This window comes from Pseudomonas sp. Irchel s3h14 (assembly GCF_900187425.1).
Taxonomy (GTDB): Bacteria; Pseudomonadota; Gammaproteobacteria; order Pseudomonadales; family Pseudomonadaceae; genus Aquipseudomonas.
In genome coordinates this window covers 1-114,721 of record NZ_FYDJ01000003.1, presented here as the reverse complement: position 1 = coordinate 114,721, position 114,721 = coordinate 1, and the positions used below count along the sequence as shown (strand labels likewise).

107 protein-coding genes (1 of these 107 cut by a window edge) are annotated in these 114,721 nt (G+C 59.4%); 84 read left to right on the top strand and 23 right to left on the bottom strand.

Features of this window, described 5'->3' with window-relative positions; all coding sequences use genetic code 11:
* The 6 genes from CKW16_RS07165 to phhA form a co-directional block, all read right to left on the bottom strand.
* Positions 1–990: the 5' portion of an MFS transporter gene (locus CKW16_RS07165; protein ID WP_095127802.1), read on the bottom strand. The gene continues 225 nt to the left of window position 1, outside the view; 990 of the gene's 1,215 nt are visible here — the first part of the coding sequence; it begins with the start codon at positions 988–990; its stop codon lies off the left edge, out of view.
* A gap of 105 nt (positions 991–1,095) precedes the next feature.
* Positions 1,096–1,293, bottom strand: a complete 198-nt coding sequence (locus tag CKW16_RS07160; protein ID WP_056742154.1) for a hypothetical protein — start codon at positions 1,291–1,293, stop codon at positions 1,096–1,098.
* A 75-nt stretch (positions 1,294–1,368) separates the two neighbouring features.
* Positions 1,369–1,500, bottom strand: a complete 132-nt coding sequence (locus CKW16_RS32455; protein WP_008156098.1) for a hypothetical protein — start codon at positions 1,498–1,500, stop codon at positions 1,369–1,371.
* Positions 1,501–1,782: 282 nt separating this feature from the next.
* Positions 1,783–2,976, bottom strand: coding sequence for an amino acid aminotransferase (locus tag CKW16_RS07155; RefSeq protein ID WP_095127801.1), 1,194 nt, complete (start codon positions 2,974–2,976; stop codon positions 1,783–1,785).
* Positions 2,976–3,332 carry a 4a-hydroxytetrahydrobiopterin dehydratase gene (locus CKW16_RS07150; protein ID WP_008030478.1) on the bottom strand — a complete coding sequence of 119 codons (357 nt, stop codon included), beginning with the start codon at positions 3,330–3,332 and terminating at the stop codon, positions 2,976–2,978. Before CKW16_RS07150 ends, CKW16_RS07155 begins: the two co-directional genes overlap by 1 nt.
* A 103-nt stretch (positions 3,333–3,435) precedes the next feature.
* Complete coding sequence (gene phhA, locus CKW16_RS07145; RefSeq protein WP_095127799.1) at positions 3,436–4,221, bottom strand: phenylalanine 4-monooxygenase; 786 nt, start codon at positions 4,219–4,221, stop codon at positions 3,436–3,438.
* A gap of 280 nt (positions 4,222–4,501) precedes the next feature.
* Here phhA and CKW16_RS07140 point away from each other — a divergent pair, with 280 nt between their 5' ends.
* The 63 genes from CKW16_RS07140 to CKW16_RS06830 all read left to right on the top strand — a co-directional run bounded on the left by CKW16_RS07140 (position 4,502) and on the right by CKW16_RS06830 (position 78,086).
* Positions 4,502–6,067 (top strand): sigma-54-dependent transcriptional regulator, encoded by a 1,566-nt coding sequence (locus tag CKW16_RS07140; protein WP_095127798.1) that lies wholly within the window; start codon positions 4,502–4,504, stop codon positions 6,065–6,067.
* 359 nt (positions 6,068–6,426) lie between these two features.
* Positions 6,427–7,167, top strand: coding sequence for a flagellar basal body rod protein FlgF (locus CKW16_RS07135; protein ID WP_056742140.1), 741 nt, complete (start codon positions 6,427–6,429; stop codon positions 7,165–7,167).
* Positions 7,168–7,212: 45 nt separating this feature from the next.
* The gene (gene flgG / locus CKW16_RS07130) at positions 7,213–7,998 is read left to right on the top strand and encodes a flagellar basal-body rod protein FlgG (protein ID WP_095127797.1); all 786 of its coding nucleotides are present in this window, start codon (positions 7,213–7,215) and stop codon (positions 7,996–7,998) included.
* 52 nt (positions 7,999–8,050) lie between these two features.
* Entirely contained in the window at positions 8,051–8,746 is a 696-nt protein-coding gene (gene flgH, locus CKW16_RS07125; protein WP_095127796.1) for a flagellar basal body L-ring protein FlgH, read from the top strand.
* A 27-nt stretch (positions 8,747–8,773) separates the two neighbouring features.
* Positions 8,774–9,862 (top strand): flagellar basal body P-ring protein FlgI, encoded by a 1,089-nt coding sequence (locus CKW16_RS07120; protein ID WP_095127795.1) that lies wholly within the window; start codon positions 8,774–8,776, stop codon positions 9,860–9,862.
* Positions 9,863–9,873: 11 nt separating this feature from the next.
* The gene (gene flgJ / locus CKW16_RS07115; RefSeq protein WP_095127794.1) at positions 9,874–11,175 is read left to right on the top strand and encodes a flagellar assembly peptidoglycan hydrolase FlgJ; all 1,302 of its coding nucleotides are present in this window, start codon (positions 9,874–9,876) and stop codon (positions 11,173–11,175) included.
* A gap of 23 nt (positions 11,176–11,198) precedes the next feature.
* Positions 11,199–13,268, top strand: a complete 2,070-nt coding sequence (flgK, locus tag CKW16_RS07110; protein WP_095127793.1) for a flagellar hook-associated protein FlgK — start codon at positions 11,199–11,201, stop codon at positions 13,266–13,268.
* 13 nt (positions 13,269–13,281) lie between these two features.
* Entirely contained in the window at positions 13,282–14,829 is a 1,548-nt protein-coding gene (locus CKW16_RS07105) for a flagellar hook-associated protein 3 (protein WP_095127792.1), read from the top strand.
* A gap of 110 nt (positions 14,830–14,939) precedes the next feature.
* Entirely contained in the window at positions 14,940–18,521 is a 3,582-nt protein-coding gene (locus CKW16_RS07100) for a glycosyltransferase (protein WP_095127791.1), read from the top strand.
* A gap of 73 nt (positions 18,522–18,594) precedes the next feature.
* Positions 18,595–21,351 (top strand): TIGR00180 family glycosyltransferase, encoded by a 2,757-nt coding sequence (locus CKW16_RS07095; RefSeq protein WP_095127790.1) that lies wholly within the window; start codon positions 18,595–18,597, stop codon positions 21,349–21,351.
* 245 nt (positions 21,352–21,596) lie between these two features.
* Positions 21,597–22,367: a glucose-1-phosphate cytidylyltransferase gene (gene rfbF / locus CKW16_RS07090; RefSeq protein WP_095127789.1), complete on the top strand. Its 771-nt coding sequence runs from the start codon at positions 21,597–21,599 to the stop codon at positions 22,365–22,367.
* Positions 22,358–23,422, top strand: coding sequence for a CDP-glucose 4,6-dehydratase (gene rfbG, locus CKW16_RS07085; protein WP_095128131.1), 1,065 nt, complete (start codon positions 22,358–22,360; stop codon positions 23,420–23,422). Before rfbF ends, rfbG begins: the two co-directional genes overlap by 10 nt.
* Positions 23,415–24,737, top strand: a complete 1,323-nt coding sequence (gene rfbH, locus CKW16_RS07080) for a lipopolysaccharide biosynthesis protein RfbH (protein ID WP_095127788.1) — start codon at positions 23,415–23,417, stop codon at positions 24,735–24,737. The genes rfbG and rfbH overlap by 8 nt, the downstream gene beginning before the upstream one ends.
* Complete coding sequence (locus CKW16_RS07075) at positions 24,737–25,432, top strand: sugar phosphate nucleotidyltransferase (protein ID WP_095127787.1); 696 nt, start codon at positions 24,737–24,739, stop codon at positions 25,430–25,432. Before rfbH ends, CKW16_RS07075 begins: the two co-directional genes overlap by 1 nt.
* Positions 25,429–26,796, top strand: coding sequence for a CBS domain-containing protein (locus tag CKW16_RS07070; RefSeq protein ID WP_095127786.1), 1,368 nt, complete (start codon positions 25,429–25,431; stop codon positions 26,794–26,796). The genes CKW16_RS07075 and CKW16_RS07070 overlap by 4 nt, the downstream gene beginning before the upstream one ends.
* Entirely contained in the window at positions 26,793–28,694 is a 1,902-nt protein-coding gene (locus CKW16_RS07065) for an N-acetylneuraminate synthase family protein (protein WP_095127785.1), read from the top strand. The genes CKW16_RS07070 and CKW16_RS07065 overlap by 4 nt, the downstream gene beginning before the upstream one ends.
* Before the next feature lie 43 nt (positions 28,695–28,737).
* Entirely contained in the window at positions 28,738–30,525 is a 1,788-nt protein-coding gene (locus tag CKW16_RS07060; protein ID WP_095128130.1) for a thiamine pyrophosphate-binding protein, read from the top strand.
* 1 nt (position 30,526) lies between these two features.
* Positions 30,527–31,288, top strand: a complete 762-nt coding sequence (locus CKW16_RS07055; RefSeq protein WP_095127784.1) for a TylF/MycF/NovP-related O-methyltransferase — start codon at positions 30,527–30,529, stop codon at positions 31,286–31,288.
* The gene (locus CKW16_RS07050; RefSeq protein ID WP_095127783.1) at positions 31,281–32,345 is read left to right on the top strand and encodes an FkbM family methyltransferase; all 1,065 of its coding nucleotides are present in this window, start codon (positions 31,281–31,283) and stop codon (positions 32,343–32,345) included. Before CKW16_RS07055 ends, CKW16_RS07050 begins: the two co-directional genes overlap by 8 nt.
* A 25-nt stretch (positions 32,346–32,370) precedes the next feature.
* Positions 32,371–33,723 (top strand): hypothetical protein, encoded by a 1,353-nt coding sequence (locus CKW16_RS07045; protein ID WP_141232714.1) that lies wholly within the window; start codon positions 32,371–32,373, stop codon positions 33,721–33,723.
* Between the two features lie 112 nt (positions 33,724–33,835).
* Complete coding sequence (locus CKW16_RS07040; RefSeq protein ID WP_256580454.1) at positions 33,836–37,339, top strand: glycosyltransferase; 3,504 nt, start codon at positions 33,836–33,838, stop codon at positions 37,337–37,339.
* Between the two features lie 3 nt (positions 37,340–37,342).
* Entirely contained in the window at positions 37,343–38,401 is a 1,059-nt protein-coding gene (locus CKW16_RS07035) for an NAD(P)-dependent oxidoreductase (protein WP_256580453.1), read from the top strand.
* 207 nt (positions 38,402–38,608) lie between these two features.
* Positions 38,609–39,535 (top strand): ketoacyl-ACP synthase III, encoded by a 927-nt coding sequence (locus CKW16_RS07030; RefSeq protein ID WP_095128128.1) that lies wholly within the window; start codon positions 38,609–38,611, stop codon positions 39,533–39,535.
* A gap of 276 nt (positions 39,536–39,811) precedes the next feature.
* Positions 39,812–40,660 carry a flagellin domain-containing protein gene (locus CKW16_RS07025; protein ID WP_095127780.1) on the top strand — a complete coding sequence of 283 codons (849 nt, stop codon included), beginning with the start codon at positions 39,812–39,814 and terminating at the stop codon, positions 40,658–40,660.
* Positions 40,661–40,734: 74 nt separating this feature from the next.
* Positions 40,735–41,100 (top strand): flagellar protein FlaG, encoded by a 366-nt coding sequence (locus tag CKW16_RS07020; RefSeq protein ID WP_095127779.1) that lies wholly within the window; start codon positions 40,735–40,737, stop codon positions 41,098–41,100.
* Between the two features lie 82 nt (positions 41,101–41,182).
* Entirely contained in the window at positions 41,183–42,610 is a 1,428-nt protein-coding gene (gene fliD, locus CKW16_RS07015; protein WP_095127778.1) for a flagellar filament capping protein FliD, read from the top strand.
* Between the two features lie 130 nt (positions 42,611–42,740).
* The gene (gene fliS, locus CKW16_RS07010; RefSeq protein ID WP_095127777.1) at positions 42,741–43,136 is read left to right on the top strand and encodes a flagellar export chaperone FliS; all 396 of its coding nucleotides are present in this window, start codon (positions 42,741–42,743) and stop codon (positions 43,134–43,136) included.
* Between the two features lie 10 nt (positions 43,137–43,146).
* On the top strand, positions 43,147–43,443 hold the full coding sequence (locus tag CKW16_RS07005) for a hypothetical protein (protein ID WP_008151048.1): 297 nt from the start codon (positions 43,147–43,149) through the stop codon (positions 43,441–43,443).
* Positions 43,444–43,616: 173 nt separating this feature from the next.
* Positions 43,617–45,092, top strand: coding sequence for a sigma-54 dependent transcriptional regulator (locus CKW16_RS07000; protein WP_046046389.1), 1,476 nt, complete (start codon positions 43,617–43,619; stop codon positions 45,090–45,092).
* A 129-nt stretch (positions 45,093–45,221) separates the two neighbouring features.
* The gene (locus tag CKW16_RS06995) at positions 45,222–46,427 is read left to right on the top strand and encodes a PAS domain-containing sensor histidine kinase (protein WP_256580460.1); all 1,206 of its coding nucleotides are present in this window, start codon (positions 45,222–45,224) and stop codon (positions 46,425–46,427) included.
* A 5-nt stretch (positions 46,428–46,432) separates the two neighbouring features.
* Positions 46,433–47,818 carry a sigma-54-dependent response regulator transcription factor FleR gene (gene fleR, locus CKW16_RS06990; RefSeq protein WP_095127775.1) on the top strand — a complete coding sequence of 462 codons (1,386 nt, stop codon included), beginning with the start codon at positions 46,433–46,435 and terminating at the stop codon, positions 47,816–47,818.
* A gap of 262 nt (positions 47,819–48,080) precedes the next feature.
* Complete coding sequence (gene fliE, locus CKW16_RS06985; RefSeq protein ID WP_095127774.1) at positions 48,081–48,410, top strand: flagellar hook-basal body complex protein FliE; 330 nt, start codon at positions 48,081–48,083, stop codon at positions 48,408–48,410.
* A 14-nt stretch (positions 48,411–48,424) separates the two neighbouring features.
* Positions 48,425–50,209, top strand: a complete 1,785-nt coding sequence (fliF, locus tag CKW16_RS06980) for a flagellar basal-body MS-ring/collar protein FliF (RefSeq protein WP_095127773.1) — start codon at positions 48,425–48,427, stop codon at positions 50,207–50,209.
* A complete protein-coding gene (fliG, locus tag CKW16_RS06975) occupies positions 50,202–51,221 on the top strand; it encodes a flagellar motor switch protein FliG (RefSeq protein ID WP_007948903.1) in 1,020 nt (339 codons plus the stop codon). The genes fliF and fliG overlap by 8 nt, the downstream gene beginning before the upstream one ends.
* Positions 51,222–51,228: 7 nt before the next feature.
* Positions 51,229–52,038 carry a flagellar assembly protein FliH gene (gene fliH / locus CKW16_RS06970; RefSeq protein WP_095127772.1) on the top strand — a complete coding sequence of 270 codons (810 nt, stop codon included), beginning with the start codon at positions 51,229–51,231 and terminating at the stop codon, positions 52,036–52,038.
* Positions 52,028–53,386, top strand: coding sequence for a flagellar protein export ATPase FliI (gene fliI / locus CKW16_RS06965; protein WP_046046383.1), 1,359 nt, complete (start codon positions 52,028–52,030; stop codon positions 53,384–53,386). Before fliH ends, fliI begins: the two co-directional genes overlap by 11 nt.
* Before the next feature lie 6 nt (positions 53,387–53,392).
* The gene (gene fliJ / locus CKW16_RS06960) at positions 53,393–53,842 is read left to right on the top strand and encodes a flagellar export protein FliJ (RefSeq protein ID WP_033055981.1); all 450 of its coding nucleotides are present in this window, start codon (positions 53,393–53,395) and stop codon (positions 53,840–53,842) included.
* Between the two features lie 178 nt (positions 53,843–54,020).
* Positions 54,021–54,320, top strand: a complete 300-nt coding sequence (locus tag CKW16_RS06955) for an STAS domain-containing protein (RefSeq protein ID WP_046046382.1) — start codon at positions 54,021–54,023, stop codon at positions 54,318–54,320.
* A gap of 5 nt (positions 54,321–54,325) precedes the next feature.
* Positions 54,326–56,032 (top strand): fused response regulator/phosphatase, encoded by a 1,707-nt coding sequence (locus CKW16_RS06950; protein ID WP_095127771.1) that lies wholly within the window; start codon positions 54,326–54,328, stop codon positions 56,030–56,032.
* Positions 56,033–56,062: 30 nt separating this feature from the next.
* Positions 56,063–56,431: an Hpt domain-containing protein gene (locus CKW16_RS06945; protein ID WP_095127770.1), complete on the top strand. Its 369-nt coding sequence runs from the start codon at positions 56,063–56,065 to the stop codon at positions 56,429–56,431.
* 83 nt (positions 56,432–56,514) lie between these two features.
* Complete coding sequence (locus CKW16_RS06940) at positions 56,515–57,891, top strand: flagellar hook-length control protein FliK (protein WP_095127769.1); 1,377 nt, start codon at positions 56,515–56,517, stop codon at positions 57,889–57,891.
* A 238-nt stretch (positions 57,892–58,129) separates the two neighbouring features.
* Entirely contained in the window at positions 58,130–58,630 is a 501-nt protein-coding gene (gene fliL, locus CKW16_RS06935; protein ID WP_033055987.1) for a flagellar basal body-associated protein FliL, read from the top strand.
* 9 nt (positions 58,631–58,639) lie between these two features.
* Complete coding sequence (gene fliM / locus CKW16_RS06930) at positions 58,640–59,608, top strand: flagellar motor switch protein FliM (RefSeq protein WP_008151077.1); 969 nt, start codon at positions 58,640–58,642, stop codon at positions 59,606–59,608.
* Positions 59,609–59,681: 73 nt separating this feature from the next.
* Complete coding sequence (gene fliN / locus CKW16_RS06925) at positions 59,682–60,140, top strand: flagellar motor switch protein FliN (protein WP_008151080.1); 459 nt, start codon at positions 59,682–59,684, stop codon at positions 60,138–60,140.
* On the top strand, positions 60,141–60,587 hold the full coding sequence (fliO, locus tag CKW16_RS06920; protein WP_095127768.1) for a flagellar biosynthetic protein FliO: 447 nt from the start codon (positions 60,141–60,143) through the stop codon (positions 60,585–60,587).
* A complete protein-coding gene (gene fliP, locus CKW16_RS06915) occupies positions 60,587–61,345 on the top strand; it encodes a flagellar type III secretion system pore protein FliP (RefSeq protein ID WP_007948917.1) in 759 nt (252 codons plus the stop codon). Before fliO ends, fliP begins: the two co-directional genes overlap by 1 nt.
* Positions 61,342–61,611 (top strand): flagellar biosynthesis protein FliQ, encoded by a 270-nt coding sequence (gene fliQ / locus CKW16_RS06910; RefSeq protein ID WP_007948918.1) that lies wholly within the window; start codon positions 61,342–61,344, stop codon positions 61,609–61,611. The genes fliP and fliQ overlap by 4 nt, the downstream gene beginning before the upstream one ends.
* A gap of 3 nt (positions 61,612–61,614) precedes the next feature.
* Positions 61,615–62,397: a flagellar biosynthetic protein FliR gene (gene fliR, locus CKW16_RS06905; RefSeq protein WP_095127767.1), complete on the top strand. Its 783-nt coding sequence runs from the start codon at positions 61,615–61,617 to the stop codon at positions 62,395–62,397.
* A gap of 3 nt (positions 62,398–62,400) precedes the next feature.
* A complete protein-coding gene (flhB, locus tag CKW16_RS06900; protein ID WP_095127766.1) occupies positions 62,401–63,540 on the top strand; it encodes a flagellar biosynthesis protein FlhB in 1,140 nt (379 codons plus the stop codon).
* Positions 63,541–63,785: 245 nt separating this feature from the next.
* Entirely contained in the window at positions 63,786–65,915 is a 2,130-nt protein-coding gene (gene flhA, locus CKW16_RS06895) for a flagellar biosynthesis protein FlhA (RefSeq protein ID WP_095127765.1), read from the top strand.
* 11 nt (positions 65,916–65,926) lie between these two features.
* Positions 65,927–67,255 carry a flagellar biosynthesis protein FlhF gene (gene flhF, locus CKW16_RS06890; RefSeq protein ID WP_033055998.1) on the top strand — a complete coding sequence of 443 codons (1,329 nt, stop codon included), beginning with the start codon at positions 65,927–65,929 and terminating at the stop codon, positions 67,253–67,255.
* Between the two features lie 116 nt (positions 67,256–67,371).
* Positions 67,372–68,202 carry a flagellar synthesis regulator FleN gene (gene fleN, locus CKW16_RS06885; protein ID WP_008001746.1) on the top strand — a complete coding sequence of 277 codons (831 nt, stop codon included), beginning with the start codon at positions 67,372–67,374 and terminating at the stop codon, positions 68,200–68,202.
* Positions 68,199–68,939 (top strand): RNA polymerase sigma factor FliA, encoded by a 741-nt coding sequence (gene fliA, locus CKW16_RS06880; RefSeq protein WP_007894214.1) that lies wholly within the window; start codon positions 68,199–68,201, stop codon positions 68,937–68,939. The genes fleN and fliA overlap by 4 nt, the downstream gene beginning before the upstream one ends.
* A 167-nt stretch (positions 68,940–69,106) precedes the next feature.
* Complete coding sequence (locus tag CKW16_RS06875) at positions 69,107–69,478, top strand: chemotaxis response regulator CheY (protein WP_024012118.1); 372 nt, start codon at positions 69,107–69,109, stop codon at positions 69,476–69,478.
* 30 nt (positions 69,479–69,508) lie between these two features.
* On the top strand, positions 69,509–70,297 hold the full coding sequence (locus tag CKW16_RS06870; RefSeq protein WP_046046370.1) for a protein phosphatase CheZ: 789 nt from the start codon (positions 69,509–69,511) through the stop codon (positions 70,295–70,297).
* Between the two features lie 37 nt (positions 70,298–70,334).
* Positions 70,335–72,575 (top strand): chemotaxis protein CheA, encoded by a 2,241-nt coding sequence (locus tag CKW16_RS06865; RefSeq protein ID WP_095127764.1) that lies wholly within the window; start codon positions 70,335–70,337, stop codon positions 72,573–72,575.
* Positions 72,576–72,624: 49 nt separating this feature from the next.
* Positions 72,625–73,755, top strand: a complete 1,131-nt coding sequence (locus CKW16_RS06860) for a chemotaxis response regulator protein-glutamate methylesterase (RefSeq protein WP_095127763.1) — start codon at positions 72,625–72,627, stop codon at positions 73,753–73,755.
* A complete protein-coding gene (locus tag CKW16_RS06855; RefSeq protein WP_095127762.1) occupies positions 73,755–74,495 on the top strand; it encodes a flagellar motor protein in 741 nt (246 codons plus the stop codon). The genes CKW16_RS06860 and CKW16_RS06855 overlap by 1 nt, the downstream gene beginning before the upstream one ends.
* Positions 74,496–74,510: 15 nt before the next feature.
* Entirely contained in the window at positions 74,511–75,401 is an 891-nt protein-coding gene (gene motD / locus CKW16_RS06850; RefSeq protein ID WP_008155811.1) for a flagellar motor protein MotD, read from the top strand.
* A gap of 43 nt (positions 75,402–75,444) precedes the next feature.
* Positions 75,445–76,233 carry a ParA family protein gene (locus CKW16_RS06845; protein ID WP_095127761.1) on the top strand — a complete coding sequence of 263 codons (789 nt, stop codon included), beginning with the start codon at positions 75,445–75,447 and terminating at the stop codon, positions 76,231–76,233.
* Between the two features lies 1 nt (position 76,234).
* Entirely contained in the window at positions 76,235–77,119 is an 885-nt protein-coding gene (locus tag CKW16_RS06840; RefSeq protein WP_095127760.1) for a CheW domain-containing protein, read from the top strand.
* A gap of 88 nt (positions 77,120–77,207) precedes the next feature.
* Positions 77,208–77,693, top strand: a complete 486-nt coding sequence (locus CKW16_RS06835; RefSeq protein WP_008155806.1) for a chemotaxis protein CheW — start codon at positions 77,208–77,210, stop codon at positions 77,691–77,693.
* Positions 77,694–78,086, top strand: coding sequence for a DUF2802 domain-containing protein (locus CKW16_RS06830; protein ID WP_095127759.1), 393 nt, complete (start codon positions 77,694–77,696; stop codon positions 78,084–78,086).
* A 121-nt stretch (positions 78,087–78,207) separates the two neighbouring features.
* Here CKW16_RS06830 and CKW16_RS06825 read toward each other — a convergent pair whose 3' ends face one another.
* Both CKW16_RS06825 and CKW16_RS06820 read right to left on the bottom strand, forming a co-directional pair.
* Positions 78,208–78,537, bottom strand: a complete 330-nt coding sequence (locus CKW16_RS06825; protein ID WP_095127758.1) for an EscU/YscU/HrcU family type III secretion system export apparatus switch protein — start codon at positions 78,535–78,537, stop codon at positions 78,208–78,210.
* Positions 78,534–80,108 (bottom strand): flagellar hook-length control protein FliK, encoded by a 1,575-nt coding sequence (locus CKW16_RS06820; RefSeq protein ID WP_095127757.1) that lies wholly within the window; start codon positions 80,106–80,108, stop codon positions 78,534–78,536. Before CKW16_RS06820 ends, CKW16_RS06825 begins: the two co-directional genes overlap by 4 nt.
* Positions 80,109–80,305: 197 nt before the next feature.
* Here CKW16_RS06820 and ccmA point away from each other — a divergent pair, with 197 nt between their 5' ends.
* From ccmA to CKW16_RS06770, 10 genes are all read left to right on the top strand, one after another.
* Positions 80,306–80,941 (top strand): cytochrome c biogenesis heme-transporting ATPase CcmA, encoded by a 636-nt coding sequence (ccmA, locus tag CKW16_RS06815; protein WP_007894233.1) that lies wholly within the window; start codon positions 80,306–80,308, stop codon positions 80,939–80,941.
* Positions 80,938–81,606 carry a heme exporter protein CcmB gene (gene ccmB, locus CKW16_RS06810; protein WP_008155797.1) on the top strand — a complete coding sequence of 223 codons (669 nt, stop codon included), beginning with the start codon at positions 80,938–80,940 and terminating at the stop codon, positions 81,604–81,606. The genes ccmA and ccmB overlap by 4 nt, the downstream gene beginning before the upstream one ends.
* A gap of 78 nt (positions 81,607–81,684) precedes the next feature.
* Complete coding sequence (locus tag CKW16_RS06805) at positions 81,685–82,440, top strand: heme ABC transporter permease (RefSeq protein WP_095127756.1); 756 nt, start codon at positions 81,685–81,687, stop codon at positions 82,438–82,440.
* Positions 82,437–82,613 carry a heme exporter protein CcmD gene (gene ccmD / locus CKW16_RS06800; RefSeq protein WP_007894243.1) on the top strand — a complete coding sequence of 59 codons (177 nt, stop codon included), beginning with the start codon at positions 82,437–82,439 and terminating at the stop codon, positions 82,611–82,613. The genes CKW16_RS06805 and ccmD overlap by 4 nt, the downstream gene beginning before the upstream one ends.
* Positions 82,610–83,065 (top strand): cytochrome c maturation protein CcmE, encoded by a 456-nt coding sequence (gene ccmE, locus CKW16_RS06795; RefSeq protein ID WP_095127755.1) that lies wholly within the window; start codon positions 82,610–82,612, stop codon positions 83,063–83,065. Before ccmD ends, ccmE begins: the two co-directional genes overlap by 4 nt.
* Positions 83,066–83,068: 3 nt before the next feature.
* On the top strand, positions 83,069–85,057 hold the full coding sequence (locus CKW16_RS06790; protein ID WP_095127754.1) for a heme lyase CcmF/NrfE family subunit: 1,989 nt from the start codon (positions 83,069–83,071) through the stop codon (positions 85,055–85,057).
* Positions 85,054–85,590: a DsbE family thiol:disulfide interchange protein gene (locus tag CKW16_RS06785; RefSeq protein WP_008145551.1), complete on the top strand. Its 537-nt coding sequence runs from the start codon at positions 85,054–85,056 to the stop codon at positions 85,588–85,590. The genes CKW16_RS06790 and CKW16_RS06785 overlap by 4 nt, the downstream gene beginning before the upstream one ends.
* Positions 85,587–86,060, top strand: a complete 474-nt coding sequence (locus tag CKW16_RS06780; RefSeq protein WP_008145552.1) for a cytochrome c-type biogenesis protein — start codon at positions 85,587–85,589, stop codon at positions 86,058–86,060. The genes CKW16_RS06785 and CKW16_RS06780 overlap by 4 nt, the downstream gene beginning before the upstream one ends.
* Positions 86,053–87,255, top strand: coding sequence for a c-type cytochrome biogenesis protein CcmI (ccmI, locus tag CKW16_RS06775; protein ID WP_095127753.1), 1,203 nt, complete (start codon positions 86,053–86,055; stop codon positions 87,253–87,255). Before CKW16_RS06780 ends, ccmI begins: the two co-directional genes overlap by 8 nt.
* 14 nt (positions 87,256–87,269) lie before the next feature.
* Complete coding sequence (locus CKW16_RS06770) at positions 87,270–87,674, top strand: hypothetical protein (protein ID WP_095127752.1); 405 nt, start codon at positions 87,270–87,272, stop codon at positions 87,672–87,674.
* 47 nt (positions 87,675–87,721) lie between these two features.
* Here the strand turns inward: CKW16_RS06770 and CKW16_RS06765 are convergent, their stop codons facing one another.
* Positions 87,722–88,609 (bottom strand): LysR family transcriptional regulator, encoded by an 888-nt coding sequence (locus CKW16_RS06765; RefSeq protein ID WP_095127751.1) that lies wholly within the window; start codon positions 88,607–88,609, stop codon positions 87,722–87,724.
* Between the two features lie 147 nt (positions 88,610–88,756).
* Positions 88,757–89,476 carry an SDR family oxidoreductase gene (locus tag CKW16_RS06760; protein ID WP_095127750.1) on the bottom strand — a complete coding sequence of 240 codons (720 nt, stop codon included), beginning with the start codon at positions 89,474–89,476 and terminating at the stop codon, positions 88,757–88,759.
* Positions 89,477–89,756: 280 nt separating this feature from the next.
* Between CKW16_RS06760 and CKW16_RS06755 the strand changes: the two genes are divergently transcribed.
* Together CKW16_RS06755 and CKW16_RS06750 are read left to right on the top strand one after the other, a co-directional pair.
* Positions 89,757–89,969: a type II toxin-antitoxin system HicA family toxin gene (locus CKW16_RS06755; RefSeq protein WP_046046350.1), complete on the top strand. Its 213-nt coding sequence runs from the start codon at positions 89,757–89,759 to the stop codon at positions 89,967–89,969.
* A complete protein-coding gene (locus CKW16_RS06750; RefSeq protein WP_056742059.1) occupies positions 89,969–90,373 on the top strand; it encodes a type II toxin-antitoxin system HicB family antitoxin in 405 nt (134 codons plus the stop codon). The genes CKW16_RS06755 and CKW16_RS06750 overlap by 1 nt, the downstream gene beginning before the upstream one ends.
* A 61-nt stretch (positions 90,374–90,434) precedes the next feature.
* Here CKW16_RS06750 and CKW16_RS06745 read toward each other — a convergent pair whose 3' ends face one another.
* Positions 90,435–91,640 carry an MFS transporter gene (locus CKW16_RS06745; RefSeq protein WP_095127749.1) on the bottom strand — a complete coding sequence of 402 codons (1,206 nt, stop codon included), beginning with the start codon at positions 91,638–91,640 and terminating at the stop codon, positions 90,435–90,437.
* A 235-nt stretch (positions 91,641–91,875) separates the two neighbouring features.
* Between CKW16_RS06745 and CKW16_RS06740 the strand changes: the two genes are divergently transcribed.
* A complete protein-coding gene (locus tag CKW16_RS06740) occupies positions 91,876–92,505 on the top strand; it encodes a hypothetical protein (RefSeq protein WP_176471528.1) in 630 nt (209 codons plus the stop codon).
* 160 nt (positions 92,506–92,665) lie between these two features.
* Positions 92,666–93,592 (top strand): class I SAM-dependent methyltransferase, encoded by a 927-nt coding sequence (locus CKW16_RS06735; RefSeq protein ID WP_256580452.1) that lies wholly within the window; start codon positions 92,666–92,668, stop codon positions 93,590–93,592.
* A gap of 76 nt (positions 93,593–93,668) precedes the next feature.
* Here the strand turns inward: CKW16_RS06735 and CKW16_RS06730 are convergent, their stop codons facing one another.
* The 8 genes from CKW16_RS06730 to gcl form a co-directional block, all read right to left on the bottom strand.
* On the bottom strand, positions 93,669–94,667 hold the full coding sequence (locus CKW16_RS06730) for a sulfate ABC transporter substrate-binding protein (RefSeq protein WP_095127748.1): 999 nt from the start codon (positions 94,665–94,667) through the stop codon (positions 93,669–93,671).
* A gap of 105 nt (positions 94,668–94,772) precedes the next feature.
* Positions 94,773–95,597, bottom strand: a complete 825-nt coding sequence (locus CKW16_RS06725; RefSeq protein ID WP_095127747.1) for an ion transporter — start codon at positions 95,595–95,597, stop codon at positions 94,773–94,775.
* Between the two features lie 21 nt (positions 95,598–95,618).
* On the bottom strand, positions 95,619–96,533 hold the full coding sequence (locus CKW16_RS06720) for an urea transporter (RefSeq protein WP_095127746.1): 915 nt from the start codon (positions 96,531–96,533) through the stop codon (positions 95,619–95,621).
* Positions 96,534–96,649: 116 nt separating this feature from the next.
* The gene (pyk, locus tag CKW16_RS06715; RefSeq protein ID WP_095127745.1) at positions 96,650–98,065 is read right to left on the bottom strand and encodes a pyruvate kinase; all 1,416 of its coding nucleotides are present in this window, start codon (positions 98,063–98,065) and stop codon (positions 96,650–96,652) included.
* The gene (locus tag CKW16_RS06710; protein WP_095127744.1) at positions 98,055–99,335 is read right to left on the bottom strand and encodes a glycerate kinase; all 1,281 of its coding nucleotides are present in this window, start codon (positions 99,333–99,335) and stop codon (positions 98,055–98,057) included. The genes pyk and CKW16_RS06710 overlap by 11 nt, the downstream gene beginning before the upstream one ends.
* A gap of 154 nt (positions 99,336–99,489) precedes the next feature.
* Entirely contained in the window at positions 99,490–100,380 is an 891-nt protein-coding gene (locus tag CKW16_RS06705; RefSeq protein ID WP_095127743.1) for a 2-hydroxy-3-oxopropionate reductase, read from the bottom strand.
* A 152-nt stretch (positions 100,381–100,532) separates the two neighbouring features.
* Complete coding sequence (hyi, locus tag CKW16_RS06700; protein WP_046046339.1) at positions 100,533–101,315, bottom strand: hydroxypyruvate isomerase; 783 nt, start codon at positions 101,313–101,315, stop codon at positions 100,533–100,535.
* Positions 101,316–101,459: 144 nt separating this feature from the next.
* Positions 101,460–103,235: a glyoxylate carboligase gene (gene gcl / locus CKW16_RS06695; protein WP_008145572.1), complete on the bottom strand. Its 1,776-nt coding sequence runs from the start codon at positions 103,233–103,235 to the stop codon at positions 101,460–101,462.
* Positions 103,236–103,501: 266 nt separating this feature from the next.
* Between gcl and CKW16_RS06690 the strand changes: the two genes are divergently transcribed.
* The gene (locus CKW16_RS06690; RefSeq protein ID WP_095127742.1) at positions 103,502–103,942 is read left to right on the top strand and encodes a heme-binding protein; all 441 of its coding nucleotides are present in this window, start codon (positions 103,502–103,504) and stop codon (positions 103,940–103,942) included.
* Positions 103,943–104,157: 215 nt separating this feature from the next.
* Positions 104,158–104,616 (top strand): transposase, encoded by a 459-nt coding sequence (locus tag CKW16_RS06685; protein ID WP_095127741.1) that lies wholly within the window; start codon positions 104,158–104,160, stop codon positions 104,614–104,616.
* A 113-nt stretch (positions 104,617–104,729) separates the two neighbouring features.
* Here CKW16_RS06685 and CKW16_RS06680 read toward each other — a convergent pair whose 3' ends face one another.
* Positions 104,730–105,335 carry a TetR/AcrR family transcriptional regulator gene (locus tag CKW16_RS06680; RefSeq protein ID WP_095127740.1) on the bottom strand — a complete coding sequence of 202 codons (606 nt, stop codon included), beginning with the start codon at positions 105,333–105,335 and terminating at the stop codon, positions 104,730–104,732.
* Positions 105,336–105,469: 134 nt separating this feature from the next.
* Here CKW16_RS06680 and CKW16_RS06675 point away from each other — a divergent pair, with 134 nt between their 5' ends.
* Positions 105,470–106,384, top strand: coding sequence for a DUF808 domain-containing protein (locus tag CKW16_RS06675; RefSeq protein WP_095127739.1), 915 nt, complete (start codon positions 105,470–105,472; stop codon positions 106,382–106,384).
* Positions 106,385–106,560: 176 nt separating this feature from the next.
* Here the strand turns inward: CKW16_RS06675 and CKW16_RS06670 are convergent, their stop codons facing one another.
* Both CKW16_RS06670 and CKW16_RS06665 read right to left on the bottom strand, forming a co-directional pair.
* Positions 106,561–107,349, bottom strand: a complete 789-nt coding sequence (locus CKW16_RS06670; RefSeq protein ID WP_095127738.1) for a VacJ family lipoprotein — start codon at positions 107,347–107,349, stop codon at positions 106,561–106,563.
* Positions 107,342–108,640, bottom strand: a complete 1,299-nt coding sequence (locus tag CKW16_RS06665; protein ID WP_095127737.1) for a serine/threonine protein kinase — start codon at positions 108,638–108,640, stop codon at positions 107,342–107,344. The genes CKW16_RS06670 and CKW16_RS06665 overlap by 8 nt, the downstream gene beginning before the upstream one ends.
* Positions 108,641–108,864: 224 nt before the next feature.
* On the opposite strand from CKW16_RS06665, the gene CKW16_RS06660 reads away from it, so the two are divergent.
* Positions 108,865–109,233, top strand: a complete 369-nt coding sequence (locus tag CKW16_RS06660) for a hypothetical protein (protein ID WP_095127736.1) — start codon at positions 108,865–108,867, stop codon at positions 109,231–109,233.
* Positions 109,234–109,362: 129 nt separating this feature from the next.
* Here the strand turns inward: CKW16_RS06660 and CKW16_RS06655 are convergent, their stop codons facing one another.
* The gene (locus CKW16_RS06655; RefSeq protein WP_095127735.1) at positions 109,363–110,958 is read right to left on the bottom strand and encodes a beta (1-6) glucans synthase; all 1,596 of its coding nucleotides are present in this window, start codon (positions 110,956–110,958) and stop codon (positions 109,363–109,365) included.
* 300 nt (positions 110,959–111,258) lie between these two features.
* Here CKW16_RS06655 and CKW16_RS06645 point away from each other — a divergent pair, with 300 nt between their 5' ends.
* The 3 genes from CKW16_RS06645 to CKW16_RS06635 all read left to right on the top strand — a co-directional run bounded on the left by CKW16_RS06645 (position 111,259) and on the right by CKW16_RS06635 (position 114,327).
* A complete protein-coding gene (locus tag CKW16_RS06645) occupies positions 111,259–112,110 on the top strand; it encodes a glycine betaine ABC transporter substrate-binding protein (protein ID WP_095127734.1) in 852 nt (283 codons plus the stop codon).
* Positions 112,111–112,360: 250 nt separating this feature from the next.
* The gene (locus CKW16_RS06640) at positions 112,361–112,672 is read left to right on the top strand and encodes a DUF485 domain-containing protein (RefSeq protein ID WP_095127733.1); all 312 of its coding nucleotides are present in this window, start codon (positions 112,361–112,363) and stop codon (positions 112,670–112,672) included.
* Positions 112,669–114,327: a cation acetate symporter gene (locus tag CKW16_RS06635; RefSeq protein WP_095127732.1), complete on the top strand. Its 1,659-nt coding sequence runs from the start codon at positions 112,669–112,671 to the stop codon at positions 114,325–114,327. The genes CKW16_RS06640 and CKW16_RS06635 overlap by 4 nt, the downstream gene beginning before the upstream one ends.
* Positions 114,328–114,721 lie beyond the last annotated feature (394 nt).

The window sequence follows — 114,721 nt, the reverse complement described above, 5'->3', positions numbered from 1 at the left end:
GGCCGGCACCAGGTTGACCGCTTCCACGCCCAGTGCCGGAAACACCAGCGAGAAACCGAACCCGCTCAGCGCCGCACCGGCCAATGCCCAATGAGCGTCCGGCGCCAGCCACAGCAGCAACAGCCCCAGTGTTTCCACCGACAGGCAGGCAATCGCCACGCGAAAGCCGCCGAGGCGGTTGATCAGGTTGCCGAACAGCAGCCGCGCACCGATGAAGCTGGCACCGAACAGGCTCAAGCACAGCACCGCGTTGTCCCAATGCTGCGTGGCGTAATACAACGTGATGAAAGTCGCGATAGTGCCGAAACCGATGGAGCCCAGCGCCAGACCGCAACCGTGCGGCAGCACCCGACCGAGCACATGCATGAACGGCAAACGCTCGCCGACCACAATCGGTGCGGCGGTTTTCGGCCAGGCCAGCACCAGACCGAGGACGCCCAGCAACACGATGCTCACGCCCATGCTCCACAAGCCCAGCTGATTCACCAGCAGCACGCCCAGCGGTGCGCCGACCGCCAGTGCGCCATAACTGGCGATGCCGTTCCAGGAAATGACCTTGGCGGTATTCGCCGCGCCGACCCGGCCGATGCCCCAGCCGATCGAACCGGAACCCACCAGGCTTTCCGCGCTGCCGAGCACCAGACGGCCGATCAACAGGCTGATCAGGCTCAAGGTCGGCAGGCTCTGGGTCCAGGCCGAAATCAGCATGAACACGCCGCTCAAACCGCAGCCGGCGAGGCCGTACATCACGGCGAGTTTGCTGCCCTTGTTGTCGATGATTTTCCCGGCATACGGACGGCTGAGCAGGGTGGCCAGGTATTGCACGCTGATCACCAAGCCGGCAATGATCGCGCCGAAACCCAGATCGCTGTGGACGTAGCCCGGCAACACGGCCAGGGGAATGCCGATATTCAGGTAGCCGATGAAGGTGAACAGGACGATGGAAACGACTTGCAGCGTGACCGCCAGGGGGCGCTGGTTTTCAGACATGGGTAAAGATCCACGGGAAAGCAGGATAGATAGGCTGCTTATGATAGCGGCGCGAGCGGCTACGGGTCGTGGAAAAAGTAAAACTATTTGCCGGGCGGGGATGAATCAGGGTTTGGCGGGAGCGACCAGGTGCGTGGTGACCAGGGCGGCCAAGGCGTTTTCTTCGCTGCCGAAACGGGCGAGCAGCGCGGCGCGTTTCTCGGGGGAAAGGCGATTCCAGATCTCGATCATCTTCTCGGTGGTGCCGATCAGAACGCTGGCCTGCAGCTCTTCATCAAAAGGAGGGGTGAAGTCGTCGGTCATGGTGGGGCTCAAGGGTTCAGGCGGTGTGGAAAGCGCATGTTAGCGCTTTCCACACGGTCTGGCATTGCAGGTGAATCAGTCTTCGCTGTCGGCCTTGCGGCGTTCAGTGGCTTCTTTTGGCTCGGGCTGTTGGGCACCGGCTTGTTGCGTGGGCGTCTGCTCAGTTTCGTGCAGGCTTGGGAAGGGGAGATTAGGTATCTCGTGCATATCGCGCTCCTCGCAAAGTCTGTTGATAGATCTGGTAGATCCGCGCTTTTAAAAAGCTTGGGGAGGATACAGCAGAAGAAATGACAAACAGACTTTTATATCCAATTGTTGCGACGGATGGGATTGTCTAGACAGGTCTGCAGCAGTGACGCAGATGATCGTTCCCACGCTCTGCGTGGGAATGCCTCAACGGACGCTCCGCGTTCGGCTCTGGAAGGGACGCGGAGCGTCCCGGGCTGCATTCCCACGCAGAGCGTGGGAACGTTCAGCGTAAGGCGGGGGTTATTTGCAAACCTTGGCAATGGCCTCAGCCAGCAGATCCAGACGCGTCGCATCAATCCCGGCCACGTTGGCCCGGCCTGAGTTGACCATGTAAACGCTGTGATGATCACGCAGTTGTTTGACCTGATCCGGCGTCAAACCGGTGTAGGAAAACATCCCGCGCTGCACGCCGATGTGCGCAAAGCGCTCGCGCAAACCATGAGGTTCAAGCGCTTCGACCAAACCGCTGCGCAGTTGGGCGATACGCAAACGCATGGCTTCCACTTCGTCGGCCCAGAGGCTTTTCAGCTCTGGATCACCGAGGATCGTCGCCACCACAGCCGCGCCGTGATCCGGCGGTGTCGACCACAGGTTGCGGGCGATGTTGGCCAGTTGGCTGCGGATGTCCACCAGCTTGTCAGCGGTTTTCGCGCAGACAATCAGCGCGCCGGTGCGGTCGCGGTACAGACCGAAGTTCTTCGAGCAGGAACTGGTGATCAGCACTTCCGGCAACGCGGCAGCGAACAACCGGGTCGACCAGGCGTCCTGTTCCAGGCCATCGCCGAAGCCTTGGTAGGCGAAGTCGATCAGTGGCACCAAATCGCGACTGCGCACCACGTCCAGCACCCGGTACCAATCGTCATGGGACAGATCGAACCCGGTCGGGTTGTGGCAGCAGGCGTGCAGCAGCACCACATCACCCTTCGGCGCTTCATTGAGTACCGCGAGCATCGCTTCGACGTCGAGGCGGTTATCGCTGCCGACGTACGGGTAATGACTGACCTTGACCCCGGCCGCCGCGAAAATGGTTTCGTGGATTGGCCAGGTCGGATTGCTCAGCCACACGCCACGGCCCGGAAGGCATTGGGCGATGAAGTCGGCACTCAAGCGCAGCGCGCCAGTGCCGCCCGGCGTTTGCGTTGCGCCGGCCCGTTGTTCGGCGATCAGCGGCGAATCGGCACCCAGCACCAATTCAACGATGGCCTTGCCGAACGCCGGTTCACCGTGACCACCGATGTAGGTCTTGGTGGTCTGACGATCCACCAGACGCTGCTCGGCGAGCTTCACGGACTGGGGAATCGGTGTCAGGCCCTGGGCATCTTTATAGACACCCACGCCGAGGTCGAATTTGCGCGGGTTGGGGTCCTGCGCATAGGCCTCCATCAGGCCGAGAATCGGGTCGCCGGGTACTCGACCGATGGCGTCGAAATGCATTATTTGCGGCCCTCGGCGTCCTTGGCCACTTCGTCAGTGCGCGCGGCCATGATGAAGTCGTTACGATGCAGGCCCTTGATGGAGTGGCTCCACCAGGTCACGGTGACTTTGCCCCACTCGGTCAGCAGGCCTGGGTGGTGACCTTCAGCCTCGGAGATTTCACCGACGGCGTTGGTGAACGCCAGCGCGTGCTTGAAGTTCTTGAACAGGAAAACTTTTTCCAGCTGCATCACGCTGTCGCGCACTTCAATGTTCCAGTCAGGAATCTGCTTGATCAGTACCGGCAGTTCTTCGTCGCTGACCTGAGGGGCATCGGCGCGGCAGGCTTCGCAATGGGCTTGGTTCAATGTGGACATGATGGGTTCCTGAAATCGAATTATTGGAATTCGGCCGTCAATTCACCACGCTAAACCAAAGCGTCGGTTCCTGACAGGCTCACTTGATTCTAAAAGCTGCGGATCACGCAGCCTTTGGCGGAAATTTTGGTGTGCGCAAGCCCAGCTGCATGCCTTGCTTGACCATGCCCATGATGTCTTCGTGGGCGAGGTCGAACAGGCGCTTGAGGTTCGGCAGGACAAAGTACAGCGGTTGCAGGATGTCGATGCGGTACGGCGTGCGCATGCATTCCAGCGGATCGAAGGCCTGATGCTCAGGTTCGTCCGACAGGCAATAAACGGTTTCTTTCGGCGAGGAGAGAATGCCGCCGCCGTAGATGCGCAGGCCTTTTGGTGTATCGACCATGCCGAACTCGATGGTCATCCAGTACAAGCGCGCGAGGTACACGCGTTCTTCCTTGGAAGCCTGTAGGCCGAGTTTGCCGTAGGTGTGGGTGAATTCGGCGAACCAAGGGTTGGTCAGCAGCGGGCAGTGGCCAAAGATCTCGTGGAAAATGTCCGGCTCTTGCAGGTAATCCAGCTCTTCGCGGGTACGAATAAACGTCGCCACCGGGAACTGCTTGTTGGCGAGCAATTCGAAAAAGGTCTGGAAGGGGATCAGTGCGGGTACCCGGGCGACCTGCCAGCCGGTGGTTTCACCGAGGACCTTGTTGATCTCACCGAGTTGCGGAATGCGGTCGTGGGGCAGGCCGAGTTTTTCGATACCGTCCAGGTATTCCTGGCACGCACGACCCTCGATCACTTTCAGTTGGCGAGTAATCAGCGTGTTCCACACCGCGTGTTCTTCGGCGGGGTAGTCGATAAAACCTTGCGCATCGGGCTCGCGAGCCACGTATTGCGTCTGCTTCATGCTGCTCTCCTGCTAGGGGATTTCGTTCTTGTTATGTCCTGCTATGGACCTAGAAATACCTCAAGAAATGCAGTGTTGCAGCACGCGAGTCGCGTCGTGCGTAGGAAAATTCGTCGATTTTCGTAAAGTTTTCGTTACGGATCAGCCGCTATGGCGCAGGGATTGAGATTTCCGGGTTTGAAATGGTGTGCAGGTGTCACATAATCTTGACGACTAAGTTGGCGCCTGTGCAGAAAATTCCTGGCTCAGGCCCTCGATCTCTCCTGTTTCGGGCCTTTATATGCGTATCAAAGTCCACTGCCAGAACCGCATCGGTATCCTGCGCGACATTCTCAACCTGCTGGTGGAGTACGGGATCAACGTCGCTCGCGGCGAGGTCGGCGGTGAGCAAGGCAATGCCATCTACCTGCATTGCCCGAACCTGATCAACATTCAGTTTCAGGCATTGCGTCCGAAATTCGAATCGATTGCCGGGGTCTTCGGCGTCAAGCGCGTAGGGCTGATGCCCAGCGAGCGTCGGCACATGGAACTCAATGCGTTGCTCGGCGCCCTGGAGTTTCCGGTGCTGTCGATCGACATGGGCGGCTCGATCGTCGCGGCCAACCGCGCGGCGGCGCAGTTGCTCGGCGTGCGGGTGGATGAGGTGCCGGGGATTCCGCTGTCGCGTTACGCCGAGGATTTCGACTTGCCAGAATTGGTGCGCGCCAACAAGTCGCGGATCAACGGGTTGCGGGTGAAGGTGAAGGGCGACGTGTTTCTCGCCGACATCGCGCCACTGCAATCGGAGCATGACGACAGCGAAGCCATGGCCGGCGCGGTTCTCACGCTGCACCGCGCCGACCGGGTCGGCGAACGCATCTATAACGTGCGCAAGCAGGAGCTGCGCGGTTTTGACAGCATTTTCCAAAGCTCGAAGGTGATGGCCGCGGTGGTACGCGAAGCTCGACGCATGGCGCCGCTGGATGCGCCGCTATTAATAGAAGGTGAAACCGGCACCGGTAAAGAGTTGTTGGCGCGCGCCTGCCACCTGGCGAGTCCGCGGGGGCAGTCGCCGTTGATGGCGCTCAACTGCGCCGGTCTGCCGGAATCCATGGCTGAGACGGAGCTGTTCGGTTACGGTCCCGGCGCTTTCGAAGGGGCGCGGGCCGAAGGCAAACTCGGGCTGCTGGAACTGACGGCGGGCGGTACGCTGTTTCTCGATGGTGTCGGGGAAATGAGCCCGCGTTTGCAGGTGAAATTGCTGCGTTTCCTGCAGGACGGTTGCTTCCGTCGTGTGGGCAGTGATGAAGAGGTTTATCTGGATGTGCGGGTGATCTGCGCGACGCAGGTCGACCTGTCCGAGTTGTGCGCGCGGGGTGAATTTCGCCAGGATTTGTATCACCGCTTGAACGTGCTTTCGCTGCACATCCCGCCACTGCGCGAATGCCTCGATGGTCTGACGCCGCTGGTGGAACACTTCCTCGATCAGGCCAGTCGGCAGATCGGTTGCCCGCTGCCAAAACTGGCGCCGGCGGCGATGGAGCGGCTCAGTCATTACCACTGGCCGGGCAATGTTCGGCAATTGGAGAACGTGTTGTTCCAGGCGGTTTCCTTGTGCGAGGGCGGGACCGTCAAGGCCGAACATATTCGCCTGCCGGACTACGGCGTGCGTCAGCCGCTTGGCGATTTCTCGCTCGAGGGCGGGCTGGACGAGATTGTCGGGCGTTTCGAGAAAGCGGTGCTTGAACGCTTGTATTCCGAGCATCCGAGCAGTCGCCAACTGGGCAAGCGGCTGGGGGTTTCGCATACGACCATTGCCAATAAATTGCGTGAGTACGAAGTTGGTAAAGAACACGGCAGCGCATAGGTCCCTGTAGCAGCTGTCGAGCCTGCGTTCGGCTGCGAAGCAGTCGTTAATTCAGACACTGTGGTGTTTCAGGATGACCGCGAGCACCGGATTCACGACTGCTTCGCAGCCGAACGCAGCCTCGCAAGCTCGACAGCTGCTACGAGGTCGGTGTTGAGCCGAAGAGGTCGGCACTTGCCGTGAAGCGGCATAACACCGCCGGTTTTTCGTCTTCGACACAATCCTCCAATCCCCTCTGAATCCCTCAAGTCCTTTGTTTGCCGGGCCCTGCGCCGCCAGAAAAAAGTTGGTCTGCAAATTGCTTATGGCTCAGCAGTACAGCAGTGGGCGGCAAACGTCCGGCATGCAGAGGAAAGAGTGTGGACAAGTACCTTTATGTGGCAATGACCGGCGCCAGCCAGAATGCACTGGCGCAGAAGGCTCATGCGAACAACCTGGCGAACATCTCCACCAACGGTTTCCAGAAAGACCTGGAGCAGGCGCGTTCGATGCCGGTGTTCGGTGACAGCTTTCCGGCGCGTGCGTTTGCCCTGTCCGAACGACCGGCCACCGACTTCTCCCCTGGCGCATTGGTGGAAACCGGTCGCGACCTCGATGTCGCGGTGCAAGGCAATGGCTGGATCGCCGTGCAGAACCCGGACGGCGGCGAAAGCTACGTGCGCACCGGCAGCCTGAACGTCGACGCCTTGGGCGTGCTGCGGGCCGGCAACGGTATGCCGGTGATGGGTAATGGCGGGCCGATTGCCGTGCCACCCGAGCAGCAAATCGAAGTGGGCGAGGACGGCACCATCAGCATTCGTGCGATGGGCGAAGGTCCTCGCGTGATGGCGGAAGTCGACCGCATCAAACTGGTCAACCCAGACTTCAAGAACATGACCAAAGGCCTGGACGGTTCGATCCACACCAAGGACGGCAAGCCGGCGCAAGCCGATGCCGACGTCAAACTGGTGTCCGGTTTCCTTGAGTCGAGCAACGTCAACGCCGTGGAAGAGATGACCTCGGTGCTGGCCCTGGCCAAGCAGTTCGAGCTGCACATCAAGATGATGAACACCGCCAAAGAAGACGACCAGGCCATGGCTCGGGTCTTGCAGATCAGCTAATTATCAGAACGTCGCGCCGTAAAACAGGCGCACGAGGAGAATCGAATGCTTCCGGCTCTATGGGTTGCCAAAACAGGCCTGTCCGCCCAGGACACCAACCTGACGACCATTTCCAACAACCTGGCCAACGTGTCGACCACGGGTTTCAAACGTGACCGCGCCGAGTTCCAGGACTTGCTCTACCAGATCAAACGCCAGCCAGGCGCCCAGTCGACCCAGGACAGTGAACTGCCGTCGGGTCTGCAATTGGGTACCGGTGTGCGCATTGTCGGCACCCAGAAAAACTTCACCGCCGGCAGCCTGCAAACCACCGAGCAGCCGTTGGACATGGCCATCGACGGTCGCGGTTTCTTCCAGATTCTGCAGCCGGACGGCACGACTTCCTACACCCGTGACGGTACGTTCCACCTGGACTCCAACGGTCAGATCGTGAACGCCAACGGCTTCGCCCTGGAACCGGCCATTGTCATCCCGAACGATGCCCAGACCTTCACGGTCGGTCGCGACGGCACCGTGTCCATCACCGTTGCCGGCAACCCGGCATCCCAGGTGATCGGCAACCTGCAAACCGCCGACTTCATTAACCCGGCCGGTCTGCAGGCTGTGGGCAACAACCTGTTCCTGGAAACCGCTGCCAGCGGCGCGCCGCAAGTCGGCACCCCGGGTCTGGCCGGTTTCGGCACCACGCTGCAGAACACCCTGGAAACCTCGAACGTCAGCACCGTTGAAGAGATGGTCAACATGATCACCACTCAGCGCGCTTACGAGATGAACTCCAAGGTGATCTCCACCGCCGACCAGATGCTCTCGTTCGTAACGCAGAATCTGTAATCAAGTCTATGAGGCGGCTATGAGGTCGCCTGCAACACCGTGAGGTAGGGTCATGAATCGCTTTGTATCTGTTCTGGCACTGAGTGGCGTCGCCGCGCTGGCGGGTTGCGTCGGTCCGACGCCCAAGCCCAATGACCCTTACTACGCCCCGGTGTTGCCGCGTACGCCGTTGCCCGCCGCCGCGAATAACGGCTCGATCTACCAGGCCGGTTTCGAACAGAACCTGTACAGCGACCGCAAGGCGTTCCGGGTCGGTGACATCATCACCATCACCCTGAACGAAAGAACCCAGGCCAGTAAAAATGCCAACTCGCAAGTGGCCAAGAACAGTAAGGCCGGCATTGGCCTGACGTCGCTGTTCGGCACAATTCCTCACGTCACCAATCCATTGGGTGACGGTGACCTGACGCTGAATGCGAGTTACAGCGGCGACCGCGCGACCAAGGGTGACAGCAAGGCCGGGCAGGGCAACAGCCTGACCGGTTCGATCACCGTGACCGTCGCCGACGTGTTGCCCAACGGCATCATCGCCGTACGCGGCGAGAAGTGGATGACCCTCAATACCGGTGATGAACTGGTGCGGATTGCAGGGCTTGTTCGCGCCGATGACATCGCGACTGACAACACCGTTTCGTCGACCCGTATCGCCGATGCACGCATTACCTATTCGGGCACCGGTTCGTTTGCCGATGCGAGTCAGCCAGGCTGGTTCGACCGTTTCTTCCTCAGCCCGCTGTTCCCTTTCTAGGTGGCTACGTTGAATCTTAAACACCTGATGGTGGCCGCCCTGATGCTGTCTGCAGCGTTCAACGCGCAAGCCGAGCGGCTGAAGGATATCGCCAGTATTTCCGGCGTACGTTCCAACCAATTGATCGGCTACGGCCTGGTGGTCGGGCTTAACGGTACCGGTGACCAGACGACGCAAACCCCGTTCACCCTGCAGACCTTCAACAACATGCTCTCGCAGTTCGGCATCAAGGTGCCGGCGGGTTCGGGTAACGTGCAGTTGAAGAACGTTGCGGCGGTGTCGATCAGTGCTGATTTGCCGGCGTTCGCCAAGCCGGGTCAACAGGTCGACATCACTGTATCGTCCATCGGTAACTCCAAGAGCCTGCGCGGCGGCACCTTGCTGCTGACGCCGCTCAAGGGTATCGACGGCAACGTCTATGCGGTCGCTCAGGGCAACCTGGTGGTCGGCGGTTTTGATGCCGAAGGTCGTGACGGTTCGAAGATCACTGTCAACGTTCCGTCGGCCGGTCGTATCCCGGGCGGTGCATCGGTTGAGCGTTCGGTGCCGAGCGGGTTCAACCAGGGCAACAGCTTGACGCTGAACCTCAATCGTTCGGACTTCACCACGGCCAAGCGCATCGTCGACAAGATCAATAATATGCTCGGTCCTGGCGTTGCCCAGGCCATCGACGGCGGTTCGATTCGCGTCAGTGCGCCACTCGATCCGAGTCAGCGCGTCGACTATTTGTCGATCATCGAGAACCTTGAAGTCGACCCGGGTCAGGCGGTGGCGAAAGTCATCATCAACTCGCGGACAGGCACCATCGTGATCGGCCAGAACGTCAAGGTTTCCCCGGCCGCCGTGACCCACGGCAGTCTGACCGTGACCATCACCGAAGACCCGATCGTCAGCCAGCCCGGCCCTCTGTCCAATGGGCAGACGGCGGTCGTGCCGCGCTCGCGGGTCAACGCCCAGCAGGAAGCCAAGCCGATGTTCAAGTTCGGTCCGGGCACCACCCTCGACGAAATCGTGCGTGCGGTGAACCAGGTCGGCGCGGCGCCGGGTGACTTGATGGCCATCCTCGAAGCACTGAAACAGGCCGGCGCGTTGCAAGCCGACCTGATCGTGATCTGAGGACGGCGACCATGGATATGCGCAAGGGCGGATTGGGAGTCAGCAGCAACGATTCGGGTTCCTACTCGGACCTGAATCGCTTGAACCAGCTCAAGGTCGGCGACAAGGACAGTGACGCGAACATGCGCAAGGTTGCGCAGGAATTCGAGTCGCTGTTCCTCGGTGAAATGCTCAAGTCCATGCGCTCGGCCACCGACGCGCTGGGCCAGGACAATCCGCTCAACACGCCGGCAGCCAAGCAATACCAGGAAATGTACGACCAGCAGTTGGCCGTTTCCATGTCCCGTGAGGGCGGTGGCATTGGTCTGGCTGACGTGCTGATGCGTCAGATGTCGAAGAACAAACCGCTGGCCCCGGGCGAGGCTGCTGCTGCGTCAGCCGCCAAGCAAGCTGCCGCGAAAGCCGCCGTGGAAACCCCGATTGCCGCCGGTACGGTCGCCACCAACGGGCCGCTGTCGCGCCTCAATGGCGAGCGTCCGTTGTGGGCTTCGCGCTCGGTGATGTCGTCGGCCAGTGCGGGCGAGGGCACTCATCGCAATGACATGGCGCTGATCAATCAGCGACGCCTGGCGCTGCCGCCGAAACTGGCCGATCGCTTGCTCGCAGGGCTGGTGCCGTCGGCATCGACCACTGCCGCGACCGCCGCGACGGCGCAGAACAACATCCAAATGCCGCAGAGCACCAAGACCGGTGCCGGTCCCCTGTACAACGGCGATTGGCTGGCTTCGCAAACGGATACGACATCCAGCGGGCGCCTGCAGGTTTATGGTCGTGCCATGGCGCAAATACCGCTGGCACCGGCGAAGAAAGCGTTCAGTTCCGCCGACGAATTCGTCAACACCATGCTACCGATGGCCAAAGAGGCCGCCGAACGCATTGGTGTCGATCCGCGTTACCTGGTGGCGCAGGCCGCCCTGGAAACCGGTTGGGGCAAATCGGTCATGCGCGCCCAGGATGGCAGCAGCAGTCACAACCTGTTCGGCATCAAGGCCGGCAGCAGTTGGGAGGGCGAATCGGCGCGGGCAATCACCAGCGAATTCAGGAATGGCGAGATGGTCAAGGAGACGGCTCAGTTCCGTTCCTATGACTCTTACAAGGACAGCTTCCATGACCTTGTGACGCTGCTGCAAACCAACAATCGCTATCAAGATGTTGTGAAGTCGGCCGATAACCCAGAACAGTTTGTACGCGAGTTGCAAAAGGCCGGTTATGCAACCGACCCGGACTACGCAAGCAAGATTTCGCAGATAGCCAAGCAGATGACGAGTTACCAGAACTACGCTGCGGCGGGCGCTACCACCACGCCTCTATAGGCATAAGCTATAAGGTCTGAACCATGAGTTTGCTCAACATCGGGATGTCGGGGCTGTCAGCCAGCCAATCGTCGTTGATGACTACGGGTAACAACATCGCCAACGTCGATACCGCGGGTTACTCGCGTCAGCAGACCGTGCAGGGCACCAAAGCCTCGCAGCAGTTCGGCAATGTCTACATCGGTACCGGCACGACCCTGGCCGATGTACGTCGGGTGTACAACAGCTACCTTGACGCCCAACTGCAGACCACCACGTCGCTCAACAGTGATTCGGCCGCGTACCTGGGTCAGGTCACGCCGCTGGACAAACTGCTGTCGGACAGCGGCACCGGCCTCAATGGCGCACTGACCAAGTTCTTCGCCTCGGTACAGAACGTCAACGCCAAACCGGGTGACGACGCTTCACGCCAGTTGCTGCTCAGCGATGCCCAGGCCTTGAGCAACCGTTTTAATTCGGTGTCCAGCCAGTTGAACGCGCAGAACGCGAACATCAATGGCAACCTGACGAGCATGGCCGATCAGGTCAATAAACTGGCCGCCACCGTGGCGCAGTTGAACCAGAAGATTTCCGAGATTTCCAGCTCCGGCGGCATGCCGAACGAGCTGCTCGACGCCCGTAACGAGACGGTACGCCAGCTCTCGACCTTTACCGGCGCGCAGATCGTTGAACGTGAAGGTAACGTCGATATCTACTTGGGCAGCGGCCAGCCGTTGGTCATGGGCAACACCGTCAACAAACTCGAAGTCGTGCCGGGCAAAGACGACCCGAACCGCTTGTCGCTGCAACTCAATCGTGGTTCGAGCACCATCGATATCACGTCGATCATGACCGGTGGCGAAATCGGCGGTTTGCTGCGCTATCGCAGCACCGTGCTCGACCCTGCCATGAACGAACTGGGTCGCGTCGCTCTGGTCGTCGCCGATCAGATGAACAGTATTCAGGCCCAGGGCATCGACAAGAACGGTGACTTCGGTTCGAACCTGTTCAACAGCGTCAACAGTGCCGCGCAGATGGCTCAGCGCAGCATCGCCTCCGGCAATAACAGCGTGGGTTCGGGCAACTTCGATGTCAGCATCGAAGACACCGGCAAGCTGACCATCAACGATTACAAAGTGACGTTCACCAGCGCCACCGACTACACCGTGCAGCGCCTGCCAGACAATACGTCTGTGGGCGGCAGCTACAGCACGACGACCACACCCGCGCCGGTGATCGAAGGTTTCTCCTTGAAGCTAACCGGTGGCACCGCCGCTGCAGGCGATACCTTCAAGATCACCCCGACCCGTAACGCGGCCGCCAACATCAAGACCGAGATGACCGACTCCAAACGTCTGGCCATCGCGGCACCGTTGGGTGCGGCCATCGCGGCCAGCGGCAGCGGCAATGGCACCCTGACCATTCCGGCCAGCGGCCAACCGACCCTGACCACCCAATTCGATATCTACGACGCGGCCACCAAAACCGCGATGCAAAACGGCCTGAAAAACTCCACGCCGACCAAGGTTGTATTTGGTGCGGTGTCCGCCGACGGCACCAGCCAGGCCTACCAGTTTCTGGATGCCAAGGGTGGGGTGATCAGCAGCGGCACCATCAAGCCAGGTGAGAGCAACACCCTGAACCTGAGTATTCCGCTCAAGGATGCCACGGGTGCGCCGATCCCGCCTGCGCCTGCGACTCAGTACACCGCGGCCTTCAGCATGACCATCGCCGGCTCCCCCAGCAACGGCGCCGGGATCAACGTCTCGCTCAGTCAGCCGGGCAGCCTGGACAACCGTAACGGCACCGCACTGGCCGGCTTGCAGACCGCGCAAACCGTGGACACCGGCTCCGCCAGCAAAGGTATTTCGCTGAACGACGCTTACGGCAAACTGGTCGAAGGCGTTGGCTCCAAGGCCGCCCAGGGCAAGCTCGACAGCGCCGCGACCGAAGCCATCCTGGCGAACGCCAAAGGTGCGCGCGACTCGCTTTCGGGTGTCGACCTCGATGAGGAAACCGGCAACCTGGTCAAGTATCAGCAGTACTACACCGCCTCTTCGCAGATCATCAAGGCTGCGCAGCAAATTTTCAGCACATTGATCAACAGCATTTAAGGAGTCGTAGCCCATGCGCATTTCTACCGCCCAGTTTTACGAGTCCTCGGCTGCGAACTATCAGAAGAACTTCGCCAACGTGGTCAAGAGCAGCGAAGAGGCCAGCAGCCTGGTTCGCGTCAACACGGCCGCCGATGATCCGGTCGGCGCCTCGCGTCTGTTGCAGTTGGGTCAGCAGGCTTCGATGCTTGATCAGTACAAGGCCAACACCAACACGATCAAGGCGACCCTGGGTCAGGCCGAGTCAGTGATGACCAGCATCAACAACGTGTTGCAACGTGCCAAGGAACTGGCCATCGGTGCCAACAACGCCGGTTACACCGATGCCGACCGTCAGGCCAACGCCTCGGAACTGGGCCAGATCGAAGAGCAGCTGCTGAGCCTGATGAACAGCCAGGATGAAAACGGCAAATACATCTTCGCCGGCTCCAAGGGCGATACGGCTCCGTTCTCACGCAACTCCGATGGCACCTACAGCTACAACGGCGACCAGGTGACCCTGAACCTGCCGATCGGCGACAGCATGTCGATGGCCACCAACAGCACCGGTTGGGAAGTGTTCCAGCAAGCGATCAACACCAGCCGCACCCAGGTTACCGGGTCGATGAATGACGGTCTTGTGACTCTGTCCGACGGGCAAGTGTCGTCGAGCGTGTCATACAACAATAAATTCCGCGGCGGCGAGCCGTACCTGGTGGAATTTACCAGTGGCACTCAGTTGAAGATTACTGATGCGGGCGGCAACGACGTGACGAATGAAGCCACTCAGGGCGGCCTCATCACCAACGGCAAGAACCAGAGTGTGAGCTTTCGCGGTGTCGACCTGACCCTGAACTTCAATGACCCCAACGCTGCGTTGGCCGGGCGTACGTTCAAGCTGGAAGCGAAGCCGGACACGTTCAACGTTTCCCGTGGACCGGGCAACCCGAGCACCGTCCAGGCGACCAGCACCAGAATCACCAACCCGGCCGCGTACCACGCCAGCTTCCCGAGTGGCTCGGCGGTGCTGAAATTCACCAGCGCCAGCGCGTTCGACTTGTACGCCGCACCCATCACCGCCGACAGCAAGCCGGTCTCCAGTGGAACGATGGTGGGTAATACCGCCACGGCATCGGGTGTGGAATTCACGCTGAATGACACCCCGGCCAATCCACTGTTGGCAGGCGATCAGTTCAACGTGGCGGTCAACACCCACGAGACCCAGAACATTCTGGACACCGTGAGCCAGTTGAAAACCGCACTGAACACGCCGACCACAGGTAACGCCGTCGCGACCCAGAAGCAACTGGCGGCGATGGTATCGGGGATGGGTAACCTCGCCAGCGGCATCGATCAATTGTCCGCCGGCTTGAGCTCGGTCGGCGGTCGCGGCTCGGCGCTGGATACTCAGAGTGATACCAACCAGGCGATGGTGCTGGCGAACGCGCAAACACAGTCGACGATCCGTGATTCCGATCCTGCCGAAGTAATGACTCGCCTGACCTTGCAGCAAACCATGTTGCAGGCCTCGCAGTTGGCGTTCAGCAAGATTGCGCAATTGGGCCTGTTCAACAAGGTCTGATTCAGTGCAGGGATCGCATGACTTGATGCGATCCCTGACCTTCTTCTTTTTACGGTTCAGGACGTTCTGCTCTCGCGCGAGTTGACGCCGGCCGGTCGAGAGTCACGCGTGTGAAACCTACTCCTCTTGTCAGCATTGCCATCCCTGCGTTCAACCCGCGCTTCTTCCGTACAGCGCTGCAAAGCGCACTCGACCAGACCTGCGAAAACCTTGAAATCGTCATTTGCGATGATTGCCGCACGGACGAGATCGAGCAGATCGTCGAGTCCCTGAGCGTAGAGTCGAATGTGGTGGTGCGGTATCTGCGCAACCCTGTCCGCCTGGGCTTCCAACAAAACATTCTGCGTTGCTTCGACGAGTGCCGTGGCGAGTTCATCAAGTTCCTGTGTGACGACGATCAGTTACTGGTCCATACCGTCAGCCAGCAGGCTGAAATTCTGGCCGAGCATGCGGACGTGCTGCTGGTGGTCAACAGGTTTCAATTCGTCGATGCCGACAGTTATGTGTTGCCCATTCGCATGGAGAACGTTGGCCTCACCCAGTTCGATGCCGTGTTCAAGGGTGAAGACCTGCTGGCCAGCTTTGAAAAGACACCACGTAACATTCTCGGCGGGTTCAGCTGCGCGTTGATGCGCCGCGCCGACATCGTCACCTTGCTGCCAGCGCTGGCGCAGGCCGGTGCGGGGTTTGTGGCGTTGCTCGATTTCGCTTTGTTCATTTGCTTGCTGCGCCGCGGCAATCTGGTTGCGCTGAACAATGTCGGCAGCGTTGAGCGGTTGTATCCAGAGCGCCTTACCCGTCAGCCCGACACTGTTTCGACCTCCATTGTGGAATGGACGTGGCTGGCACAAATGCTCGAGCAACGCAGTGGCGAACCGGCACCGGCCAGCGGATGGATACGCTATCTGGCACTGGAAGAAGACACCACGAAAGTGCCACGTGAATGGGAAGAGCTGAACCTCTATTACGCCATGGCGGCACGACAGGCCATCATCCTGTTTCAGGTGGGCACGGACACTGAAAGTTACGCTGACCTCTATGCGCAATGGCTCGCTTCCCGGCGTTTCAGTCCGACGCGGCAGCAGGTGCTTTCGCAGCAAATTGCGCGCTGGGCGCATCGGCCGAAGATCGTTCCCGTCATCATCGATGCAGACGAGGACGTCCACGCACTGGACATCACGTTACAAAGCCTCGCAGGTCAGTTGTATGGCTGCGAATCGGTGGTGTTGTTGTCCTGCGGACAACAGGCTGTCGATCACCATGTGCTGCGGGTTGCGCTGCAAACTGACTGGCCACGGCAACTCAACGCTCTGCTGCCACAAATGGAAGGCGTGGACTGGTTTTACCTGTTGCGTGCCGGTGACCGGCTGACGGAATCCGCTCTATTGGTGCTGGCCGACCGGATTGTCGGCGTGCCGGGCACGACATGTGTTTACAGCGACGAAGGCGCGCTGGTAAACGACAAGCCTGCCGAGCCGATCTTCAAACCTGACTTCAACTTCGACTTGATGCGCGGTTATCCCTACGTCGGTCGCACCCTGGCCTTCGAGTGCCAGCGCTTTGTCGAGATGGGCGGCTTCGATTCAACGCTGGGTGAGCTGGCACCTCATGACCTGATTTGGCGGCTGGTGGAAACGGACGGACCGCAGACCATCGCGCACATCGCCGAAGTGCAGGTCGAGTCGACTTTCACCTTCGCTCAATGGCTGTCCCTGCCTGAAGTGGTCGAGCAAAACCCTCGGCTGATCTCGGCCCATTTACAGCGGATCGGCGTCGAGCATCGGCTTCATCCTGGCCCGCTGATGCAGCTGGTGCCGCGCATCGAGTACCTGTACCCGGAGCGGCCTCTGGTTTCGATCATTGTCAGTATCAAAGACGAGTTGAGCGCGCTGGAGCGTTGCATCAACAGTCTGATCAGCAATACAGGATACGCCCACTACGAAATCATCATTGTCGACAACGCCAGCGAAAGTCCCGATGTCCGGCATTGGCTGAACGCCATGGCCGAGCTGGGCAGCGACACATTGAGGATTTTTTCGTACGCCGAGGGTGGTAGCGAGGCGGTCATCAGGAATTTCGCGGTGCAACAGGCGCGTGGCGAGTATCTGCTGTTCCTTACTCCTCACTGCGTCGTGCACGACGCTGCCTGGCTGGATGAAATGCTCAATCACGGGCGGCGTCCCGAAGTCGGCATCGTCGGACCGCGTACCCTCAGCCTGCAAGGCGACGTGATCGACGCCGGGCTCGTGCTTGGTCTGGGCGGGCTGGCGGGACGGGCGTATGTTAACGAACCGGTGGTCTCCGGCGGTTACATGCAGCGGCTGCAAATGGTGCAGAACTGGAGTGCCGTCAGCGGCCATTGCCTGCTGGTGCGCAGGCAAGTGCTGGAGAGTGTCGGTGGTTTCGAGGAGGCCATCAGTACGCAGGGCATCAACTCCCTGGAGTTGTGCCTGCGAGTTGGCAACAGTGGTTATCTGATTGTGACCACGCCTTACTCGAGCATTGTGCTGGTGCCTGCGGCGGATACACCCCGCGAAGGGGCGTGGAAAGAGCGACTGGAGCACGAGCAGGAAGCGTTCTATCAGCGCTGGCTGCCCAAAATTGCCAACGATCCCGCTTACAATCGCAACCTGAAACTGAACGGACCCAGCTTCGGTCTGGAGCCGGGCCCGCGTACCGGCTGGAACCCTTTGAGCACCCGCAGCATGCCGTCGATCCTGGGGTTGGCGCTCAACAGCTCGGCAATCGGACACTACCGTGTCAGCCAGCCATTGTTCGAATTGCAGGGGGCTGGGCGGATCGTCGGTCGCCTGTCGTACGACATGCCGTCGATAATCGAAATCGAGCGTCAATCGCCGGATGTGATCGTGCTGCAGGGACGCTACAACATGAACAAGATTGAAGACATTGTTCAGGTGAAAACCTATTCGAATGCGCTGCGTATCTTTGAGCTGGATGACTACATTGCCGACATTCCCAGCAAGAATGATCACATCCGCAACATGCCCGGCAACCTTCCCGCACTGTTGCGCCGTGGCGTAGGGATGTGTGACCGGGTCGTGGTATCGACCCACGCGCTGGGGGATGCCATGTCGGACATGCACCACGATATTCGTGTCGTGCCGAATATGCTGGCACCGTACTTGTTCGGCAACCTCACCAGCCGACGTGGTGCTTCAAGCAAGCCGCGAATCGGCTGGGGCGGTGGCACCAGTCATCGTGGCGACCTTGATCTCATCGCCGACGTTGTGCGCGAGCTCGCGGATGAAGTGGAATGGGTGTTTTTCGGTATGTGCCCTGACTCGCTCAGGCCGTATGTGCATGAGTACCATTCGGGTGTCGTCCTTTCCGCGTACCCGCAGAAGCTCGCGAGCCTCAACCTTGACCTGGCTCTGGCGCCGCTGGAGTTCCATATTTTCAACGACTGTAAAAGCAACTTGCGCTTGCTTGAGTACGGCGCCTGCGGCTATCCGGTGATTTGTTCCGACACCGAGGCCTATCGCGGACATCTGCCGTGCACTCGGATATTCACCAACAGCACGGACGAATGGCTGCAGGCGATTCGCATGCACCTGTCCGATCCCGCTGCCAGCTATCGGATGGGCGACGAATTGCGTGAAGTGGTGTTGCGCGACTTCATGTTGCGCGGCGATAACCTGCAGTACTGGGCCGATGGCTGGCTGCCCGATTGATGAGTTTCAACGTCGAACCGTCAGAACAACGTAATGCCGCTGATCCGGCTACCCGCTCGTTATAGGAATTCATATGCAAAGCAATTTCCCGAATGGATCGTCTGCTCCGTTGAATGAGCGGTTTACCCTGGTGCTGCTGACTCACAACCAGCCTCGTGCGGTTCGCCGTGCCTTGCACTACTACAGCGCCTGGCCCTGCAAAGTACTGGTCGTCGATTCATCGCTTGAGGCAGATGCCGACATCGTCGCAACGTTCGCCGGTGTGCAGTATCTGCATGTGCCCGCGCCACGTGCCGAACACTTCAGCTTCAGAGTTCGTCAGGTGATCGGGCAGATCACCACGCCATACATGGCTGTGGCCGAAGTCGAAAGTTTCCTGCTGTCTGCCGCGATTGATCAATCGCTCGCCTTCCTGGAGTCCAACGCCGAATACGGCACCTGCCAGGGTTACAGCCTTGCGTACGAAGCGCATGCCGATCGCGTCGATTATTACCTGCGTGACCGTAAGGGCTGCGAAGACTACAGCGACGACTCGGCTGACGCTCGTGTGGCGGTTTTGAACCGGGATTGCCCGTCCCTGGCCAGTGCCGTTACTCGCACCCAAATCATTCAGCGCTGGTATGCATCGCTGGCCTCGGATTTCAATCCGAACTTGCACGCAAATGGCTATTCCGACGGGCTGACGGCTGGTGGCAAGGTGCGCCTGCTGCCAGTTCCGTATGCGTTGCACGAGCGCCGAAGCATTACGTTTGTCGAAATTACCGAGAAGCTGTTCGAGTCGACCTGGGATTCCCTGGCAGGCGAGCCGGTTCGTCGTTTCGAACCGACGCAATACATTGAACTGCCGTTCTACAACCAGGTCTTTTTCGAGGTGCTGACGGCGCTCGAGTTTTTGTTGCACGCAGTGCCGACCGGTCGGCTGCAACTGGAAGAACTCGAGGCGGCGATGCTCAAACAAAAAGAGCTGTCGCGCATTCATCGCAATACCAGTGCAGAACCGCTCCATGATCGACTGCTCAAATCCTTTGAGCTCTACGCCTTCAACCAGGAAGTGGTGGAGCGACTGGCTCGGTCGCTGAAGGGCGAGGGGGAGCTGGCGCAGGCACAAAAAGTCCTGGCATGGGGCGAGCGACTTGGTGCTGCGACGCTGGACAGCAAGGCCGAATTGTTCGATGCCACGCGTTCCGGCCAGCTGCTGAACTGGCTTGAGGCGCGCAACCCGAGCGAGAGCCAGGTAAAGGACATCTCCCGGCATCTGGCCCGCCATGCTGGCGGTCCGACGTTTGGCATCCTGTTGCTGGACCTGGACGCCGACATCTTCAAGCTGCAGGCGACGTTCGACAGCGTGATGAACAGCTACTGCCGAGCGTTCAAGATTATCGTGTTCACCACCGGCGACCTGCCGGCCGAAACCACGCTGCAAAACACCCTGCATTTCGTCAAGGTCAACGAGAGCAACTACGTCGACAAAATCAATCAGATGGTCAGCCAGACTGATTGCGACTGGATGGTGCTGGTCGAAGCCGGTGACGAGCTGACGCCGAGCGGTCTGTACCAGGCGAGCCTGGAGTTGCTCGCCGCGCCGCACTGCCGTGCGGTGGCCATGGATGAGTTTCAGCGTCAGAAGAACGGAACGCTGGCCGATGTCTTCCGCCCGGGCTTCAACCTTGACCTGCTGCAAAACAACCCGGCCTTGATGGCACGCCATTGGCTGGTACGCCGGGATGTCATGGTTCAGGCCGGTGGTTACTCGCGTGAATTCAAGAAGGCGCTTGAGTTCGATTTGCTGTTGCGTCTGATCGAGCAGGACGGGCTGCACGGTCTTGCGCATCTGGACGAACCGCTGCTGATCTGCCAGGCACCGGAAGAGGAAACCAATGCCGATGAGCGCAAGACCTTGCTGCGCCATCTCGCCACCCGTGGATATCAGGCCGACGTCAGTTCGCTGGTGCCGGGTACGCACAAGATCGATTACCGCTTCATCGAACGGCCTATGGTGTCGGTCATCCTGCATGGCGTCCGTGATCTGGCGGTGTTGCAGCGCTGCATTCTCAGTGTGCTGCAACGGACCCGCTACCAGCGCTACGAAGTACTGGTAGCTGACGATTCGGCCTACGCGGCGCAATTGGGTCATTGGCTGGATGGCCAGGGCCAGCAAGCCAACCGGGTTCGTCTGTTCAGTGCCGAAGCGGGTCTGGCGACCGGGACGCTGATCAATGTCGCCAGTCAGCAGGCCAAGGGTGAATACCTGGTGACGCTGGCCGCTGACGGCGAGGTGGTCAACGTCAACTGGATCGAAACCCTGCTCAATCAGGTTCAGCGTCCAGAGGTCGGTGTGGTCGGCGCCAAGCTGATCGACCGTGACGGATCTGTCACTCAGGCGGGCCTGATCCTCGGTTTTAACGAGGGTGTCGGTTCGCCGTTCGTGGGGCAGCCTAAGACTGCCACGGGCTACATGAACCGGCTGGTGGTGGAGCAGAACTGCTCGGCGGTGTCCTTTGCCTGCCTGATGATCTCCAAGCAGTTGTTCGAAGCGGCTGACGGCGTTGATCTCGAACACTTCGCCGAGGCGTTCGGTGATGTCGACCTGTGCCTGCGCGTCGGTCAGGCCGGTTATCTGACGGTGTGGACCCCGCATGTGCAGGTCATTCAGTCAGGCGTATTGGCGCAGTCGTCAGCGGCTCGTCAGGCGCTGGGCGAGAAGTGGTCCGAGGCGCTGGCGCATGATCGGTTCTACAACAAGAACCTCGCCTCCAACGGCTCTGGCTTCGAGCTCGGACCGGTGACCGGCATTGAATGGTCGGCCCTGATCAAGCAGGCCAAAGCCTAAGGATCAAGGCTCGACAGCCATCCGCGCCAATAAAAAAGGCTCACCTCACGGTGGGCCTTTTTTATGTGTTCCAGGTGCCGGAGGCCCGTCATAACGGGGCTCTTCCGGGGTTTTTTCCTATGGCACCAATATTGCTTTCTGGTGTCTGCGCCCGAGTTAAACGCGCAGACGCCGAATTATTGGCGTTCCTTGCCAACGGCCAGCGCTTCAATGAAGTCGATGTAGCCCACAGTTGAGAGAAGCACATGAAGGCAGTAATTCTGGCAGGGGGATTGGGAACTCGCATCAGTGAGGAATCGCATCTCAAGCCCAAGCCGATGATCGAAATTGGTGGCAAGCCAATCATCTGGCACATCATGAAGATCTACTCTCACTACGGCATCAACGACTTTGTGGTCTGCCTGGGCTACAAGGGCTACATCATCAAGGAATACTTCGCCAACTACTTCCTGCACATGTCGGACGTGACGTTCGACATGGCCGAAAACCGCATGCAAATCCATCAGGGCAAGGCCGAGCCATGGCGCGTCACGCTGGTTGATACCGGCGAGACCACCGGCACGGGCGGGCGCCTGAAGCGCGTGCGCGACTACCTGGGCGACGAAACCTTCTGTTTCACCTACGGCGATGGCGTGTCGAACGTCAACATTCCCGAACTGATCGAATTCCACCGTCAACACGGCAAGCAGGCCACGGTCACGGCCGTGCAGCCACCGGGACGCTTCGGCGCGATGGAGCTGGAAGGTGCTTGCGTCAGAGGCTTTCAGGAAAAACCCCAGGGTGATGGCGGCTGGATCAACGGCGGATTCTTCGTGCTGGAGCCGAGCGTGCTCGATGGCATTGAAGATGATTCGACGACCTGGGAATACGAACCGATGCGCAACCTGGCACGCCAGGGGCAACTCATGAGCCATCTGCACCGTGGCTTCTGGCAACCGATGGATACGTTGCGTGACCGCGTCTTCCTTGAAGAGCGCTGGAGCAGCGGCAACGCCGAATGGAAGCTCTGGCAGTGAACGGATTCTGGGCAGGTAAAAAAGTTTTCCTGACCGGCCATACCGGCTTCAAGGGCGGCTGGCTGGCGTTGTGGTTGCAGCAACTGGGCGCAGATGTGCGCGGCTTTGCCTTGCCCGCCGCGACCATGCCGGCGCTGTGGACGGTGGCCGGTCTGGACCGTCTGGTTGCCGGTGACATGGCGGATGTTCGCGATGAGGCGGCGGTCGCTCAGGCGCTGCAGGCCTTTCAGCCAGACGTGGTCTTCCACCTGGCGGCGCAACCGCTGGTGCGCGAGGCGTATCGCACACCTGTCGAAACCTATGCCATCAACGTCATGGGCACCGTCAATGTGCTGGAAGCCGTGCGCCATTGCCCGAGCGTTCGCGCGGTGGTGGTGGTCACGACCGACAAATGCTACGAAAACCGCGAATGGGTTTTGCCCTATCGCGAGTACGACGCCCTCGGCGGCTTCGATCCGTACAGCAACAGCAAGGCTTGCGTTGAATTGCTGTGTGCGTCTTACCGCAACTCTTTTTTGCAAGCGTGCGGTGCTGCACTGGCCACTGCGCGGGCGGGCAACGTGATCGGCGGCGGCGACTGGTCGCCAGAGCGATTGATCCCGGACGTTTTCCGTTCCTGGCAAAACAATCAAGAAGTGGTCCTGCGTTATCCCCACGCAACGCGCCCGTGGCAGCACGCTCTCGAGCCGCTGATGGGCTACCTGATGCTGGCCCGCGCGTTGTATGAGGACGGCGAGAAATATGCCAGCGCCTGGAACTTCGGCCCCGACAACAGCAGCGTCGCCACCGTCGAAACCATTGTCGGCCAACTGGCCGAGCGGTGGCCGACTGCGGTGCGCTGGTCGGTCGATACCCAGGTGCAACCCCATGAAGCCGGGTTGTTGGCGCTCGATTCAAGCAAGGCACGCCTGGAACTGGGCTGGACGCCACGCTGGTCGTTAGCCGACACCCTCGAACGCACGCTGGCCTGGAACCTCGCCTGGCAACGCGGCGAAGACATGCACACCTTTACCCGCAAGCAGATAGCGGACTACCAAGGCGATACCCATGAGTGAAAGTACTGCGGATCAGTTGCGCCAACAAATTGTCGAGTTGGTTGGGCGTTATGCGCAGCTGGAACTGGCCCCCAAAGTCTTCGTCGCCGGCCAGAGCCCTGTGCCGCCCGCGGGCAAGGTGATCGGTGCAGGCGAACTGCAGACGATGACCGAAGCGGTGCTGGATGGCTGGTTGACCACCGGACGCTTCAACGATGCTTTCGAAAAACGCCTGGCCAAATACCTGGGCCGACGCTGCGTGCTGACCACCAACTCGGGTTCGTCGGCCAATCTGATCGCGTTTTCCGCGCTGACTTCGCCCCGACTGGGCGATCGCGCGATCAAGCCCGGCGACGAAGTGATCGGCGTCGCGGCGGGTTTCCCGACCACCGTTAACCCGATTCTTCAGTTCGGTGCGGTGCCGGTGTTCGTCGATATCGAACTGCCGCACTACAACATCGACCCGAGCAAGATCGAAGCCGCCATCGGCCCGAAAACCAAGGCGATCATGCTCGCGCACACCTTGGGCAATCCTTATGACCTGAAGGTCATCCGGGCGCTGTGCGACAAGTACAAACTGTGGCTGATCGAGGACTGCTGCGATGCCCTCGGTTCGACCTACGACGGTCAACTGGTCGGCACTTTCGGCGACATCGGCACCCTGAGTTTTTACCCGGCGCACCACATCACCATGGGCGAGGGCGGCGCGGTCTTCACCAACAGCCCGTTGCTCAGCCGCATCATGGAATCGTTCCGTGACTGGGGTCGCGACTGCTATTGCGCGCCCGGCCAGGACAACACCTGCAAGCAGCGATTCTGCAAGCAGATGGGGCAGTTGCCGGAAGGTTACGACCACAAGTACACCTATTCGCACCTCGGCTATAACCTGAAAATCACCGACATGCAGGCCGCCTGTGCCCTGGCGCAGATGGATCGGCTGGAGGACTTCACCGAGGCGCGCAAACGCAATTTCCGCTGGCTCAGCGAGCGTCTGGCGAATTGCGCCGACTACTTGATCCTGCCGCAGGCCACCGCCAACAGCGACCCTTCGTGGTTCGGTTTTCCGGTGACCCTGCGCGACGGCTGCGGTATCAAGCGCGTTGAATTGCTGCAGTTTCTCGACAGCCAGGGCATCGGCACACGTCTACTGTTCGCCGGCAATCTGGTGCGTCAGCCGTACATGCTCGGTCGCAATTTCCGCGTCAGCGGCGAGCTGACCGTCACCGACAAAATCATGCACGATACGTTCTGGATCGGTGTGTGGCCGGGCCTCGGTGAAGAACACCTTGGCCATGTCGCACGCTGCCTGGAGCAGTTTTTCGGATTGGCACGCTGATGCGCGCCTACATCCTTTGCGGTGGTTTTGGCACTCGTTTGAGCGCCGTGCTCCAGGGCTCGCAAAAAGCCGTGGTCGACATCCATGGCCGGCCATTCCTCGCACTGGTGCTGGCGCAACTCAAGCAGGCCGGTATCAGCGACGCGGTGCTGTGCGCGCATTACCGTGCCGATCAGTTGGCCGAGCTGTTGCCGACGCTGTCGGCCGACTCCGGTCTGGCCCTGGCGCTGGTGGTCGAAGAGCAACCGATGGGCACGGGTGGCGCTGTATTGCAGGCGTTGCGCGAAGTGCCGCCGGGTGGCCGTTATCTGGTGCTCAACGCCGATACCTGGCTTGATCACTCGGCCTATCACCTGGCGATGAATGCGACAGAGGATGTACTGGTTGGCGTCAAAGTCGAAGACCGCTCGCGTTACGGCAGCCTGAGCTGCTCGGACAGCTTGCAGTTGCTGGCGCTGAACGAGAAGGGCGTTTGCGGGCCTGGCCTGGTGAATGCGGGCGTCTACGGCTTTGCCGTCGATTCGCTGGACGGGTGTGCGCTGCAGGCCTGTTCGATGGAACAGGAAATTTTGCCGCAACTGATTGCCCGTCAATCGCTGAAGGTCGGCGAATACTCGGGACCCTTCATTGATATTGGAACGCCGGACTCGCTGAGTGCATTCAAGTCGGGCTTTCAAGAGGTCGCGAGCGCATGAATCAGTTGGTAAGAAGCCAGACGATTTATACCCATCAGACCATTCTCGATGCCGTTGAATGCATTGAGTCGGGCGCCCTGCAAATCGTTTTTGTGGTGGATGATGAACGGCGTCTGGCCGGCGTATTGACCAACGGTGATTTGCGCCGCTACCTGCTGCAAGGCGGCGCGACGACCGTGCCGGTCACTGAGTGCATGAACACCAACTACCGCTCGGTGAAGCTCGGCGCGGCGCGCGAGGAAATGCTCAAGATCTTCGATCTGAGCTACAACGCGATCCCGGTGGTCGATGTCGATGGCTTTCTGGTCGACGTGGTCACGCCTGCGCGGCTGGCGGCCAATCAGGAAGTGCCGGTATTGGCACGAGCTCGGGCACCGGTGCGCATGAGTTTCAGCGGCGGCGGCTCCGACCTCACGTATTACTTCGTGGAAAACCCGGCCGCGGTGCTCAGTTGCACGGTCGGCCTGTATTCCCATGCCACGCTGATTCCGCGTACCGACAGCGTCATCCAGATTTTTTCCGAAGACCTCGGCACCGAAGAGCATTACGCTTCCCTCTCGGACTTGCTGGCCCATGGCGACAAAGGTTTGCTGGCGACCATCGTCTCGGTGATCCAGCCCAATTACGGACTGGATCTTTATATCCGTTCCGACTTTCCCGTGGGTTCCGGCCTGGGTGGCTCGTCGGCCGTTACAACGGCGGTCATCGCTGCATTCAACGAGTTGCGCCGCGATCGCTGGAGCACCTACGAAGTGGCCGAACTGGCATTTCAGTCCGAGCGGTTGTGCTTCGGCATCGCGGGTGGCTGGCAGGATCAGTACGCATCGGCCTTCGGTGGTTTCAACCTGATCGAGTTCAAGGAAGGTCGAAATCTGGTGCACCCGATTCGACTGGAAGATTCGATCTGCAACGAGCTTGAAGAGTGTCTGGTGCTCTGTGACACACGTATCTCCCATGACTCCGGCAAGCTGCATGAGCAGCAGCGCGAAGAAATGGAAAGCAAAAATGCCCAGGGCCTGCTCATCACCGAAAGCGTGGCGCTGTGCCGCCACATGCACCACCACCTGATTCGCGGCGAGCTGCATGATTTCGGCCGTTGCCTGCATCAGGGCTGGATGCTCAAACGACAGTTTTCCCGCGCCGTCAGCGATGGCGTGCTCGACCAGATTTACGACAGCGCGCTGGCCGCAGGCGCGCTTGGCGGCAAATTACTTGGCGCCGGAGGCGGGGGCTTCTTCCTGTTTTTCGTGCAGCCCCAGCATCGCCAGGCCGTGACCGCAAAGGTCCGCGAGCTTGGCTGCCGAACCACTGATTTCCGTTTCGAATCCAACGGTGTCACTTCCTGGCGGACCAAAATTCAATGAATGAGCAATTTTTCAGCATCGATGGCGTTGTCATCGGTGGCGACCACACCTTCGTCATCGCCGAAGTGGGTAACAACCACAACGGTTCGGTAGAACTGGCAAAAAAACTGGTCGATGCGTCGATCATGGCCGGGGCCGATTGCGTGAAGTTCCAGCTGCGCAACCGTGAAGCCCTCTATCGCCGCAAGGCCGATGGTTCGCGGGCCGAGGATTTGGGTGTCGAGTACATCCAGGACCTGCTTGACAAGGTCGAATTGACGGTCGATGAGCACCTGCAAATCCGTCAGTACTGCGCGCAAAAAGGCATCAGCTACATCTGCACGCCGTGGGATGAACCGAGCGTCGAAGTCCTCGCCGATTTTGACGTGCCGGCGCTGAAAATCGCCTCGGCCGACCTGTGCAACCCGTACCTGATTGCCAAGGCTGCGAAGCTGGGCAAGCCGTTGATTCTGTCGACGGGCATGTCGCTGGAGCATGAAATCGTCCGCGCCATCGAGCAGTTGAATGGTTTGGGCGTGCCATTCGCCTTGCTGCATTGCAACAGCACTTACCCGGCGCCGGAAACCGATATTCAGCTCGGTTACCTGGCGCGTTTGCGCGAGCTGCACGGCCTGATCGGTTACTCCGGTCATGAGCGTGGCACTGCGATCAGCATTGCCGCTGTGGCATTGGGCGCCAAGTTGATCGAGCGTCACATTACCCTCGACCGCGGCATGGAAGGGCCGGACCACCTGGCCAGCCTGGAGCCGGAGGAGTTCCGTCAACTGGTCGAAGGCATTCGACAGGTCGAGAAGGCCTTGCCATGGACCGGCCCGGGCCGCCACGCCAGCCAGGGAGAATTGCTCAACCGCGAGAACCTCGGCAAGAGCGTGATCGCCGCCCGAGCCATCGAGCCCGGTGAAGTGTTCGAACAGAACATGCTGCGCGTGGCCAGTCCGGGCCAGGGGCTGCCGCCGTATCGCCTGATCGATCTGCTCGGCAAGAAAGCCGGGCGCGCAATCCCGCAAGGCGACTTCCTGTTCGACAGCGATCTGTCCGAGCAAGCCGAAGTGCGCCGCGAATTCGCCATGCCGATTCTTTGGGGCGTGCCGGTGCGGTATCACGATTTCCTGCAATACGAGCAGTGGATCAAACCGGACCTGTTCGAATTCCATTTGTCCTATCGTGACTTGAGCGTGGCGCCGCAGGCTTATCTGCGTCAGGTCGAGTGTTCGCGTCTGGTGGTGCATGCCCCGGAGCTTTTCGAGAACAGCGAGCTGCTGGACCTGGTGGCCGATGATATGGAATACCGCCAGCGCTCGATTGCCAACCTGCAACGGGTGGTCGATGCCACCCTGCAAATCGCCGAGTTCTTCCCGAACGCCGACTCGCTGCTGATCGTCGCGAACATCGGTGGCTTCTCGGCCGATGAACCTTTCCCGGTCAGTCAGCGTGCGGAGCTGTACCGACGCTTCCAGGAGTCCTGTGCGCAGGTCGACTTCGGTCGCACCGAGCTGATTCCACAAAACATGGCGCCGTTCCCGTGGCACTTCGGCGGGCAGCGTCACCAGAACATTTTCATGATGCCGCAGGAGTTGGCCGAACAAGCCAAAGCCCTGAACCTGCGTCTGTGCCTGGACCTCTCGCACCTGCAAATGGCCTGCTTCCATTTCGGCCTGGACTTCCAGGCGGCACTGGCGCTGCTGCTGCCGCACTCGGCGCACCTGCACGTGGCCGATGCCAAGGGCAGCAACGGCGAGGGCGTGATCATGGGCACCGGCGATGTGGACTGGCCTGCGACGTGGACGCAGCTCAAGGCGTATCCGCAAGTGAGCTTTATTCCGGAAGTGTGGCAAGGCCACAAGGATCACGGTGCCGGGTTCTGGTCGGCGCTGGATTTTCTGAATCAATTGAATTGAGCCGAGCGCTCGGCGAACTGGGGTTTGAACGATGGGTACCAAAATGCGTGTAGCTGACTACATCATGAATCGACTGGCGGAGCTGGGCATCAAGCAGGTGTATTTCCTGCCAGGTGGCGGCGCCATGCATTTGAACGATGCCCTGGGACGTCATCCCGACCTCGAGCCAATCCTGTGCCTGCATGAACAGGCCGCTGGCATCGCGGCTGAAGCGGCGGGCAAACTCACCGGTGGACCGAGTGCCTGCATGACCACTTGCGGGCCGGGCGCCACCAATGCGGTGACGGCAACCCTCGGCGCATGGCTCGATTCTACGCCGGTGTTCTTCATCTCGGGTCAGGTCAAGACCGCCGATTTGAAGGCCGGCACCGGTTTGCGCATGTTGGGTGTGCAAGAAGCCGACATCGTCTCCATCGTGTCCTCGATCACCAAACGTGCCGTGACCCTGACCGACCCGCTGGCGATCGCTGAAGTGTTCGATGAACTGGAACATGCGGCGCTGACCGGCCGTCGTGGTCCGGTCTGGCTCGACGTACCGCTGGATATGCAGGCGGTACAGATCGACCCTTCGCAGCTGCGCCGGGCGAAGTTGCCACCGGTGGCAGCGGCTGTCGACCTTGCCGAGCCGTTGGCCCGCACTCTGGAGTTGCTGAAAACCGCCAAGCGCCCGGGGATCATTGCCGGCAGCGGCATCCGTATGGCCGGCGCCGTCGATGCGTTCAATGCGCTGGTTGAAAGCGCGGGTGTCCCGATCATGCCGACCTGGCTGGCGATGGACGTGATCGAGGATGAGCATCCGCTGTATGGCGGTCGTCCAGGTTCGATTGCACCGCGCTGGGCCAACTTCACTCTGCAAAACTGCGACCTCCTGATCGTGCTCGGCTCGCGCCTGGACATGGCGCTCACCGCCTACAACCACGCGCATTTCGCCCCACATGCGAAGAAAGTCGTGGTCGATATCGACGCGGCGGAAATCGCCAAATTGCAGATGCCGGTCGAAGTGGCGGTGGTGGCTGACGTCAAGCCGTTCATCGAAGGTCTGGTAGCGGGTATCAAAGCCACACCTTTGCCAGCGTTCGACGGCTGGTTGTCGCAGATCGCTGCCTGGCGTAAACGCTATCCGCTGCTGCAACCTGAGCATGCCGATGACAGTGAAGGCGTGAGCATGTATCACTTCACTGATCGTCTGTCCGAGCTACTGAACGAAGGCGACGTGATTGCCCCTGGCAGCTCCGGTTTTGCTTCCGAACTGTTCCTGCTGAACCTGCGCCTGAAAAAAGACCAGCGCTGCTTCCACAATCGCGGGACCGGCTCGATGGGTTTCGGCATTCCGTCGGCCATCGGCGCTTGCCTGGCGGCGGGTCGCAAGCAAACGATCTGTGTCGAAGGCGACGGCGGCGTGCAACTGAACATTCAGGAGCTGGCGACGCTGGCCGCACAGAACCTGCCGGTCAAATGCTTTGTGATCAACAACCAGGGTTATGCCTCGATCCGTACCTCGCAGAACATGCACTTCAAATTGCTGGTTGGCGCCGACGACACCAGCGGCCTGAAACTGCCTGACCTGCAGCAATTGGCTGCGGCTTATGGCGTTGGCTACGCACGCATCGATGCGCACAAGGGGCTGGACGCCGCATTGAGCGAAGTGCTTGAGCGTAGCGGCCCGGTGATCTGCGAAGTGCTGGTTCAGGTCGAAGAGGCGCGGGTGCCGCGCGTCATGACCCGTATCAACGAACAAGGCAAACCGGAAACCGGTGCGCTGGAGGATCTGTATCCGTTCCTGCCGCGTGACGAGTTCAACGAGCAGATGGCGATTTCGGAGCGCAACTGAAATGGCCTGGCTGAAAAGAAAGCTGACCGGCATGAGCTATCGCTACTTGCGCGGCACCGTCTCGTGGGCGCACGCCAAGTCGCCCGAGATTCGTCATGAGCGGCTGTTGCCTTATTCGAGCTACGCGCCGTGGTGCGGTGATCAGGCTTTCGAGCAAGCGTTGGCCCTGGTCGAGAAAAATACGCTGGTGGACAAGTACCGGTTGTTCGAACTGTGGTCGCTGGCCCGGCAACTGGATGGCGTGGACGGTGACTTCCTTGAAGTCGGCGTTTGGCGTGGCGGTTCGGGTTGCCTTTTGGCGTTGGCCAGCCAGCGGCCGGGGCGCAAGGTGTTCCTCGCCGATACGTTTACGGGTGTGGTAAAGGCTGGCAGCCTTGATACGCGCTACGAGGGCGGTGAACACAGCGACACCGATATCCAACTGGTCGCGGCGCTCGCCGCGCGTTGCGGTGTGACTGATCGAGTTCATCTGCTTGAAGGCATGTTCCCGGAGCGCAACGCCGAGCACGTTGGCCCAAGGCTGGCTTTCCTGCATATCGATGTGGATGTTTATGAGTCTGCACGCAGCGTGCTGGAGTGGGCGTTGCCTCGTCTTGTTGCCGGCGCGGTCGTCGTGTTCGATGACTATGGTTTTTACGGCTGCGAAGGCGTGACCAGGCTGGTGAACGAGTTCACTGCCGCAAACCAGGACTTCCGCTTCCTGCACAACCTCAACGGGCATGCCGTACTTGTGCGCATTGCTTCGGGAGCCAGCCATGCTTGATGGGCAGCGCTTCAAGCATGTGCTTGTCTACGGCGCACGTTTGGCCGGCCAACGGGTTCAGGCCTATCTGGCGGGCGAGGGCGTCGAGGTCGATGCGTTTCTGGATCGCGACGCTTCACTCCAGGAAGTGGACGGGATCCATGTCGCCACCGCCCCGGACTGGGCGGCAACGCATGACCCTGCCAGCGCCTGCGTGATCATCGGCCTGTTCAACAACTACGTGGATGTTGGCGAAGTCGTTACCCAGTTGCAGCAACTGGGTTATGGCCGTGTCGTAAGCCTCGTCGAGTTTGTCCGTCATTACCCCAAGGGACAACCCTTCCGCTATTGGCTGGTTGAACCGAGCTATTACGAAGCGCATGCCGACCGCATCGCTCGTATGCGTGAACAACTGGCCGACGAGACCAGTCGCGAACTGCTCGACCGCATCGTTGATTTCAGAATCACCGGTGACTACCTGCGCTTGCCTGCGCCGACGCCTCGCCAGTACTTCCCTGAAGATTTGCCGGCCTGGCCGCAGCCATTGCGTTTCATCGATTGCGGCGCCTACACCGGCGATACCGTGGAAGAGATGCGTGCCGCTGGCCTGACCTTCGAAGCCGTGGCCACTTTCGAGCCCAACCTTGAGAACTACGCCGTGCTCGTCAAGAGCCTGAGCGATCTCAACGCGGTGAACTTTCCGTGTGGCGTTTCCGATGGTAATCGGCGGGTCGGCTTTGACGGCGCGCTGGGCGCTGGTGGCCACCTTGTCGAGTCGGGTGGCGTGACCGTGACCTGCGTTCGCATGGATGACGCGTTACCGGGTTTTGCGCCCAACCTGATCAAGATGGACATCGAAGGGGAAGAGCCTGCGGCGCTTGAAGGTGCCAGGGCCATGCTGTTGGAGCACCGGCCGAACCTGGCCATCAGCATCTATCACCGGGCCGAGCACCTGTGGAGCATCCTGGAACAGATAGAAGGGTACGGACTGGGTTACCGCTTCTATTTGCGCTGCCATGCAAGAAGTACTTTCGACACTGTTTTGTATGCCATCACACCTGAACACGTAACGGGTTAGCTGAGCACTCTGCAGATTTTTCATCATGCTGCGGCCGGCAGGTCGTGAATATCAGATTGAATACGGGATTCTTAATATGAGTTTTAAACTGGTTTCCGGCAGGGCAGAGCTGCAAGAGGGTGTTGCGGATGCATTGATGTTGTCTGACACGCACTCCGTACCTGTCCTCTTGAGCGGGGCCCCTTTGTCATCGGCCACCGACGCAGTGCTGCTGCGTTCCGTCGATGATTTGCAGGTGCTTGGTCGTCTGCATGAATATCCTCATGTTTATAACTTGCTCAACAGTGAAAAACTCTTGAGTGCCTTGCGTGAGCGCAAGGATGTGCTGAACGACTGGCTCGCGGAAGGTGTTTATATTTTTGGTGCCTACAAGGTCGGCGCCTATGTAGCGATTGAAGCGACTAAAGCGGGCGTGAAAGTCAAAGGCTTCCTCGATAATGACGCCTCCAAACATGGCACTGTGTTTGACGGCTTTGAAGTATTCAGTCCGGCAGCCGTAGACCTGGGCGCCGCAGCCGTGGTCATTGCCAGTGGTCGTTACAGCAATCAGATACACGAGCAGTTGGCCGGGCAGTGCAAAAAAATCGTGAACATGAGTGAGTTCCTGTACGCCACAGACTCCGCCCATGGTCCGGAAAAACACTTCGCCAACCTTGCCCATCAGCCGATTGATGAGGCCTTGCGTTATATCTCTGTGTTTCTGCGACTGGCGGACGAGCGCTCAAGAGAGGTTTATAACGGGCTCATCGGGATGCGCACGACGCTGTCCATCAAATCAGCGGCCGACACCAAGTCTCCTTTTGCCGATGAGTATTTCGATGCGGAGTTTGTATCCGCCGAAAATGCCCGGTATTTCGTGGATGCAGGTGCCTACACCGGCGACACTCTGGCCAGTCTTGAACAGCATTTCGGTCCTGTGAAACAGGCCTATCTGTTTGAGCCGGAACTGCCACCGTATTACGAAGCCCTCAAACGTTTCTCTGACCGGGAAAACGTGTTGATCTTCAATATGGGCCTCGATGCCGTGGCGTCTCGTGCCAACTATCGTCCGGAGCTTTCCTGCGATTCTCTGGATGAAATCAGAGGGCCGATCTCGCCGAGTGTTGTGTCCTTTATTCAGGGCACGCCGCTGGACGTGCTGGTTCAGGGCAAGGTCGGCCTGTTCAAGCTTGATATCGAAGGCATGGAAGAGCGGGCGTTGCGCGGTGCGGCTGCGGTCATCCAGCGCGAAAAGCCGGTGCTGGCTGTGTGTGCCTATCATCGCGCCGATGACTATTGGAAGTTGATCGATGCGGTCACGGCCATTCGCCCGGATTACCGCATTGGCATTCGCCACTATGCCGACATTCTTCACGACATCACTTTGTACTTTTACTAAGCATCCTGCGTTTATCGGGCGGGCGAGTGTTTGATGGAGTCTCTGACGTATCAAATTTTCGGTGAGTGTTTTTACAGCAATTTATTGTTTTTGATGCGTTGAAGGAGAGTTCATGATTCGCTCTTTGTATTCCACTCGCCCGAGTCCTTATTACCTCGTTGCACCTGATTACCGGCAGAACTCTGCCGGCATTCGGGTCATGCACATGCTCTGTGATGCGCTGATCAGATCCGGCTATGAGGCCTACGTTACAGCGAACGTTCTCAGTCCGAGGTTAATGACTCCGCGGCTGACGGCTGACGTGATTGCCCTGCACAAGGCTCAGAAGATCGAGCCCATAGCGGTGTACCCGGAAGTCGTCTCGGGAAACCCCATGGCCGCTAACGTCGTCGCTCGTTACCTGCTTAACAAGCCAGGCTTTATCGGAGGGGATGGGGTTTTTGGAGAGGGCGATATTCTCTTTGGGTACACAAAGGGGCTGTTGCTCCCCGGCATGCCGGAACAGAATGTTTTGTTTTTACAGCCCGTTGATCTGGGATTGTTTCAGCCCCCTGCCGATCCGTCCGTGCGTGTTCCTGGCAAGGTTTGTTACTTCCAGGGACGTAGCGGAACTGGCATCGACAAGGCGTTATTGGCTGACGACTCTATCGAGATTACTCATGTTTATCCGGCCAGCCGGGATGAGCTTGTCGCGATATTTCAAACTTGCGAATTTTTTTACTCATCCTCCACGTCAGCACTGTCTGCCGAAGCGGTGCTGTGTGGTTGCGTGAGTGTTGTTATTCCCGGCGAAGGGGCTCCGGTAAACTTTTCCATTGCGGAAAACGGCAGCTACGGAGTGGCCTGGGGGCTGGCGCCGGAAGAGGTCGAGCGAGCACGTCAGACGATGCCGCTGTTGAGAGAAAACCTCGAAAGCCATGAGGCCGAATTCTGGCCGGCACTCGACCACTTTGTTGAAGTCACGCAAACCGCCGCCACCGAATACGGCATCCACGGCATCAAATCCACTGCCGCCTACTGGCTTGAACGTCGAGTCCTGAGTGCCGCGCAAAACAGGCTGGTTGACCAGCATCTTCAGCGCCTTGATGTTCCAGAATTTGCAGTAGTCATTCTCGACCCCGACGGGTCGATCGAGAACCTGACCAAAACCATCGAAAGCCTTGCGCAACACGGCAATCTCAAGGCGACATTCAGGCCGCTGGTGCTGACCACTGCCAACGTTGCCAATGCCAACGCCAGTGATCACGTCTTCATCCTCGACCCGTCAGATTATGTCGGGACGATCAATCGGGCCATTTCGGGATGCACATGCGATCTGTTTGTCATCACCCATGCCGGGGAAGAGTTTACGGCGGGAGGGCTTCTGAGCGCCGTACTGGAACTGAGTGGGGCGCCCGGATTGCGGGCGGTCTACGCCGATGAAGTCATGCGCTTCGAAGACGGCAATCTCGATTTGCTGCTGCGTCCGGATATCAATCTCGATCTGTTGCTGAGCTTCCCGTCCAGTATGGCGCGGCACTGGTTGTTCCGACGCGACGTGTGGCAGGACATGGGGGGGTTCGACGCTCAGTATCAGGATGCATTCGAGCTTGAATTCATTCTGCGTCTGATCGAGACGACCGGGTTCGAAGGGTTGGGGCATATCAGCGAACCGCTGGTCATCGCCGACGCGTTGATGCTGCAAGACAATGCTCAAGAGCGCGCAGTGATCGAGCGCCACTTGCGCGCGCGCGGCTTCGAAACACCGCAGGTCGGTTCCCGATTGGCAGGGCGCTATGAGCTGGATTACGGGCACTCGACGTCCCCTCCGGTCAGCATCCTGATTGTGGTAGACGGTCAATTGGCGCACGCGCAGCGCTGCGTTGAGAGCCTGCTGGAAAACACGGGCTACAACAATTTTGAGTTGTTGTTGCTCGATCGCGGCAACGAAGCCCCTTTGGTTGTCAACTGGCTATCCGGTATCAATCAGCTGGGAGCGGGACATCTTCGGGTCTTGCGATTCCCGGGCGATCTGTCTGCGCAAATGATTCGAAATCAGGCGGCCACTGAAGCTCGTGGAGAGTTCCTGCTGTTTCTGGATGCCAGTATCGGCGTGATCGGAAGCGATTGGCTGGAACAACTGTTGAACCATGGAATGCGCCCAGAGGTAGGCGGCGTGGGTGCCAAGCTGATCGGCGCAGATGGCAAGGTTTGTCATGGCGGACTGTTGTTGGGGTTGGGCATGCCTGTTGCCAATCCTTTCAGTGGCATGGCGGCCGATGCCGGCGGTTACATGCAGCGCTTGCAAGTCGATCAGAACTACACAGCTCTGAGTGGGAAATGCCTGATGCTGCGCCAGGAGTTGTTTGCTGCGGTCGGCGGCTTCGATGAGCAGCTGCAGCCTTGGGCGGATGTCGATCTGTGCATCAAGCTTCAACAAGCCGGCTATCTGAATGTGTGGACCCCAAGAGTGCAACTGTTGATTGGCGAGTCTGACACGACGCCTGCTACGCCAGAACAGGAAGACCGGTTCTATGAACGTTGGCTGCCTGTGTTGGCCCGGGATCGCGCAGGTAATCCGAATTTTTCCAGAGTCCGTGCTGGCGCATTCGCCTTCACCGACTCGGCACTGTCCTGGCGCCCGTTGTCGACCTGCAAGTCTGTCCCCATCGTGGTCGCACACCCGGCGGACTTTGCCAGCAGCAGTGGCCAGCACCGCATCATTCAACCTTTCAATGCGCTGCGTGACGAAGGCTTGATCGAAGGTGTTCTGACTGCCGACTTGCTGTCGGTGGTGGAGCTGGAGCGTTACAACCCGGACGTTATTCTGCTTCAGCGGCAGATCGGTGACGGGGCGCTGGACGCAATGCGCCGGATGAAAGCCTTCTCCCGTGCCTTCAAGGTTTATGACCTGGATGCCTACTTGCCAGACCTTACGATGAACAGCCAGTCGCCCGACGATGTTCTCGAATCGCTGCGCACAGGGCTTTCGTACATGGATCGTTTGCTGGTCCCGACCGAATTCATGGCGCAGGTGTTTGAGGGGTTCAATGCAGATATCCGGGTGGTCAAAAACCGTCTCGATCCTCGTTGCTGGGATGGCCTGCCCAGTAAGCGCCGTTGTGCCGATAAACCTCGCGTCGGTTGGGCTGGGGGCCTGAACAATATCGGCGAACTGGAAGTGGTCGCCGACGTGATCAAAGAGTTGGCGAACGAAGTTCACTGGGTAATCCTGGGTGCATGCCCTGAGCACCTGCGTCCTTTTGTGCATGAGTTCCATCAGGGCGTCGCCATCGATCTGTACCCCGCAAAACTGGCTTCATTGAACCTTGATCTTGCATTGGCACCGCTTGAAGACAGCCTCTTCAATCGCTGCAAGAGCAATTTGCGGTTGCTTGAGTATGGCGCGTGTGGCTACCCGGTTATCTGCAGCAACCTCGAAGCTTATCGTGATGGGCTGCCCGTCAAACGCGTTGAAAACCGCTTCGAAAGCTGGGCCGATGCGATCCGCGCGCATGCCAACGACCTCGATGCCGCCGCCGCATTAGGCGACTATTTGCAGGCCCGCGTACGTCACGACTGGATGCTGGACGGATCCGCTCTTGCTGCATGGCGCGATAACTGGCTGGGACAATAAGACGTGCGCGTAACCCTGGAATCGCCCGTCGTGGCCGCCGATATTCAACGAGTCCTCGGCCACCTGGATCTCGGACGGCTTCTGGCGGGCAAGCGTCTTTTGCTCACCGGAAGTACCGGTTTTTTTGGCAAATGGCTGCTCGCAACACTGGCACGCTTGAACCAGGACGGCGCAGCCATCGAAGTCACGGCTGTTTCGCGATCACCCGAGGCATTTCTGCGTGAGTACCCCGAATACGCCGATGAAGCCTGGATAACCTGGTTGAAAAGCGATGTACAGGTGGCGATCACTCTTTCAGCCGGGCGCTGTTTCGATCTGATCATACATGCGGCCACCGATACGCTGGCCAGCGCTCAGGCAGATCCGTTGCGAATTTACGACACCGTTTTGAACGGCGCCCGAAACGTACTGGATCTTGCTGTACGAACGGGCGCCAGGCGTGTGTTGTTCACGGGGAGCGGGGCGCAGTACGGTGCGCTTGAGTTCGGCTTACCAGTAACGGAAGCCAGCAAGGGTTCTTGCGACAGTCTTCTGGCCAGCAGTGCTTATGCCGAAGCAAAGCGCGCGCAGGAAACATTGGCGGCGATTTATGCCGAGCGGTATGGACTGGACGTTGTGTCCACGCGATGTTTCGCATTTTCAGGACCGGGGATCTCACTGAATGAGCATTTTGCCTTTGGCAATTTCGTCCGGGATGCCCTGTGGCATGAAGAACTGGTGTTGAAATCCAGTGGCAGCGCTGTTCGAAGCTATCTGCACGGATCTGACCTGGCAGGATGGTTGTTGACGCTGCTGGTACGCGGTATTGCTGCAAACGCCTACAACGTCGGTTCGGATAAAGCGCTGACGATCGCCGAACTGGCGCATAAGGTCGTTGCCCGCATTGCGCCGGGCAAACCCGTTCGTATTCTTGGGCAAGACCATGCAGCGCAGGCTCGTTCCTATTATGTCCCTGACATTCAAAAGGCCAGGACCCTGGGACTCGATGACTGGACATCCCTGGATCACTCGATTGACCGTATGGCGCAGTGGATTCGAGAGGCTGGCCAACCACTGAAGTAAGCTTTTTGGCGCACTGTTTCCCCTCGCCGGACGTGAAAAATCGCATTCATGTGCTTAACGGCGTGACGCATAGGTCATAAAGTGCATCTTCACTGTATTGTGTTCCTGGGAGCGGGCGGTGAGTCTGCCCCGGGAAATCAACCATTTTGATACGCCCCTGAGCTTTTCGGGGTGAACCTAGTCGCTGTTTATGATCGGGAAGCCATGATGATTGGCATAAAAAGCATAGCGAGTTACGTGCCGGCCGCCGGTGTGGATAACTACGCTCAGGGTGCCAAATTCGCCAAAGATGAAGAGTTCATCCTGGGCAAGATCGGTTCGGCTTTCCTGCCGCGCAAAGGCGCTGAGCAGGAAACGTCGGACCTGTGTGTTGAAGCTGTTAATGCATTGTTTGCCAATAATCCCGACCTCAAGCGCGAGTCTATCGATGCGCTGATCGTTGTCACCCAGAATGGTGATGAGGAAGGGCTGCCGCACACGGCTGCCATCGTTCAGGACAAGCTCGGTCTGCCGACCCATGTGGCGGCATTCGATATTTCCCTGGGATGCTCGGGTTACGTTTACGGCATCTACGCCATGAAAGGCTTCATGGAAGCCGCAGGCCTGAAGAACGGTTTGCTGATTACAGCCGACCCTTACTCGAAAATCGTCGATCCAGAAGATCGCAACACCACCATGCTTTTCGGTGACGCTGCTACGGCGACCTGGATGGGCGAGGGCGCGCACTGGCAATTGGGCAAGGCCAAGTTCGGTACTGACGGTTCCGGTGCGCCGCACCTGAAGGTCAGCGACGGTGTGTTTTATATGAATGGTCGTCAGGTGTTCAACTTCGCCTTGTTGAAAGTGCCCGCCCACCTGCACGAGTTGCTCGACGAGTCGGCGCTGAGAACCAGCGACATCGATGCGTTCTGCATTCACCAGGGCAGCGCGGCCATTGTTGACGCAGTGGCCCGGCGTTTCGAAGGCGAGCCAGAGAAGTTCATCAAGGACATGGTCGAAACAGGCAACACCGTTTCGTCGAGCATCCCTTTATTGCTGGAAAAACACGTTCTGAGCTCTGACTGGAGTCGCGTGGCTATCAGCGGTTTTGGCGTTGGCTTGTCCTGGGGGTCGGCGATTCTCTATCGCGGCTGATCTCTAAAAGACTTTCTCATAGCGCTACCGGCAGTCCGGTAGCGCTATTTTTTTGCCCGGAGTTTTTGTTGGCGGCTTTTTTGACGTCATTTTTTAATGGGGTAAGGCCACCTAAACCCTTGTTTTGCTGGGGGTGGCAGTCTGCTAGTAATTTTTTTAAAAAAAGCCCTCAAGCAACCTGCCATGACGACGATAACTATTACGAAGGTTCTCTAGGCCACACCCGGCGGTTGCCAGGGCCGGAAGCCGCAGTACCCAACCAACGAGGAATTCGTCATGGCTTTAACCGTAAACACTAACGTTACATCGTTGAACGTTCAGAAAAACCTGAACAAGGCTTCCGATGCCCTGTCGACTTCGATGACTCGCCTGTCTTCCGGTCTGAAAATCAACAGCGCCAAAGACGACGCCGCCGGCCTGCAAATTGCTACCCGCATGACTTCGCAAATCCGTGGTCAGAACGTGGCGATCAAAAACGCCAACGACGGTATCTCCATCGCTCAGACCGCTGAAGGCGCGATGCAGGAACAATCCAACATTCTGCAACGTATGCGTGAACTGGCTGTTCAGTCCCGCAACGATAACAACAGCTCTACCGACCGTGACGCTCTGAACAAAGAGTTCACCCAAATGTCGGCTGAACTGACCCGGATCTCCGGCAGCACCAACCTGAACGGCAAGAACCTGCTCGACGGTACTGCCAGCACCATGACCTTCCAGGTCGGCTCCAACACTGGCACCTCGAACCAGATCACTCTGACTCTGAGCGCCAGCTTCGACGCAAACACCCTGGGTGTTGGCTCGGCAATCACCATCGCCGGTTCGACTTCGGCCATTTCGGAAACCAACTTCTCGGCTGCCGTTACTGCAATCGACAAGGCTCTGGAAACCATCAACGCCAGCCGTGCTGACCTTGGTGCTGCACAAAACCGTCTGACCAGCACCATCGCCAACCTGCAAAACATCAACGAAAACGCCAGTGCTGCACTGGGTCGCGTACAAGATACCGACTTCGCTGCTGAAACTGCACAGCTGACCAAGCAACAAACTCTGCAACAAGCTTCCACCGCAGTTCTGGCTCAAGCCAACCAACTGCCATCCGCTGTACTGAAACTGCTTCAGTAATAGCTGGTGAGTTTTTGGCGGGGGAGTGCGCTTGTCGCGCTCTCTCGCTTTTTTGATTAAAAGAGGTGATGGACATGGATATGAGCGTGAAGCTGAACTTGTCTTATCCTGCGGCGAAGCCGGCGATACCCGTTGCTGATGCCGCTGCGGAAAAGCCTCGAGCCGATGCTGCGCCAGTGGCATTGGTCAAGGATGAGCCCAAGGATGCAGTAAGTGAGCAGGACAAACTGAAGATGGCCGTTCAAGAAATTGAAAAGTTCGTCCAGTCGGTCAAGCGTAACCTGGAGTTCTCTATCGATGAGCCTTCAGGCAAAGTCATCGTCAAAGTCATTGCCAGCGACTCCGGTGAGGTGATCCGTCAGATCCCCAACGAAGAAGTCCTGAAACTGGCCAATAGCTTGAATGATGCAAGCAGTCTGCTGTTCAGCGCCAAAGTCTGACAGCTGGCACGAAATTTGTTGCTATGTTCTTTTGGGCGTTGTAGTGGTCAAAAGACCGGCGAGACACTGAAGGGAGATCTACATGGCAAGTCCAATTCTACCGGGTACGGGCTTAGGCTCGGGCCTTGATACCGGTGCTATCGTCAAGGCACTGGTCAACGCTGACAAAGCGGCCAAGCAAGGTCAGATCGACCGTGGCACCACGACCAACACCGCGTCCATCTCCGGTGTCGGCACCCTGAAGTCGCTGCTCGCCACGTTCCAGGCGGCCATGAAGACGCTGGGCAATACCACTGAGCCTCAGTTCACCGGTTTCGCTGCCAGCTCTTCCGATCCCAAGGTCCTCACGGCTACTGCCAACAACTCCGCCGTCGCCGGCATCTACAAGATCAATGTCACGCAGCTTGCCACTGGTTCGAAAGTCGCCACGGCTGCTTTTGATGGTGGCTCCAAGGCTTCCGTCAATGGCGGTGCTGCAGGCACTCTGGTCATCTCTCAGGGCGTACCTGGCGGAACAGCCAAAACCTATAACCTTGACGTGCCGGCGGACTCCACCCTCGAGTCTGTCGCCAAAGCGCTTAACGACAAGTATCAGTTCAGCGGCTTCAGCGCCAACGTCGTGACCGATAACTTCGGTTCCCGATTGGTGGTGAGCTCGTCTAACACCGGTGCAGGCACCGATATTTCGCTCAGCGGTGTCGGCCTGGATGTCGATGGTTCCCAGGTGATTCCGGAGATCTCGACTAAGACCTCGGCTGGCTCGGTGGGCGCGCTCGCTGTTGACGCGAAGTTCACGGTGGACGGTCTGGCGGTCAGCAGTCCTACCAACAAGCTGGATAACACTGTCTCGGGCTTGTCGATGACGCTGCTTACCGAGGGCAAATCGCAGGTGCTCGTAACGACCAACACTGATGGTTTGAAAGCCTCGATCCAGAAATTCGTCGATGCTTACAACGCAGTGGCCAACGCGATCAGCTCGCTGACCAAGCCTTCGCTCGATGATGACGGCAACCCGACCATTCCTGCAGCGCTGACTGGCGACGCCATGCCGCGTTCGATCCTGGCGGCCATGCGCGGGCCGCTGTCCGAGACTGGTACGGGTGATAAACTCACCGTGCTGTCGCAGTTGGGGATTACCACCGATCAGAAAACCGGTGCTCTGAACTTCGATTCGACCAAGTTCACCGCTGCGATGAACGACAAGAAGCTCGGCGGGGAAGTACAGAATCTTTTCTCGGGTGACAACGGTCTACTTGCGCGCATGAACAAGGCGATTTCGCCTTACACCGAAACGGGCGGAGTTCTCGATACCCGTTCCACCGCGCTGGCCAAAACCAAGACCAAACTGGCTAACGACCAGCTCGCGCTGGATCGTCGGATCGAATCCCTGACCGCTGTACTGACCAAAAAATACAACGACATGGATACCCTGGTCGGTAAGCTGAAAGCCACTGCCAGCAACATCACTTCGATGTTCGAAGCAATGGCCGCGCAGCAGAAGAACAGCTGATAGCCCAGTAACGCCAAAAGCCCGGCAGCGTCGTTCAACGCTCCGGGCTTTTGTGTTTCGCGACTAAAGTTTTTTGACGCGTCGTCGATATATTGTTTATACGAACTACAGATTTTTGATGAGGTACAACATGAATCCAATGTTAGCCCTTCGCCAATACCAGAAGATTGGCGCTCAGGCGCAAACCTCCGAAGCCAGTCCTCACCGTCTCGTGCAGATGCTGATGGAAGGTGGTCTCGACCGTATTGCTCAAGCCAAAGGCGCCCTGGAGCGCAAGGATGTTCCCAACCGGGGCATCTTCATCGGCAAGGCCATTGGCATCATTGGTGGTTTGCGCGAAGGGCTCGATCTTGAGAATTCCCTTGAGAGCGTCGGTGAGCTGGATAACCTCTACACCTACATGATGAAGCGCCTCGCCGAGGCCAATGTCAGCGCCGATCCAAAGATTCTCGACGAAGTCGCTGATTTGCTTCGCACCGTCAAAGACGGCTGGGATGCTATCGCCGTGCCGGGTCCGCAGTTTTAAGGAGATCACCATGAGTCTTGTATTGCAGCGAATCGAACAAACCCGTGAAGGCCTGGTCGGTGCATTGGCTGAGCGTAACTGGGAAGCCATTGGTGAGTTGGACCTGGCTTGCCGTTCCTGCATGGAAGACGTCTTGAGTGAAGCTTCGGTGGACGAGGCCGCGTTACGCGATAATCTTGAGGAGTTGTTGGGGGTGTATAAACAGCTTCTTGAGGCGGCTACGGGGGAGCGGCAAGCGATAGTTGACGAGATGTCGCAGATCCACCAAGCACAGAGCGCGGCAAAGGTTTACCATCTGTTTGGTTAGTTAATCCTCGGTTAATCCAAACATAGTGCGCCATAAATTTGACTGTGCACGGTTTTTTGACTTAACTAGTGGCTGGTTCCAGATTTCAGGCGTCTACAGGCATAACGTGTCTGCAAGCGTCTAGCTTGCCCCATCATTTTGGGCATTGAGTTGACTAGGGAAGTTGCTATTGCATGTGGCGTGAAACCAAAATTCTGCTGATTGATGACGATAGCGTCCGCCGCCGCGACTTGGCGGTGATTTTAAATTTTCTTGGCGAAGAAAATTTACCCTGCGGTAGCCATGACTGGCAGCAGGCTGTCGGCTCATTGTCATCAAGTCGTGAAGTAATCTGTGTCCTCATCGGGACGGTTAATGCTCCTGGTGCACTCGTGGGCTTGTTAAAGACACTCTCAACCTGGGATGAGTTCCTTCCGGTTTTGTTAATGGGCGATAATTCTTCCGTTGACTTGCCAGAAGATCAGCGTCGCCGAGTGCTTTCGACCCTCGAAATGCCACCCAGCTACAGCAAATTGCTCGACTCCCTGCACCGTGCCCAGGTCTATCGCGAGATGTACGACCAGGCCCGCGAGCGCGGCCGTCACCGTGAACCCAATCTCTTCCGCAGTCTTGTCGGCACCAGCCGGGCGATTCAACACGTCCGTCAGATGATGCAGCAAGTCGCCGACACCGACGCCAGTGTGCTGATCCTCGGTGAGTCCGGGACCGGCAAGGAAGTGGTCGCGCGCAACCTGCACTATCACTCCAAGCGTCGTGACGCGCCGTTCGTACCGGTCAACTGCGGGGCGATCCCGGCCGAGTTGCTGGAAAGCGAACTGTTTGGCCACGAAAAGGGCGCCTTCACCGGGGCAATCACCAGCCGCGCCGGGCGTTTCGAACTGGCCAATGGCGGCACGCTGTTCCTTGATGAAATCGGTGACATGCCGTTGCCGATGCAGGTCAAGTTGCTGCGCGTATTGCAGGAACGCACCTTCGAGCGCGTGGGCAGCAACAAGACCCAAAGCGTCGACGTTCGTATCATTGCCGCGACGCACAAGAATCTCGAAAGCATGATCGAGATCGGTACCTTCCGCGAAGACTTGTACTACCGCCTGAACGTGTTCCCGATCGAGATGGCGCCACTGCGCGAACGTGTCGAAGACATTCCGCTGCTGATGAACGAGTTGATCTCGCGCATGGAGCACGAGAAGCGTGGTTCGATCCGTTTCAACTCCGCGGCGATCATGTCGCTGTGCCGCCACGGCTGGCCGGGCAACGTCCGCGAACTCGCCAACCTGGTGGAGCGCATGGCGATCATGCATCCGTATGGGGTGATCGGCGTGGTCGAGCTGCCGAAGAAATTCCGTTACGTCGACGATGAAGACGAGCAACTGGTCGACAGCTTGCGCAGCGATCTTGAAGAGCGCGTAGCCATCAACGGTCATGCTCCGGACTTCTCTGCCGGTGCCATGCTGCCGCCGGAAGGTCTGGACCTGAAGGACTACCTCGGTGGCCTGGAACAAGGGCTGATTCAGCAGGCGCTGGATGATGCCAATGGCATCGTGGCGCGCGCGGCAGAGCGGCTGCGCATTCGTCGCACCACGCTGGTGGAAAAGATGCGCAAGTACGGCATGAGCCGTCGTGACGGTGATGAACAGGCGGATGATTGACGCCTGTTTTTCAAGTCCTTCATTTGTAGGCGGTTTTTTTTTAGGCACGGGTATTGCTACATCCCTCGCAACGTTCCGTTTAACTGACGGTCAGCCAAGCGAGAGTGCACGATGCCCCAAGCCGCCCAGATGTCTCCTGTCCCCGACGCTTCGGGACAACCGTCGTCCGTAGAGCAGGCGGGCCGGCATGGCCTTGAGCAGGCGTTTGCGCTGTTCAACCAGATGTCGAGCCAATTGACCGATTCCTACAGCATGCTCGAAGCCCGGGTCACCGAGCTCAAGGGTGAGCTGGCAGTGGTCAGCGCTCAGCGCATGCAGGAACTGGCGGAAAAAGAACGCCTGGCCAACCGGCTGCAAAACCTCCTCGATCTGTTGCCCGGCGGCGTCATCGTCATCGACGCCCAAGGTATTGTGCGCGAAGCCAACCCCGCTGCCTGCGAACTGCTCGGTCTGCCCCTCGAAGGCGAGCTGTGGCGTCATGTCATTGCTCGCTGCTTTGCGCCCCGTGAAGACGACGGTCACGAAATCTCGCTCAAGGACGGTCGGCGTTTGTCGATCTCCACTCGCTCGCTGGATGCCGAGCCCGGTCAGTTGGTGTTGCTCAACGATCTGACTGAAACCCGCCATCTGCAAGATCAGTTGGCCCGCCATGAACGACTCTCGTCTCTCGGCCGAATGGTCGCTTCGCTGGCTCATCAGATTCGTACACCCTTGTCCGCCGCCTTGCTCTACGCCAGTCATTTGACTGAGCAAGAGTTGCCGGTCGAAACCCAGCAGCGTTTTGCCGGACGCCTGAAAGAGCGTCTGCATGAGTTGGAGCATCAGGTTCGCGACATGCTGGTGTTTGCGCGCGGCGAGCTGCCGCTGACCGATCGCGTCACACCCAAAGTGCTGATGCAGTCACTGCAGGCGGCAGCACTGACCCATGTGCAGGACCTGCCGATTCGCTGGCAGTGCGACAGTCACGCAGGTGAATTGCTGTGCAATCGCGACACCCTGGTCGGGGCGATCCTGAACCTGATCGAGAACGCGATCCAGGCCAGTACCCGAGACGTCCGCTTGAAGGTCCACCTTTATACCCGTGACGACAATTTGCGCGTCTCTGTCAGTGACAGCGGCAGTGGCATCGATACGAAAGTGCTGGCACGACTCGGCGAGCCGTTTTTTACCACTAAAACCACCGGGACCGGCCTTGGCCTGACCGTGGTCAAGGCTGTAGCCCGTGCCCATCAGGGAGAATTGCAGCTGCGCTCGCGGCTGGGTCGCGGCACTTGCGCGCAGGTCATCCTGCCGCTTTTTTCCGGTGAAAAGCCCCACGCTCAGGGAGCGGAGTGAAGGACATGGCAATCAAGGTTTTACTGGTCGAGGATGACCGCGCGCTACGCGAAGCACTGGCGGATACGCTGCTGCTCGCGGGGCACGACTACACGGCGGTAGGCTCGGCAGAAGAAGCGCTGGCGGCGGTTGGTAATGAGGCGTTCAACCTGGTGCTGAGTGACGTCAACATGCCGGGCATGGACGGCCATCAACTGCTCGGATTGCTGCGCACTCGTCAGCCGCAGTTGCCGGTGTTGCTGATGACGGCTCACGGCGCGGTGGAGCGGGCAGTCGATGCGATGCGCCAGGGCGCAGCGGATTACCTGGTCAAACCGTTCGAGCCCAAGGCATTGCTCGATCTGGTGGCGCGTCATGCGCTGGGCTGTCTCGGTGCGGCCGAGGGCGAGGGGCCTGTAGCGTTCGAGCCGGCCAGTGCGCAATTACTGGAACTGGCCGCGCGGGTAGCGCGCAGTGATTCCACGGTATTGATCTCCGGCGAGTCAGGGACCGGTAAGGAAGTACTGGCGCGGTACATCCATCAGCACTCCCATCGTGCCAGTCAGCCGTTCATTGCGATCAACTGCGCAGCCATCCCCGACAACATGCTCGAAGCCACGTTGTTCGGTCATGAAAAGGGCTCGTTCACCGGCGCCATCGCGGCGCAGGCCGGCAAGTTCGAACAGGCTGATGGCGGAACTATCCTGCTCGACGAAATTTCTGAAATGCCCCTCGGGCTCCAGGCCAAGTTGCTGCGAGTTTTGCAGGAACGCGAAGTCGAGCGAGTCGGCGCACGCAAGCCGATCACGCTGGATATTCGAGTCGTGGCAACCACCAACCGTGACCTGGCGGGTGAAGTGGCGGCGGGGCGTTTTCGGGAAGACCTTTACTATCGCCTGTCGGTGTTTCCGCTGGCCTGGCGTCCGTTGCGCGAACGTACCGCCGACATCCTGCCATTGGCCGAGCGTCTTCTGGCCAAGTACGTCAATAAAATGAAGCATGCCGCGGCAAGGCTGTCGCCTGAGGCTCAGGTGTGCCTGATCGGTTATCCATGGCCGGGTAATGTGCGTGAGCTGGATAACGCGATTCAGCGGGCGCTGATCCTGCAGCAGGGTGGATTGATACAGCCTGAGGATTTCTGTCTGGCCGGGCCGGTCGCCTGTGCGCCGTTGCCAGCCTTGGTGCCAACGTCCGTGCGAACCGTGGAGGTCGAATCCGAGTCGGGCGGGGCGCTGGGTGATGACCTGCGTCGCCGTGAGTTCCAGATGATCATCGACACTTTGCGCTCCGAACGCGGTCGTCGCAAAGAGGCTGCCGAGCGCTTGGGCATCAGCCCGCGCACCCTGCGTTACAAGCTGGCGCAGATGCGTGATGCCGGAATGGACGTGGAAGCTTATTTGTTCGCCACCTGATTCGATTTTGGTAGCAGCTGGCGAAGCCTGCGTCCGGCTGCGCAGCAGTCGTGAAATCAGTCAGCGCGGTGTTTCAGAAAGACCGAGTGTTCAGGTTTGACGACTGCTGCGCAGCCGGACGCAGGCTTCGCCAGCTGCTACAGATTGCATTAAGGATGGGCTTTTGTTTAGAGCGACCACGGAGCTGGCACCCTTGTTGCTAACACCTCACTACCCGCCGAGTGAGTGTCAAAAAATTGCGGGTCGCCAGAGAGAGTAGACCATGAGCCAAGGTATTGAATTTAATCGATTGATGTTGGACATGCGCTCCATGCAAATGGATGCCATGTCTGCGTCGAAATCGACTGCCGCAGTCCCTCAACTGGGTGGCAGCAGCTTTTCCGACATGCTCGGTCAGGCCGTCAACAAAGTGAACGACACCCAACAGGCGTCCAGTCAGTTGGCCAGTGCCTTCGAGATCGGCAAGAGCGGTGTCGACCTGACGGACGTGATGATTTCCTCGCAGAAGGCCAGCGTGTCTTTTCAAGCGTTGACCCAAGTACGCAACAAGCTGGTTCAGGCATACCAAGACATCATGCAGATGCCGGTTTAAGGACGAATTGAGTCATGGCAGAAGCAGTCGCCGATAATGTTCCAGCCAAGGCCACTCCAATAGACGGCAAACCGCCGCTGTTCGGGTTGTCCTTCCTGGAAAACCTCTCCGAGATGACCATGTTGCGTCAGGTGGGCCTGTTGGTCGGCCTGGCTGCGAGCGTGGCGATTGGCTTTGCCGTGGTGTTGTGGTCCCAGCAGCCGGACTACCGGCCTCTGTACGGCAGTCTTGCCGGTATGGACGCCAAACAGGTCATGGATACTCTGGCCGCAGCCGACATTCCCTATACCGTTGAACCGAACTCCGGTGCCTTGCTGGTCAAGGCCGATGACCTGTCCCGTGCGAGAATCAAACTCGCGGGCGCTGGTGTCACTCCCAGCGACGGCAACATCGGTTTTGAAATTCTCGACAAGGATCAGGGTCTGGGCACCAGCCAGTTCATGGAAGCGACCCGTTATCGTCGTGGTCTCGAAGGCGAACTGGCCCGCACCATTTCCAGCCTGAACAACGTCAAGGGTGCTCGCGTGCACCTGGCGATTCCGAAAAGTTCGGTGTTCGTGCGCGACGAGCGCAAGCCGAGCGCTTCGATCCTGGTGGAACTGTACTCCGGTCGCTCGCTGGAGCCTGGCCAGGTACTGGCGATCATCAACCTGGTGGCCACCAGCGTTCCCGAACTCAGCAAATCCCAGATCACTGTCGTCGACCAGAAGGGCAACCTGCTGTCGGATCAGGCGGAAAATTCCGAACTGACCATGGCCGGCAAGCAATTCGATTACAGCCGTCGCATGGAAAGCATGCTGACCCAGCGCGTGCACAACATTCTGCAACCGGTGCTGGGCAACGATCGCTATAAAGCCGAAGTCTCGGCCGATGTGGACTTCAGTGCCGTCGAGTCGACCTCCGAGCAGTTCAATCCGGACCAACCGGCGTTGCGCAGCGAGCAGTCGGTCAACGAACAACGTACCGCCAGCAATGGCCCGCAAGGTGTGCCGGGTGCCCTGAGCAACCAGCCGCCGTCGCCTGCCTCCGCACCGCAAACCACCGGTGGCGCTACCGCGTCGGCCGGCATGGTGCAACCAGGCCAGCCACTGCTGGATGCCAACGGTCAGCAAATCATGGACCCGGCCACCGGCCAGCCGATGTTGGCACCGTACCCGGCGGACAAACGTCAACAATCCACCAAGAACTTCGAACTCGACCGCTCCATCAGCCACACCAAACAACAGCAGGGCCGCTTGAATCGCCTCTCGGTGTCGGTGGTGGTGGATGACCAGGTCAAGATCAACGCGGCCAACGGTGAAACCACCCGTGCGCCGTGGACCGCCGATGAATTGGCGCGCTTCACTCGCCTGGTACAGGACGCCGTCGGCTTCGACGCCAGCCGTGGCGACAGCGTCAGCGTGATCAACATGCCGTTCTCCGCCGAGCGCGGTGAAGTGATTGCCGAAATTCCGTTCTACTCCCAGCCGTGGTTCTGGGACATCGTCAAGCAAGTGCTGGGTGTCTTGTTCATCCTGGTGCTGGTGTTCGGTGTGCTGCGTCCGGTGCTCAACAACATCACCGGCGGCGGCAAAGACAAACAGCTGGGCATCGGCAGCGACGTCGAGCTGGGTGGCATGGGCGGCCTGGACGGCGAACTGGCCAACGACCGCGTCAGTCTCGGTGGTCCGACCAGCATTCTGTTGCCGAGCCCGAGCGAAGGCTATGACGCACAGTTGAACGCAATCAAGAGTCTGGTGGCAGAAGATCCGGGTCGCGTGGCCCAGGTCGTGAAAGAGTGGATTAACGCAGATGAGTGATAACCGAGCCGTTGCCGCCAAACTGTCCAAGGTCGACAAAGCCGCGATTCTGCTGCTGTCCCTGGGTTCAACCGACGCCGCCCAAGTGCTGCGCCACATGGGGCCTAAAGAGGTCCAGCGTGTGGGTGTGGCGATGGCCCAGATGGGTAACGTGCACCGAGAGCAGGTCGAGCAGGTGATGAGCGAGTTCGTCGACATCGTCGGCGACCAGACCAGCCTCGGCGTCGGCTCCGACGACTACGTGCGCAAAATGCTCACCCAGGCCCTGGGCGAAGACAAGGCCAACGGCCTGATCGACCGGATCCTGCTGGGTGGCAACACCAGTGGCCTCGACAGCCTGAAGTGGATGGAACCGCGCGCCGTCGCCGACGTGATCCGTTACGAGCACCCGCAGATCCAGGCGATCGTGGTGGCGTATCTCGATCCGGACCAGGCCGGCGAAGTGCTGGGTAACTTCGACCACAAGGTGCGTCTGGACATCATTCTGCGGGTCTCCTCGCTGAACACTGTGCAGCCTGCGGCCCTGAAAGAACTCAACCAGATTCTCGAGAAGCAGTTCTCCGGCAACTCGAATGCCTCGCGCACCACCTTGGGTGGCATCAAGCGCGCGGCGGACATCATGAACTTCCTCGACAGCTCGATCGAAGGTCAGCTGATGGACTCGATCCGCGAAGTCGACGAAGACCTGTCTGGTCAGATTGAAGACCTCATGTTCGTGTTCAACAACCTGTCCGATGTCGACGATCGCGGTATTCAAGCGCTGCTGCGCGAAGTGTCTTCCGACGTGTTGGTGCTGGCCCTCAAGGGTTCGGACGAAGGCGTCAAAGAGAAGATCTTCAAGAACATGTCCAAACGGGCGGCCGAACTGTTGCGCGACGACCTCGAGGCCAAAGGCCCGGTGCGCGTCAGCGACGTGGAAACCGCGCAGAAAGAAATCCTCACCATTGCCCGCCGTATGGCCGAAGCCGGAGAAATCGTTCTCGGCGGGAAGGGCGGCGAAGAGATGATCTAAGGTCACTATGTCGTCCAAACATGATGAGTCCAACACCGACCTGATCCGTGGCAAGGACGTCGCTGGTTTCGACGTCTGGTCGCTGCCCAGTTTCGATCCGTTCGTGCCGGAACCCGAGCCTGAGCCGGAACCCGAGCCGCCGGAAATGGAAGAAGTGCCACTGGATGAAGTCCAGCCACTGACCCTCGAAGAACTCGAAAGCATTCGTCAGGAGGCCTACAACGAAGGCTTCGCCACGGGCGAAAAAGAAGGTTTCCACAGCACCACGCTCAAGGTCCGTCAGGAAGCCGAGGTGGCGCTGGCCGCCAAGATTGCTGCTTTGGAGCAGTTGATGGGGCATTTGTTCGAGCCTATCGCCGAGCAGGACACCCTGATCGAAAAGTCCCTGGTCGACCTGGTGCAGCACATCACCAAACAGGTGATTCAGCGCGAACTCGCGATCGACTCGACGCAGATCGAACACGTCATGCGTGAAGCCCTCAAGCTCTTGCCGCTGGGTGTGGGCAATGTGCGGCTGTACATCAATCCGCAAGATTTCGAACAGGTCAAAGCCCTGCGCGAACGCCATGAAGAAACCTGGCGCATCGTCGAGGACGAGGCGTTGTTGCCCGGCGGTTGCCGGGTTGAGACTGAACACAGCCGTATCGACGCCACGGTCGAAACCCGCGTTGCGCGGGTCATGGACAAACTGTTCGATCAATTGCACGAACAGGCCTTGCACCCGGCCGAACCGGATCTGAGCCTGGAACTGCCGATCAGCGACAAGCCAGCGGTCGTGCCGGTCGAACCTGAACTGGGCGTTCCCGATGCGCCTTGATCGCACCAGCTTCGCCAAGCGCCTCGGCAGCTACGCCGAGGCCACGGAGCTGGAAGGCGCGCCGATCCTTGAGGGCCGCTTGCTGCGCATGGTCGGCCTGACCCTCGAAGCCGAGGGTTTGCGCGCCGCCATGGGCAGTCGCTGCATGGTCATCAATGACGACAGTTATCACCCGGTGCAGGTCGAAGCCGAAGTCATGGGCTTCTCCGGCAGCAAGGTGTTTCTGATGCCGGTCGGCAGCGTTGCCGGCATCGCTCCCGGTGCCCGTGTGGTTCCTCTGGCTGATACCGGCCGTCTGCCGATGGGCATGAGCATGCTCGGGCGGGTGCTCGATGGCGCCGGTCGTGCGCTGGACGGCAAGGGCGGAATGAAGGCCGAAGATTGGGTGCCGATGGACGGCCCGACCATCAACCCGCTCAAGCGTGAACCGATCAGCGAGCCGCTGGACGTGGGCATTCGCAGCATCAACGGTTTGTTGACGGTCGGTCGCGGTCAGCGTCTTGGCCTGTTCGCCGGTACCGGCGTGGGCAAGAGTGTCCTGCTGGGCATGATGACCCGCTTCACCGAGGCCGACATCATCGTCGTCGGGCTGATCGGTGAACGGGGTCGTGAAGTTAAAGAATTCATCGAGCACATCCTCGGCGAAGAAGGGCTCAAGCGTTCGGTCGTGGTGGCGTCCCCGGCGGACGATGCGCCGCTGATGCGTCTGCGCGCGGCGATGTATTGCACACGAATCGCCGAGTATTTCCGCGACAAGGGCAAGAACGTCCTGTTGCTCATGGACTCCCTGACCCGTTTCGCCCAGGCCCAGCGGGAAATCGCCCTGGCCATCGGCGAGCCGCCAGCGACCAAGGGTTATCCGCCATCGGTGTTCGCCAAACTGCCAAAATTGGTGGAGCGGGCCGGTAATGCGGAGAAGGGCGGCGGTTCGATCACCGCGTTCTACACCGTTTTGTCCGAAGGCGATGACCAGCAGGACCCGATTGCCGACGCCGCGCGAGGCGTGCTCGACGGGCACATCGTGCTGTCCCGGCGCCTGGCCGAGGAAGGTCATTACCCGGCCATCGATATCGAAGCGTCCATCAGCCGGGTCATGCCGTCGGTGGTTACGCCGGAACACATGATGCGCGCCCAGTATTTCAAGCAACTGTGGTCGCGTTATCAGCAGAGTCGTGACTTGATCAGCGTCGGCGCCTATGTGGCCGGTGGTGATCGGGAAACCGACCTGGCGATCTCCCTGCAGCCGCAGCTGGTGAAATACCTGCGCCAGGGCCTGAACGACAGCATCAGCCTGGGCGAAAGCGAAGCCTATCTCGGCACGATTTTCGCTCCCGCGGCCGGCGGCTAACCGGCCATGGCCCAGAGCCGAGCCTCGCGCCTGGCCCCCGTGGTCGAAATGGCCGAAAAGGCCGAGAAAACCGCGGTCCTGCGTCTGGGGCACTTCCAGGGGCAAGTCCGTCTGGCCGAAAGCAAACTCGCCGACCTCGAAGCCTTTCGTCTCGACTATCAAGAGCAGTGGATCGTGCGCGGCAGCAGTGGCGTGTCTGGCCAATGGCTGCTGGGTTATCAAGGCTTCCTGGCGCAACTGGGGACCGCCATCGACCAGCAGCGACAAAGCCTGGTATGGCATCAAAACAACCTGAACAAGGCGCGGGAATCCTGGCAGCAGGCGTTTGCACGGGTTGAAGGCTTGCGCAAACTGGTGTTGCGCTACATGGATGAGGCGCGGCGGCTGGAAGACCGGCGCGAGCAAAAGCTGCTGGATGAGTTGTCCCAGCGGTTGCCGCGTCAGGATCCTTATTGAGTGGTGCCTTCGAAAATATCGCAGCCTGCGGCAGCCCCTACATTGAACGCGTGCAAACCCGGTTCTGGAGCTGCCGCAGGTTCGGGCCGCGTTCGGACGATCTTTTGATCTTGCTCCAGCCCCAGCCAAGTGCTAAACCTTGTACACGTACGTTCACCAATGACAAGGAAGCCGTTAAATGCCAGTCGTTACAGAAGTCTCCCAAGATGGGCAAAAGCTGACGATATCGGTCAAGGGACGATTCGATTTCGCCAAGCATCAGGAATTTCGCGAGTCCTATGAGGACAAGAAACTCTCCGCAGTTGTCGTCGACTTGAAAGAAGCGACCTACCTCGACAGTTCGGCGCTGGGCATGTTGCTCTTGCTGCGTGATCACGCTGGTGGCGACAATTCCGATATTCGCGTCGTCAACAGCAGTACCGACGTGAAGAAGATCCTCGCCATCTCCAATTTCGACAAACTGTTCGACATCAGTTGAACGGCATGCAGTCGCCGTTCGAACTGCTGACGATCCTGATCGCCGAAGACAGCGCGGCTGATCGCATGCTGCTGTCGACCATCGTCCGTCGCCAGGGGCATGAGGTGCTAACGGCCGCCAACGGTGCTGAAGCCGTTGAAGCGTTTCGCCAGCAGCGACCGCAACTGGTGCTCATGGACGCGATGATGCCAGTGATGGACGGTTTCGAGGCGGCGCGGCAGATCAAGGTATTGGCCGGGGAAACCCTGGTGCCGATCATCTTCCTCACCTCGCTGACCGAAAGCGAAGCGCTGGCCCGCTGTCTGGAGGCCGGGGGCGACGATTTTCTGGCAAAACCCTACAACCAGGTGATCCTCGCCGCCAAGATCAAGGCGATGGATCGCTTGCGACGGTTGCAGGCCACGGTGTTGCAGCAGCGCGACCAGATCGCCAGGCACCACGAGTACCTGCTCAACGAGCAGCGCGTGGCCAAGGCCGTGTTCGACAAGGTGGCCCACTCCGGCTGTCTGAGTGCACCGAATATTCGCTACCTGCAATCGCCCTATGCGTTGTTCAACGGCGATCTGCTGCTGGCCGCGTTCACCCCGGCTGGCGACATGCATGTGCTGCTCGGCGATTTTACCGGTCACGGTTTGCCGGCCGCGGTCGGTGCCATGCCCCTGGCCGAAGTCTTCTATGGCATGACCGCCAAGGGTTACGGGCTGTCCGAAACCCTGCGCGAAATGAATGCCAAGCTCAAGCGCATCCTGCCGGTGGACATGTTCTGTTGTGCAACGCTGCTGTGCCTGAGTTTTCAGCGACGTTCGGTGGAGGTCTGGAACGGCGGGATGCCGGACGGTTATCTGCACAGCATCGCCAGCGGTGAGCGAACGCCGCTGATGGCTCGGCATTTGCCGCTCGGCGTGCTGAGCCCGCAATCCTTTGATGACCGCACCGAGGTGTTTCCGATGGCGGTCGGGGATCGGGTCTTCCTGTTGTCCGACGGGGTGATCGATACCTGCGATGCCAACGAACAGTTGTTTGGTGTGGAGCGATTGCAGCAGGTGTTTGCGGCCAATCGTCAGCCTGATGAGTTGTTCGAAGAGATCGAACAGGCGTTACGGGACTTTCGCGGCGAGGCCCGTGATGACGTGAGCATGGTCGAGGTCAGTCTGCTGGAGGCCGCACAACTGAGCCCGCCGGCGCTGGTGTATTCCGACAGTGGTCAGTCCTGCCCGCTGGACTGGTCAGTGAGTTTCGAATTTCGCGCCGCCACGCTCAAACGCTTCAATCCGCTGCCGTATCTTCTGCAATTGCTGCTTGAGGTCCACGGTCTGCGGGCTCAGAGCGGGGCGCTCTACAGTGTGTTGGCCGAACTGTATTCCAATGCCCTGGAGCATGGAGTGCTGGGGCTGGATTCGGCGCTCAAGCGCGATGCCTCGGGTTTTACCCGCTATTATCAACAACGCAATACACGCCTGGACGAGTTGCAGGACGGCTTCGTGCGGGTGCATTTGCAGGTGACACCCAAGGGCGAGGGCGGGTGCCTGACTATTCGGGTTGAAGACAGCGGCAAGGGTTTCGATGTTGCGCGAGTGATGGAGCTGCCCGTCGATGGTGTCCGTCTGTCGGGACGTGGCGTCAGTCTGATCCGTCAACTGGGCCACAATGCGAGTTGGTCCGACGATGGTCGAAGTGCCCGCGTGGAGTTTTTCTGGGAGGCTCTGGCATAATCCACGCATTCTTGATCAAGGAGTGAGCAAGTGGCTGACACACACCTGGACCGCGACATACTGAACGCGTTGCAAGAGGTCATGGAGGATGAGTATCCGACGTTGCTGGATACCTTTCTCGCCGATTCCGAAGAGCGTTTACGCATCTTGCGAAAGGCTGAAGATGCCGCGCAACTCATGAATGCTGCCCATAGTTTCAAGGGTAGCAGCAGCAACATGGGCGCCATTCGCCTGGCTGAGCTGTGCCATGAGCTAGAGCAACGCGCCAAGCAAAAAAACCTCGCTGGCATCGAAAAGCTGATCGAGGAAATTGACGGCGAATTCGCCATCGTCCGACCTCTCTATGAGGCGGAGCGTCAGCGTTCCCTCTCTGCCAATGAGACCGTCCGGCGCTTTTAGCGCCTGTCACTCAAACCTGGCGCGACCTTTGCACTAATCTCCGTCAACTGTAACTACGATCCCAGTGCAGCGGAGACCGTTCCATGCCCGTTACCCCCAATATGCTTCTTCAGGCCGCCGCGCAGGCCAAGACTCAAGCCGCTTCCGCCAATACACCGGCGCTGGTCGCTGAGCCTGGGGACAAGGCATCCAGCTTCGCTCAGGTCTACGCCAATCAAGCCCGGAACAAACCCTCTACGGTGGGTGATGGATCGGCCAAGCCGATACGCGATAAAGCGCCGGACAGCCCCGACAAAAAGGACGTCAGCAACGACAAGTCTGCCGCCCCGGAACCTGCGGTTGCCGATAGCGGCAAATCCTTGCCCGCCGATAAGCCGGCGCAGGCTGACGACAAGACTGCCAGCGATGATGCGTCGGAGGCTGCCGAAACGCCGGTAGTCGACACCGCACCGGTTGATCCAACCCTTGATCCTTCGTTACTGCCACCGTTACAGCCAGTGGTGGCAACCCCCGTTCAGGAAGCCCCGCCAGTGGTCGTCACCGTGCAGCCGCAGGTCGAAGCGCCTGTTGCTGTTGCTGTGGCAGTGACGGCGGCGCCAGTTGCTGCTGCAACGGCGCAAAGCGATTTCGATCCCGAAGCGGATCCTCTCGATGCGTTGCCGGCCGTGCGTATGGCCATGGAGCAGGGCGGCCATATTTCGGCTGCGAGTCAGGCTCAGCCCAAAGCGGCACCGACCTCTGCCCAGGCCCAGGCCGACGGCGAGCCGACCTCGGCGCAGAATTTCGCCACCGGCATGGCGAGCATGCTCGATGTTCAAGCCGACAAGGACAGCACCGGCCAGGGCGGCGACAAGGCTTTTGGTGGTCTTATCGATGACGGTCTCAAGGACCTGAAGTCCGCGAGCAGCGATACCCGGGTCGACGATTTCGCCAACCGTCTGGCGGCGCTGACCCAGGCGGCGACGCCGAAAACCGCCAACGCATTGCCGGTGAACCAACCGATCGCCATGCATCAGAGCGGCTGGACCGAAGAGGTAGTGAATCGGGTCATGTACCTGTCCAGTGCCAATCTCAAGGCCGCCGACATCCAGTTGCAACCGGCTGAACTGGGGCGGCTGGACATTCGGGTGAATATGGTTCCGGATCAGCAGACCCAAGTGACGTTCATGAGCGCCCATCCAAGTGTTCGCGAAGCGCTGGACGGGCAGATGCATCGCTTGCGTGACATGTTTGCGCAGCAGGGCATGGGCCAGGTTGACGTCAATGTGTCCGACCAGTCCCGTGGCTGGCAGGGCCAAGGGCAGGAACAGGCTCAGCAGGGCCAAAGCCAGGGGGGACGCACCAACGCCAGCGGTGGTCGTCTCGATTCCATGGACGAAGAGCTTGCGCCAACAGCTGCCGAAGTAGCGGCCAGCACCACCAGCGTGATTGGCTCCAGCGCCGTCGACTACTACGCCTGATAAAGCCCGACACCGATCCCTGTGTCCGATCGTTCCCACGCTCTGCGTGGGAATGCCTCAATGGACGCTCCGCGTCCGCTCTTGCAATGTGACGCGGAGCGTCACGGGCTGCATTCCCACGCAGAGCGTGGGAACGATCAAACAGTCCTTCCAGTTTTCCTTCAGACACTTCTGGCATAACACTTGCTCTTGCCTTGCCGTGCGACTGTGAAAACCCGAATAGTGACGGATTATTGGCATGGCGAAGAGCGAAGCAGCAGTAAAAGACCCCGCAACCAAAGGCAAACTCAAGCTGATCATTGTGATCGTGGTGGCCCTGCTGCTGGCGATCGGCTTGTCCGTGGGGGCGACCTGGTTCTTCATGCACAGCGCCCAGAGCAAGCCTGCCGCCGCGGCTGAAACCGCCCCGGTCGGCAAGCAGCCAGCGATTTTCGAGCCCATGGCGCCGGCCTTCGTGGCTAACTACAACCAGAACGGTCGTCAGCGCTACATGCAGGTGAGCATCACCATGCAGGGTCGCAATCAAGCCGATCTGGAAGCGCTCAAAGTTCACATGCCTGTCATCCGCAATAACCTGGTCATGCTGTTCTCCGGGCAAGACTTCGCCACCCTGGCGTCGCCGGTCGGCCAGGAAATGTTGCGTCAGAAAGCCACGGCCAGCGTCCAGGAAGTGGCGCAGAAAGAACTCGGCAAAGTGGTCATCGAACAGTTGCTTTTCACTAATTTCGTACTGCAGTAGGAACACGACATGGCCGTGCAGGACCTGCTGTCCCAGGATGAGATCGATGCGCTGTTGCATGGCGTCGACGATGGTCTGGTACAGACCGATACCGCTGCTGAACCCGGCAGTGTCAAAAGCTACGACCTGACCAGCCAGGATCGCATCGTCCGTGGACGCATGCCGACCCTGGAAATGATCAACGAGCGTTTCGCCCGTTACACCCGCATCAGCATGTTCAACATGCTGCGCCGCTCGGCGGATGTTGCCGTCGGTGGCGTGCAGGTGATGAAGTTCGGCGAATACGTGCACTCGCTGTACGTGCCGACCAGCCTCAACCTGGTCAAGATCAAACCGTTGCGCGGCACCGCGTTGTTCATCCTCGACGCCAAACTGGTGTTCAAACTGGTAGACAACTTCTTCGGCGGCGACGGCCGTCACGCGAAGATCGAAGGGCGTGAATTCACCCCCACGGAACTGCGTGTGGTGCGCATGGTGCTGGAGCAGGCATTCGTCGATTTGAAGGAAGCCTGGCAGGCGATCATGGAAGTGAACTTCGAGTACATCAACTCGGAAGTGAACCCGGCCATGGCCAACATCGTCGGTCCGAGCGAAGCCATTGTGGTGTCGACCTTCCACATCGAACTCGATGGCGGTGGCGGCGATCTGCACGTGACCATGCCGTACTCGATGATTGAGCCAGTGCGCGAAATGCTCGACGCCGGCTTCCAGTCGGACCTCGACGATCAGGACGAGCGCTGGGTCAATGCCTTGCGCCAGGACGTGCTGGACGTTGACGTACCGATCGGTGCCACAGTTGCCCGTCGCCAGTTGCGCCTGCGGGACATTTTGCACATGCAGCCGGGAGACATTATCCCGGTCGAGATGCCGGATGAGATGATCATGCGCGCCAACGGCGTGCCTGCGTTCAAGGTCAAGATGGGGTCGCACAAAGGCAACCTCGCGTTGCAAGTGATCGAGCCGATCGAGCGCCGCTGACCGGCGCTCCAAAACCCCCTGTGCTTTTAACTGAGGGCTCCTGATTGAATGGATGCCCGCCGAGGACAAATTGATGGCTAACGATATGAACACCCAGGACGACCAGGCGCTGGCCGATGAATGGGCTGCGGCCCTGGAAGAAACCGGCGACGCCGGGCAGGACGACATCGACGCCTTGCTGGCTGCCGACGCCGCCAGTTCGCCGTCCAACCGTCTGCCGATGGAAGAGTTCGGCAGCGTGCCGAAAAATAACGATCCGGTCACCCTCGACGGTCCGAACCTGGACGTGATTCTCGATATCCCGGTGTCGATTTCCATGGAAGTTGGCAGCACTGATATCAACATCCGTAACCTGTTGCAGCTTAACCAGGGGTCGGTGATCGAGCTCGATCGTCTGGCCGGTGAACCGCTGGACGTGCTGGTCAACGGCACGCTCATCGCTCACGGTGAAGTGGTGGTGGTCAACGAGAAGTTCGGCATCCGCCTGACCGACGTGATCAGCCCAAGCGAACGCATCAAGAAGCTGCGCTGAGTGAAAAAGGTTCTGGGGTTTGTGCTGGCGTTGCCGTTCAGCGTTATGGCTGCCGAGCCGGTGGCGACGGCTGCCAGCGCCGCTGCGCCCGCGGTCAGCAGCGGTGTGGCCGGGCAATTGACGCAGTTGGTGTTTGGTTTGCTGCTGGTGCTGGGGTTGATCTTCTTCCTCGCCTGGTTGCTGCGACGGGTCCAGCAGGCCGGACCGGCCGGCAAAGGGCAGGTGATCGAACTGATCGGTTCCCGCGCGCTGGGCCCGCGTGACCGTCTGATGCTGGTGCAGGTCGGCAACGAGCAGATTCTGCTTGGCTTGAGCCCCGGCACCATCACCGCGTTGCACGTGCTCAAGGAGCCGGTGCAAGTACCCAGCGGGACTGAAAAAGCGACCCCCGAGTTTGCCCAGCGCCTGATGGAACTGATGGGCAAGGATCATAAGGATAAGAAGTAATGGGTGCGCTACGCATCGTCTTGACGCTGGCCCTGATGCTGGCCGCGCCGTTGGCGTTCGCCGCCGATCCGTTGTCGATCCCGGCGATTACCCTGGGTACCAATGCCGACGGCGCTCAGGAGTATTCGGTCAGCCTGCAAATCCTGCTGATCATGACAGCGCTGAGTTTTATCCCGGCGTTCGTCATGCTGATGACCAGTTTCACCCGGATCATCATCGTCTTCTCGATCCTGCGTCAGGCCCTCGGCTTGCAACAAACGCCGTCGAACCAGATCCTCACGGGCATGGCGCTGTTCCTGACCCTGTTCATCATGGCGCCGGTATTCGACCGGGTTAATCAGGATGCCTTGCAGCCCTATCTGGCGGAGAAACTCACCGCTCAAGATGCCGTGGCCAAGGCTCAGGTGCCGATCAAGGATTTCATGCTCGCCCAGACTCGTAGCAGCGATCTGGAGTTGTTCATGCGCTTGTCCAAGCGCACTGATATCGCGTCGCCGGATCAGGCACCGCTGACGATTCTGGTTCCCGCGTTCGTCACCTCCGAGCTGAAGACCGCGTTCCAGATCGGTTTCATGATCTTCATTCCGTTCCTGATCATCGACCTGGTCGTGGCCAGTGTCCTGATGGCCATGGGCATGATGATGCTCTCGCCGCTGATCATTTCCCTGCCATTCAAGATCATGCTGTTCGTGCTGGTGGATGGCTGGGCGTTGATCATCGGTACGCTGGCGAGCAGCTTCGGCGGTGTATCGCCATGACGCCAGAAGTTGCGGTAGACATCTTCCGGGAAGCACTGTGGCTGACCACCATGATGGTTGCCGTGCTGGTGATTCCGAGTTTGCTCGTGGGTCTGTTGGTGGCGATGTTCCAGGCCGCTACGCAGATCAACGAACAGACCCTGAGCTTCCTGCCGCGCCTGCTGGTGATGCTGGTGACGCTGATTGTTGCCGGTCCGTGGCTGGTGCAGACCTTCATGGAATACATCCTGCAGTTGTACGGCAGTATTCCTCAGGTCATCGGCTAAACCATGTCGCTGCTCCAGCTGACCGATACCCAGATCAGTACCTGGGTCGCGACGTTCATGCTGCCGCTGTTTCGTATCGGTGCCTTGCTGATGGTCATGCCGGTTTTCGGCACGAGCCTGGTGCCCACGCGAGTGCGCCTTTACTTCGCCCTGGCGATTACGTTGGTCATCGCTCCCGGCCTGCCGCCGATGCCGCCGGTCAATGCGCTGGACTTGAGCGGGTTGCTGCTGATTGCCGAGCAGATCCTCGTCGGTGCAGTGTTGGGTTTCTCCTTGCAGCTGTTCTTCCAGGCCTTTGTGGTCGCAGGTCAGATCGTTTCCATTCAGATGGGCATGGGCTTCGCTTCGATGGTCGACCCTACCAACGGCGTCTCGGTGGCGGTGATCGGGCAGTTCTTCACCATGCTGGTGACGCTGTTGTTCCTGTCCATGAACGGCCATCTGGTGGTGTTCGAAGTCCTTACCGAAAGCTTCACTACGCTGCCGGTCGGTAGCGGGTTGATGGTCAATCATTTCTGGGAGCTGGCCGGCAAGCTCGGCTGGGTCCTCGGTGCCGCGCTGTTGCTGGTGTTGCCGGCGATCACTGCGTTGCTGGTGGTCAACATTGCCTTTGGCGTGATGACCCGGGCTGCGCCACAGCTGAACATCTTTTCTATAGGCTTCCCGCTGACGCTGGTGCTTGGGCTGTTCATCGTCTGGGTCGGACTGGCGGACATTATTAATCAGTATCAACCGCTGGCCTCCGAGGCCTTGCAGTTGTTACGCGAACTGGCACGGGCGCGCTGAGTCATGGCTGAGAGCGAAAGCGGTCAGGACAAAACAGAAGACCCCACGGAGAAGCGTAAAAAGGAATCTCGCGAGAAAGGCGAAATTGCGCGCTCCAAAGAGCTCAACACGCTGGCGATCATGTTGGCAGGTTCCGGTGCGCTGCTGATTTTCGGCGGGGCGCTGGCGCAAGACTTGATGGAATTGATGCGGCAGAGTTTCTCACTGTCGCGTGAAGTCATTCTCGATCAGCGCTCCATGAGCATTTACCTGTTGAATTCGGGGCTGACAGCCTTGCTGGCGATTCAGCCGATCATGATCACCCTGGTGCTGGCAGCGTTGATCGGGCCAATTTCCCTTGGTGGATGGCTATTCGCAGCGGGTTCCCTGGCGCCGAAATTCAGTCGGATGAACCCTGCCGCCGGCCTCAAGCGAATGTTTTCGTTCAAGGCGGTGGCGGAGCTGCTTAAGGCGTTTGCGAAGTTTTTGATCGTCCTGGCCGTGGCGCTGATGGTGTTGTCGTCAGACATTGATGACCTGATACGCATCGCCCACGAGCCGTTGGAGCTGGCCATCATTCACTGCTTGCAGGTGGTGGGCTGGAGTACGTTATGGATGTCCTGTGGGCTAATCATCATCGCTGCGGTGGACGTGCCGGTGCAGCTTTGGGAAAGCCACAAGAAACTGCTGATGACCAAGCAGGAAGTGCGTGACGAATACAAGGACTCGGAAGGTAAGCCGGAGGTCAAGCAACGGATCAAGCAGTTGCAGCGCGAAGTGTCCCAACGCCGGATGATGGCGGCGATCCCCGACGCTGATGTGGTGATCACCAACCCGACTCACTACGCCGTAGCGCTCAAGTACGATCCGGACAAGGGTGGGGCGCCGATGCTGATTGCCAAGGGCGGTGACTTCCTTGCCTTGAAGATCCGTGAAATCGCTGTGGCCAACGAAGTGCTCCTGCTTGAGTCGCCGGCACTGGCGCGTTCGATTTACTACTCAACCGAGCTTGACCAGGAAATTCCCGGCGGGCTCTACCTTGCCGTCGCCCAGGTGCTCGCTTACGTCTACCAGATCCGCCAGCACCGCGCCGGCAAGGGCAAACGCCCGGATCCGCTCAAGGACGACCTGCCGATCCCGCCGGATTTGCGGCGCGATTCCTGAAACCTGTAGCAGCTGTCGAGCCTGCGAGGCTGCGTCCGGCTGCGAAGCAGTCGTTAAATCCTGCGAGGACTTCGGTCGAGCGTGACCCCGGCTCGAACGCAGCCTCGCAGGCTCGACAGCTGCTACAAAAGCTCATTACACCCCTCTATTTCCCGCCTCGGCAAAAGTTGGAAGGCTTCTTGCAATAGCCGCTCTGCGCCTGCTTTCGGCGTCAAAAGTTTGCTTTAAAGGAACGGGGAAAACCGGTGGATCGCTCTCAGTTATTCAACACTGCACGCACAAACGTTGCCGACTTAAGTCGGGGCAATCTGGGTGTGCCGCTGTTGCTGCTGGTCATGCTGGCGATGATGATGTTGCCGATCCCGCCGTTCCTGCTGGACGTGTTCTTCACGTTCAACATTGCCTTGTCGATCGTGGTGTTGCTGGTCTGTGTTTACGCGTTGCGGCCGCTGGATTTCGCGGTGTTCCCGACCATTCTGCTGGTGGCGACTCTGTTGCGCCTGGCGCTGAACGTGGCCTCCACGCGGGTGGTGATGCTTCACGGTCAGGACGGTCACGCCTCCGCCGGTAAGGTGATCCAGGCGTTCGGTGAGGTGGTGATCGGCGGCAACTACGTGGTCGGTATCGTCGTCTTCGCGATTTTGATGATCATCAACTTCGTCGTGGTGACCAAGGGTGCCGGGCGGATTTCCGAGGTGAGTGCACGCTTCACCCTCGACGCGATGCCCGGTAAACAAATGGCCATCGACGCAGACTTGAACGCCGGCCTGATCGACCAGAACCAGGCCAAACTGCGCCGGATGGAAGTGGCCCAGGAAGCCGAGTTCTACGGTTCCATGGACGGTGCCAGCAAGTTCGTTCGCGGTGACGCCATTGCCGGCCTGCTGATTCTGTTCATCAACCTGATCGGCGGCATGGCGGTCGGTATCTTCCAGCACGGCATGACCTTCGGCGATGCCGGTCGGGTGTACGCCTTGTTGACCATCGGTGACGGTTTGGTGGCGCAATTGCCATCACTGCTTTTATCTACAGCTGCAGCGATCATGGTGACCCGTGCTTCCGGTTCGGAAGACATGGGCAAGCAGATCAATCGCCAGATGTTCGCCTCGCCCAAAGCGTTGGCCGTGGCGGCGGGTTTGATGGCGGTGATGGGCCTCGTGCCGGGCATGCCGCACTTTTCCTTTCTCAGCATGGCAGCCCTGGCGGCTGGCGGCGCGTACCTGTTCTGGAAGAAGCAGAACGTGGTCAAGGTTCAGGCCCTGCAAGAGGTCAAGCGTCAACAGGAGCTGCTGCCATCGCCGGCTCGCGCTCAGGAAACCAAGGAGCTTGGCTGGGATGACGTCACCCCGATCGACATGATCGGCCTGGAAGTCGGCTACCGGCTGATTCCGCTGGTGGACCGCAATCAGGGTGGTCAGTTGCTGGCGCGGATCAAGGGCGTGCGCAAGAAGCTGTCCCAGGACCTGGGCTTTCTGATGCCGACTGTGCATATCCGTGACAACCTCGACCTGGCGCCGAGCGCCTACCGCCTGACCCTGATGGGGGTGATCCTGGCCGAGGCGGAAATTTACCCGGACCGCGAACTGGCGATCAACCCGGGGCAGGTCTACGGTACGCTCAACGGCATTACCGCCAAAGATCCGGCTTTCGGTCTGGAGGCGGTCTGGATCGAAATCAGCCAGCGTGCCCAGGCGCAATCCCTCGGTTACACCGTGGTCGATGCCAGTACGGTAGTGGCAACCCACTTGAACCAGATTCTGTACAAGCACTCGAGCGAGTTGATCGGTCACGAAGAAGTGCAGCAACTCATGCAATTGTTGGCCAAAAGCTCACCAAAACTGGCCGAAGAGCTGGTGCCTGGTGTGGTGTCTCTGTCGCAGCTGCTCAAAGTATTGCAGGCATTGCTGGCCGAACAGGTGCCAGTACGGGACATTCGCAGCATTGCCGAAGCCATCGCAAACAATGCCAGCAAGAGTCAAGATACTGCCGCGCTGGTGGCCGCGGTGCGCGTCGGCGTATCTCGCGCAATCGTCCAAAGCATTGTAGGGACTGACTCCGAGCTACCAGTGATCACCCTGGAGCCAAGGTTGGAACAAATATTGCTCAATAGTCTTCAGAAGGCAGGACAAGGCTCGGAAGAGGGTGTTCTGCTGGAGCCAAGCATGGCTGAGAAACTGCAGCGCTCGTTGATCGATGCGGCGCAGCGTCAGGAAATGCAAGGTCAGCCGGTGATTCTGCTGGTAGCCGGTCCGGTTCGCGCGATGCTGTCGCGATTCGGCCGATTGGCAGTCCCGGGTTTGCATGTGTTGGCTTACCAGGAAATTCCTGACAACAAGCAAGTGACCATCGTTGCGACAGTAGGGCCCAACGGCTGAGGTAGTGGTTTATGCAAGTTAAGCGTTTTTTCGCCGCCGATATGCGTCAGGCCATGAAACTGGTTCGTGATGAGCTTGGCGCTGATGCCGCCATCATTGGCAACCGCCGGATCGCCGGTGGTGTCGAGCTGACGGCTGCCCTGGATTACAAGTTGTCGGCGCTGGCTCCGCGCGTTCCGAACATGGAACTCGAAGACGAGCTGCGCAAGACCCAATCGCGGATCGTCACCGCCCAGGCTGAACTGAGCCTGCGCAGCGACGGCGAGAGCGATAAGTCCACCAATCGCCAATTGTTCGCCGGCCTGCCACTGACCGCCGCCGAGCCGCTGATCGAACCGACCTACACCGAACCCCGTCGTCCTGCACCCGCTGCGGCACCTGCCTCCGGTGGCGTCGACCCACGGGCGTTCGACTCGATGCGTTTCGAACTCAACAGCTTGCGCGAACTGATGGAAGTGCAACTCGGCTCCCTGGCCTGGAATCAGCTGCAAGGCAGCCGTCCGGCCCAGGCCAATCTTTGGCGTCGCCTGCAACGCATCGGTCTGTCCGGCCCGTTGTCGCGTGATTTGCTGGCGTTGATTACCGATATTGAAGAACCTCGTCAGGCCTGGCGCATGTTGCTGGCACACCTGGCACGGATGATCGTCACACCGGAAGTCGAGCCTCTGGAAGAGGGCGGCGTGATTGCCATGGTCGGCCCTGCCGGCATGGGCAAGACCACCACCCTGGCCAAGCTCGCTGCCCGTTACGTGCTCAAGTACGGCGCACAGAATATCGCGCTGGTCAGCATGGACAGCTACCGTATTGGTGCTCAGGAACAACTCAAGACGTTGGGCCGGATCCTCAATGTGTCGGTGACGCATGTCGATCCGGGCCAATCGCTGGTGCAGGCGCTGGAGCCTTTGTTGCGCAAACGCGTGGTGCTGATCGATACCGCGGGCCTTCAGGCCAGCGATCCGGCACTGCGCATGCAGCTCGAAAGCCTGGCCGGTCGTGGCATCAAATCAAAAAATTATCTGGTTTTGGCAACCACCAGCCAGAAACAGGTTCTAACGGCCGCTTATCACAGTTACAAGCGTTGTGGGCTTGCTGGCTGCATCCTGACTAAACTGGATGAAACGGCAAGTCTGGGCGAGGTGTTGAGCCTGGCCATCAGTCATGAATTGCCGGTGGCCTACCTGACCGATGGCCCGCGGATTCCGGATGATTTGCATCTACCGCGTCGTCATCAGTTGGTCAGTCGCGCCGTAAGCGTGCAAATGCAAGAAGAACCCAGCGAAGAAGCCATGGCTGACATGTTCGCTGATATTTACCACAGCCCGACCAAGCAGGTCGGCTGAGGTATTAATGAACAGTTTTTGTACCTACATCGATGGTCTGCCATGCATTGTTCAGTTAGTGAGCGCGCAGCCAGTAATGTGGCCTCCGTCTAAGTAAGACAAGGTAAAGAAAATTCATGGGCAGCATGCATCCCGTACAGGTGATCGCGGTGACCGGCGGCAAAGGTGGCGTCGGGAAGACTAACGTGTCAGTGAACTTGTCCCTGGCTCTAGCTGAGCTCGGCCGGCGCGTCATGCTGCTGGACGCTGATCTGGGGCTGGCGAACGTCGACGTCCTGCTGGGACTGACACCCAAACGTACTTTGGCCGACGTGATCGAAGGCCGCTGCGAGCTGCGCGACGTACTGTTGCAGGGCCCCGGCGGCATCCGCATCGTCCCGGCCGCGTCCGGCACGCAGAGCATGGTTCATTTAAGCCCGGCCCAACACGCCGGCCTGATCCAGGCGTTCAGCGATATCGGCGACAACCTCGACGTGCTGGTGATCGACACCGCTGCGGGCATTGGTGACTCGGTCGTCAGTTTCGTTCGCGCAGCGCAAGAAGTCTTGCTGGTGGTCTGCGACGAACCGACCTCGATCACAGATGCCTACGCACTGATCAAACTGCTGAACCGCGATTACGGCATGAACCGCTTCCGCGTCCTGGCCAACATGGCCCAGAGCCCGCAGGAAGGTCGCAACCTGTTCGCCAAGTTGACCAAGGTCACGGATCGCTTCCTTGACGTCGCCTTACAATACGTCGGCGCGGTGCCTTACGACGAAAGTGTGCGCAAGGCTGTGCAGAAGCAGCGCGCCGTCTACGAAGCCTTCCCTCGGTCCAAGTGCTCACTGGCGTTCAAGGCCATTGCACAGAAGGTCGATACCTGGCCGCTGCCTGCCAACCCGCGTGGGCACCTGGAGTTTTTCGTCGAGCGTCTCGTGCAACAAACCGCAGGACCTGTGCTATGACAGCCAGTGGCTACAACCTCTACAAGAAGTCGGCACGTGACGCGCAGTACGAGCTGATCGAGCGTTACGCGCCACTGGTTAAACGCATTGCCTACCACTTGCTGGCGCGTCTGCCAGCCAGTGTTCAGGTGGAAGATCTGATCCAGGCCGGGATGATCGGCCTGCTTGAAGTGTCGACCAAATACGACGCCAGCAAAGGCGCGAGTTTCGAGACGTACGCGGGCATACGAATCCGTGGCGCGATGCTCGACGAAGTACGCAAGGGGGACTGGGCGCCACGTTCGGTCCACCGCAATACCCGGATGGTCAGCGACGCCATTCGCTCTATTGAAGCTAAAACCGGCCGTGACGCTAAAGATCACGAGGTTGCGGCCGAACTCCAATTGAGTCTCGACGATTATTACGGGATTTTGAACGACACCCTGGGCAGCCGGTTATTCAGTTTCGACGATCTGTTGCAGGACGGCGAACACGAAGGGCTGCACGAGGATGGCGCCAGTGCTCATCTCGAGCCGTCACGCGATCTGGAAGATGAACGCTTCCAGGCGGCGCTGGCGGACGCGATTGCCAATTTGCCGGAGCGTGAGCGACTGGTGTTGGCGCTGTACTACGACGAAGAGTTGAATCTCAAGGAAATCGGTGAGGTCCTGGGGGTCAGCGAATCTCGGGTCAGCCAGTTACACAGCCAGTGCGCGGCCCGTTTGCGGGGGCGTTTGGGGGAGTGGCGAGCGCGCTGAAGGCAGTGTGGGGACACTGCGAACGCGGCTGGTGGGGTGTTGATCCTTACCGGTCCCGATCTGTTGTGCTCCAGACAGTCATTGAGTGCTTTGCCGGATTGATTGAAATGGCGCGTCCAGGTCCTGGGCGCGTTTAAGACTGCTTGGAGGTCGAATTGGACAAGAACATGAAAATCCTCATCGTTGATGACTTCTCAACGATGCGGCGGATCATTAAAAACCTGTTGCGTGACCTTGGGTTCACCAACACGGTCGAGGCCGACGATGGCACTACAGCCATTCCGGTTCTCAACAGCGGCAGCATCGACTTTCTGGTAACAGACTGGAACATGCCTGGCATGACCGGTATCGACCTGCTGCGCCACGTGCGTGCCGATGAAAAGCTCAAGCACCTGCCGGTGCTGATGGTGACCGCTGAAGCCAAGCGCGAGCAGATCATCGAGGCAGCCCAGGCCGGTGTTAACGGCTATGTGGTCAAGCCCTTCACGGCTCAGGCGTTGAAAGACAAGATTGAAAAGATCTTCGAACGCATCGGTTGATGTGCGAAGCCACTGCGCCACGGGGGAGCTATGGAGCATAACGAGTCTTCACAGGGCGATTTCGAATCGACTCTGAAAAAACACGCGGTCGAACTGGTCGAAAGCCTTGAAAAAGGCAGGTTTGGCGACGCTGTGCAACTGATCCATGAGCTCAATCAGACCCGTGACCGTGGCCTGTATCAGGAAGTGGGAAAGCTCACTCGCGAACTGCATAGCGCGATCGTCAATTTCCAGATTGACCCGCACATGCCGCAAGCCGAGGAAGTCTCGCAGATCACGGATGCCACCGAGCGTCTGGGTTATGTAGTCAAGCTGACCGAGGCTGCCGCCAACCGCACCATGGACTTGGTGGAAAACGCCACGCCGCTGGTCAATGGCCTGAGCAACGAAGCCCAGGCCTTGAGCACCGACTGGGGACGGTTCATGCGTCGCGAAGTCGGGGCTGAAGAGTTCCGCGAGCTGGCCCGGCGAGTCGACGGTTTCCTGACACGCAGCAGCGAAGACAATCGCGTTGTGTCGAGCAACCTCAACGACATCCTGCTCGCTCAGGATTACCAGGACCTCACCGGTCAGGTGATCAAGCGTGTGACCCAATTGGTCACCGAAGTTGAAAGCAACCTGCTCAAGCTCGTGCTTATGGCCAGTCAGGTGGACCGCTTTGCGGGCATCGAACATGACCGTGAAGCGATGCTTGCAGAAAAAGATCCGCAAAAACATCTCTCTCAGGGTGAAGGTCCGCAGATTCATGCCGATAAAAGAGAAGACGTTGTGTCCGGTCAGGACGATGTGGACGATTTGCTATCCAGTCTTGGATTTTAGGTTTTTAGGTTTTTAGACCTTTAGGAGCACCCCCTTAATGAGCTTCGGCGCCGATGAAGAGATCCTTCAGGATTTCCTGGTTGAGGCCGGCGAGATTCTAGAGCAACTGTCCGAACAGCTGGTCGAGCTTGAAAGCCGACCTGATGATGCGGACTTGCTCAATGCAATTTTTCGCGGTTTTCACACTGTAAAAGGAGGCGCCGGCTTCCTCCAGCTCAACGAGCTGGTGGAGTGCTGTCACATCGCCGAGAACGTGTTCGACATCCTGCGCAAGGGTGAACGTCGCGTCGACTCGGAACTGATGGACGTGGTTCTCGAAGCGCTGGATGCGGTGAACGGCATGTTTACCGAAGTCCGCGAGCGCAGCCCGATTACGGCTGCCACGCCAGAATTGCTTGCGGCACTGGCCCGTCTGGCCGAGCCGCAAACCGCCGATGAAACGGCACCGGTCGCCGAGGTGGTGGAAGAACCTGCCGCTGAAGAATCGGGCGACATCACGGATAACGAATTTGAACAACTGCTGGACTCGCTGAACGCCGTCAAGGCTCAGGCAGAAGCCCCGGCAGCTGTGCCAGCGCCGAGCAGCAATGCGGCGGGCAGCGACGAAATCACCGATGCCGAGTTCGAGTCGTTGCTCGATCAACTGCACGGTAAAGGCCAGTTCGCCGTCGATGCGGTAGCCCCGGCGCCAGCCGCACCGGCTGCCCCGAAAGCGGCAGGCGACAGCTCCGATATTACCGACGACGAGTTCGAAGCACTGCTCGATCAGCTGCACGGCAAGGGCAACTTTGCTGTTGATGCGCTGGAGTCGGCGATTGCCGCCGTACCAGCCCCGGCTGCGCCAACCGCTAAAGCGGCCGGCGGCGATCTGATCTCCGATCACGAGTTCGAATCACTGCTCGACGAATTGCACGGCAAAGGCAAGTTCACCGAGGTTGGCACTGGCGCAGTGGTTTCTGCTCCTGTCGCCAAGGCGCCAGCACCGGCTGCGAAACCCGTAGCCAAAGCGCCCGAGCCTAAAGCCGAAGCGCCGAAGCCTGCCGCTGCTGCTGCACCGGCTCCGGCCCGTGCCCCGGCTGCGCCGCCACCGGAAAAACCGGCCAGCGAAGCCGAGACCACCGTGCGGGTCGATACCGCGCGTCTCGACGAAATCATGAACATGGTTGGCGAGTTGGTACTGGTGCGTAACCGCTTGGTCCGTCTGGGCCTCAACAGCGGCGACGAAGCCATGTCCAAGGCTGTGTCGAACCTCGACGTGGTCACGGCCGACCTGCAAACCGCGGTCATGAAGACCCGGATGCAACCGATCAAGAAGGTCTTCGGACGTTTCCCGCGTCTGGTTCGCGACCTGGCTCGCCAGCTCAAGAAAGAGATCAACCTGGAACTGGTCGGCGAAGAAACCGACCTCGACAAGAACCTCGTCGAGGCCCTGGCCGACCCGCTGGTCCACTTGGTGCGCAACTCGGTCGACCACGGTATTGAAGAGCCGGCCGAGCGTGAAGCGATGGGCAAGCCTCGCAGCGGCAAGGTGATCCTGTCCGCTGAACAGGAAGGCGACCACATCCTGCTGTCGATCTCCGATGACGGCAAGGGCATGGACGCTGATGTTCTGCGCGGCATTGCCGTGAAGAAAGGCTTGATGGACAAGGATGCCGCGGATCGCCTCAGCGAATCCGATTGCTTCAACCTGATCTTCGCGCCGGGTTTCTCGACCAAGACCGAAATTTCCGATGTCTCCGGACGCGGCGTGGGCATGGACGTGGTGAAAACCAAAATCGCCCAGCTCAACGGCACCATCAATATCTATTCGACCAAGGGCAAGGGCTCGAAGATCGTCATCAAGGTCCCGTTGACCCTGGCGATCATGCCGACGCTGATGGTCATGCTGGGCAACCAGGCGTTTGCGTTCCCGCTGGTGAACGTCAACGAAATTTTCCACCTCGACCTGTCGACCACCAACGTGGTGGACGGCCAGGAAGTGGTGATCGTGCGGGACAAGGCGCTGCCATTGTTCTACCTCAAACGCTGGCTGGTCAGCTCCGCCGCTCATGAAGAGCAGCGCGAAGGCCACGTGGTGATCCTTTCGGTGGGCACTCAGCGGATCGGCTTCGTCGTCGATCAACTGGTGGGCCAGGAAGAAGTGGTCATCAAGCCATTGGGCAAAATGCTCCAGGGAACCCCGGGCATGTCCGGCGCCACCATCACCGGTGACGGCCGCATTGCGCTGATTCTCGATGTTCCGAGCATGCTCAAGCGTTACGCCGCACGGCGTATTTGATTCTGGTGGAGCGGGGCGACTGAGCCTCGCTCCGTCTAACGGAGTGTTTATGGCAGTTAAAGTCCTGGTGGTGGACGATTCGGGGTTTTTCCGCCGCCGCGTCTCGGAAATTCTTTCAGCGGATCCGAATATCCAGGTCGTCGGCACGGCGACCAACGGAAAAGAGGCGATTGATCAGGCGCTGGCCCTCAAGCCAGACGTGATCACCATGGACTACGAGATGCCGATGATGGATGGCATCACGGCGGTGCGGCACATCATGCAGCGCTGCCCGACTCCGGTGTTGATGTTCTCCTCGCTGACCCACGAAGGCGCTCGGGTAACCCTCGACGCGCTGGACGCTGGCGCGGTGGATTTCCTGCCGAAGAATTTCGAAGACATCTCCCGTAACCCGGAGAAGGTCAAGCAACTGCTGTGCGAGAAGATTCTCAGCATTTCGCGCAGTAACCGTCGCGCCAACACCTACAGCGCTCCGGCACCTGTCGCCGCACCCGCCCCGACGCCTGCACCTTCAAGCGTCAGCAGCTACGGCAGCAGCGCGCCTGCGCGTCCGGCTCCGGCTCCGATTCCGGCGCGCACGCACGCGCCAGCCTCGTCGTCGCCAACGCCGAAACGCAAAGCCTACAAACTGGTCGCCATCGGTACGTCCACTGGCGGCCCGGTTGCCTTGCAGCGGGTTCTGACCCAATTGCCGGCCAACTTCCCCGCACCGATCGTATTGATCCAGCACATGCCGGCCGCCTTCACCAAGGCCTTCGCCGAACGTCTGGACAAGCTTTGCCGCATCAGCGTCAAGGAAGCCGAGGATGGCGACATCCTGCGTCCGGGCTTGGCGTTGCTGGCGCCGGGTGGCAAGCAAATGATGATCGACGGCCGTGGCGCGGTGAAAATCCTCCCGGGCGACGAACGTCTGAACTACAAGCCGTGCGTGGACATCACCTTCGGTTCCGCGGCCAAGTCCTACGGTGACAAAGTTCTGGCGGTCGTGCTGACCGGCATGGGCGCCGATGGTCGCGAAGGCGCGCGTCTGCTCAAGCAGGGCGGCAGTGCAATCTGGGCTCAGGATGAAGCCAGCTGCGTGATCTACGGCATGCCGATGGCCATCGTCAAAGCCGAACTCGCTGACGCGGTGTACGGTCTGGACGATATTGGCAAGCATCTGGTCGAGGCTTGTATCTGATGGATGTTTTAAGCCTCATCGGGATCATCATGGCGTTCGTCGCCATCATTGGCGGCAACTACCTTGAAGGCGGCCACCTCGGCGCCCTGGCCAACGGCCCGGCGGCGTTGATCGTTATCGGCGGAACCGTCGGTGCGGCGCTGCTGCAGTCACCGATGAGCGCCTTCAAGCGCGCCATGCAGATTCTGGCCTGGATCCTGTTCCCTCCACGCATCGACCTCGCCGGTGGCGTCGATCGCGTCGTCAACTGGAGCCTGACCGCACGCAAGGAAGGTCTGCTCGGTCTGGAAGGGGTGGCCGACGCTGAACCGGATAACTACTCGCGCAAAGGCCTGCAACTGCTGGTGGACGGTGCCGAGCCGGAAGCGATTCGCAGCATCCTGGAAGTGGATTTCTACACTCAGGAAAGCCGCGACATCGAAGCCGCCAAAGTCTTCGAAAGCATGGGCGGCTACGCGCCGACCATCGGCATCATCGGTGCGGTGATGGGGCTGATCCATGTGATGGGCAACCTGGCCGATCCATCGCAACTGGGTAGCGGCATTGCCGTAGCCTTTGTCGCGACCATCTACGGCGTGGCCAGTGCCAACCTGGTGCTGCTGCCGATTGCCGCCAAACTCAAGTCCGTCGCTATGCGGCAGTCGCGTTATCGCGAAATGTTGTTGGAAGGCATCCTGTCGATCGCCGAAGGTGAAAACCCTCGCTCTATTGAGTTGAAGCTTCAGGGCTTCATGGATTGATGGGAGACATGGACCATGGCACGTCGTCGCCAACCTGAAGAACATGTAAACCATGAACGTTGGCTGGTTTCCTACGCCGACTTCATTACGTTGCTGTTCGCTTTCTTCGTCGTGATGTACTCGATCTCTTCGATCAACGAAGGCAAGTACAAGGTTATTTCCGAAGCGCTGATCGGGGTGTTTACCGACTCCGATCGCGCCCTCAAGCCGATCCCGATCGGCGACGAGCGACCGAAGACCGTGACCCCGGCCAAGCCGCTGGTTAAAGACGCCGAGCAGGTCGACGCCGGTATCGCGGGTGCCAGCGATCCGCTCAAAAGCATCGCCGACGACATCAGCGCGGCGTTCGGCGACTTGATCAGCTCCAACCAGATGACCATTCGCGGCAACGAACTGTGGGTCGAGATCGAACTCAATTCCAGCCTGTTGTTCGGCAGCGGCGACGCCATGCCCAGCGACATCGCGTTCAACATCATCGACAAGGTTGCGGCGATTCTGAAGCCGTTCGACAACCCGATTCACGTCGAAGGCTTCACTGACGATCAACCGATCCGCACCGCGCAATACCCGACCAACTGGGAGCTGTCCTCGGCCCGGTCGGCGAGCATCGTGCGCATGCTGGCAATGCAGGGTGTGAACCCCGGTCGTCTGGCGTCGGTGGGTTACGGCGAGTTCCAGCCAGTGGCCAACAACGCGACTGCCGAAGGCCGGGCGCGTAACCGTCGCGTGGTGCTGGTGGTGTCGCGAAATCTCGATGTACGCCGCAGCCTCACCGGTACCGGAACCGCCAATGCGAAACCGGATGCCGCGTTGAAGCGTGCTGGCACACAAACTGCACCGACCCCGGTCAAGTCGCCGGGACGAGAGAGTGCCGTCAATTCTCCGTCACCCGCATTAATACGTTGAGCTTTTCCTCGGTCGACCATTTCGACCGGGAGGAACAATCCGAATGAGAGTCTGGGCAGTCGCCAATCAAAAGGGTGGTGTTGGTAAAACCACTTCCTCTATCGCTTTAGCCGGTTTACTGGCTGAGGCGGGCAAGCGCGTGGTTGTGGTCGATCTCGACCCTCACGGCTCCATGACCAGCTACTTCGGTTACGACCCCGACAGCCTGGAACACAGCAGCTACGACCTGTTCCTGCACAAGGGCAGTGTTCCGCAAGACCTGCCCGGTCAGTTGCTGTTGCCCACCAGCCACGAGAGTATTTCCCTGTTGCCATCGAGCACCGCACTCGCGACCCTCGAGCGCCAGTCGCCGGGTCAGAGTGGCCTGGGCCTGGTGATTGCCAAGAGCCTGGCGCAACTTTGGCAGGACTTCGATTACGCCGTGATCGACAGCCCGCCGTTGCTCGGCGTACTGATGGTCAATGCCTTGGCGGCGAGCCAGCAACTGGTGATTCCGGTGCAGACCGAACACCTGGCGGTCAAAGGCCTGGAGCGCATGGTCAATACCCTGGCGATGATCAACCGTTCGCGTAAACAGGCGCTGCCGTTCAGCATCGTGCCGACCCTGTTCGACCGCCGCACGCAGGCGTCCCTCGGCACGCTGCGGGTGTTGCGCGACAAATACCCGGAAGAAATCTGGCAGGGCTACATCCCGGTCGATACCCGCTTGCGTGATGCCAGCCGGGCAGGGGTGACGCCTTCGCAGTTCGACGGCAAGAGCCGTGGGGTGCTGGCTTATCGCGCGTTGCTCAAGCATTTGCTGGCCGCACAACTTGTCCCGGCGGTGGCCTGACATGAATCGGCCGGTCAAGATCACCTCGCGTCCGCAAATGGCGCTGCAGTCCTATCTGGACAGCTTGCTGATGGAGGCGACTGAAGAGTTGCCGCCGGAAATCGAAGCGCTGGTTGAAATCGTTGAGGTTGTTGAAGCGGTCGAAGTTGAAGCTGCGCTGGACGAGTTCCAGGCTGCTGTGCTCGAAGAGCAGGCCCGTGATGCGCAGAAACCCGCCATGGTTGCCGCGCCGGTAGCAGCGCCCGTGGCGAAAGCACCGGTAGCCGTGATCGAAGCACCAGCGCCGGTTCTTGCTCCGGTCTCGACCATCGCCCCCCTGCTGCAAGCCTTGGTGCCGCCGGTGGTCGAAGTCCACCTGCCACCGAGCAACACGCCACCACCAGTGGAAACCGATGGTCGTCCGTCCTGGGCCGCCGAACCGTTCGAATGCCTGTTGTTCGATGTTGCCGGGTTGACCCTGGCGGTGCCGCTGGTGTGCCTGGGCTCGATTTATTCTTTGGCCGGTCACGAGCTGACACCGCTGTTCGGTCAGCCGGAATGGTTCCTCGGGATCCTGCCGAGCCAGGCCGGCAACCTGAAAGTATTGGACACCGCGCGTTGGGTCATGCCGGACCGCTACCGCGACGATTTCCGTCAGGGCCTGCAATACGTTATTTCGGTTCAGGGCTACGAATGGGGGCTGGCGGTGCATCAGGTCAGCCGCTCGTTGCGCCTGGACCCGAACGAAATCAAATGGAGAAGTCATCGAGGTCAGCGGCCATGGCTCGCTGGCACGGTGATAGAGCACATGTGTGCGCTGCTGGACGTTTCCGCCCTGGCCGAGTTGATCGCCAGCGGCGGGGCAAAGCACATGGGCGGCATCAAGCCGCTACACAAACCGACATAGCTGCCGACATAACAAGTATGCGACGGCATTGTTGAATGCCGCCAACAGAACACACACCGCCAGAAGCGGTTTTTCGAGGGGTCAGGGTATGAGTAATCAAGCGACGAATGCAAAAGGTTCTGAAGATCCGATCCTGCAATGGGTAACCTTCAAACTGGACAATGAAACCTACGGCATCAACGTGATGCGCGTTCAGGAAGTCCTGCGTTACACCGAGATCGCCCCGGTCCCGGGTGCCCCGAGCTACGTGCTGGGCATCATCAACCTGCGCGGTAACGTGGTCACCGTGATCGACACCCGTCAGCGCTTCGGCCTGATGAATGCCGAGATCAGCGACAACACCCGTATCGTCATCATCGAAGCCGACAAGCAAGTGGTCGGGATCATGGTCGACAGCGTGGCCGAAGTGGTTTACCTGCGTCAGTCGGAAATCGAAACCGCGCCGAACGTCGGTAACGAAGAATCCGCCAAGTTCATTCAAGGCGTGTGCAACAAGAACAACGAACTGCTGATCCTGGTCGAGCTGGACAAGATGATGAGCGAAGAAGAATGGTCGGACCTGGAGAACATCTGATTGATTCTTGAGGTAGCGGTCATTGTCCTGTTCCTCTTTTGGGCAGGCACGCTGGCGATGTTTCTGGCGTACATACGAGGCCAACGACTGATCGCCGCGCAACAGGCCCAGGGCGATGCGCTGCGCGATCAGCGCATCAAGGACCTGGGCAAGCGCGTCGACGACTATCAGAACGGCAACGTGCGCATGGGTGAAGACCTGCACGAACTGCGCGCGGTGGTTGGCCCGTTGCCGGACAAACTGGCTCAGCTGGAACAGCGCGATCCGTCGAGCCTGTCGTTTGCACAGGCGGCAAAACTGGTCGGTATGGGCGCGAGCGTCGATGAACTGACTCAGTCTTGTGGCTTGACCCAGGCTGAGGCGGAGTTGATGAGCAAGTTGCACAAGAACTGACGCCTACCCAAGATCGTTCCCACGCTCTGCGTGGGAACGCCTCTTGGGACGCTCCGCGTTCCGCTGTTGAATGTGACGCGGAGCGTCACGGGCTGCATTCCCACGCGGAGCGTGGGAACGATCAGTAGTGGTCGCCGCGCTCGGTGATGTCCTTCTCGACCATCGGCGCATCCGGATCTTGCCCTTTGGGGAACTTGCCCTTCAAATTCCACGCAAACGCAATAATCTCGGCAATCGTGCGATACAACTCCTCCGGAATACTCTCCCCCAATTCCATCCGCGCCAGCAGCTTCACCAGCTCGGCGTTTTCGTAGATGGGCACTTCATAATCGCGGGCAATCTTCAGAATGGCTTCGGCCAGTGCTTCGTCACCTTTGGCCGTGAGGGTAGGGGCGTGGGTGCCGTCGTACTTGAGCGCGATGGCCTGGCGCGGGGTGTTGGGGTTTTTCATGCGGTTTCGTCGACCCAGCGTTGTTCGAGACGGGTTTGAGGGCCTTGTGGCGGTGTGCCGAGATGGCAATCGAGATCGCCGACATTCAGGCCGGACGCCAGCAGCCGCTGGCGCAGTTCGGCCAGGTTACTTTCGATCAGGCTGGCGGTGTACGGGCGTTCGGCCCACAGCTGGCTGGACAGGCTGCCTTTGATCAGTTGTGCCTGAATCTGCAATGGGCCCAAAGGCTCCATGTCGAACGCCAGGTCCACTCGCCACAACTGTTGTTTGGGTTCGCGCTCGTCGCGGCGTTCGTTTTGCTGTTCTTTCTCGGGCGCTTCTTCGCGCTGGAACTTGACCTGCAACGGCACGATGTCCTGCAGATTGCGCATCGGAATTTCCAGTTGCCAGGTGCTCATCAACCGGCCGTCGTCAGTGACGCCGGTCTGTTCCAGGCTCGACAGTTGATGACTTTGCAGGCGCGAAACAGCCGCTGCTGCCAAACGCAACAAGTGCTCGAGATCGCCTTCGCCGTCCATGCTCTTTAGCAGGCGCTCGGGCAGCGGGAAGCTGGTTGGCTGCGGTTTGGCGCTGACCTGACCGAGCATGCCGAGGGCGCTGCGCACGAAGTTCGGCATGGCCTGGGCCAGTGTGTTGGCGGCAATGATCGCGTTGAGATTGGTGTTGGCCGGCAGGCCTGGCGTCAATTGTGCGATCAGCTTGAGCAGATCGCCTTTCATGTCCGGGGCCAGAGTCGGGTTCTGACCGATGAGCAGTTTGGCTTCAAGGAACAGGCCGCTATTGGCCAGTGCCTGGGCCAGTCCCTTTGGCGTGCTGAGTTGTTGAACATCGGGCAGGCCGGCGAGCAACTTGTCGACGGCAGCACGCAGCTCACTGGAGGTCTGATTCGAGGACGGCAGGTTTTGCAGGAGCTTGAGCAGGCCATCCAACGAGCCCTGGCGACTCTGTTGACTGACCAGTTGTTGGGTCACTGCCAATTGCTCCTGGCGGCTGCTCAATGGCACGAACTTCAGCGTCTGGGTGTCCTGCACCAGGGCGCTCAGCAAGGTGCCGATGCGCAGCGGCGTCGGGCTGTCGATGCTCAGGGTGCTGCCGCTCAACGCGGTATTGAGCAAGCTCACCATCGAGCGAAACACCGTCGGCTGGCCCGGCACCTGCGGCAACACCTGAGAGGTCAGCACTTTGCCTTGCAGCAGCGTGCCGACCGGCAGTTGCGCCGTGTCGATACGGGTGAGGGTGGCAACGCTGGAGGCGATGGCCTGTTGCACGGTGACGGCCAGATTACCCGCCGACGGCTGGGTGATCGCCAGGCTGGTGCCCTGAGGCAGCGGTTGGCTGCTGGTGGCCTGGACCGTGGTCTGACGGCCGCTGTCGAGGGTGACCTTGAGCAACAGTTGAAAGGTCTGATCCGCCTGCTTGAGCGACAGCACTTCGGCCTTGGCGGTCTGGCCCGCAGTGATCAGGCCCTCCATCGGCGTCAGCAACTTCAGCAGGTCGCCACTCACCACCAGCGGCCGCGAAGTCGCGGGGGTGGTCTGCGGTAGCGGGAGGATGTTCATTTCGCCTGTCATACGCGGTCACAACCTGAGGAAATTGCCCTCTTTAGAGTAGGGCATGGCATGTATAATGCCGCCCCGTTGTATCCGGGGCGCTGAAAACATTTCAAATACTTGATCCAGCTCCTTAGAACGGGCCGCCAATGCATTTATCCTGCATATCTTTAACGGCCGCTCCACTGCCGACTTGAACCCAAAAGGCCCGTGATCTCTTGACCAGTCCTGTCCTGCAAACCGTTGCCCTCGCCTGTGAGCGAGACCTTCGGCTGCTCTTCGAAAATCTCGAATTGAGACTGGCCAGTGGCGAAATGTTGCAAATCAGCGGCCCCAACGGCAGTGGCAAAACCAGCCTTTTACGTCTGCTTTGCGGTCTGATGCAGCCGACTGCCGGTCAGGTGCTGCTCAATGGCCAGCCACTGAACGAGCAACGCTTTGAGCTGGCGCGCAACCTGCTGTGGATCGGCCATGCCGCCGGGATCAAGGATCTGCTGACGCCGGAAGAGAACTTGAGCTGGCTTTGCGCCCTGCATCAACCGGCCTCCCATGAGGCGATCTGGCAGGCGCTGACGGCTGTCGGACTGCGCGGTTTCGAGGATGTTCCTTGCCACACGTTGTCTGCCGGGCAGCAACGCCGGGTCGCGTTGGCGCGGTTGTACCTGGAAAGCCCGCCGCTATGGATCCTCGATGAGCCGTTCACCGCGCTCGACAAACAAGGCGTGGCGCAACTCGAAGAACACCTGGCCGCACACTGCGAGCGCGGTGGCATGGTGGTCCTGACCACTCACCACACGCTGACCCGGATGCCAGCCGGCTATCGCGACATTGATCTGGGGAATTGGGCCGTATGAGTGTTTTCGGCCTGTTGGTCGCCCGTGAAGCCCGATTGTTGTTCCGCCGTCCGGCGGAGTTGGCCAATCCGCTCGTATTCTTCGCGATTGTCGTTTCCCTGTTCCCGTTGGCGGTCGGACCCGAGTCTCAATTGTTGCAAACCTTGTCTCCGGGACTGGTCTGGGTAGCGGCCCTTTTATCGGTTTTGCTCTCGCTGGACGGGCTTTTCCGCAGTGATTTCGAAGACGGATCGCTTGAACAGTGGGTCCTTTCGTCGCACCCCCTGCCTCTTCTGGTTTTGGCCAAGGTACTGGCACACTGGTCCTTCTCTGGCCTGGCATTGGTTTTGCTCGCTCCATTGCTGGCCTTGATGCTCGGTTTGCCAACCGCCTGTCTGCCGGTGTTGCTGCTTTCGTTGTTGCTGGGTACACCGGTGCTGAGCCTGCTCGGTGCGGTGGGCGCAGCCCTGACGGTGGGATTGAAGCGTGGCGGCCTGTTGTTGGCGCTGCTGATCCTGCCGTTGTACATCCCGGTGTTGATTCTCGGCAGTGGCGCCTTGCAGGCGGCATTGCAGGGCATGCCGGCGACCGGTTATCTCCTGTGGCTTGGTAGCCTGACCGCCCTGGCGATAACCCTGACACCTTTTGCAATAGCTGCTGGCCTGAAGATCAGCGTCGGCGAATAATGAGGTCTGATCAAATTTTGATCAGTAAAGACCCTGCGCTGCTCGTGATGGCGAGCAGCAACCGTGATGGAAACAGTAATGAACTGGACTTGGTTTCATAAGCTCGGCTCGCCCAAATGGTTTTACGGCATCAGCGGCAAACTGCTGCCGTGGCTGAGTGTCGCGGCGTTGCTACTGATCAGCGTTGGTGTAGTGTGGGGCCTGGCCTTCGCGCCGCCGGACTACCAGCAGGGCAACAGCTTTCGCATCATTTATATCCACGTTCCGGCCGCCCTGCTGGCCCAGTCCATCTACGTGATGCTGGCCGTGTGCGGCATCGTCGGGCTGGTGTGGAAGATGAAGCTGGCCGACGTCGCCCTGCAATGCGCGGCGCCCATCGGTGCCTGGATGACCGCCGTGGCGCTGGTCACCGGCGCGATCTGGGGCAAACCGACGTGGGGTTCGTGGTGGGTCTGGGATGCACGACTTACGTCCATGCTTATTCTGCTGTTTCTGTACTTCGGTCTTATTGCGCTGGGCAATGCGATCAGCAATCGTGACAGTGCCGCCAAGGCCTGCGCGGTATTGGCGATTGTCGGCGTGATCAACATCCCGATCATCAAATACTCGGTGGAGTGGTGGAACACCCTGCACCAGGGCGCGACGTTCACCCTCACCGAAAAACCGGCAATGCCCGCCGAGATGTGGCTGCCACTGCTGCTGACGGTGCTGGGTTTCTACTGTTTCTTCGGCGCGGTGTTGCTGCTGCGCATGCGTCTTGAAGTGCTCAAGCGCGAAGCCCGCGCCAGTTGGGTCAAGGCCGAAGTGCAGAACAGTCTGGAGGCCGCTCGATGAGTTTTGCTTCATTCGGCGACTTCCTCGCCATGGGCCATCACGGCCTGTATGTCTGGTCAGCCTATGGCATTAGCCTGGCGGTGCTGGCCCTCAACGTGGCGGCGCCGATCCTGGCCCGCAAGCGGTATCTGCAACAAGAGGCGCGTCGTCTGCGCCGGGAGAACGGCAAGTGAATCCGCTGCGCAAAAAGCGTCTTATCATCATTCTCGCGATCCTGGTCGGTGTCGGCGCTGCCGTCGGCCTGGCCCTGAGCGCCCTGCAGCAGAACATCAATCTGTTTTACACCCCGACCCAGATCGCCAACGGCGAAGCCCCGCAAGACACGCGGATCCGCGCTGGCGGCATGGTCGAGAAAGGTTCGCTGCAACGCTCCGGCGATTCGCTGGACGTGAAATTCATCGTCACTGACTTCAAAAAATCCGTGACCATCAGCTACCGCGGCATCCTCCCGGACCTGTTCCGCGAAGGGCAGGGCATCGTTGCCCTGGGCAAGCTCAACGCCGACGGCGTGGTGGTGGCCGACGAAGTGCTGGCCAAGCACGACGAGAAGTACATGCCGCCAGAAGTGACCAAGGCTTTGAAAGACAGTGGTCAATCTGCTCCAACGCCCGCGAAGGAGGGTTGATCGATGACGTCCGGACTCTATATTCCTGAACTCGGCCACCTGGCCATGATTCTGGCGCTGTGTTTTGCGCTGGTTCAGGCCGTGGTGCCGTTGTTCGGTGCCTGGCGCGGTGACCGCTTGTGGATGAGCCTCGCTCAACCAGCGGCTTGGGGGCAATTCGCGTTTCTGCTGTTCTCCTTCGGTTGCCTGACTTACGCCTTCATGGCCGACGATTTCTCCGTCGCCTACGTTGCCAGCAACTCCAACAGCGCGTTGCCGTGGTACTACAAGTTCAGCGCGGTGTGGGGCGCTCACGAAGGGTCATTGCTGCTGTGGGCGTTGATTCTCGGCGGCTGGACCTTCGCGGTGTCGGTATTCTCCCGGCAGTTGCCGCAAGTGATGCTGGCTCGCGTGCTGGCGGTGATGGGCATGATCAGCACGGGTTTCCTGCTGTTCCTGATCCTCACGTCCAACCCGTTTGCACGGATCCTGCCGCAGATTCCTGCGGACGGTCGTGATCTCAACCCACTGTTGCAAGACATCGGCCTGATCGTTCATCCGCCGATGCTGTACATGGGCTATGTCGGTTTCTCCGTGGCGTTCGCGTTCGCCATCGCTGCACTGCTGGGCGGTCGTCTTGATGCTGCGTGGGCTCGCTGGTCCCGTCCGTGGACCATCGTCGCCTGGGCCTTCCTCGGTATCGGTATCACCCTCGGTTCGTGGTGGGCGTACTACGAGCTCGGCTGGGGCGGCTGGTGGTTCTGGGACCCGGTGGAAAATGCCTCGTTCATGCCATGGCTGGTGGGTACGGCGCTGATTCACTCGTTGGCGGTCACGGAAAAACGTGGCGTGTTCAAGAGCTGGACCGTGTTGCTGGCCATCGCCGCGTTCTCGTTGAGTTTGCTGGGGACCTTCCTCGTGCGTTCCGGCGTGCTGACCTCGGTTCACGCCTTTGCGTCCGATCCTGAACGCGGCGTGTTCATCCTGATCTTCCTGCTGTTTGTGGTCGGTGGCTCGCTAACGCTGTTCGCCCTGCGCGCTCCCGTGGTGAAGAGCCACGTTGGCTTCAACCTCTGGTCCCGGGAAACCCTGCTGCTGGGTAACAACCTGGTGCTGGTGGTGGCGGCTTCGATGATTCTGCTCGGCACCTTGTATCCGCTGATCCTCGATGCAATGACCGGCGCCAAGCTGTCGGTCGGCCCGCCGTACTTCAACGCACTGTTCATTCCGTTGATGGCCTTGCTGATGGTGGTGATGGCGGTCGGCATGTTGGTGCGCTGGAAAGACACCCCGGTCAAATGGCTGTTGAGCATGCTGACCCCGGTGTTGCTCGGCAGCGCCGCGCTGGCCGTGGTCGCCGGTGTCGCTTATGGCGATTTCAATTGGGCAGTGATTGCGACGTTCATGCTCGCCGCCTGGGTGTTGCTGGCCGGTGTGCGTGACATCTTCGACAAGACCCGCCACAAAGGCCTGATCAAAGGCCTGCCGACCCTGACCCGCAGTTATTGGGGCATGCAGGTCGCTCACCTCGGCATCGCCGTGTGTGCCCTCGGCGTCGTGCTGTCGAGCCAGAACAGTGCCGAGCGCGACCTGCGCCTGGCGCCGGGCGAGTCCATGGACTTGGGCGGTTACCAGTTTGTGTTCGAAGGCGCCAAGCACTTCGAAGGCCCGAACTTCACCTCCGACAAGGGCACCGTTCGGGTGATCCGCAACGGCAAGGAAGTCAGCGTGCTGCACCCGGAAAAACGCCTCTACACCGTGCAGAATTCGGTGATGACCGAAGCCGGGATCGACGCCGGTTTCACCCGCGACCTCTACGTCGCACTCGGCGAACCGTTGGGCGATGGCGCCTGGGCCGTTCGCGTCCACGTCAAACCATTCGTACGCTGGATCTGGTTCGGTGGGCTGCTCACCGGTTTGGGCGGGTTGCTGGCGGCATTCGATCGCCGTTACCGGGTCAAGGTGAACAGCCGTGTGCGTGAAGCACTGGGCATGACGGGAGCCACGGCATGAGACGTTGGTTGATGCTGTTGCCCCTGGTGATTTTCCTGGTGGTGGCTGTTTTCCTTTATCGCGGTCTGTTCCTGAACCCGGCCGAGTTGCCCTCGGCGATGATCAACAAGCCGTTCCCGGAGTTTTCCCTGCCGGCCGTGCAGGGCGACAAAACCCTGACCAAGGCGGACATTCTGGGCAAACCAGCGCTGGTTAACGTCTGGGGCACCTGGTGCATTTCCTGCCGGGTCGAGCACCCAGTGCTGAACAAACTGGCCGAGAAGGGCGTGGTGATCTACGGCATAAACTACAAGGACGTCAACGCTGACGCCTTGAAGTGGCTCGTGGAATTCCACAATCCGTACCAGCTGGACATCCGTGACGACGCAGGCACATTGGGTTTGAACCTGGGCGTGTACGGTGCTCCGGAAACCTTCTTCATCGACGCCAAGGGCATCATCCGTGACAAGTTCGTTGGCGTGATCGACGAACAGGTCTGGCGCGAAAAACTGGCCGCAAAGTATCAGGCGCTGGTTGATGAGGCCAAGCCATGAAGCGCTGGATAGCCGCCGCGGTGTTGGGCTTGAGCATGGCCGGTGTGGCGCACGCAGCCATCGATACCTACGAGTTCGCCAAAGAAGGTGATCGCGAGCGTTTTCGCGAGCTGACCAAAGAGTTGCGTTGCCCCAAGTGCCAGAATCAGGACATTGCCGATTCCAATGCACCGATCGCCGCTGACCTGCGCAAAGAGATTTTTCGCATGCTCGGCGAGGGCAAGGACAATCAGCAGATCATCGACTTCATGGTCGACCGCTACGGTGATTTCGTCCGCTACAAACCCGCTCTGAACGCCAAGACTGCTGTGCTCTGGTTCGGCCCTGCCGGCCTGTTGCTGGGCGGTTTTGTGATCATCGCCGTGATCGTCCGCCGTCGTCGCGTGCAACGCGCCGACACCAAGGATGAGCTTTCCGCCGAGGAGCGTGAGCGCCTCGACCACCTGTTGGATAAAACCAAGAATGATTGATTTCTGGCTCGCTGCAGGTCTGCTACTTCTGGTTGCCCTGAGTTTTCTGCTGATCCCTGTTCTGCGTGGTCGTCGCGCCCAGCTTGAGGAAGATCGTACGGCCCTGAACGTCGCGCTGTATCAGGAACGCGTGGCTGAGTTGCAGACTCAGCAGGAAGAGGGCGTTCTCGACGCCGTGCAAATGGACACCGGTCGCGCCGAAGCCGCCCGTGAATTGCTCGCGGATACCGAAGGCGTCGAGGCACCACGCGTATCCCGCCTGGGCAAACCGTGGCCCTTGCTGGCGGCGATTCTGGTGCCGGTGTTGGGCCTCGGCCTGTACCTGCATTTCGGGGCGAGCGACAAGGTCGAACTGACCCGCGAATTCTCCCAGGCGCCGCAGTCGATGGAAGAGATGACCCGTCGTCTGGAGCGTGCAGTCGCGGCTCAGCCGGATTCGGCTGAAGGCCTGTATTTCCTCGGTCGCACGTACATGGCTCAGGATCGCCCTGGCGATGCGGCGAAAATCTTCGAACGCACGGTGAGCCTGGCCGGTCGTCAGCCGGAACTGTTGGGCCAATGGGCGCAGGCCCAGTACTTCGCCGACGGCAAGAAGTGGTCGGACAAGGTTCAGGCCCTGACCGACGAAGCACTCAAAGCCGATCCGAAAGAAGTCACCAGTCTTGGCTTGCTCGGTATTGCTGCCTTTGAAGGCCAGCGTTATCAGGACGCCATCGACTACTGGAATCGCCTGCTGGTGCAACTGCCACCGGAGGACAGTTCCCGTGCCGCGCTGCAAGGCGGGATCACTCGGGCCACCGAGAAACTCGAAGCCAGCGGCGGCAAGGTGGCCCAGGCGCCCGCCGCCAAGGTGGCGGCATTGCTCAAGGTGCGCGTGGATCTGGCGCCAGAGCTGAAAGCCAAGGTCCAGCCGGGCGACAGCGTATTCATCTTTGCCCGCGCCACCGCAGGGCCTCCTGCGCCATTGGCCGCCAAGCGCCTGACCGTGGCCGACTTGCCGGCGACCGTTGAGCTGGGCGACGCCGACGCAATGATGCCGCAGTTGAAACTGTCGAACTTCCCTGAAGTCCAACTGGTTGCACGCATCTCCCGCGCCGGCCAACCCACTGCCGGCGAATGGATCGGTCGCAGCCAGCCTCTGGCCAGCAGCACCACTGCACAGCAAACACTGACCATCGACAGCCCGGACAAATGACAGGAAACGCCACTATGACCGCCATCGCTCGTATCACCCTGCTCAGTATGGTTTTGGGGTTAAGCGCTTGCGTGGTCCAACCGCAGCAGCCTGAACGGCTGCCACCGATCCCACCGTCGCAGCCGCGTCCGACGCCGTCCCCGACACCGACTCCGAGCAAACCGAGCATTCCGGCCAAGCCCGCCAAACCGCTGCCACGCACCTCCGCCAGCTTCGCGCCGCCGCCGGGTGGCAACAGCCATTGGGATGCCAAGCTAGGCGTGTACGTTCTCGATGATCAGACCAACACCTTCTACCGCCAGCGCACGTACTACCGCTGGGATAACGGCTGGAGCCGGTCGATCAGCCCGAACGGGCCATGGGAAGAAACGGATATCCAAGGCGTGCCGGGCGGGTTGGGACGGCAATTCGGGCAGTAAACAAAAACGGCGATCTCAGGATTGCCGTTTTGCTTTCTGAGCGTTTCTCAGACCTCCTTTGTCAGCAACCCCTGCACATACTCCACAAACGCCCGAGCCTTCGCACTGGCCATTCTGCCGGTGGGAAACACCGCCCAAAGGTCCTGATTCGGCAACGTCCAATCCTTCATCACTTCCCTGACTGCGCCGTTGGCCAGTTCCGGTGCAAACATCCATTCGGACGCCATGGTCAGTCCTTGATGGGCTAGCACGGCTGCACGCAGGCCTTCGGCGGCGTTGACGCGAATTCGCCCGTTGATGATCACTGCCTGTTCTTCCGACGCCTTGTGGAATTGCCAATTGGCACCGCCACCCAAGGTGTAGACGACTGCTTGATGTTTGCTCAGATCGGCAGGGCAGGTAGGCTCGCCGTGTTTTTCGAAATAAGCGGGCGTGCCCAGCACCATGCGACGACACTCGGCGATCTTGCGGGCGGTGAGGCCGGAGTCGCTCTGGGCGCCCATGCGCAGGGCGACATCGACGCCTTCTTCCACCAGATTGATGTTGCGATCGTCCAGCATCAGGTCGATGTTCAGGTCCGGGTTCTGATCGAGAAATGGCCCCAGGTGCGGAACGATGTGCAGTCGGCCAAAGGTTACGGCGGCGCAGATGCGCAGGTTGCCGGTCAGGCCGCTGGCGGCACCGCGAGCGGCATTGTCAGCTTCATCAGCCTCTTCGATGGCACGCTTGGACCGTTCGAAAAAGGCCAGGCCAGCTTCGGTGGGTGTCAGGCCTCGGGTCGAGCGCAACAGCAGCCTGACCGCGAGGCGTGCCTCCAAATGCGCGATGGTTTTCGAGACGGCGGGCTGGCCGATATTCAGGCGCCGTGCTGCGGCGGAAAACGAGCCGGTTTCCACCACGTAGACGAAGGTTTCCATTGCGGCGAGGCGGTCCATTTTGAGTCCTTGTGGAGATCAAATTGTGGGAGCGGGCTTGCTCGCGAAAGCGGTGTATCAGTCGACATCAATGGTGAATGTCAGTCCGTCTTCGCGAGCAAGTCGGATCGCCGCATCGCCGCTCCCACATTTGATTGGTGTTGTTGGTTAGAACGCCGCTTTGCCTATCGAAGACCCACCGTCGACAAACAAGGTTTGCCCGGTGATAAACCCGCTCTGCTCGGACAACAAAAACGCAATCGCCGCCGCGATCTCCTGCGGTTGCCCCAACCTCCCCATCGGCACACCGGCCAGATACCGCGCTTCACCTTCGCTGCCCGGTGGGTTGTTGGCGCGAAACAGTTCGGTTTCAGTCGGCCCCGGCGCCACGGCGTTTACTGTCACGCCGGTTTGCGCCAGTTCCAGCGCCCAGGATCGCGTGAAGCTGATCAGCGCCGCTTTGGCCGCCGCGTAGGCGGTGCGCTGCGTGATACCCAGCACGGTCAGACTGGAAATATTCACCACCCGACCCCAGGCCTTGGCGCGCATGCTCGGCAGCAGTGCCTGAGTAGCCTGCAATGCCGAATGCAGGTTGACCCGCATCACGTCGTCGAACGTGTCGAGATCGATTTCCCCCAGGACTTGCGGGCGTACCAGGCCGACGTTATTCACCAGCCCGTCGAACTCATAAGTCCTGGCCAGCTCCGCCAGCACTTCCTGAGTCAGTGCCCTGTCGCTCAGATCCAGCGGAAACAGAATGCCGGGAAAGCTCAGGTCGGGCGATCGGGCGATTCCGACCACCCGATGACCCGCGCGGTCCAGGTGCTCGGCGACCGCGCGGCCGATGCCTTTGCTGGCGCCGGTGATGAGGAAGGTACGTCGGGTCATTACACACTCCTTGAAAGAACATGCCGCGGCTCAGGCGGCATTTGATCGGTTCAGCCGCGAATCGCATCCAGCATCGCGTCAGGCTCAGGACGCTGAGTGTAATCCGGGTTGACCTCGGCGTAACGGAGCAGGCTGAGCGAAAGTATTCATTCTTGGGAAGAATGCCACGGACCGCAATCACACTCTGTAAAACAACCGAGCGTCGCGTTCCGGATTTTTGTGCTTGAGTAAAGATAACTCTAGGGTTACTTTTGTTTGGGCCTGAGCAAGGAGGCGAGTGGTGCAGAGCAGGCTATTGATCAAGGAGTTGGAGGAGGCCGGGTGGATACTGGATCGGATTACCGGGAGCCATCACATCTTCAAACACCGATACAACCCGTACACGATACCCGTCCCTCATCCGAAAAAGGATTTGCCGATCGGGACGGTCAAAAGCATCAGGAGGCGAGCCGGGTTGTATTGCCCGGGAGCCAGTTACGCAGGAGATCCATAATGCAATATCCAATCTGTATCGAGTGGGGCGACGAGAACACCGCCATCGGTATTCAGATCCCCGATATTCCAGGCGCCGTAACGGCCGGGGATACGTTTGAAGACGCCTACAACGCGGCGGTCGAGATTGCCCACATCATGCTTCAGGAGATTGCGGCTGACGGGGAATCGATTCCCATGCCTACATCTGCTGCCGCTCACCGTGGCAATCCGGACTTTGCCGACATGGGCTGGGGAATGCTTGAGCTGGACATCGCGCCGTACATGGGCAAAACCGAGAAGGTCAACGTGACGCTGCCCGGCTACGTGATCCAGCGCATTGATCGATATGTGCGCGAGCACAATGTCAAAAGCCGCTCTTCCTTTCTGGCAGATGCGGCGATGGAGAAGTTGGTCAGGCACTGAGTGAAATCGAGACCATTGCCTTCGCGGGCGCCTAACGCTTGCCCGCGAAGCTATTGGTGGACTATGCCGTCGCCAACGAACGCTTCTCTGAAACACTCAAAAACCGCAACAACGCCAACAGCGGAAATGCGCTACCCACAATCACGATCCACAACCAGCCGCCATGTTCATACACCGCACTGGCCACCGAGGAACCAAACGCGCCGCCGATAAAAATGCTGGTCATGTACAACGCATTCAGGCGGCTGCGGCTTTTAGCGTCGAGGGCATAGACCGCGCGTTGGCCGAGGACCATGTTCATCTGCACGCAGAAGTCGAGCACCACGCCGGTGACGGCAAGGCCGATGACGCTGTAGACCGGGTGGATGAAGGCGGGCAGGAAGCTCAGGCTGGCGAACAGCAGGGCCAGCAGTGAAGCAATGCGGGTGTGGCCGGCATCGGCCAGTCGACCGGCAATGGGGGCGGCGATGGCGCCGATGGCCCCGACCAGGGCGAAGATCGCGATCTGGGTTTGCGACAAGCCATGATTGCGCGCCAGTTCCAGCGGCACGGCGGTCCAGAACAGGCTGAAGGTGGCGAACATGCACCCCTGGTAAAACGCGCGCTGACGCAACACCGGTTGTTGACGCAACAGAGTCCACAGAGAGCCCAGCAACTGACCATAAGAAGCGCTGTGATCAGGCTGGCGCTTGGGAATCGTCAGCGCCAGCACGATGCTGATCGCCGCCATCAGCACCGCTGCAATCACAAACATCGCACGCCAGCCAAAATGGTCAGCCACCACGCTGGACACTGGTCGCGCCAATAGAATTCCCAACAGCAAACCGCCCATGATCCCGCCGACCACACGCCCGCGAGACTCTTCCGGCGCCAGATGCGCGGCCAGTGGAATCAGGATCTGCACCGACACCGAACTGAACCCCACCAGCAACGAGATCAGCAAAAACACGTTTGGCTGATCGGTGAACGCAGCGCCCAACAGACTGGCAATCGCCACCACGGTAGTGATGATCATCAAACGGCGGTTTTCCAGCAGATCACCCAGTGGCACCAGGAAGAACAGACCCAACGCATAACCGATCTGGGTCAGCGAAACGATCAGGCTGGCCATGGTGCTGGTCAGGCCGATGTCCGGCGCGATCAGGCCGATGATCGGTTGGGCGTAGTAAATGTTGGCAACGATGGCGCCGCAGCAGAAGGCGAATAGCAGCACCATGCCTCGGGTCATTGTTGCGGTGCCGTGGGGCACCTGGGTCGCTGGCTTCATAACGGGTCTCGCTGAGCAAAAGAGAATGCGCGCAGGCTAATGGGCTATCGGAATGGGCAGAAGAGGGTTTGGAGTGATAGCACTCATTCCGTTGCGGAATGAGTGACGGACGTGTGTGATGTCCATCGAGGAGCCTTGCGTCAAAATATCGAGGTCCGATGATACATTCACTTACATCCTGTTCGATAGCGTGCTTATGTTCTCTATTCACATTTCCTAAACGGAAGGCACTTTCATGAATGCGATGTTTCGTCACCTGATTCGCGGCGCTTCAGTGGTTACCTTGATCGGCTTGTTCACGGCAGGTCTTGCCCAGGCTGCTGACGCGCCGGGCATGCGCATCGGCGTTCGCGGCGAAATCACCGGGGTCAGCCCCGACGTGCTGAAAGTCCACGTCAACAGTGGTGAAAACGTGGTCATCAACCTGACCAAAGACACCAAGGTCCGCGCTGTCACCCTGGCCAATATCGAAGACATCAAACCCGGCAGCTACATCGGTTCGGCTGCCATACCGCAGGAGGACGGAACCCTCAAGGCACTGGAAGTCCACGTCTTCCCACCGGAACTGGCCGGCAGCGGCGACGGCCATCGGCCGTTCGACCTGGCCAAGGGCAGCAGCATGACCAATGGCAGCGTGGGCGATCTGGTGGTCAGCAATGGTCGGGTCTTGACCGTCAACTACAAGGGCGGTCAGCAGAAGATTCTGGTGCCGGAGGATGTGCCGATCGTGAACCTGGTGCCGGGTGATCGCAGCTTGCTGAAGGTGGGGGTGAAGATTGTGACGTTCGTCACTCAGAGTGCCGACGGGACGCTCACCGCCCAATCGATTGCGGCGGGTAAGGACGGGGTCACGCCGCCGATGTAGCGGCCGCCAGATCGCCATCACCGAGTAGCATCAGGTCGGCCGATTCTGGCTCAATATTTTTATGCGCCAGCCGATAGCGTGAGTGCGCGGATCGGTTGTTGGCTTCGCGTTTATTTCTCAAATGATGTCTGGAATTGTGTTCCAGAGACTTGGAGTCGATATGAAAGTGCAGGGCATGGCGTTGGCCAGCAAGTATTGTCAGGGTGCAGGTCTGGAAATCGGTGCTGCCGCGCACAACGCGTTCTATTTGCCGAACTGCCTCAACCTGGCCCCCTGCGATGGCGAGTCTTTTTTGTATCCTCTGGATCTGCTGGACTACAACGGCTACAAAAAAGAACAGGCCAACTATCAGGCCGAAGCCGCCAAAGTGGATGCGCTGGGCGACTTCATGGAGATTCCTTTTCCCGACGACACCTTCGATTACCTGATCACCTCGCATGTGATCGAGCACGTACCGAACCTGTTCGCGGCGTATGTCGAGTCCTCCCGTGTGGTGAAGGACGGTGGTGTGTTCTTCTGCATTTTTCCGAACAGAAACGCCGAACCTACCGATCAGATGCGTGCGCTGACCACCCTCGAGCAGATGGTCGATGCCTACGAAAATCGCGTCGATATGAGCAACATGAGCGAGCAGGCGTGGCGGGGTCACTACCAGGTGTTTTCTTTGCAAAGCATGCTGCGGGCGATCAACCTGATCAACAACGTCGGACTTGGTCACTGGCTGATCGAGTGCGTCGAAGAGAGGGATTCGAAAGTCGGCAACGGACACACGGTTGTATTGAGAAAGCAGCTCGGGTTGTCCGCTTCGGTTTATAAAGACGTCGCCCGGTTCAACGAAGCGTTCAATGTGCGGCTGGCTGCACAAGACCTTGGCGGCGCGTTGCAGATGGTCAAGGTTGCCCTGTCATTCGACTTCTTCAACGCCAATCACCTGTATCTGGCCTTCGCGCTCAATTGCCAATTGGACAATGTCCAGGAAGGCGTAGAGTTTTTGCGCCAGGCGTTGATCATCAATTCTGAAAACGAGGAGTATCGCAAGCTGTACGTGCAGTTCACCGGCGGCCCGTTTATCAATCCCGTGGCGTGAGTATTGACGCTCGACATTGCTGGCGCGCACAAAAAAGGCGACCTTCTCAGGTCGCCTTTTTCATTGGGCTCAGGAATTACTGACCGCTGTAAATCTGATCAAAAACCCCACCATCATTGAAGTGGGTCTTCTGCACAGTCCGCCAGTCACCAAAGGTCTTCTCCACCGAAAGGAAATCCACTTTCGGGAAACGATCGGTGTACTTGGCCAACACCGCCGGATCACGCGGTCGCAGGTAGTTCGCCGCCGCAATTTCCTGACCTTCCGGCGACCACAGGTACTTCAAATACTCCTCGGCCGCAGCGCGGGTGCCCTTCTTGTCGACGGTTTTGTCGACCACCGACACTGGCGGCTCGGCTTCGGCGGAAACACTTGGGTAGATCACTTCGAACTGATCACGACCAAACTCACGGGCAATCATTTCCGCTTCGTTTTCGAAGGTCACCAGCACATCACCAATCTGGTTGGTCATGAAGGTCGTAGTGGCTGCGCGGCCACCGGTATCCAGCACCGGCGCTTGTTTGAACAGCTTGCCGACGAAGTCTTTGGCTTTGCTTTCGTCGCCACCGTTTTTCAGCACATAACCCCAGGCCGAGAGGTAGGTGTAGCGGCCGTTACCCGACGTTTTCGGGTTAGGCACGATCACCTGCACGCCGTCCTTGAGCAGGTCGGGCCAGTCTTTCAGGGCTTTCGGGTTGCCTTTGCGGACGATGAACACCGTGGCCGAGGTGAATGGCGCACTGTTGTTCGGCAGGCGGGTGACCCAGTTGTCCGGGACCAGTTTGCCGTTGTCCGCCAGGGCGTTGATGTCGGTGGCCATGTTCATGGTGATGACGTCAGCCGGCAGGCCATCGATCACCGAACGCGCCTGTTTGCTGGAGCCGCCGAAGGACATCTGCAGGGTGATGTTTTCGTTGTGCTCGGCTTGCCAGTGTTTCTGGAAGGCAGTGTTGTAGTCCTTGTAGAAATCGCGCATCACGTCGTAGGAAACGTTAAGCAGGGTCGGTGCGGCCTGAGCCACGCTGGACAGAGCCAGGCCAGCGGCCAGAAGTGAGGCGCCAAAGAGTTTTTTCACTGCGCAGTCCTTGTTCTGAATAGGTGTTTTTATTAAAAGTGAGGCAATTTGCCAGCGACTATAGCCGGGCTCGCATAGTCCTTTAAAGATTAAAAAGCACTTTGCTTATTCCAGTTTCTTGAATAACTGATTACCGCACCGAGAACAAAACGCGGCACCCGCTTCGTGGCTGTTTTTCTTGCACACCGGGCAATCGGTTTGCAGTTGCTCGCCACGCATGGCGTTGGCCAGTTCGGCGGTAAAAATCCCCGTCGGCACGGCGATGATCGAGTAACCCGTGATCATAACCAGTGACGAAATCACCTGACCCAGCGGCGTTTTAGGCACGATGTCGCCGAAGCCCACGGTGGTCAGCGTGACGATAGCCCAATAGATGCCTTTGGGAATGCTGGTGAAGCCGTGCTCCGGGCCTTCGATCACGTACATCAGCGTACCGAACACCGTCACCAGGGTGCAGACGCTGACCAGAAACACCACGATCTTCTGCTTGCTGCCGCGCAATGCGGACATCAGATAGTTGGCTTGCTTCAGATACGGGCTGAGCTTGAGTACGCGGAAAATCCGCAGCATCCGAATGATCCGGATAATCAGCAGGTACTGCGCATCGGCGTAATACAGCGCAAGAATGCCGGGCACGATCGCCAGCAAATCCACCAGTCCATAAAAGCTGAACGCATAGCGCAACGGCTTGGGTGAGCAGTACAGCCGCAGGCCGTATTCGATGGCGAAGATGACCGTGAAGCCCCACTCGATGTACGCCAGCACGTTGGCGTAGTTCTGGTGAATGGAGTCGATGCTGTCGAGCATCACGATCACAATGCTGGCGAGGATGATCAACAGCAGGATGCCGTCGAAGCGCCGGCCGGCCTTGGTGTCGCTCTGGAAAACCATGACGTAAAGCTCTTCACGCCAGTTTTTGCTGCTGTCCATGGATACCGCCTGAACCAATGATCAGCGAAGCCTAGGTTGATTCTCCTCCAGAGTGCAAGGCGTACGGGCGACAGTGGTCTTGCCGAGCATTTGAACAATCGTACGGATCAGCCAGCAGGAGAGGATGAACGGCGCGGTCAGCGTTGGCAGACCGATGGCGGCAAACACTGGCGTCAGCAATAGCGCTGATGCAATACCGACCAGTGGCAGCCACGGCTTCTGGCGCTGTGAGCTGAAGGCGAGGGCGGCGAGTACGGCGTTATAGCCACCGAGGCCGATCAATGCAGTATAGAAGTCGTGCTGCAGCATGCTCCAGCCCATGCCCGCGGCAGACGCCAACAACGCCCAGCAGAATGCGCGGCGATCAGCGATCAGCAAACCCACGGCAATCAGCGCACCGGCCAGCGGATGACCGAGGAACATCACCTGGCCAAGGCCTTTGAGTGGTGCGGTGAGCATGTTCAGTGTGTTGATTTCGATCAAGTGCGTATTTGTCGAGGGCGTGGCGAAGCACAGCAGCAACCAGCCCAGCCCCACGAAGGGCGCCGTATAGGCAGGCAGGTATTGGCTGACCCGGACGCGTTTGAGCCACTGTTGAGTGAACATCGCGCTCAGGCCGCCCGCGGCAATGATTAGCGGCGGCGACATCGCTGACCACGGGAAGTAGAGGCTCAGCAGCAAACCGAGCAAAACACCGTTGTAACTGAAGAGCCCGGCCTGTCGATCGGCCTTGGCATAGCCACGTCGTTGCGCGGTGAGCAACCCGGCGACACCGCCCAGCAGTGCACCGCCGAGCAGGGCGGGCGCGGTGAAAAGAATGGCCAACAGGCACAGCAGACCGCACAGCGGATGACGCTGGAGGAAGATCTGGCTGAAGCCGTTGAGCAGGGCAGTCGCCCAGTCGGGGCAGTGGGTGTTGAAGTGGTTGGCAGGCATTTTTTATCTGTGTGTCAAAGGGACCGAGTTGCCTGCATCGCGAGCAAGCTCGGCTCCTACAGGTCCTCCACGAACCGTAGGAGCCGAGCTTGCTCGCGATGAGGCCGGTACAGGCGCTAAATCAATGTTTCGATACGCAGTGAATTAGTCGAACCCGGCTGCCCAAACGGCACACCCGCCGTGATCAATAACGTGTCGCCACGCTTGGCCATGCCCTGCGCCTGGGCAATCTCCAGCGCCGTCGAGCACACCTCATCCACCTGCCGCAGCCGATCATTGACCACCGAGTGCACACCCCACGCCACCGTCAACCGGCGAGCGGTTTGCAGGTTCGGCGTCAGGTTGAGGATTGGCACCGTCGGCCGTTCCCGCGCCGCACGCAAACTCGAGGTGCCGGACTCGCTGTAATTCACCAGCACCGCCACCGGCAGCACATTGCTGATGCGACGAATCGCGCAGCTGATCGCATCGGAAACAGTCGCCTCAGCCTTTGGTCGGCTGACGTCCAGTTGCGCCTGATAGTCCGGGCCGTTTTCCACCTGACGAATGATCTTGCTCATCATCTGCACAGCTTCCAGCGGGTACTCACCGGACGCGGTTTCCGCCGACAACATCACCGCGTCCGCACCTTCGGCCACGGCGTTGGCAACATCGGTCACCTCGGCACGGGTCGGGGCAGGGGAGAAGCGCATCGACTCGAGCATCTGGGTCGCCACCACCACCGGTTTGCCGAGCTGACGGCAGATGGTGATGATGTTTTTCTGAATCTGCGGCACGCTTTCGGCGGGCACTTCCACGCCCAGGTCACCGCGAGCGACCATGATCGCATCGCTCAACTCAGCGATTTCGCGCAGTTGCGTCACGGCCGATGGCTTCTCGATCTTAGCCATCAAAAACGCTTTGTCGCCGATCAGATCGCGCGCCTCGCGAATGTCTTCCGGGCGCTGCACAAACGACAGTGCGACCCAGTCCACACCCAGCTCCAGACCGAAACTCAAATCGCGACGGTCCTTGGCGGTCAGCGGGCTCAGTTCCAGCACCGCTTGCGGCACGTTCACACCTTTGCGGTCCGAGAGTTCGCCGCCATTGAGCACGGTGGTGTCGATGGCGTCGGAGTACTTGGTGACCACGCGAAGACGCAGCTTGCCGTCGTCCAGCAGCAGGTCCATGCCCGGTTCGAGTGCGGCGATGATTTCCGGGTGAGGCAGGTTGACCCGGCGTTCATCGCCCGGCGTCGGGTCAAGGTCCAGGCGTAGTGCCTGACCGCGATGCAATTGCACCTTGCCTTCGGCGAATTTGCCGACCCGCAGTTTCGGGCCTTGCAGGTCCATCAGAATGCCCAGCGGATAATTCAGCTGGCGCTCGACTTCACGAATCCACTGATAGCGCTGAGCGTGGTCGGCGTGATCGCCATGGCTGAAGTTCAGGCGAAAGATGTTGACCCCGGCCTGCACCAACTCACGGATGTCGTCGATCCCGTTAGTGGCAGGACCGAGGGTGGCGAGGATTTTAACCTTCTTGTCAGGCGTCATTTTTAGGGCTCTCGAGAATCAGGATGGCACGGAAGTCGTTGACGTTGGTGCGGGTCGGCTCAGTGACGATCAGCGCGTCCAGCGCTTCGAAATAGCCGTAGCCATTGTTGTTGTCCAACTCGTCGCTGGCGCTCAGGCCCAGGGCTGCGGCGCGGGCGTAGCTGTCCGGGGTCATGATTGCGCCGGCGTTGTCTTCGGAGCCATCGATGCCATCGGTGTCGCCGGCCAGCGCGTAGACGCCGGGCAGGCCTTTGAGGCTGTCGGTCAGGCTCAGCAGGAATTCGGCGTTGCGTCCGCCACGGCCATTGCCGCGCACGGTGACCGTGGTTTCGCCGCCCGAGAGGATTACGCAGGGCGCCGCCAGTGGCTGACCGTACAGCACGACCTGACGGGCGATACCGGCATGAACCTTGGCCACATCGCGAGATTCGCCTTCCAGGTCGCCGAGGATCAGCGGGCTGAAACCGGCCTGACGCGCTTTCACCGCAGCGGCTTCAAGCGACTGCTGCGGGCGGGCGATCAGCTGGAAGTGACTGCGCGCCAGGCTCGGATCGCCGGGTTTGACTGTCTCTGATTCCGGGCTCTGCAGCCAGTTGCGCACCGAGACCGGGACTTCAATGGCGTAACGCTTGAGGATCGCCAGGGCTTCGGCGGAGGTGCTTGGGTCAGCCACGGTGGGGCCGGAGGCGATGACCGTGGCGAGGTCGCCCGGTACATCGGAAATCGCATAGGTATAAACAGTGGCAGGCCAGCAGGCTTTGCCGAGACGGCCGCCCTTGATCGCCGAGAGGTGCTTGCGCACGCAGTTCATCTCGCCGATGGTGGCGCCGGATTTGAGCAGGGCTTTGTTGATCGACTGCTTGTCGGCCAGGGTGATACCGGCCGCGGGCAACGCCAGCAGGGCAGAGCCACCGCCCGAGAGCAGGAAGATCACGCGGTCGTCTTCGGTCAGATTGCTGACCAGTTCCAACACGCGTTTGGCGACTGCCAGACCGGCAGCATCGGGCACCGGGTGAGCGGCTTCGACCACTTCGATTTTTTCACACGGGGCGCCGTGACCGTAACGCGTCACCACTAAACCTGATACTTCACCCTGCCAGCAACGCTCCACCACTTGAGCCATGGCCGCGGCGGCTTTGCCGGCACCGATGACAATCACCCGACCGCTGCGGTCTTTGGGCAAATGGGCTTCGAGGACTTGCTGCGGATGGGCCGCGTCGATAGCTGTGGCAAACAGCTCGCGCAGGAATTGTTGCGGATTGACCGACATGGCGGGCTCCCGGATTTCTTGTTATTGGAGGGCGACTCGGTTCCCTGTGGGAGCGGGCTTGCTCGCGAAGGCGGCTTCACATTCAACAGAGATGTTGACTGACACACCGCTTTCGCGAGCAAGCCCGCTCCCACAGGGTTTTGTGCGGGGCTGCTTAGTTATCGCGAATCGAGAAATTCGCCATGTGTTCCAGGCCCTTGATCAGCGCCGAGTGGTCCCAGTTGCTGCCGCCGATCGCCGCGCAGGTGCTGAACACTTGCTGGGTGTTGGCGGTGTTCGGCAGGTTGATGCCCAGTTCGCGTGCGCCGGCCAGGGCCAGGTTCAGGTCCTTCTGGTGCAGGCTGATGCGGAAGCCTGGGTCGAAGGTGCCTTTGATCATGCGCTCGCCGTGCACTTCGAGGATCTTCGAGGATGCGAAACCGCCCATCAGCGCTTCACGGACCTTGGCTGGATCGGCACCGTTTTTCGACGCAAACAGCAGGGCTTCGGCCACGGCCTGGATGTTCAGCGCCACGATGATCTGGTTAGCCACTTTGGCGGTTTGACCGTCGCCGTTACCGCCCACCAGGGTGATGTTTTTGCCCATCGCCTGGAACAGCGGCAGAACGCGTTCGAAGGCATCGGCATCGCCGCCGACCATGATGCTCAGGGTTGCGGCCTTGGCGCCGACTTCACCGCCAGACACTGGCGCGTCGAGGTACTGAGCGCCTTTTTCGTTGATTTTGGCAGCGAAGGCTTTGGTGGCGGTTGGCGAGATCGAGCTCATGTCGATCACGACTTTGCCTTTGCCAACACCGGCTGCAACACCGTCGGCGCGGAACAGCACGTCATCGACCTGCGGGGTATCCGGGACCATGACGATAATGAATTCGGCTTCTTGCGCGACTTCTTTCGGGTTCGCCAGGGCGACGGCGCCACCGGCAATCAGGTCAGCAGGAGCAGGGTCGTGGTGCGCCGACAGGAACAGGCTGTGACCGGCTTTCTGCAGGTTCAACGCCATTGGGTGGCCCATGATGCCGGTGCCGATAAATCCGATTTTAGCCATGAGAAAATCCTCTTGTTTTGTGTTGCTCGCAAGCAAATAGGGGAGCGCTTTGTGTGGGAGCGGGCTTGCTCGCGAATGCGGTGTGTCAGTCGACGTGAATGCTGAATGACACACCGCATTCGCGAGCAAGCCCGCTCCCACAGGGATCTGCGTCAGATTGCGTTATGGGTTTTGAGCCAGCCCAAACCCGCTTCAGTGGTGGTCAGCGGCTTGTATTCGCAGCCAACCCAACCCTGATAACCGATGCGGTCCAGGTGTTCGAACAGGAAGCGGTAGTTGATTTCACCGGTGCCTGGTTCGTTGCGCCCAGGGTTATCGGCCAACTGGATGTGGTTGATCTCGCCCAGGTGCGCAGCCATGGTGCGGGCCAGGTCGCCCTCCATGATTTGCATGTGGTAGATGTCGTATTGCAGGAACAGGTTGGCGCTGCCGACCTGTTCGCGAATCGACAGGGCTTGCGCCGTGTTGTTCAGGTAGAAACCCGGGATGTCGCGGGTATTGATCGCTTCCATCACCAGTTTGATGCCCGCCGCTTGCAGCTTGTCGGCGGCGTATTTGAGGTTGGCGACGAAGGTTTTTTCCACGGTGGCATCGTCGATGCCTTGTGGACGAATACCGGCCAGGCAGTTGACCTGGGTGTTGCCCAACACTTTCGCGTAAGCAATCGCCAGGTCGACACCGGCACGGAACTCTTCAACCCGGTCCGGCAGGCACGCGATACCGCGTTCGCCCTTGGCCCAGTCACCGGCCGGCAGGTTGAACAGCACCTGGGTCAAGCCATTGGCATCGAGCTTGGCTTTGATCTCGGCAGAGCTGAAGTCGTAAGGGAACAGGTATTCGACACCACTGAAGCCGGCCTTGGCGGCAGCTTCAAAACGGGCAAGAAAATCCTGCTCGGTGAACAGCATGGACAGGTTGGCTGCGAAACGCGGCATGGTGGTCTCCCGTTAAAAATATGTACCTGTAGCAGCTGCCGAGGCACGAGGCTGCGTTGGGCTGCGAAGCGGCCCCCGACGGCGGTCCTGCGGACACGCAACGCAGCCTCGTTCCTCGACAGCTGCTACAGGTATCAGGTCAACTTAATCGAGCAACGAAATCGCCGTTGGCGCATCGTTGCCGACCAGCGCCAGGTCTTCGAATTCGTTGACGGCGTTGATCTCGGTGCCCATGGAAATGTTGGTCACACGCTCCAGAATAATCTCGACGATGACCGGCACCTTGAACTCTTCGATCAGCTCCTGAGCCCGGCGCAGGGCAGGCTGGATCTGGCTCGGTTCGAACACACGCAGCGCCTTGCAGCCCAGGCCTTCGGCGACCGCGACGTGGTCGACACCGTAACCGTTGAGTTCCGGAGCGTTCAGGTTGTCGAAGGACAGCTGCACGCAGTAGTCCATGTCGAAACCGCGCTGGGCCTGACGAATCAGCCCCAGGTACGAGTTGTTCACCACCACGTGGATGTACGGCAGCTTGAACTGCGCGCCCACCGCCAATTCTTCGATCATGAACTGGAAGTCATAGTCGCCCGACAGCGCCACAACTTTACGGGTCGGATCAGCCTTGACCACGCCCAGCGCTGCCGGAATGGTCCAGCCCAGAGGACCTGCCTGACCGCAGTTGATCCAGTGACGCGGTTTGTAGACGTGCAGGAACTGCGCGCCGGCAATCTGCGACAGACCGATGGTGCTGACGTAGCACGTGTCTTTGCCGAACACCTGGTTCATTTCTTCGTAAACGCGTTGCGGCTTGACCGGCACGTTGTCGAAGTGAGTCTTGCGCTGCAGGCTGGATTTGCGCTGCTGGCAGTCTTGCAACCAGGCGCTGCGGTTTTTCAGCTTGCCGGCGGCTTGCCATTCGCGAGCGACTTCGATGAACACGGTCAGCGCGGCAGCGGCGTCGGAAACGATGCCCAGGTCCGGGGTGAACACGCGGCCGATCTGGGTCGGTTCGATGTCAACGTGAATGAACTTGCGGCCTTCGGTGTAAACGTCGATCGAACCGGTGTGACGGTTGGCCCAACGGTTACCGACACCCAGCACCAGGTCGGATTTGAGCATCGTGGCGTTGCCGTAGCGGTGCGAGGTTTGCAGACCGACCATGCCGACCATCAACGGGTGATCGTCCGGAATGGTGCCCCAGCCCATCAGGGTCGGGACCACCGGAATACCAGTCAGTTCGGCGAATTCCACCAGCAACTCGCTGGCGTCGGCATTGATGATGCCGCCACCGGCCACCAGCAACGGACGCTCGGCCTGGTCGAGCATGGCCAGCGCCTTCTCGATTTGCACGCGGTTAGCGGTTGGCTTGGCCAGCGGCAGTGGTTCGTAGGCGTCGATGTCGAATTCGATTTCAGCCATCTGCACGTCAAACGGCAGATCGATCAGCACCGGGCCTGGACGGCCAGAGCGCATTTCGTAGAAGGCTTTCTGGAACGCGTAAGGCACCTGACCCGGTTCCATGACGGTGGTTGCCCACTTGGTCACTGGCTTGACGATCGAGGTGATGTCGACAGCCTGGAAGTCTTCCTTGTGCATACGGGCGCGGGGTGCCTGGCCGGTAATGCAAAGAATCGGGATCGAGTCGGCCGAGGCGCTGTAGAGCCCGGTGACCATGTCGGTACCGGCAGGTCCCGAAGTGCCGATGCACACGCCGATGTTGCCGGCCTTGGTGCGGGTGTAGCCCTCGGCCATGTGCGAGGCGCCTTCAACGTGGCGAGCAAGGACGTGATCGATGCCACCGACCTTCTGCAAGGCGGAGTACAGCGGGTTGATCGCGGCGCCGGGGATGCCAAAAGCGGTATCAACCCCTTCACGGCGCATCACCAGAACGGCGGCTTCGATTGCTCTCATTTTGCTCATGGTTTTGTGCCTCTTACGTTTTGTAATTGTATACAAGTGGCTTTGCGCAGAGTGTATTCACGGCGGACGGCGCAGGTCAATCCATTTTCTCAAGCGGCCGTTTCATTCGTCGGAAGCCCGATCTACTGTGGCTTTTCGTCGCATGTGGCGCTTTTCGAAAATTATTGTATACAAAAAAATAACTCATTGTGTTCTATTTGTTGCATCGGACTTCTGAACAAAACGCAGTCCAGCAGCTTTCCCTATAACAAAATGAGGACGGCACCATGAGCGCTTTAACCTTGAAAGTCGCAGTCAACCTGGCCAATCAGGCTATTTCCGCAGGGCGTGCAATCTCGGCGGCTCCATTGACCATCGCAGTACTGGATGCGGGTGGACACTTGGTCACCCTGCAGCGTGAAGACGGCGCGAGCCTGCTGCGCCCGCAGATCGCTATCGGCAAAGCCTGGGGCGCCATCGCCCTGGGCAAAGGCTCACGCCTGCTGGCGCTGGACGCACAACAACGACCGGCGTTTATCGCCGCTTTGAACAGTCTGGGGCAGGGCAGCGTTGTGCCGGCACCGGGCGGTGTATTGATTCGGGATCAGGACGGGAACGTGCTGGGGGCTGTTGGTATCAGCGGTGACCTTTCCGATGTTGATGAGCAATGTGCGATCAACGCGATTGAGGCGTTGGGGTTGCAGGCGGATGCTGGGGTGACTGCTTGATTTTGTAGTGACTGATCTACCGCTTTCGCGAGCAAGCCCGCTCCCACATTGGTTCGGTGGTAGACACAAAATGTCTGAACACCGCCAACCCACTGTGGGAGCGGGCTTGCTCGCGAAGGCAATCTCCCGGGCACATCCAGCTAAAAGTCCGCCCCTCAGTCTTCAATTCACTGATCTAGCCTTTTCATGAATTCATCCATGAGAGAGGCAAAGGAATGCCTGAGCTGTCAGCTTCGCACCGTCTGCGCATCGGCCGATATGCCGAGCAAAACCGCATCTATCTTCTGACTGCCAATACCCTCAAACGAGAGCCTGTTTTCAGGGATTACACCTTGGGCAGGATGGTCGTACAGCAATTCAAACAAGCTCAGGAGCAAGGTTTTGCTGATTCTTTGGCCTTTGTCGTTATGCCCGATCATTTTCACTGGTTGATTCAGCTACAAAGAGGGTCGCTGGGGCAATTGATGTGCCAGACCAAATCGTTGAGTACTCGATCTATCAATGCGGTGACCGGCAGGGCAGGCAGTCTTTGGCAGCAGAGCTTTCATGATCATGCGGTGCGGCGAGAGGAGGATTTGGTGAAGCTTGCTCGATATGTTGTCGCCAACCCATTGCGGGCGGGGCTGGTGGAGAAGCTTGGCGACTATCCGCTTTGGGACGCCATTTGGTTTTAGTCTCAGGACTGCGTTGCCCCCTTCGCGAGCAAGCCCGCTCCCACAGGAGATTTGTGAACGCCAGAATTCCAATGTGGGAGCGGGCTTGCTCGCGAAGAGGGCGCAGCGGTGTATCAGTCCGGCTCACACCCTTTAAGCACCAACCGGATAATCGTCTGCGCCGCCGCTTCATAGTCGGCCTCATCGAGCTTGGCCTTTCCGGTCACCGCGGAAATCTGCCAGTCGAAGTCGGCATAGGTCTGGGTCGCGGCCCAGATGCTGAACATCAGGTGGTTGGGGTCTATCGGGGCAATCTGGCCGCAGTCGATCCAGGTCTGGATGCAGTCGATGTTGTGCTTGGCCTGGCCGTTGAGCCGTTCAACCAGATCGGCGCTCAGGTGCGGCGCGCCATGCATGATTTCACTGGCGAACACCTTGGAGGCGAAGGGCAGGTCGCGGGAGATGCGGATTTTCGAGCGGATGTAGCCGCTCAGCACTTCACTGGGCACGCCGTCGGCGTTGAACGGTGTCGAGGCCTGCAGAATCGGTTCGATGATGCTTTCCAGGACCTCGCGGTAGAGGTTTTCCTTGGATTTGAAGTAGTAGTAGACGTTGGGCTTGGGCAATCCCGCCTTGGCTGCGATGTCACTGGTTTTGGTCGCAGCGAAGCCCTTGTCGGCAAATTCTTCACTGGCGGCACGCAGGATCAGTTCTTTGTTGCGCTCGCGGATGGTGCTCATAAACCAGGGGGTTCCTTGCCTGTTCTGGCGGTTGCGCATGGTAGCACCGGCCTCGCGCGGCGCTCAAGAATGCCCCATGGGGCACCCGGCCGCGTTATGCTGCGCGGCATCCATTCAAGAAGGAAGCCTGATTCATGGCAGGAAGCAGTTTACTGTTGCTGATCGACGACATCGCCGCGGTACTCGACGATGTGGCGTTGATGACCAAAATGGCCGCCAAGAAGACTGCCGGCGTGCTCGGCGACGATCTGGCGCTCAATGCCCAACAGGTTTCCGGTGTGCGTGCCGAGCGGGAAATCCCGGTGGTGTGGGCAGTGGCCAAGGGCTCGTTTCTCAACAAGCTGATCCTGGTGCCCTCGGCGTTGGCCATCAGCGCGTTCATTCCCTGGCTGGTCACGCCGTTGTTGATGATCGGCGGCGCTTACCTGTGTTTCGAAGGTTTCGAAAAACTGGCCCATAAATTCCTGCACAGCAAGGCTGAAGACCAGGCTGAGCATGCAGAGCTGGTCGAGGCCGTGGCTGATCCGGCGGTCGATCTGGTGGCGTTCGAGCAGGACAAGATCAAAGGCGCCATCCGCACCGACTTCATTCTCTCTGCAGAAATCATCGCAATCACCCTGGGCACCGTGGCGGATGCCTCGCTGACCCAACAAGTCATCGTGCTTTCGGGCATTGCCATCGTCATGACCATCGGCGTGTATGGCCTGGTGGCCGGCATCGTCAAACTCGACGACCTCGGCCTGTGGCTGACTCAGAAGCCTGGACAGATGGCCAAAAGCATCGGCGGCGGAATCCTGCGTGCTGCTCCGTACATGATGAAAAGCCTGTCGGTGATCGGCACGGCGGCGATGTTCCTGGTGGGCGGCGGAATTCTCACCCACGGCGTGCCGGTGGTTCATCACTGGATTGAGAGTGTCAGCGCAGGGGCGGGCGGTGCCGGGTTTGTCGTGCCGACGTTGCTGAATGCAGTGGCGGGGATTGTGGCGGGGGCGGTGGTGTTGGCCGGCGTGATGGCTGCGAGCAAAATCTGGCGTGCAGTCAAAAGCTGAACCTGTAGGAGCTGAGCTTGCTCGCGATGAGGCCATAACATTCAACATCTATGTCGGCTGTTACGCCGCCATCGCGAGCAAGCTCGGCTCCTACAGGAGAGGGTGGTGTCTGATCCATCGGGCATGAAAAAGGCCATTCGATTCGCATCGAATGGCCTTTTTTGTTGCCGATGGAGTTACTCGGCGATCTGCAACTTGCGCGATTCGGTGTACACGTAGCGCACTTTCTCGTACTCGAACGGCGAGTTCAGCTGGCCATAGCGGAAGCTGTTCTGGTAACGCTTGTCGACGCCGCGCAGTAGCCAGACCTCAGGATGGTTGGAGCTGACCTCGGAGACGTTCAGGAAGTTGATCGCCGATTCCGCGCTGAAGTCCACCACCAGGCCGCCGGTGTCGCGGATGTTCGAAGGACCGAGGATTGGCAATACGAAGTAGGCGCCGCTGGGCACACCGTAGAAACCCAGCGTCTGGCCGAAGTCTTCGCTCTGGCGCGGTAGCCCCATGGCGGTGGCCGGGTCCCACAGGCCGGCGATGCCGACGGTGGTGTTGAGGAGCAGGCGCGCGGTGGTTTCCATCGAGCGCTGACCTTTGAACTGCAGCAGGCTGTTCAACAGGTTCGGCACGTCACCGAGGTTGTTGAAGAAGTTGCTGACGCCAGTGCGCAGGAAGCTCGGCGTGATGTAGCGATAGCCATCGACCACTGGTAGGAACACCCATTGGTCGAAGCGGTAGTTGAAGTGGTAGACGCGGCGGTTCCACTCTTCCAGCGGGTCGTAGATGTTCAGCGCGTTAAGCGTCGAGCGTTCGAACTCGCGCTGATCCAGCCCCGGGTTGAATTTGAGTTTGCTCAGCGGCTCCTTGAAGCCGTCACTGTCGATCACAACCGGTGCGTTGGCTTTGCTGTTGTCGGCATTGGCGACGCCTGCGCAGAGTAGCGCTGCGATAAGCAGGAGGTATTTAGCCACGGAAGAACTCCAGCATGGCGTCGCTGTTGACGCGGTAATTCAGGTTGCCGCAATGGCCGCCCAGTGGATAAACGGTCAAGCGATCGCCAAAGGTCTTGCGCAGGAAACCAAGGTCGCCAGGGCCGAGAATCACGTCGTCGGCGTTGTGCATGACGGCGATTTTCGGGCTGTCGTGCAGGTAATCCTTGAGCGCGTACAAACTGACCTGGTCGATCAGTTGCAGCAGGCTGCCGCCGTCGGTGCGGGCGCGCCACATCGGAATGACCTGTTCGGTGATGTAGCAGTCGAAGTCGCACTGCAGCGCGCGTTTGAGGAACGGCGTGAGGGTGGTGCCTTCGGTGATCGGGTATTTCGGTGGAGTGATCAGACCGCGACGGTTGATCAGGTCCGAGGTGAAGGCAATGTCGGCTGCCGAGAAGCGGAACGAGGTGCCGATCAGCATGGCCATCTGTTCATTGCTCAGGTGTTGCTTGGACTGCTGGAAGTCGTAGAGCAGCGCATCGTTGAGGTCGATGTAGCCTTTCTGCTGGAAGTAGCGGGTCAGTTTGTCCAGCACCAGTTCATAGAACGTTGTGCTGTTGTTGATGCCTTTGACCTCGGTCTGGACCAGCTTGTCCAGATTGGTAATCGAGGTGTAGAGGTTGACCGGCGGGTTGAGCAGCAAGACTTTCTTGAAGTTGAAGCTGCGGCGGGTTTCATCCAGGTGCGCGACGAACGCCGCATCCAGGGCGCCCAGGCTGTAGCCGGTCAGGTAGTAATCGGTAACGTTCACATTCGGGTTTTGTGCCCGCACGGCCTGCATCACCCGGTACATGTCTTCGGCATCTTCCTTGGTGATACCAGGTGTGGCAAAGCGTGAGGCGGCGCTCATGAAGTCGAAGCTGGTGGGCGATGAAAGTTGCACCACGTGGTAGCCGGCCTTGTAGTAGAGCTTCTTCAGGTATTCGTTATGGCTGCTGTCATAGCGCGCGCCGGTGCCGGCGATCAGGAAAATCAGCGGAGCGGCTTTATCCTGGATGGCGATGCGGTAGGTGAGTTTCTTCACCGGCCAGAAGTTGTCCGGCAAATCGAATTCACGCTCCGGGCGTAACCTGACGCTGCGGGTTTCCTGATCGATGTCATCGTCCAGCGGCAAGTCCGGACGGAGGTCCGGCGGTGTCGTCGCGATGGTCGCCTCGAACGGGTTGGTCAAGGGGTAGCCATAGCTGGCAGCGTCGATATCGACGGCCAGTGCGGACGCACTCAAAATAAGGCCGCCAAACAGGGCGGCGAAGCGCAAGGAACGGAGCATGACTAGATCCCTTAGAGAAAGGTGCCAAATGAAGTTCGCAGGCTATGACCACGGGGTTTGCGCCAAAGTGCCATGGATCGGCACCAATCAGGCCTAATTTCGGAGTAATAGTAGCTGGACGATACACTTTGCAGCGATTTCGTGACCAATTATCTCTTACACGCGTTTGCTTACCGCTGGCGGGGGATTAAGCTGGCCGCCGTTTTCGTTTATTGGAGTGCTTCATGTCCCGCCGTCTGCCTGTGATTCTGCTGCTCGTTCTCCTGCCGTTATGGCTGGCCGCCAGTTATGGCGCGCGTTATGGCTTTATGGAGGATGCTCAATGGGTCGGCATCTGCGTGGACGAAGCGAGCCGCTGGGAATGCCAGGTTCGTTCGAGCCTGGGCCTGATGATTCACTTCAACGTCTTGGGCTTCGCGGCATTGGCGGCAGCCGTTATCGGGTTTGTGCTACCGGGCCGGGCAGGGTGGTGGTTGGCCGTGCTGGCGCTGGTGTTCGGGTTTCCGGCGCTGGCGTTGTACAACACGACTTTGGCTGTTTTTGCGGTGGTGATTGCTGGATTGCGGTTGGTTCGAGCGTCTCGTAGCGCCTGACAGTCAGCCTTCGTGGGCAAGTCGGGTCGCCGCATCGCTCGCTCCTACAATGGATCACATGAACCTTGTAGGAGCGAGCGATGCGGCGACCCGACTTGCCCGCGAAGAGGCCGGTAGCCGCAATGAAGATTACCCCTTGCGAACCCGCAAACTGCGCCACAACGCTGCAACCATCAACACACTCACCAGCGCCCAACCCCAGGCCTGCTGATTCTGCAACCCTTCACGATACAGCTGCGGCGCAATGCCGGCACCGATGATGAAAGTCAGCAGGGCAATCTCCCGACGCGGCACGCTCACCGGGCGGCATAGATAGACCAGCGCCGGCAGGATGAATGCAACACTCGGGAAGCTGCGATAACGCGGATCGAACACCAGCTCCAGCATCGTCACCGCAGCGGCAAACCCGGCCACAGCGAGCAACCAGCCCGCCCGACGTTCCAGCGCATTGAACGCCCGTTCACGCCAGCCAGTGCGAGCGCTCAGGGTCAGTGCCGCATGGGCCAGCACCAACACGTTCAACGCCGTCAGCAAAGCGACCCATAACCATTCACTGGTAAACCGCGTGGTGACGCGGGCCAGATCGCCCCAGGCGCCGATCGAGCAAGCGGCCAGCGCACCCAGCAGCGGTAGAACCAATGCTGCGCGAGTGCTGCGGACACGTCCACCGAGGATGAGTGTGCCGAGGAAGATCAAACCACCCACCACCAGCCACTGCGTCCAGTAAGGCACGTTCGACACCGGACCGGAGAGCACGCCCTTGTCCTGGCGATCGGCATCGAACAGCCCCCAGTAACCACCGACCGCACCTTCGCTGGCGCGTTTCCACGGCTGGTCGAAGGCTTCGATCAGGTTGTAATGCCAGCCTTGCTGCTCCGCCATGATGACAAAAGCGCGAATGAACTTGGCTTCATTGACCCGGCTCGGCAGGGCCGTTTCACGCTGACGGCCTTCACTCGGCCAGCCGGTTTCGCCAATCATCACGTCCTTGGGCGCGAACTTGTTGCCGAACACCTGACGTACTTCGGCCACATGCTGCAGGGCTGCATCGATATTCGACGGGTCATCTTCCCAGTAAGGCAACAAATGGATGGTCAGGAAATCCACCGTCGGGGCAACTTCCGGGTGCTTGAGCCAGAACTCCCAGACGTCGGCGTAAGTGACAGGCTGTTTGACCTGGCTTTTGACTTTGTTAATGAGCTTGGCTAACTGCGCACCGGTGATTTCCTTGCGCAACAGGGTTTCGTTGCCGACGATTACCGAGGTCACCACGTCCGCATTGGCGTTGGCCGAGGCGATCAGTAGGTCGACTTCCTTGGCGGTATCCACCGGGTTGCTATTGACCCAGGCGCCGATCATCAACTTCAACCCGTGCTTGCGCGCCAGGTCGGGCAGGGCTTCGAGACCGGTCATGGAATAGGTGCGGATGCATTCGAAGCTTTTGGCCAGCAGCGCGAGGTCGGCGTCCATGCGCTCGGGGCGCAGCTTGAACGGCTGATCGAACGGCGATTGGTCCTTGTCGAACGGGGTGTAGGAGGCGCATTGCAACTTGTGCGTCGCACTGGCCACGTCCGGCAGTAGCACCGGTTTGCCGAGGCCATACCAGAAGCCACCCAGGGCAAAAAGCCCCAGCAGGCAGGCGAATAGATAAGCAAAAAAAGGAAAGCGGGATGTCGCGGGCATGGTCAGGCCGTCTGGGAGCAAAGCCGCGCATGTTACCTTCATTTGCCACGTGCTTGGTGGCCTGCATACTTTTGACATGCAAAGTTTGGGCGGATTGGCGGGCGGACTTCCGGTGGTCTAAATTAATGGCGTTCTGATGTCGTTTCTCGATGCCTTGAGGTCGCTGGCAGAGAAGGTCGCCAGTGTCGTGAGGTTGATTATCGACGCGTCAGTGCTCTCATAGATAAATCGCGCTGATGTTCGGATGAGTTTGCGGTGGGCGTGATGGGCGCGCTGTGCACCATAACAATACGTTGACGCGACTCGGCATCCGTCGAGCGCAGCACTTTCGGGGAAGTAACGATGAAGATGCGACGACTCTTGGGCGCAGGTGCCGCTTTGGTGCTGGCGATCAGTTCTACTGTAGCCAGTGCCGAAGGCAAGGCAGTGACTATCGGTTATGTCGACGGCTGGTCGGACAGTGTCGCCACGACCAACGTGGCCGCTGAAGTGATCAGGCAGAAACTCGGTTATGACGTGAAACTGCAAGCAGTTGCCACCGGGATCATGTGGCAGGGTGTGGCTACTGGCAAACTCGATGCCATGATGTCTGCGTGGCTGCCTGTGACTCATGGTGAATACTGGACCAAGAATAAAGATCAAGTCGTCGATTACGGTCCGAACTTCAAGGACGCGAGAATTGGCCTGATCGTGCCGGAGTACGTCAAAGCCAAAAGTATTGCCGATCTGAAAACCGACGACAGCTTTAAAAATCGTATCGTCGGCATCGACGCCGGTTCAGGCGTGATGCTCAAGTCCGAGCAGGCCATCAAGGACTACGATCTGACCGGCTATCAACTCAAGGCCAGTTCCGGCGCCGGCATGATCGCCGAGCTGACCCGTGCCGAGAAGAAAAACGAATCCATTGCCGTCACCGGCTGGGTGCCGCACTGGATGTTCGCCAAGTGGAAACTGCGCTTCCTGGACGACCCGAAAGGCGTTTATGGCGCGGCTGAAACCGTAAACAACATCGGCAGCAAAGAACTGGCAACCAAGGCTCCGGAAGTTGCCAAGTTCCTGAAGAACTTCCAGTGGGCGTCGAAAGACGAAATCGGCGAAGTCATGTTGGCGATTCAGGATGGCGCCAAACCTGAAGCCGCCGCCAAGGATTGGGTGGCCAAACACCCGGAACGTGTTGCAGATTGGACCAAATGATTTGAGCTGACGCGTCTGGTCAGCACTTCTCAAGGCCCCTTGGCAGTTATGCCAAGGGGCTTTTTGCTTTTCTGTAGGAGCACGGCTTGCCGGCGATGGCGCCCTCAAGATTGCCATCGCCGGCAAGCCGTGCTCCTACAGGAAGCAAAACTGTCATGTCGTTCTAATACTAAGGTCGTCTGGAACCAGTTCCGTAGCCGCATAGAGTGGATAACGTTCCAACTTCATCTGTGCTGCGAGGATAAAAACAATGAACGACAGCATTTACCTCTCGATTCAAAACAGCCCGCGCTTCAAGGAGCTGGTTAGTAAGCGAGAAAAGTTCGCCTGGATTCTTTCGGCGATCATGCTTGGGCTTTACTCCGGATTCATCCTTTTGATTGCTTACGGGCCGCATATTCTGGGCGCGAAAATCAGCCCTGAGTCATCGATTACCTGGGGCATACCGATCGGCGTCGGGCTGATTCTCTCGGCCTTCGTCCTGACTGCAATCTACGTACGACGCGCCAATGGCGAATTCGACGACCTGAACAATGCGATTCTCAAGGAGGCTCAGCAATGATCCGGCGTCTATTGGCTCTATTGAGTGTTGCAGCATTCGCACCGGGTGCCTGGGCGGCTGACGCCCTGACTGGCGCCGTCCAAAAACAACCGCTTAACGTCGCCGCGATCCTGATGTTCGTGGCGTTCGTCGGCGCGACTTTGTATATCACCTACTGGGCCTCCAAGAAAAACAACTCGGCGGCCGACTACTATGCGGCCGGCGGCAAGATCACCGGTTTCCAGAACGGTCTGGCGATTGCCGGTGACTACATGTCCGCGGCGTCCTTCCTGGGTATTTCCGCCCTGGTGTTCACCTCCGGCTACGACGGCCTGATCTACTCGATCGGCTTCCTGGTGGGCTGGCCGATCATTCTGTTCCTGATCGCCGAGCGCCTGCGTAACCTGGGTAAATACACCTTTGCCGACGTGGCGTCCTACCGCCTTGGGCAAACCCAGATTCGCTCGCTGTCCGCTTGCGGTTCGCTGGTGGTGGTAGCGTTCTACCTGATCGCGCAAATGGTGGGTGCCGGCAAGCTGATCCAGTTGCTGTTCGGTCTGGATTACCACATAGCGGTGATCCTGGTCGGTGTCCTGATGTGCCTGTACGTGCTGTTCGGCGGCATGCTGGCGACCACTTGGGTGCAAATCATCAAGGCGGTGCTGTTGCTGTCCGGCGCTTCGTTCATGGCGCTGATGGTGATGAAGTACGTCAACTTCGACTTCAACACGCTGTTCTCCGAGGCGATCAAGGTTCACGCCAAAGGCGAAGCGATCATGAGCCCCGGCGGTCTGGTGAAAGACCCAGTCTCGGCGTTCTCCCTTGGCCTGGCACTGATGTTCGGTACCGCTGGCCTGCCGCACATCCTGATGCGCTTCTTCACCGTGAGCGACGCAAAAGAAGCTCGCAAGAGCGTGCTGTATGCAACCGGCTTCATTGGCTACTTCTATATCCTGACCTTCATCATCGGCTTCGGCGCGATCCTGCTGGTCAGCACCAACCCGGCCTTTAAAGATGCGGCTGGCGCGCTGTTGGGCGGCAACAACATGGCGGCGGTGCACCTGGCCAACGCGGTGGGTGGCAGTATTTTCCTGGGCTTCATCTCGGCGGTAGCGTTCGCAACCATTCTGGCGGTAGTAGCCGGTCTGACCCTGGCCGGTGCTTCGGCGGTGTCTCACGACCTGTATGCCAGCGTGATCAAGAAAGGCAAGGCTAACGAGAAGGACGAGATCCGTGTCTCGAAAATCACCACTATCGCTTTGGCGGTGCTGGCGATCGGTCTGGGCATTCTGTTCGAAAGCCAGAACATCGCGTTCATGGTGGGCCTTGCGTTCTCCATCGCGGCGAGCTGTAACTTCCCGGTGCTGCTGCTTTCCATGTACTGGAAGAAGCTGACCACTCGCGGTGCGATGATCGGTGGCTGGTTGGGTCTGATCAGTGCCGTTGGCTTGATGGTGCTTGGGCCAACCATCTGGGTGCAGATCCTGCATCACGAGAAGGCTATCTTCCCGTATGAGTACCCGGCGCTGTTCTCGATGATCATTGCCTTTGTAGGGATCTGGTTCTTCTCGATCACTGACAAGTCCAAGGCGGCTGACAATGAGCGAGCGCTGTTCTACCCGCAATTTGTTCGTTCGCAGACGGGCTTGGGGGCAAGTGGGGCGGTTGCTCACTAAGGCTTCAGGCTTGCATATATAAGCTGCGTTAAACAGAAATGCCCCGGTCGAGAGATCGGGGCATTTTTTGTTGGGCGGTTTGATTGTGTACATATCCGTTGCTGCGGTAACGGCAGCTATCGGTTTCGCTTTTACAGCGAGTCACTTGGAAGAGCCCCAAGTAACCAAGGGCTCTTGCCCCTGACGTTCGGTGCCTCGCCTAGGCTCGGCATGCCCTCGCTCCGGTCCTGCTCCGTGGGCCCGCCGCCATCGGCCATCCATGGCCGGGGGCGGCTAACCCGGCATCCATGCCGGGTTGCCCACTGCGCAGAACCTCCACTCGGCCTCTCGATGGGGCGGTGCATCAAGATCAAAAGCTGCAGGCGAGCTAACGCTCGGCCTGTTGAGTGGTGAG

Excerpts from the sequence above, each read along its gene's own strand:
- CKW16_RS07160 (WP_056742154.1), bottom strand. The coding sequence starts at position 1,293 with ATGACCGACGACTTCACCCCTCCTTTTGATGAAGAGCTGCAGGCCAGC.
- CKW16_RS32455 (WP_008156098.1), bottom strand. The coding sequence starts at position 1,500 with ATGCACGAGATACCTAATCTCCCCTTCCCAAGCCTGCACGAAACTGAG.
- CKW16_RS07155 (WP_095127801.1), bottom strand. The coding sequence starts at position 2,976 with ATGCATTTCGACGCCATCGGTCGAGTACCCGGCGACCCGATTCTCGGC.
- CKW16_RS07150 (WP_008030478.1), bottom strand. The coding sequence starts at position 3,332 with ATGTCCACATTGAACCAAGCCCATTGCGAAGCCTGCCGCGCCGATGCC.
- phhA (WP_095127799.1), bottom strand. The coding sequence starts at position 4,221 with ATGAAGCAGACGCAATACGTGGCTCGCGAGCCCGATGCGCAAGGTTTT.
- CKW16_RS07140 (WP_095127798.1), top strand. The coding sequence starts at position 4,502 with ATGCGTATCAAAGTCCACTGCCAGAACCGCATCGGTATCCTGCGCGAC.
- flgG (WP_095127797.1), top strand. The coding sequence starts at position 7,213 with ATGCTTCCGGCTCTATGGGTTGCCAAAACAGGCCTGTCCGCCCAGGAC.
- flgH (WP_095127796.1), top strand. The coding sequence starts at position 8,051 with ATGAATCGCTTTGTATCTGTTCTGGCACTGAGTGGCGTCGCCGCGCTG.
- CKW16_RS07120 (WP_095127795.1), top strand. The coding sequence starts at position 8,774 with ATGGTGGCCGCCCTGATGCTGTCTGCAGCGTTCAACGCGCAAGCCGAG.
- flgJ (WP_095127794.1), top strand. The coding sequence starts at position 9,874 with ATGGATATGCGCAAGGGCGGATTGGGAGTCAGCAGCAACGATTCGGGT.
- flgK (WP_095127793.1), top strand. The coding sequence starts at position 11,199 with ATGAGTTTGCTCAACATCGGGATGTCGGGGCTGTCAGCCAGCCAATCG.
- CKW16_RS07105 (WP_095127792.1), top strand. The coding sequence starts at position 13,282 with ATGCGCATTTCTACCGCCCAGTTTTACGAGTCCTCGGCTGCGAACTAT.
- CKW16_RS07095 (WP_095127790.1), top strand. The coding sequence starts at position 18,595 with ATGCAAAGCAATTTCCCGAATGGATCGTCTGCTCCGTTGAATGAGCGG.
- rfbF (WP_095127789.1), top strand. The coding sequence starts at position 21,597 with ATGAAGGCAGTAATTCTGGCAGGGGGATTGGGAACTCGCATCAGTGAG.
- rfbH (WP_095127788.1), top strand. The coding sequence starts at position 23,415 with ATGAGTGAAAGTACTGCGGATCAGTTGCGCCAACAAATTGTCGAGTTG.
- CKW16_RS07075 (WP_095127787.1), top strand. The coding sequence starts at position 24,737 with ATGCGCGCCTACATCCTTTGCGGTGGTTTTGGCACTCGTTTGAGCGCC.
- CKW16_RS07070 (WP_095127786.1), top strand. The coding sequence starts at position 25,429 with ATGAATCAGTTGGTAAGAAGCCAGACGATTTATACCCATCAGACCATT.
- CKW16_RS07065 (WP_095127785.1), top strand. The coding sequence starts at position 26,793 with ATGAATGAGCAATTTTTCAGCATCGATGGCGTTGTCATCGGTGGCGAC.
- CKW16_RS07060 (WP_095128130.1), top strand. The coding sequence starts at position 28,738 with ATGCGTGTAGCTGACTACATCATGAATCGACTGGCGGAGCTGGGCATC.
- CKW16_RS07055 (WP_095127784.1), top strand. The coding sequence starts at position 30,527 with ATGGCCTGGCTGAAAAGAAAGCTGACCGGCATGAGCTATCGCTACTTG.
- CKW16_RS07050 (WP_095127783.1), top strand. The coding sequence starts at position 31,281 with ATGCTTGATGGGCAGCGCTTCAAGCATGTGCTTGTCTACGGCGCACGT.
- CKW16_RS07045 (WP_141232714.1), top strand. The coding sequence starts at position 32,371 with ATGCTGCGGCCGGCAGGTCGTGAATATCAGATTGAATACGGGATTCTT.
- CKW16_RS07040 (WP_256580454.1), top strand. The coding sequence starts at position 33,836 with ATGATTCGCTCTTTGTATTCCACTCGCCCGAGTCCTTATTACCTCGTT.
- CKW16_RS07030 (WP_095128128.1), top strand. The coding sequence starts at position 38,609 with ATGATTGGCATAAAAAGCATAGCGAGTTACGTGCCGGCCGCCGGTGTG.
- CKW16_RS07025 (WP_095127780.1), top strand. The coding sequence starts at position 39,812 with ATGGCTTTAACCGTAAACACTAACGTTACATCGTTGAACGTTCAGAAA.
- CKW16_RS07020 (WP_095127779.1), top strand. The coding sequence starts at position 40,735 with ATGGATATGAGCGTGAAGCTGAACTTGTCTTATCCTGCGGCGAAGCCG.
- fliD (WP_095127778.1), top strand. The coding sequence starts at position 41,183 with ATGGCAAGTCCAATTCTACCGGGTACGGGCTTAGGCTCGGGCCTTGAT.
- fliS (WP_095127777.1), top strand. The coding sequence starts at position 42,741 with ATGAATCCAATGTTAGCCCTTCGCCAATACCAGAAGATTGGCGCTCAG.
- CKW16_RS07005 (WP_008151048.1), top strand. The coding sequence starts at position 43,147 with ATGAGTCTTGTATTGCAGCGAATCGAACAAACCCGTGAAGGCCTGGTC.
- CKW16_RS07000 (WP_046046389.1), top strand. The coding sequence starts at position 43,617 with ATGTGGCGTGAAACCAAAATTCTGCTGATTGATGACGATAGCGTCCGC.
- CKW16_RS06995 (WP_256580460.1), top strand. The coding sequence starts at position 45,222 with ATGTCTCCTGTCCCCGACGCTTCGGGACAACCGTCGTCCGTAGAGCAG.
- fleR (WP_095127775.1), top strand. The coding sequence starts at position 46,433 with ATGGCAATCAAGGTTTTACTGGTCGAGGATGACCGCGCGCTACGCGAA.
- fliE (WP_095127774.1), top strand. The coding sequence starts at position 48,081 with ATGAGCCAAGGTATTGAATTTAATCGATTGATGTTGGACATGCGCTCC.
- fliF (WP_095127773.1), top strand. The coding sequence starts at position 48,425 with ATGGCAGAAGCAGTCGCCGATAATGTTCCAGCCAAGGCCACTCCAATA.
- fliG (WP_007948903.1), top strand. The coding sequence starts at position 50,202 with ATGAGTGATAACCGAGCCGTTGCCGCCAAACTGTCCAAGGTCGACAAA.
- fliH (WP_095127772.1), top strand. The coding sequence starts at position 51,229 with ATGTCGTCCAAACATGATGAGTCCAACACCGACCTGATCCGTGGCAAG.
- fliI (WP_046046383.1), top strand. The coding sequence starts at position 52,028 with ATGCGCCTTGATCGCACCAGCTTCGCCAAGCGCCTCGGCAGCTACGCC.
- fliJ (WP_033055981.1), top strand. The coding sequence starts at position 53,393 with ATGGCCCAGAGCCGAGCCTCGCGCCTGGCCCCCGTGGTCGAAATGGCC.
- CKW16_RS06955 (WP_046046382.1), top strand. The coding sequence starts at position 54,021 with ATGCCAGTCGTTACAGAAGTCTCCCAAGATGGGCAAAAGCTGACGATA.
- CKW16_RS06950 (WP_095127771.1), top strand. The coding sequence starts at position 54,326 with ATGCAGTCGCCGTTCGAACTGCTGACGATCCTGATCGCCGAAGACAGC.
- CKW16_RS06940 (WP_095127769.1), top strand. The coding sequence starts at position 56,515 with ATGCCCGTTACCCCCAATATGCTTCTTCAGGCCGCCGCGCAGGCCAAG.
- fliL (WP_033055987.1), top strand. The coding sequence starts at position 58,130 with ATGGCGAAGAGCGAAGCAGCAGTAAAAGACCCCGCAACCAAAGGCAAA.
- fliM (WP_008151077.1), top strand. The coding sequence starts at position 58,640 with ATGGCCGTGCAGGACCTGCTGTCCCAGGATGAGATCGATGCGCTGTTG.
- fliN (WP_008151080.1), top strand. The coding sequence starts at position 59,682 with ATGGCTAACGATATGAACACCCAGGACGACCAGGCGCTGGCCGATGAA.
- fliP (WP_007948917.1), top strand. The coding sequence starts at position 60,587 with ATGGGTGCGCTACGCATCGTCTTGACGCTGGCCCTGATGCTGGCCGCG.
- fliQ (WP_007948918.1), top strand. The coding sequence starts at position 61,342 with ATGACGCCAGAAGTTGCGGTAGACATCTTCCGGGAAGCACTGTGGCTG.
- fliR (WP_095127767.1), top strand. The coding sequence starts at position 61,615 with ATGTCGCTGCTCCAGCTGACCGATACCCAGATCAGTACCTGGGTCGCG.
- flhB (WP_095127766.1), top strand. The coding sequence starts at position 62,401 with ATGGCTGAGAGCGAAAGCGGTCAGGACAAAACAGAAGACCCCACGGAG.
- flhF (WP_033055998.1), top strand. The coding sequence starts at position 65,927 with ATGCAAGTTAAGCGTTTTTTCGCCGCCGATATGCGTCAGGCCATGAAA.
- fleN (WP_008001746.1), top strand. The coding sequence starts at position 67,372 with ATGGGCAGCATGCATCCCGTACAGGTGATCGCGGTGACCGGCGGCAAA.
- fliA (WP_007894214.1), top strand. The coding sequence starts at position 68,199 with ATGACAGCCAGTGGCTACAACCTCTACAAGAAGTCGGCACGTGACGCG.
- CKW16_RS06875 (WP_024012118.1), top strand. The coding sequence starts at position 69,107 with ATGAAAATCCTCATCGTTGATGACTTCTCAACGATGCGGCGGATCATT.
- CKW16_RS06870 (WP_046046370.1), top strand. The coding sequence starts at position 69,509 with ATGGAGCATAACGAGTCTTCACAGGGCGATTTCGAATCGACTCTGAAA.
- CKW16_RS06865 (WP_095127764.1), top strand. The coding sequence starts at position 70,335 with ATGAGCTTCGGCGCCGATGAAGAGATCCTTCAGGATTTCCTGGTTGAG.
- CKW16_RS06860 (WP_095127763.1), top strand. The coding sequence starts at position 72,625 with ATGGCAGTTAAAGTCCTGGTGGTGGACGATTCGGGGTTTTTCCGCCGC.
- CKW16_RS06855 (WP_095127762.1), top strand. The coding sequence starts at position 73,755 with ATGGATGTTTTAAGCCTCATCGGGATCATCATGGCGTTCGTCGCCATC.
- motD (WP_008155811.1), top strand. The coding sequence starts at position 74,511 with ATGGCACGTCGTCGCCAACCTGAAGAACATGTAAACCATGAACGTTGG.
- CKW16_RS06845 (WP_095127761.1), top strand. The coding sequence starts at position 75,445 with ATGAGAGTCTGGGCAGTCGCCAATCAAAAGGGTGGTGTTGGTAAAACC.
- CKW16_RS06840 (WP_095127760.1), top strand. The coding sequence starts at position 76,235 with ATGAATCGGCCGGTCAAGATCACCTCGCGTCCGCAAATGGCGCTGCAG.
- CKW16_RS06835 (WP_008155806.1), top strand. The coding sequence starts at position 77,208 with ATGAGTAATCAAGCGACGAATGCAAAAGGTTCTGAAGATCCGATCCTG.
- CKW16_RS06825 (WP_095127758.1), bottom strand. The coding sequence starts at position 78,537 with ATGAAAAACCCCAACACCCCGCGCCAGGCCATCGCGCTCAAGTACGAC.
- CKW16_RS06820 (WP_095127757.1), bottom strand. The coding sequence starts at position 80,108 with ATGACAGGCGAAATGAACATCCTCCCGCTACCGCAGACCACCCCCGCG.
- ccmB (WP_008155797.1), top strand. The coding sequence starts at position 80,938 with ATGAGTGTTTTCGGCCTGTTGGTCGCCCGTGAAGCCCGATTGTTGTTC.
- CKW16_RS06805 (WP_095127756.1), top strand. The coding sequence starts at position 81,685 with ATGAACTGGACTTGGTTTCATAAGCTCGGCTCGCCCAAATGGTTTTAC.
- ccmD (WP_007894243.1), top strand. The coding sequence starts at position 82,437 with ATGAGTTTTGCTTCATTCGGCGACTTCCTCGCCATGGGCCATCACGGC.
- CKW16_RS06790 (WP_095127754.1), top strand. The coding sequence starts at position 83,069 with ATGACGTCCGGACTCTATATTCCTGAACTCGGCCACCTGGCCATGATT.
- CKW16_RS06785 (WP_008145551.1), top strand. The coding sequence starts at position 85,054 with ATGAGACGTTGGTTGATGCTGTTGCCCCTGGTGATTTTCCTGGTGGTG.
- CKW16_RS06780 (WP_008145552.1), top strand. The coding sequence starts at position 85,587 with ATGAAGCGCTGGATAGCCGCCGCGGTGTTGGGCTTGAGCATGGCCGGT.
- ccmI (WP_095127753.1), top strand. The coding sequence starts at position 86,053 with ATGATTGATTTCTGGCTCGCTGCAGGTCTGCTACTTCTGGTTGCCCTG.
- CKW16_RS06770 (WP_095127752.1), top strand. The coding sequence starts at position 87,270 with ATGACCGCCATCGCTCGTATCACCCTGCTCAGTATGGTTTTGGGGTTA.
- CKW16_RS06765 (WP_095127751.1), bottom strand. The coding sequence starts at position 88,609 with ATGGACCGCCTCGCCGCAATGGAAACCTTCGTCTACGTGGTGGAAACC.
- CKW16_RS06760 (WP_095127750.1), bottom strand. The coding sequence starts at position 89,476 with ATGACCCGACGTACCTTCCTCATCACCGGCGCCAGCAAAGGCATCGGC.
- CKW16_RS06750 (WP_056742059.1), top strand. The coding sequence starts at position 89,969 with ATGCAATATCCAATCTGTATCGAGTGGGGCGACGAGAACACCGCCATC.
- CKW16_RS06745 (WP_095127749.1), bottom strand. The coding sequence starts at position 91,640 with ATGAAGCCAGCGACCCAGGTGCCCCACGGCACCGCAACAATGACCCGA.
- CKW16_RS06740 (WP_176471528.1), top strand. The coding sequence starts at position 91,876 with ATGAATGCGATGTTTCGTCACCTGATTCGCGGCGCTTCAGTGGTTACC.
- CKW16_RS06735 (WP_256580452.1), top strand. The coding sequence starts at position 92,666 with ATGAAAGTGCAGGGCATGGCGTTGGCCAGCAAGTATTGTCAGGGTGCA.
- CKW16_RS06725 (WP_095127747.1), bottom strand. The coding sequence starts at position 95,597 with ATGGACAGCAGCAAAAACTGGCGTGAAGAGCTTTACGTCATGGTTTTC.
- CKW16_RS06720 (WP_095127746.1), bottom strand. The coding sequence starts at position 96,533 with ATGCCTGCCAACCACTTCAACACCCACTGCCCCGACTGGGCGACTGCC.
- pyk (WP_095127745.1), bottom strand. The coding sequence starts at position 98,065 with ATGACGCCTGACAAGAAGGTTAAAATCCTCGCCACCCTCGGTCCTGCC.
- CKW16_RS06710 (WP_095127744.1), bottom strand. The coding sequence starts at position 99,335 with ATGTCGGTCAATCCGCAACAATTCCTGCGCGAGCTGTTTGCCACAGCT.
- CKW16_RS06705 (WP_095127743.1), bottom strand. The coding sequence starts at position 100,380 with ATGGCTAAAATCGGATTTATCGGCACCGGCATCATGGGCCACCCAATG.
- hyi (WP_046046339.1), bottom strand. The coding sequence starts at position 101,315 with ATGCCGCGTTTCGCAGCCAACCTGTCCATGCTGTTCACCGAGCAGGAT.
- gcl (WP_008145572.1), bottom strand. The coding sequence starts at position 103,235 with ATGAGCAAAATGAGAGCAATCGAAGCCGCCGTTCTGGTGATGCGCCGT.
- CKW16_RS06690 (WP_095127742.1), top strand. The coding sequence starts at position 103,502 with ATGAGCGCTTTAACCTTGAAAGTCGCAGTCAACCTGGCCAATCAGGCT.
- CKW16_RS06685 (WP_095127741.1), top strand. The coding sequence starts at position 104,158 with ATGCCTGAGCTGTCAGCTTCGCACCGTCTGCGCATCGGCCGATATGCC.
- CKW16_RS06680 (WP_095127740.1), bottom strand. The coding sequence starts at position 105,335 with ATGAGCACCATCCGCGAGCGCAACAAAGAACTGATCCTGCGTGCCGCC.
- CKW16_RS06675 (WP_095127739.1), top strand. The coding sequence starts at position 105,470 with ATGGCAGGAAGCAGTTTACTGTTGCTGATCGACGACATCGCCGCGGTA.
- CKW16_RS06665 (WP_095127737.1), bottom strand. The coding sequence starts at position 108,640 with ATGCTCCGTTCCTTGCGCTTCGCCGCCCTGTTTGGCGGCCTTATTTTG.
- CKW16_RS06660 (WP_095127736.1), top strand. The coding sequence starts at position 108,865 with ATGTCCCGCCGTCTGCCTGTGATTCTGCTGCTCGTTCTCCTGCCGTTA.
- CKW16_RS06655 (WP_095127735.1), bottom strand. The coding sequence starts at position 110,958 with ATGAAGGTAACATGCGCGGCTTTGCTCCCAGACGGCCTGACCATGCCC.
- CKW16_RS06645 (WP_095127734.1), top strand. The coding sequence starts at position 111,259 with ATGAAGATGCGACGACTCTTGGGCGCAGGTGCCGCTTTGGTGCTGGCG.
- CKW16_RS06640 (WP_095127733.1), top strand. The coding sequence starts at position 112,361 with ATGAACGACAGCATTTACCTCTCGATTCAAAACAGCCCGCGCTTCAAG.
- CKW16_RS06635 (WP_095127732.1), top strand. The coding sequence starts at position 112,669 with ATGATCCGGCGTCTATTGGCTCTATTGAGTGTTGCAGCATTCGCACCG.